This window comes from Pseudomonas sp. 7P_10.2_Bac1, from assembly GCF_025465935.1.
In the GTDB taxonomy this organism is placed as follows: Bacteria; Pseudomonadota; Gammaproteobacteria; order Pseudomonadales; family Pseudomonadaceae; genus Aquipseudomonas.
Genome location: NZ_JANLNV010000082.1, coordinates 172,590 through 285,213 on the forward strand (window position 1 = coordinate 172,590; position 112,624 = coordinate 285,213).

Genomic DNA, 112,624 nt, shown 5'->3' on the forward strand with positions numbered 1-112,624 from the left:
CGCTAAACCTGAACTGATTGACCTGGCCGATACCGTGACTGAAATGGGCGTGATCAAACATGCCTTCCAGGCCGGTATCAAAGCCCAGAAAGGCATTGAATTGTGAGTGTTCAAGCATGAGAGAGTCGCGTCATTGCCCGGCGGTATTGATCGCCGCGCCGGCTTCCGGCCAGGGCAAGACCACCGTTACCGCAGCCCTGGCCCGATTGCACCGCAATCAGGGCCGCAGAGTGCGGGTGTTTAAATGTGGCCCCGATTTTCTCGACCCCATGATCCTCGAGCGTGCCAGCGGCGCGCCGGTGTATCAGGTCGATTTATGGATGGTCGGCGCCGAGGAAAGCCGTCGCCTGTTGTGGGAAGCGGCCGGTGAATCGGACCTGATCCTGATCGAAGGCGTCATGGGCCTGTTCGACGGCACGCCGTCCAGCGCCGATCTGGCGCGTCATTTCGGTGTGCCGGTGTTGGGCGTGATTGATGGCACGGCCATGGCCCAGACCTTTGGCGCCCTGGCTCTGGGGCTGGCGCGCTATCAGCCGGATCTACCGTTCGCCGGGGTGCTGGCCAATCGGGTCGGTACCGTACGCCACGCGCAGTTGCTTGAAGGTAGCCTGACCGAAGGCCTGCGCTGGTATGGCGCGTTGTCCCGTGAAACCGGGATTGAGCTGCCAAGCCGCCATTTGGGGCTGGTGCAGGCCAGCGAGTTGAACGACCTTGATGTGCGTCTGGATGCGGCCGCCAATGCGTTGGCCAGCACCTGTGAGGTAGCGCTGCCACCGGCGGTGGAGTTTGCGGCACCTGAGCGTGTGACGGTCCAACCCTGGTTGGCCGGTGTGCGGATTGCCGTCGCCCGGGATGAAGCCTTCGCTTTCACCTATGGTGCGAGTCTGGCGCTGCTGCGTGAAATGGGCGCCGAACTGGTGTACTTCTCACCCATTCGCGACACGCACCTGCCTGAAGCGGACAGCTTGTATTTGCCGGGCGGTTATCCGGAGTTACATCACCAGGCGTTGGCCCGCAACACCGTGATGCTAGACGCGATTCGTGCGCACCATCACGCGGGTAAACCGTTGCTGGCCGAGTGTGGTGGCATGCTGTATCTGCTTGATGCCTTGACTGACGTTGACGGCCAGCGCGAAGAGCTGGTCGGCTTGCTCAAGGGCGAGGCGACCATGCAAAAGCGCCTGGCGGCCCTGGCATTGCAGGCCGTCGAGATGCCCGAAGGCCTGCTGCGTGGCCACACCTATCATCATTCGTTGACCAGTACTGAGCTTGAACCTATCGCGAGGGGGGGGAGCCCCAATGGTGGGCGCGGGGCTGAAGCGGTGTATCGCGAAGGGCGCATGACGGCGTCTTATGTGCACTTTTACTTTCCGTCCAATCCCCAGGCCATTGCCGCGTTGTTTGCGCCGTGTGCCGTGAAGGTGCCATGAGCGACAACGCATTTAGTCCTGAAGAAAAGGCTGCTGTTTACCGCGCCATTGCTGAGCGCCGCGATATGCGGCACTTCTGCGGCGGTGAGGTGGCGCCGCAGTTGTTGGCGCGCTTGCTGGAAGCTGCGCATCAGGCGCCGAGCGTGGGCCTGATGCAGCCGTGGCGGTTTATCCGCATCACCGACCGAGCGCTGCGCGGGCAGATTCAAACCGTGGTTGAGGCCGAACGAGTGCGCACCGCTCACGCATTGGGCGAGCGTTCGGACGAGTTCATGACGCTCAAGGTCGAAGGCATCAACGACTGCGCCGAAGTGCTGGTGGCAGCGTTGATGGACGACCGCGAAAAACACATTTTTGGTCGTCGGACATTGCCGGAAATGGACATGGCGTCGCTGTCCTGCGCGATTCAAAACCTGTGGTTGGCGGCGCGGGTCGAAGGCCTGGGCATGGGCTGGGTGTCATTGTTCGAGCCACAGGCGCTGGCCGATCTGCTAGGCCTGCCCGCGGGTGCCAAACCACTGGCGGTGTTGTGTCTGGGGCCGGTCGAGCAGTTTTATCCGGCTCCGATGCTGGTGCTGGAAGGGTGGGCGCAGGCGCGTCCGCTGAATGAATTGGTGTACGAGAATTATTGGGGAGTGAAGCCATGAGTGTGGCGTTGTTGTGCGTTGCCGGTGTGGCGCTGGATGCGCTGTTCGGCGAGCCTAAACGCTGGCATCCGCTGGTTGCCTTTGGCCGCATGGCGGACCGGATCGAGCAGCGATTCAATTCGGGTGGCCGAGGCTGGCGCAGCCATGGCGTCACCGCTTGGGTACTGGCGGTGGTGCCGTTGACAATTCTGGCCACGGCGCTTTCGTGGTTGCCTTATATCGGTTGGCTGGTGGACATCCTGGCGCTGTACTGCGCGCTGGGTATGCGCAGCCTGGGCGAACACGTGCAGCCGGTGGCTGGCGCTTTGCGCGCCAACGATCTGGATGAAGCGCGCACGCGGGTCGGGTATCTGGTCAGTCGCCAGACCAGCGAACTGGACGCCACCGAAGTAGCCCGGGCAGCCACTGAGTCAGTGCTGGAAAACGGCAGTGATGCGGTGTTCGCGGCTTTGTTCTGGTTTGCCGTGGCGGGTGCGCCGGGCGTGGTGCTCTACCGTTTGAGCAATACGCTGGATGCTATGTGGGGCTATCGCAACGAACGTTTCGAACGCTTTGGTTGGGCCGCGGCGCGTATCGACGACTTGCTCAACTATATTCCTGCACGGCTGGTGGCTTTGACCTACGCAGTGCTGGGCAAAACCCGGCTGGCCCTGACCTGCTGGCGCAAACAGGCGCCGCTCTGGGACAGCCCCAATGCCGGCCCGGTAATGGCGTCTGGCGCCGGTGCACTGGGTGTGGAACTGGGCGGTGCAGCGATTTATCACGGTGAATTGCATGAGCGCCCGCAATTGGGCGAAGGCGTGCCCGCCGATGCCGACTCGATCGGCCGCGGCTGGCAACTGGTGCAGCGCGGCGTATGGTTGTGGTTACTGATCTTGTGTGTGGGGAGTGAATTCTTTGCTTGAGCATGGCGGACGTTTGCGGCAGGCGGCCCTGGACTACGGTATTGCCGAGTCGCAATGGCTGGACTTGTCCAGTGGCCTTGCGCCCTGGCCTTTTACAATTCCGCCTGTGCCTGAGCGGGCCTGGGCGCGCCTGCCAGAAACCGATGACGGGCTTGAGCAGGCCGCGTGCGACTACTACGGCGCGCCGAACGTGCTGCCGGTGCCGGGTTCGCAATGTGCGATCCAGTTGCTGCCGCGTCTGCGCCGCAGTGGCAAGGTCGGCGTGCTTTCGCCGTGCTACGCCGAACATGCCGAGTCCTGGCGACGTAGCGGGCATATCGTGCGTGAAATCCTGGAGCAGGAGGTCGACCTCTACCTCGATACCCTGGATGTGCTGGTGGTGGTCAACCCCAACAACCCGACGGGGCTGAGCCTGTCACCTGAGCGTTTGCTGGGGTGGCATGCACGGCTGGCCTTGCGCGGCGGCTGGCTGGTGGTGGACGAAGCCTTCATGGACAACACCCCCGACTTGAGCTTGGCCGCCCAGAGCTGGCGGACGGGGTTGATCGTGCTGCGCTCATTCGGCAAGTTTTTCGGCCTGGCCGGAGTACGTTTGGGCTTTGTGTTGGCAGACCTCAAACTGCTCAAGTTGCTGGCAGAGCAAGTGGGGCCATGGGCCGTCAGCGGCCCGACCCGAATGGTCGGCCAGGCGTGCCTGCTCGACACCGACGCCCATGCTCGTCAGCGAGAGCGCAGTGAGCTGGCCAGTGCCCGCCTGCAGCATTTGCTGGGCCAGCATGATTTGCAGCCCCAAGGCGGTTGCGCCTTGTTCCAGTGGCTGATCACGCCGCGCGCCGAGCATCTGTATGAATTCATGGCGCAGCGCGGGATTTTGCTGCGCCTGTTTACCAGTAACAGCAGCGTACGTTTTGGCCTGCCTGCCGATGAGGCCGACTGGGTGAAGCTGCAAGCCGCATTGCAGGCTTATAGCCTGGCGCTGGGCAAGGAGCTTCCATGAGCACATTGATGGTGCAGGGCACCACCTCCGATGCGGGCAAAAGCACGCTGGTCACGGCTTTGTGCCGCTGGCTGACCCGTGAAGGCGTGCGCGTAGTGCCGTTCAAGCCGCAAAACATGGCGCTCAACAGTGCCGTAACCCCCGAAGGCGGTGAAATTGGCCGCGCCCAGGCCGTGCAGGCCCAGGCTGCCAGGTTGGCACCTCACACCGACATGAATCCGGTGCTGCTCAAGCCCAACAGCGACACGGGCGCGCAGGTGATTATCCATGGTCGCGCCGTCACCACCATGAACGCGGTGGCGTATCACGACTACAAAGCCATCGCCATGCAGGCGGTGCTGGCGTCCCATCAACGCTTGAGTGACGCGTACCCAGTGGTCATGGTTGAAGGGGCGGGTTCCCCGGCGGAGATCAACCTGCGTGCCGGTGATATTGCCAACATGGGCTTTGCCGAAGCGGTGGATTGCCCGGTGGTCCTGATTGCCGATATCAACCGGGGCGGGGTCTTTGCGCATCTGGTCGGGACTCTGGAGCTGTTGTCCGAGACCGAGCAGGCACGGGTCAAAGGGTTCATCATCAACCGTTTTCGCGGCGACATTGCTTTGCTGCAACCAGGGCTGGACTGGCTGGAGCAGCGTACCGGCAAGCCGGTTATCGGCGTGTTGCCCTATGTGCTGGATTTGCACCTCGAGGCCGAAGACGGCATCGACCAGCGTCAGGCCGATAAAGCCGAGCAAGTGCTCAAGGTGGTGGTGCCGGTGCTGCCGCGCATCAGCAACCACACCGACTTTGACCCGCTGCGCCTGCACCCGCAGGTGGATTTGCAGTTTGTCGGGCCGGGCCAGGCAATTGCGTCCGCGGACTTGATTATCCTGCCGGGCTCTAAAAGCGTGCGTAGCGACTTGGCCTATCTGCGCGCCAATGGCTGGGAGACAGCGATCAACCGGCACTTGCGCTACGGCGGCAAAGTGCTGGGGATTTGCGGTGGTTTGCAGATGCTCGGCGAGCAGGTGCATGACCCATTGGGGTTGGAGGGGGCGCCCGGCTCCAGCGAGGGGCTGGGGTTGTTGAATTTCAGCACGGAGCTGGCGGCCGAGAAGCAACTGCGCAACGTGCGCGGCCATTTGCTGCTGGAAAACGCTGAGGTCAACGGCTATGAGATTCACGCCGGTGTCACCACGGGGGCGGCGCTGGAGCAGCCCGCGGTGCGTCTGGATGATGGCCGCTGTGACGGTGCGCAGAGCGCCGACGGGCAGGTTCTGGGCACGTACCTGCACGGCTTGTTTGAATCGCCCGCGGCCTGTGGCGCGTTACTGCGCTGGGCCGGGTTGCAGAACGTACAGGCGGTGGACTACCACGCCTTGCGCGAGCGCGACATCGAACGTCTGGCCGATCTGGTAGAGAAACATCTGGATACGGCGTACTTGCGCGAGCTTTGCGGTATTTAACTGTAGGAGCGAGTTCGCCTCGCGACCTTTTGAGCTTCTAAAAGCTCGCGAGGCAAGCTCGCTCCTGCAGGGGATGCGGCATTTTTAGAGGCTTTTAAACATGCAGCAACTGATTTTGGGTGGCGCCCGCTCGGGTAAAAGTCGCTTGGCCGAGAAGCTGGCGGCCGACTCGGGCTGCCCGGTCATCTACATTGCGACCAGCCAGCCGCTGGACGGTGAAATGAGCGAGCGTGTTCGCCAGCATCGTGATCGTCGTCCCGCACACTGGGGGTTGATCGAGGAGCCAATCGAGCTGGCGAGGGTGCTGCGTGAGAACGCCCGCCCGGACACCTGCCTGCTGGTGGACTGCCTGACGCTGTGGCTGACCAACCTTTTGATGCTCGAAGACCCGCAGCGCCTGAGCGCAGAGCGTGATGCGCTGCTGGAAAGCCTGGCTGAACTGCCGGGGCAGCTTGTGTTTGTCAGCAACGAAACCGGAATGGGTGTCGTGCCGCTGGGCGAGTTGACTCGCCGTTACGTCGATGAAGCCGGTTGGTTGCATCAAGCCTTGGCCGAGCGTTGTCAGCGCGTGGTGCTGACCGTGGCGGGCCTGCCCCTGACATTGAAAGGAACTGCTCTATGAATACTCCATGGTGGCTGAACCCGTGCAAAGCGGCTGATGGTGACGTGCAAGCGGCCGCAGCCGAGCGTCAGCAGCAGTTGACCAAACCGGCAGGTTCGCTGGGGCAACTGGAAGCGTTGGCGGTGCAACTGGCCGGGTTGCAGGGGCGGTTGAAGCCGCGTGCCGATCAGTTGTGGATAGCGATTTTTGCCGGTGATCACGGCGTGGTCGCCGAGGGGGTTTCGGCTTACCCGCAAGAAGTGACCGGGCAGATGCTGGCCAACTTTGTCAGCGGGGGAGCGGCGATCAGCGTATTGGCCCGTCAGTTGGGCGCGCAATTGGACGTCGTCGACCTGGGTACGGTGACGCCGATGCTCAATCTGCCGGGTGTGCGGCATTTGCAACTGGGCGCTGGCACTGCCAATTTCGCTACAGGCCCGGCCATGTCCGATGCGCAGGGCTTGAAAGCTCTGGCTGCAGGGCGCGACAGCGTAGCCCGTGCGAAGGAGCAGGGCAGTGAACTGTTTGTCGGCGGCGAGATGGGCATTGGCAATACGGCGTCGGCCAGTGCCGTGGCCAGTGCGCTGCTGCAATGCCCGGCGTCTGAGCTGACCGGGCCGGGCACCGGGCTGGATGCGGCGGGCGTCAGCCACAAGGCGCGGGTGATTGAGCAGGCGCTGGCGTTTCATGACGGCTATCTGGACGACCCGCTGCAAACCTTGTTCCGCCTCGGCGGGTTCGAGATTGCGGCTCTGGCCGGTGCCTATGTGGCGTGTGCGCAAGCCGGCATCGTGGCGCTGGTCGACGGGTTTATCTGCACTGTGGCCGCCATGGTGGCCGTGCGTTTGAATCCTGAATGCCGCCAATGGCTGGTGTTTAGCCATCGCGGTGCCGAACACGGGCATCGGCGTGTGCTGGAAAGCCTGGAGGCCGAGCCGCTGTTGGAACTGGGCTTGCGCCTGGGGGAAGGCAGCGGTGCCGCGCTGTCGGTGCCGCTGGTGCGGCTGGCCTGTGATCTGCACGGGCAGATGGCAACGTTTGCCGAGGCAGCTGTTGCGGACCGTCCGGCATGAGTCTCACCCTGGACTTGCTGCGCCATGGCGAAACCGAACTGGGCGGCGGGTTGCGCGGCAGCCTCGATGACGCGCTGACGGCTGCGGGCTGGGCGCAAATGCGTGCGGCGGTGCAGGGGCAAGGGCCCTGGGCACGGATTGTCAGCTCGCCATTGCAGCGCTGCGCTTTATTCTCTCGAGAGTTGGGCGGGCAACTCGACCTGCCGGTGACCTTCGACAAAGACCTGCAAGAGCTGCATTTCGGCGCGTGGGAAGGGCAGAGTGCCGCCGCGCTGATGGAAACCGATGAACAGGCGCTGGGCCTGTTTTGGGCGGACCCCTACAGTTTTACCCCGCCTGAAGGCGAGCCGGTGCTTGAGTTCTCGCAGCGCGTGCGGGCGGCGGTCAATCGCTTGCAGCAAGCGTACGCGGGGGAGCGGGTGCTGGTGGTGTGTCACGGCGGGGTGATGAAATTGCTGCTGGCTCAGGCCCGTGGCTTGCCGCGTGAGCAGTTACTGCAGGTTCAAGTGGCCCATGGTGCGCTGTTCGAGCTACGGGTCGACGCAGGCGGCGTATTGAGCGAGGGGGGCTGAACATGTTGCCCTTCTGGATCGCCTTGCAGTTTCTGAGCAGCTTGCCGATTCGTTTGCCCGGTATGCCGCAGCCCCAGGAACTGGGGCGCTCACTGCTGTTTTATCCGTTGGTCGGACTGTTGTTTGGCGGGCTGTTATGGGCGCTGAACGGTTTGTTGGCAGGGGCGCCGTTGATGCTGCATGCGGCGTTGTTGCTGACGGCCTGGGTATTGCTCAGTGGCGGCTTGCATCTGGACGGTCTGGCAGACAGTGCGGATGCCTGGCTGGGTGGCTTTGGGGATCGCGAACGCACCCTGACCATCATGAAAGACCCGCGTAGCGGCCCGATTGCAGTGGTCACGCTGGTGCTGGTGCTGTTACTCAAGTTTTGCGCATTGCTGGCGTTGATCGAGCAGCACCACACGGCCGTCTTGTTGATTGCCCCGCTGATCGGTCGCAGCGCTTTGCTCGCAGTGTTCCTGACTACGCCTTACGTGCGTGCGGGTGGTTTGGGCCAGGCGCTGGCCGATCATCTGCCACGCAAGGCGGGGTGGTGGGTGCTGGGGCTGAGCGCATTGGCGTGTTTGGTCATGGCCGGCTCAGCCGGATTTTACGCCCTGGTACTGGCGGCTGTGGGTTTTACATGGCTGCGGCGGGTGATGGTGCGACGCTTGGGAGGCACCACGGGCGACACCGCCGGGGCGCTCCTGGAATTGCTGGAAGTACTGATTTTAGTGGGGTTAGCGCTGATATCAGTTTGATAACGGCGTGGTTTAAAATCTTGATTCTCCTGACTTGCGGGTATATACATACAAAATGTTACCAACCCTGTGTTTATGCACTAACCTGCGACGTGCTTCGCGGGGCATCAGCCGACATTACGACGGGGCCCTGGATGGCTTCGGAATAAACGTCGCCCAGTTTTCCTTGATGAGCAATCTCAAGCGACTTGATCAGCCGAGCATTTCCAGTCTGGCCGAAGCCATGGGGCTGGATCGCAGTACGCTGGGGCGTAACCTGCGGGTGCTTGAGTGTGCCGGGCTGGTTAAGTTGTCTGAAGGGCAGGACCACCGTAATCGGCTAGTGTGCCTGACCGAAGAAGGGGAGAAACGCTTCACTGCGGCCTGGCCGGCATGGGAGGCGGCACAGCAACGGTTGGTCGAGCGTTTGGGGGAAGACCGGCGTGCACAGCTGGTGCAGTTACTGGATGAACTGGCGGGTGTCGATTAGCACCCGTTTTAAGAATAAGAATGGGTATATACCCGCATCAGGAGAATAACAATGACATCGGTGTGGCGGACGAGCGGGTGGGTACTGCTGGGCAGTGCGTTGATCTTGGCGCTGTCTCTAGGGATCAGGCACGGATTTGGGCTTTTCCTGCCTCCCATGAGTGCGCAGTTTGGCTGGGGCCGCGAGGTCTTTGCCTTCGCCATTGCCTTGCAGAACCTGATCTGGGGCCTGGCTCAGCCGTTTACCGGCGCCTTGGCCGACCGCTTTGGAGCTGCCCGTGTGGTGATCATTGGTGGCGTATTGTATGCCGTCGGCTTGGTGTTGATGGGCATGTCGGATTCGTTGCTGACGTTGTCCCTCAGCGCCGGCCTGTTAATTGGTATTGGTCTGTCGGGCACTTCGTTTTCGGTCATTCTGGGGGTGGTCGGTCGCGCCTTGCCCCCGGAAAAACGCAGCATGGGCATGGGGATCGCCAGCGCAGCCGGCTCCTTTGGCCAGTTCGCCATGTTGCCCGGGACCTTGGGGTTGATCGGCTGGCTCGGCTGGTCGTCGGCCTTGTTGGTCTTGGGGCTACTGGTGGCGTTGATCGTGCCGTTGGTGAGTATGCTTAAAGACCGTCCTATGCCCAGCCTGGGCGGCGAGCAAACATTGAAGGAAGCGCTGCGCGAAGCGTGCACGCACTCGGGCTTCTGGTTGCTGGCGTTTGGTTTTTTTGTGTGCGGGTTTCAGGTGGTGTTTATCGGCATCCATCTGCCGGCGTATCTGGTCGATCAGCATTTGCCCGCCACAGTGGGCACCACGGTGCTGGCATTGATTGGCCTGTTTAATATCTTCGGCACCTACACGGCTGGTTGGCTGGGCGGTCGCATGTCCAAGCCGCGTTTGTTGACGGCCTTGTACCTGGCGCGCGCCGTAGTGATCGTTCTATTTCTGTGGGCGCCGGTGACACAGTTCAGCGCTTACGTGTTTGGCATGGTCATGGGCTTTTTGTGGCTTTCGACCGTGCCGCTGACCAACGGTACCGTGGCCACCCTGTTTGGCGTGCGCAATTTGTCGATGCTGGGTGGTATCGTCTTCCTGTTCCACCAGTTGGGCGCATTCCTGGGCGGCTGGCTGGGCGGTGTGGTCTATGATCAAACCGGCAGTTACGAGCTGATCTGGCAAGGTTCTATCCTGCTCAGCCTGTTGGCTGCAGCCCTGAACTGGCCGGTCCGAGAGCGTCCAGTGGCGCGTTTGCAAACACAAGGGAGCATGGTGTGAACTCGACTTGGCTTTGGCTGGGCGCTGTCAGTGCGGGCTTTTTGTTGCTGGCCCTGTGTTGGTGGGGCTGGCATCAGGGTGGATTGGCGTTGTTACAATTAGGCATGGGCGCTTGCTAGTCCCTTGCAGGGGCGAGTAAGTTCACTGCCTGCCCCTCATTAAAGGACATTGATAATGCTAAAGCGCTGGATTGCGATGCCTGTTCTGCTGTTAGCGTGCGCCGGTTCTGCCTGGGCGGCTGACTGCCCATCCTTGCTGGAAGGCTCGTTGCCCAAGTTGCGCGCCAAAGAATCGATCGACTTGTGTCAGCAGTTTGCTGGCAAGCCTTTATTGATTGTGAATACTGCGAGCTTTTGCGGCTTCGCACCGCAGTTCAAGGGGCTTGAGGCGTTGAATCAGCGTTTCAAGGGGCAAGGTCTGGAAGTGATCGGCGTGCCGTCGAATGACTTCAAGCAAGAGTCCAAAGATGGCGAAGAAACTGCCAAGGTGTGCTACGTCAATTACGGCGTAACGTTCACCATGACTGAGCCGCAGAAGGTGCGCGGTGACGATGCCACCCACTTGTTCAAGGTCCTGGCCCAGCAAACCAGCGCGCCAAAGTGGAATTTCTACAAGTATGTGGTGGACCGTAAAGGCAACGTGATTGCCAGTTTTTCCAGCCTGACCAAACCGGACAACCCGGAATTGATTGAAGCTATAGAAAAAGCCATAGCCTCAAAGTCCTGATTCCTACATAAATAAAAGCCCCGCCTCAATCAGAGAGCGGGGCTTTTTTAGTTCAGCCTGCGAGGTATTCAGACTCGCGAAGGTTTAGAACTTGTACGTTGCACCGACAGCAAAACCGTTAGCGCTGTTTTCGTACTTGGCGCTGTAGTTGTTCAGTGCGTTGGAGTCATGGACCTTGACCGACTCTTCTTTCAGGTAAGAGTAGGCAGCGTCGATAACCAGGTTTTCATTGACCGCATAGCCTGCACCGATGCTGAAAATCGTACGGTCGCCGGTAGGAATACGTGGCGAGCGATTTTCATTGTTGGTAGGCGATTGGTCCCAGGTCAGACCAGTACGCAGTGTCCACTGCTTGTTCAACTGATACGAAGTACCGATGGCGTAGGCCCAAGTGTCGTGCCAGTTTTGCTCTTCCTTGATGCTGGTGAACAGCGTCGGGGCGAGAGCGCCACCTGCAGCAGTGACACCTTTGTTGTTGACGGTGATGTCTTTCAGGCGGCTCCAGCGGGTCCAGGTGGTACCGGCATAGACTTTCCAGGCGTCATTGATGTCTTGCGTGAGAGACAGGTCATAGGACTCTGGCGTTGCGATCTTCAGAGAGGCGTCATAGCGGCCGTTCTGCAGGTAACCGAACGCGCTTGTACCTGGGCTTGCCGAGATCTCGGTGTGGCCGTCGAGCTTGTAATCGACCTTGGAGTGGTAGGTCAAGCCAATGCGGGTGGTATCGGTCGCTTGTACCAGTACGCCAATGTTGAAGCCCAGAGCGGTATCGTCGCCCTTGATCTTCACATTGTTGTCACCCAGGCGAGGGTCGATGGTGATGTCGGATTCCAGGGTGCCCGAAATACGGTTGATGGTCGGGCCGAAACCTACCGAAACGCGATCGTTGAAGGCGTAGCTGACGGTTGGCTGCAGCGTGACGACTTTAACTTCACTTTTGCTACCGAAGGCGCGGCCCTGGAAGCCGTGTTCGTAGTCGGTGACCAGACCAAATGGTGCGTACACACCGAAGCCGATAGCCCACTGATCATTGAGTTTGTTGGTGTAGAAACCCATTGGCACGCCGGTGAATGGAACCATGTCACCTTTGTTGCTGCCTGGGTACTTGCCAGAAGCATTCTTGATATCAGTCGAGGCATCGATTACGGCAATACCGCCCGTGACTTGCTGTCCTTCAAGGCGGGACATACCGGCAGGGTTACCGAAAACGGTACTGGCATCGTCAGCTGAGGATGAACGACCTGCGAAGCCGGTCCCCATACCGCTAACGCTTTGTTCGTTGAGGGCGAAGCCGCTTGCGAAAATCTGGCTGGAAGCCAAAGTGACGGCGAGGCTAAGTGTGGTCTTGAGCATTACTTTTTTCATTATTAGAACTCCTTTTGATCACCGGACGAAAGCTACCAACATTTTTAGGAGAGCGCTATAGGCTAAATCGCAGAAGATAACGATGTTTTGTAGGACAATCCGACCAGTTTTAGATCATTTGCTTTTTTTGTTTATGGATAAAAATCTCAAGCCGCCAGGCTGAGAGGTGTAATACAACTGCGCCAGGCAGCTGTGAAATCTCGCAAACGCCCTTGAGGCTCAAACACTTGGCGCCACAGTCTGGCCATGCCGGGCAGGTCATTGGCATGGGGAATGATGGTTTCTTGCTCCTCTATGAGTAGCCAGGCGATTGCTGTGGCGTAACGCAGGTTGACGGTAAGTTCCAGATGAGGGTTGCCAAGAAAGGCATGCTGACTGGCTAGCCCGCGTACCAGGCTTGCCAGCTCCGGGTTGTGGGCCAGGTAGTGGTCCCACAACGCGCAATGCCGCAGTTCGCGAATGCAGTAAAGACCATGGCCACGTCGATTGTGCAGTGCCGCGCCTAAATTTGATTGACTGGCAGCAACACCCAGTAACAAAGCTTCTGCATCCGGGTTGTTTTGACCCAGATAGAGAAGTGTTGGCCGGATGACATAAAGGCTCAACTCCCTGGCCGCGATCCCCATACTGTCCTCGATCGTTAAATGGCCGGCGACGCCCAAGCGCTTGGCAGCGGTGAGTCGTATGGGCACGCCGGAAGCGGAAAATACCGCTTGAGTTGAAGTGTAGTGTCATATCTTTGTTGTAATGCTCTGTTTTTAAATCATTTGTAGCTTCAAGGTGTTCGCGATATATCCGCAAGTACTTAAGCGATGCTGGATATTTCTTAAATGACAGGCAGCAAAAAGCCCTGCTTTTCAGGCAGGGCTTGTTGGTAAACGCTTGCGGGTCTCAGGCGATCAGGGCCTGACGCGTGCGCTCTATCACGGCTTGCAGCGGTTCAGCGCTGGAATATTGCTCGGGATAGAGGCGTTCGCTATGACGGGCGATGCCGTGTTCGTTGACCACGGTGAAGCTGAAGCAGCCTTTGCGAGCGGCCATGATCAGGCAGTTCATTGGAGCAAAAGCGTTGGTTAGGGTGCGAATGGCATCCTGAGTCTGGATTTGAGTATTCATAGTTATTAGATGTTCCTACAAAAGACACAGATATGATCTGTGCTGCGTTAAAACGTTCCAGTAACGTCGGGCCATCTATGGCGGGACGAAGAACCTGTCTGGAACAAAGCCGCCAGTTTGGAGCGCATAAAGTATGTGGCGCTTGGGCTGGCAGGTAGGTACTTAGGAGGGCAGGCAATCACAACAGGAGCTAAGGTTCCGTGCTCCGGGTGAAGATCCTGATCAATTTGCAGGTTGGTTCGGTCAGAGTAAGGGGCTTCGCGATACCCTTTGTGTATTCAAAGGCAGTATCGGCACAAGATTTACCTGGAAACCATCGAGGGGGTCGATCCCATGTTATTAGCGCAACCTCTATTTGAAGGGTTTGCTAGGGGATTTGTTCGGCCCGAATTGACTTTCAGCTTGGTACTAACGCTGCGGATACTATCGAGTTGAAAATTTAAATGCAAGTGTGCTAGCAAAAAACTTGAGTTGGCAGATGATTAGATCAGTGCCCGAAGGTCTGTTATTAGCCGGTTTTTGGCAGTATTCCAGTGCATTCGACACGGGCTATCGGCCGTTCAAGTCTCTCGTACAGGTGCATTTAGGGGTGCACAGTCCTACATATTTAGCCCCTGAATGGCCCGAATCACGCCCCTGAGCGTGATCTTTTGCACACGTGCAACACAACCAACATATTCGACTACAGGGTAGATAGCAGCCGGGGGCTAGCCTGTTCCACAAATTTAAGTCAATGAAAAACATCGTTTTTTTTAATTGGTGAAAAAATCGACAGTTTGACTCTAGGCCCCGTAGGGTGGGGGTTTGCGGGGGGCAAACGGGGGTTGTCCACTGACTTATCCACAGGATCTGTGGATTGTCCCAAGCGCTTGCTCTAGATCGCGGGTATAGACTTTTTTCGGCTTTACCCCAGCGAAAAAAGGAGTAGAGTGGCGCGCCTTCTGTTCTGCCCTACAGTGTTTTATGAAGTTTCGCACAGCTACTTCCTCTGCTACTCGCTCCAGCACCTCGCCAGTAGCGCCCAAGCGTTTTTCCTTGCGGATTGCGGTCTGGTTACTGGACAACCCGCATCTCGGGGCCAAGCCCAGCGTCAAGCAAGTGGCCGGACACTTGCTAAAGCAGCCCGCCCGCCAAGGTGTGGTACTCGCTCAGAGCCGTCTCGGGCAGTTGATGTGCCGTGATTGCGGAAGCTCGCGGGACAAACGAATTGGCCAGGAACTGTTGCGTCAGGCAGCGCGTGCCGGTGATCGTGTGGCCCAGCAGGAACTGAGCAAGATCGAAGACTGAGCTGTCTTCGTTTCCCAAGCTTGGTTAACCTTGCTCTTTTACCTTGTGCGGAGTGGTTATGGCCCTGGACCAGAGCAGCATTTTGCTGGGTTTGGCGTTGGCAGGCGTGCCCTTGTTGGTGCTTGTCTGGCAATTGCAGCGGCGCGCCAGTGGGCATCAGGCCGAGTTGAACCTGCTTGAAGAGCGCCTGAATATGGCCCAGTTGTCCCAGGAAGGCCTGAGTGCACAACTGGATGCCAGCCGCGATGAAATCAGTGACCTGGGGCAAGCCAACACGGCCAAGCAGGCCGAATTGGCGGCGCTGCGCCGTGAAGTCGAACTGTTGCAAGTGGAACGCGACAACGCGCGCGATGCTTCCCATGCCTGGAACCTGGAACGTGCGCAAAAAGAAGCCGAGCTGCGCCGTCTGGATGCCCAGGCTGCTGGGCTGAGTGCCGAGTTGCGTGAGCAGCAGGAAGGCCATCAGCAGCGCTTGAGCGACCTGCAAGGTTCGCGTGATGAATTGCGCGCGCAGTTTTCGGAATTGGCCGGCAAGATTTTCGATGAGCGCGAGCAACGTTTTGCGCAGACCAGCAATGAGCGCCTCGGCCAACTGCTCGACCCGCTCAAAGAGCGAATTCAGTCCTTTGAAAAGCGTGTTGAAGAAAGCTATCAGCAAGAAGCCCGTGAACGCTTCTCACTGGGCAAAGAGCTTGAGCGTCTTCAGCAACTCAACCTGCGCCTGAGTGATGAAGCCACCAATCTGACGCGTGCCCTTAAAGGGCAGAAGACCCAGGGCAACTGGGGCGAGCTGATTCTGGAGCGAGTGCTTGAGCATGCCGGGTTGGAAAAGGGGCGTGAATATCAAACCCAGGTCAGCCTCAAAGGGCCGGACGGTGAGCGTTTTCAGCCTGATGTGTTGATCCTGTTGCCGGGCGACAAGCAGGTGGTGGTCGATTCCAAGGTCAGTCTCACGGCGTATCAGCAGTACGTCGGGGCCGACGATGACGTGATTGCACAGGCGGCGCTCAAGCAGCATGTGCTGTCGTTGCGTAACCATGTTAAAGGCCTCGCAGGCAAAGACTACAAGCGCCTGGAAGGCCTGCACAGCCTGGATTTCGTGTTGCTGTTCGTGCCAATCGAAGCAGCGTTTTCTGCAGCGCTGCAAGCCGAACCCAACCTGTTTCAGGAAGCTTTTGATCGCAATATCGTGATCGTCAGCCCCACTACGCTGCTGGCGACGTTGCGGGTGATCGACAGCCTGTGGAAGCAAGAACGTCAAAGCCAGAACGCCCGAGAAATCGCTGAGCGAGCCGGCTGGCTGTACGACAAATTTGTGCTGTTTATTCAGGACCTGGATGAAGTCGGCAATCGTCTTCAGCAGTTGGACAAAGCCTACGCAGCAGCACGCAACAAACTGACAGACGGTCGGGGCAATCTGGTGAGCCGCAGCGAGCAGCTTAAATTGCTGGGCGCAAGGGCGAGTAAAAGTCTGCCAACCGACCTGCTGGAGCGGGCCATGACCGACATCAACGGCGTAGCCCACCCGGCTGAGTAAGGTCTTGTAGCCGCTGTCGAGGCACGAGGCAGCGGCTACAGGGGCAGGCGAAGTTCAGATCACAACGGCACATGCCGACTCAGCAGCGCCCTCAACACGGCAGGCTTGACTGGCTTGGTCAGGTATTCCAGCCCCGCCGCATGCACTTCAGCGATCATTTCCGGGCGTCCATCGGCGCTGATTACCACTCCCGGCACCGGCTCGCCCAGTTGCGCGCGCAGCCAGCCCATGAGGTCAGTGCCGGTCTCGCCGTTGTCCAGGTGGTAGTCAACCAGAACCAGTTGCGGGCGCACGCCATCGTTGAGCAAGGCTGCGCATTCTTCGCGGTTTCTGGCGGTCCACACCCGGCACCCCCAGCGCGTGAGCAAACTCTGCATGCCGATCAGGATGCTGTCTTCGTTATCGATACACAGTATTTGAGCGCCGGTGACGGGCTGGCTTTTTTGGACCGCTGACGTGGCGTTAGGTGTCGTTTGCGCCTGTGCCAGCGGCACGCTGACGCTGAAGACGCTGCCTTTGCCCGGCCATGAGCGGACTTGCAGCTTGTGACCGAGTACCCGACACAGCCCGTCAGCAATCGCCAGGCCCAGGCCCAGGCCTTTCTCGGCGCGGGTCTGATGGCTGTCCAGACGTTTGAACTCTTCAAAAATGACCTGAAGTTTGTCCTCTGGAATGCCAGGGCCGCGATCCCAGACTTCCAGGCACAAGTACTGACCACGACGGCGGACCCCCAGCAATATCGGGCCTTTGGCGTAGCGGAATGCGTTGGTCAGGAAGTTCTGCAAGATACGCCGCAGCAGCTTGATGTCGCTGCTGACCCGCAGACGGCTGCCGTGCACCCTGAACTTGAGGCCTTGCTCCTGGGCCTGGGCAGTAAATTCATTGCCCAGGGTGTTGAACAGGTCATTGATTGCGAATGGCTTGATGTCGGGTGTGAATTTGCCGTTTTCCAAGCGGGAAATATCCAGCAGGTCACTGATCAGGTCTTCAGCCGAACGCAATGAGCTGTCCAGGTGCTGCACCAGCTTTTGTGCTTCAGGGCTTAAGTCTTCCTGGTGCGATAGGGCCGCGGAGAACAGTCGTGCGGCGTTCATGGGTTGCATCAGGTCATGGCTGACCGCCGCCAGGAAACGGGTTTTCGATTGGTTGGCAGCCTCGGCCGTGCCCTTGGCTTCGATCAGTGCCTGGTTGAGCTCGGACAATTCACGGGTTCGCTCGGCAACGCGTTGTTCCAGGCCTTCGTTGGCTTCGGTGAGCGCCTGTTCGGCCTCGCGGAACGCGGTAATGTCAGTAAAACTCATCACGAACCCGCCGCCGGGCATCGGGTTGCCGATCAGCTCGATGACCCGGCCATTGGGAAACAGCCGCTCAGAGGTGTGCGCACGACCTTGGCGCATCCAGTGCAGACGACGTGCCACGTGCACTTCTGCTTCACCGGGGCCGCACAGGCCGCGTTCGGCGTTATGACGAATAATATCGGCGATAGGGCGCCCGACGCTGATCAGGCCTTCGGGGTAATTGAACAGTTCCAGGTAGCGGCGGTTCCAGGCCACGAGTCGCAGGGATTGGTCGACCACGCTGATGCCTTGGGTGATGTTTTCAATCGCGCCCTGAAGCAGCGCTCGGTTAAACTGCAGCACTTCTGACGCCTCGTCCGCAATGCGGACGACGTCTTCAAGTTGCATTTCCCGGCCTTCAATGGCGGCTTTCACCACAGCTCGGGTGGACGACGCACCCAGTACCCCGGCCAGCAAGCGTTCTGTGTGAGCGATCCATTCGCCATCCGCGTTCTGGTTGGGGTTGAAGCCCTTGCCCTGGCGATAGGCGAAGCGGATAAAACTCTGGCGGGCGCGTTCTTCGCCCACAAAGCGGGCCGCCAATGTCAGTAAGTCATTGATTTGCACCGAGAGCATCGAGCGCCCACTGGGGTGGTTGCTGATTTCCTGGCCGATAAAACGTCCTGCCTGCCAGTGCTCCGACACCCGCGTACGTGACAGCACCGAGACCCAGGCAAAAAGGGTGAAGTTACCGGCCAGGGACAGCACTACGCCCTGTGTCAGCGGAGTAATCGGCAGGCCCAGCGGGTTGCTATGCAGCCATGCCAAGCCCGGAAAATGACTCAAGTGCCAGCCCATGCTATGGGCGGCCAGCGGCAGCACCAGGGTGTAGAACCAGATAAAAGTGCCGGTCGCCAGCCCGGCGAAAACACCGCGGCGGTTGGCTTGCTTCCAGTACAGCGCACCGAGCATCGCCGGTGCGAGTTGGGTCACGGCAGCGAAGGAAATTTGCCCGATGGTGGCAAGGCTGGCAGTAGAGCCCAGCAGGCGATAGCTGACATACGCCAAAAGCAAAATGACCACAATCGACACGCGGCGCACCGACAGCATCCAGTGGCGGAACACTTCAAATGGACGCTCGGCGTTTTTATGGCGCAACAGCCACGGCAGCAGCATGTCGTTGGACACCATGGTCGACAGCGCAACGCTGGCGACAATCACCATGCCGGTCGCGGCCGAGGCGCCGCCAATAAAGGCCAGCAAGGCCAGTGCAGGGTGGGCCTGGGCCAGCGGCAGGCTGATCACGAACGAGTCTGGCAGCACCGAACTGGGTAGCATCATCTGGCCAGCCAGCGCGATGGGGACTACAAACAGGGCTGCCAGGATCAGATAAGCCGGGAACACCCATTTGGCCAGGCGCAGGTCTTGTGGCTCGATGTTCTCAACCACGGTCACGTGGAATTGCCGGGGCAGGCAGATGATTGCCATCATGGCGACGCCGGTTTGTACCACCATCGACGGCCAATTGATGGTTTCTTGCCAATATGCTTCAAGGCGTGGCGCCAGCATGGCCTGGCTGAACAGGTCATCGAAGCCGTCATACAGGCCAAAGGTCACAAATGCGCCGACCGCGAGAAACGCGAACAGCTTGACCAGCGACTCGAAGGCGATGGCCAGCACCATGCCCCGGTGGTGTTCGGTGGAGTCGAGGTTACGGGTGCCAAACACGATGGTGAACAGCGCCAGCACCAGCGACACCAAGAGGGCGGTGTCTTGGGCGCGGGTGCCCGTAGCGTCAGCCCCAGCCCCGATCAACAGGTTGACGCCGAGTACGATGCCTTTGAGTTGCAGGGCGATATAAGGCAGGACGCCGACCAGGCAGATCAAGGCCACCACAATCGCGAGCGACTGGGATTTGCCATAGCGCGCGGCGATAAAGTCGGCAATCGAGGTGATGTTTTCTTGCTTGCTGATCATCACCATTTTTTGCAGGACCCACGGTGCGCACACTAATAGCAGCACCGGTCCCAGATAAATCGGCAAGAACGCCCAGAGTTGTTCGGCGGCCTGGCCTACGGCGCCGAAGAAGGTCCAACTGGTGCAGTACACCGCCAGCGACAAACTGTAGACCCACGCGCGAACCCGCGGCGGCAGCGGTTTGCTGCGCCGGTCACCATAAAAGGCAATGGCGAACATAATGGCCATATAGGCCAGGGCGACGGCGGCGATCAGCCCGCTGGACAACGACATGAAGACTCCTGAGCGTAAAAGATCCGGGCGATCCAGCCCGGCAGCCTAGTCTCGCACGATGTTCAAACCGCGTCAGTGTCGACCATGGTCTGAGCGCGGCCCAGCGTCGCAGGGCGTTCAGGCCCTCAGTGCCAGATCGATCTGTTCATTCAATTGCTCAAGAGTCAGCGGCGCTTCTGCAAACAAAATGCGAAAGACGACGGGGGCGACGATGACGTTCAGCAGGCGGTCAATGTCCGGTAGCTTTTCAACGTTATTGCGATGGCGCTCCAGGATGATCTGCAACTGAGCGCCAAGGATTTTTACGCAGGTGCCTTTGACCGGGCTGCATTGCACGTCACGCATCATGTTGCGGCCGGGTTCTGAATTCATCTCATCCAGGTATTGCTCGGCCCACGCCTGGATGTCCCCACGCAGGCTCCCCGTGGCCAGCGGCTCGGTGTCTGGGCGCATGCGCTCCAGGGCAACATCGGCCAGGAGCACATTCAAATCTCCCCAGCGCCGGTAAATAGTCGATGGGGTCACGCCTGCAAGCGTTGCCACCATGGGTACGGTGACGCCGGAACGGTCATGTTCCTTGAGCAATTGGCGCACTGCCGTGTGAATGGATTCTTGTACGCGGGCACTTCGCCCACCTGTGCGTACTTCTTTAGGCTGGTTCATGCGTAAAACCTTAACACAAAGAATTTGCTTTAAGCCGTAGGTCGTCGCACACTCCACAAAAGCAAACTTTTAGCTTTAGTGAGGGTGTATGTCCAACAGCATTGATAGTGCGTCGCCGAACCGTTCCAGCATGGTATTTCTTGGGCTGACCGTCATGACCTTTCTCGCGGCTTCGGCTGCGCCAACCCCGCTGTACCGTATTTACCAGGAGAACATGCACTTTTCAGCGGCGACCTTGACCCTGATCTTCGGCGTGTATGCCTTGAGCCTGCTGACGGCGCTACTGACAGTGGGCTCATTGTCGGATTATTTGGGGCGTAAACCAGTCATTTTTTCTGCGTTGATTCTCGACATGCTGGCGATGGGGTTGTTTCTGGGGGCTGACAGCGTCACCTGGTTGATCGCTGCCCGTGTATTGCAGGGCTTCGCGACAGGCATTGCAACCAGTTCGCTGGGCGCTGCGATGCTGGATAACGACCGCCTCCAAGGCCCGTTGATCAACAGCATCTCACCTTTGGTAGGCATGGCGTGCGGCGCCTTTGGCACCAGTGTGCTGGTGGAATTTGCGCCACAACCCTTGCATCTGGCGTTTTGGATTTTGCTCGGTTTGCTGGCTGCGCAAGCCGTGTATGTCTGGCGCCTGCCGGAAAGCGTAAGCCCGCAACCCGGCGTGCTGACTTCGCTACGGCCCAGTTTGCATATCCCTGTACAAGCCCGTTCCGCGATGTGGCTGGTGTTACCGGTGAACGTCGCGGTCTGGGCAATGGGCGGTTTTTATCTGGCGCTGGTGCCTTCACTGATCCGTGCAGCCACGGGGTCAACTTCTTATCTGGTCGGCGGGGCGATGGTGGCCGTGCTCACACTGAGTGGTGCCATGGCGATTTTCACGATGCGCAATCAATCGGCCACGCGGGTGCTGACGCTGGGAGCCTGTTTGCTGGTGGTGGGCGTCAGCACCATCATGCTGGCGGTACACACCGGCAACCTCGAGTTGTTTTTCTTTGGCTCATGGTTGGCGGGCAGTGGTTTCGGCTGTGGTTTTCTAGGCAGCATTCGCAGTGTCGTGCCCTTGGCTCTGCCTCATGAACGGGCAGGTCTGATGTCGGCCTTTTATATCCTGAGCTATCTGGCGTTCAGTCTGCCGGTGTTGCTGGTGGGCAATCTGACGCGCACTTTTGGCCTGGTGGCGACGGCTGATGGTTTCAGTGTGGTGTTGATTGCGTTGGCGCTCGCAGCGTTGCTGGCGTTGTTCTTCAGACGTGCTGCCCATCCGTGCAAGGCTTGAGTCTGCGCCTTTCGGACTTATATAGGTAAAACAGATAACAGTTAGAGAAATTACCCGTTATATAGATATTCGATTCAGTTCTACTCTTGCACTACCTCACAAGAGGAACAGGAGGAGCCCATGAATTGCACCACAACCGCCAAAGCCGACTTTCGGCCTTTAAGCCAATTGCAGCACCCGCGTGAAATGATTCGCCAATTCACCCCCAACTGGTTTGCCGCGACCATGGGTACGGGGGTGCTGGCGCTCGCGCTGGCTCAATTGCCAGTGCAGATCCCTGGCTTGCATGCCATCGCCGAAGGCCTGTGGCTGTTCAATATTGGTCTGTTCATTGTGTTCAGCCTGCTCTACGGCGCGCGCTGGGTGTTGTACTTCGATGAGGCGCGACGGATCTTTGGCCATTCCACCGTGTCGATGTTTTTCGGCACCATCCCCATGGGCCTGGCGACCATCATCAATGGTTTTCTGTTGTTCGGCGTCGCGCGCTGGGGCAGTGACATGGTCCACGTGGCCCATGTGCTGTGGTGGCTGGATGTGGCGATGTCGTTGGCGTTCGGGGTGATGATTCCTTACATGATGTTCACTCGTCAGGACCACAGCATCGACCAGATGACGGCAGTCTGGCTGTTGCCGGTGGTGGCGTCAGAAGTTGCCGCAGCCAGTGGCGGCTTGCTCGCGCCGCATCTGGTGGACCCGATCATGCAGTTCCATGTCTTGATCACCAGCTATGTGCTGTGGGCGTTTTCGGTGCCGGTGGCGTTCAGCATCCTGACCATATTGATGTTGCGCATGGCGCTGCATAAGTTGCCCCACGCAAACATGGCAGCCTCAAGCTGGCTGGCCTTGGGGCCGATTGGTACCGGTGCGCTGGGGATGCTCTTGCTGGGCGGCGATTCCCCCGCGATCTTTGCCGCGAATGGTTTTGCCGGCATCGGTGAAATTGCCGAGGGCCTCGGCTTGATCTCGGGTATCGCGCTCTGGGGCTTCGGCCTGTGGTGGATTCTGATGGCAGTGCTGATCACTATCCGCTACCTGCGCGCCGGTATTCCGTTCAACCTGGGCTGGTGGGGCTTCACCTTCCCGCTGGGTGTGTACTCGCTGGCAACCTTGCGGCTGGGTCATGTCCTGCATCTGAGCTTCTTCGATGTGGCAGGCTGTGTACTGGTTACGATGCTGGCACTGATGTGGTTTATCGTCGGTTCGCGCACCGTCAAAGGTGCCTGGCGCGGGGAGCTGTTTGTGTCGCCGTGCATCGCTGGATTAAAGAAGTAAGCCATGTGCCTGGGTTCTGTGCGAAAAAACTAAATTTGACGTTTTTCGTTACAGAACCCGGGCAAGGTTGTGTCTTGAGTGTTAAAACCACACTCCAATGAGAAAGCCTCCGGCGCAACTTGAGTAAATGGATGATGAGTCACCCTTCGCAGTTCAGTTTGCTCGGCAAGCGTCGCTTCTTGCCGTTCTTCGTGACCCAGTCCTTGGGCGCGCTCAATGACAACCTGTTCAAGCAGTCGCTGATCCTCGCCATTCTTTATAAGTTGAACATCGAGGGAGACCGCGGTATCTGGGTCAACCTGTGTGCGTTGCTGTTTATCATCCCGTTCTTTCTGTTCTCGGCACTGGCCGGGCAATTGGGTGAAAAGTACCCCAAAGACCAACTGATTCGCCTGATCAAGCTGGGCGAAATCGCGATCATGGGCGTCGGCGCCATCGGTTTTGCGTTCGATCATTTGACCTTGATGCTGGTCGCTCTGTTTGCCATGGGGACCCATTCGGCGCTGTTCGGGCCGGTCAAATACTCGATTCTGCCGCAGACCCTGCATGACGATGAGCTGGTAGGCGGTAATGGTCTGGTTGAAATGGGGACCTTTCTGTCGATTCTGGCGGGCACCATTGGCGCCGGGATCATGCTCTCATCACACAACTACACGGTGATTGTGTCGGGGGCGATCATCTTGGTGGCTGTCCTCGGTTATCTGGCCAGCCGGGCGATACCGCGCGTTGCAGCTGATACGCCTGACCTGCGGCTGAACTGGAACATTTTCAGTGAAACCTGGGCCACGTTGCGCCTGGGTTTGAATCAGACGCCTGCTGTCTCGCGCTCTGTACTCGGCAATTCGTGGTTCTGGTTTGTCGGGGCCATTTATCTCACGCAAATTCCGGCCTACGCCAAAGAGTGGCTGTACGGCGATGAAACCGTGGTCACGTTGATTCTCACCGTGTTCTCGGTGGGCATTGCTGTGGGGTCGATGCTCTGTGAAAAACTCTCGGGGCGCAAAGTCGAAATCGGCCTGGTGCCGTTTGGCTCATTTGGCCTGACAGTGTTCGGTCTGCTGTTGTGGTGGCATTCGGGGCACATGCCGCAAAACATCCAGGCCAACGACTGGCTTGGCGTACTGGGTTTTAGCCAGGCCTGGTGGGTGCTGTTCGATATTCTTGGGCTGGGCATATTCGGCGGTTTCTACATCGTGCCGCTGTATGCGCTGATTCAGTCGCGTACCGCAGAGAACGAGCGGGCGCGGGTGATCGCGGCCAACAACATCCTTAACGCGCTGTTCATGGTGGTGTCGGCCATTGTCACCATCATGTTGCTGAGCCTGGCCAAGCTGACGATTCCCGAATTGTTCCTGGTGGTATCGCTGCTGAACATTGCGGTGAACACCTACATCTTCAAAATCGTCCCTGAATTCACCATGCGCTTCATGATTTGGCTGCTCAGTCATTCCATGTACCGGGTTGAACACAAGAACCTTGATGCCATCCCTGATGAAGGGGCCGCCTTGCTGGTGTGTAATCACGTGTCATACGTGGATGCACTGTTGATGGGCGGCGCAGTGCGTCGTCCGATTCGCTTTGTGATGTATTACAAAATCTATAATTTGCCAGTGCTCAACTTTATCTTCCGTACCGCAGGCGCTATTCCGATAGCAGGGCGGGCAGAAGATGAGGCGATTTATGAGCGGGCGTTCAGAAAGATTGCCCAGTACTTGAACGACGGAGAACTGGTGTGCATTTTCCCGGAAGGCAAGCTGACCAGCGATGGTCAGATCAGTGAGTTCAAGGCCGGGGTCAAGCGCATCCTCGATGAGACGCCGGTGCCGGTCGTTCCGATGGCGCTGCAAGGTTTGTGGGGCAGTTTTTTCAGCCGCGACCCGAACAAGGGCATTTTTCGCCGTCTGTGGTCGCGTGTCACGTTGGTGGCCGGTGAGCCGATACCGGCCGGCGAAGCCACGCAAAAATTGCTGCGTGAGCGAGTGACTGAGTTGCGCGGTGATATCGCGTGAGGTGACTGCTGTGTAGGAGCTCGTCTCGCGATCTTTTAGAAGATCAGAAGATCGCGAGGCAAGCTCCTGCTTGGGTTTTTAAGTGCTGAGCTTCAGCCCGGCCAGCCCGGCAATGATCAGCGCAACGCTGGCCAACCGGAACAGCGCCATGGACTCGCCAAACAGGATGATCCCGGCGATAACCGTGCCGACAGCGCCAACACCGGTCCAGATGGCGTATGCAGTGCCCAGTGGCAGTTCTTTCATGGCCATACCGAGCAGGCCCAGGCTGACCAACATGGCCGCAACCGTCAGTGCGGTCGGGATCGGCCGGGTAAAGCCTTCGGTGTATTTGAGGCCAACGGCCCAGCCCACTTCAAACAGACCGGCGAAAAACAGAATGATCCAGGACATGGTTATCTCCATCTATTGATGGGGTCGTCCCCAGATTTATCACTCGATGAGTCGCAGGGTCGTCCCTGCGCTGCGCACTATATTGCACACGATTTTTCTGACGATCAACCCCGAGTTTTCAGTCCGCAGTCCGCTGGTTTTCGTTTAATCCTTCGTCTTTTTCACTCATCCGGCGGAAATATGTTGAAAGCAACGCCCCCGAAATGTTGTGCCACACGCTGAACAGTGCACTGGGTACCGCCGCCAGGGGCGAAAAGTGCGCACTGGCCAATGCGGCGCCCAAGCCTGAGTTCTGCATGCCGACTTCCAGGGCCAGGGATTTGCGCTGGGCCAGCGGCAGTTTGAACAGGCGTCCGGTGAAGTAGCCGAGCACATAGCCAAAGCTGTTATGCAGCATGACAACGGCCATGATCAATAAGCCCGACTCGGCAATTTTCGCCTGGCTGGCGGCAACCACCGCCGCGACGATAATCACAATGCTGATCACTGACACCAGCGGCAGTACATCGACTGCGAAATGCACCTTGGCTCCAAGCAAGCGTTGTACCAATACCCCAAGCACAATGGGCAACAGCACCACCTGCAGGATCGACCAGAACAATTCCATAAATGAAACCGGCAACCAGGCCGACGCCAGCAGCCAGATCAGCGCTGGGGTCAGCAACGGCGCGAGGAGGGTGGTCACGGCAGCAATCGCAACCGACAGTGCCAGATCGCCCCGCGCCAGCCAGGTCATGACATTGGAAGACGTACCGCTTGGGCAGCAGCCCACCAGAATCACCCCGACGGCGATCTCGGGCGGCAGGTGGAAAATCTGGCAGAGCAACCACGCCACACCGGGCATGATCACGAAATGAGCGACTACGCCCAGCGCAACACGCCACGGGTGGCGGGCGACTTCAGCGAAGTCATCGAGTTTGAGGGTCAGGCCCATGCCGAACATCACCAGACCCAGAAGCGGCACGATGGCGCCTTTGAGGCCGATAAACCAACCAGGCTCCAGAAACGCCAGCACGGCAAAAATCAGCACCCAATAAGCAAAGGTATTACCGACAAAGCGGCTTAAAGCAGCAAGTGCACGCATGGTGTTCCTTATTATGGTTGTGGTGTGGCAGAGCACTGTAGTCGCTGCCGCAGGCTGCGAAGGGTTACTTGGTAACCCGTTTCTATCAAAGGCCCGGCAGACCTTTTCAAAACAGCCGAAGCGGCAGCTACAGAGGCAGAGCGCTTAAATCCCCTGCGGAATTTCCTCACCGCCCAGGGCTTCAAACAGCTGCGGCAAGAACTCGCCAAAGGTCAGCATCATCAGCGTGAAGCTGGCGTCTTGTTGGCCGAGGTCGTCGTCACCGCCGTTCTGTTCGGCTTCATCTTGCAGCAAGTCTTCAAATTTCAGGCGCTTGACCACCAGTTTGTCGTCCAGCACAAACGACAGCTTGTCTTGCCAGGCCAGCGACAGTTGGGTCACGACCTTGCCTGTGCTCAAGTGCAGCTGGATTTCATCGCTGGTCAGATCCTGACGCTTGCAACGGATAATCCCGCCGTCTTCGTGGGTGTCGCGCAGCTCGCACTCGTCCAGCACAAAGAAGTTGTCGGCCGCTTTTTGGGTTTTGACCCATTCGGTCATGGTGGCGCTTGGCGCGACTTTTACGCCCAGCGGGCGAACCGGCAGCGAGCCGATCACTTCACGCAGGGTAGACAGCAAGTCTTCGGCGCGTTTAGGGCTGGAGGCGTTGACCAGGATCAGGCCCTGTTTTGGCGCGATGGCGGCAAAGGTGGCCGAACGGCGAATAAAGGCACGCGGCAGGAAGGCCTGGATGATTTCATCCTTGAGCTGGTCACGCTCCTTCTTATAGACCTTGCGCATTTGCTCGGCTTCGATCTCTTCGACCTTCTCCTTTAATGCATCACGCACAACGCTGCCTGGCAGGATGCGTTCTTCTTTACGGGCGGCAATCAGCAGGAAGTCCTGGCTGGCGTGAACCAGCGGTGCGTCTTCGCCTTTACCGAAAGGGGCGACGAAACCGTAGGTGGCTAATTCCTGACTTGCACACGGGCGGGCCGGTTTGGTGGCCAGTGCCGTTTCCAGCACCTGCGCATCAAAAGGCAGATCTTGGGTCAGGCGATAGATAAGCAGGTTTTTGAACCACATGAGGTGAATCACTCCTTTATACAAAGAGGGCATTATTCGCTTGATAGCCTTCATAGGCCAACCCTGCGCTAAGCCTTTGTCGCGCATAAGAAAATTATTTTAAAAAGTGCTTGCCAGACTATAGGTCGCTCCGTAGAATGCGCGCCACACCGAGAGTGAAAGGGTGATTAGCTCAGCTGGGAGAGCATCTGCCTTACAAGCAGAGGGTCGGCGGTTCGATCCCGTCATCACCCACCATTCGCTCACAGTGTTACGCGCAGCGGTAGTTCAGTCGGTTAGAATACCGGCCTGTCACGCCGGGGGTCGCGGGTTCGAGTCCCGTCCGCTGCGCCATTTTTTGTACCACAAGCCCCTTGAACGCTTGTGGTTGAGAAGATCCGCTGAATGCAGGTTTTCTTGAAAGGCTTCGATTTGGCAGCGTGCTGTTGAATCAAAGATGCAGGGCGTTGGAAACGGTGTTTTTAAACGGTTTTAAAAAACCTGAATAAAAACAACCACTTACACAAAAAAGTGTGAGAGAATGCTCCCCGCAACGAAAGTGAAGTGAAAGGGTGATTAGCTCAGCTGGGAGAGCATCTGCCTTACAAGCAGAGGGTCGGCGGTTCGATCCCGTCATCACCCACCATTCGCTTTCAGTGTTACGCGCAGCGGTAGTTCAGTCGGTTAGAATACCGGCCTGTCACGCCGGGGGTCGCGGGTTCGAGTCCCGTCCGCTGCGCCATATTCGGAACACAAGCCCCTTGAACGCTTGTGATCCACAGAAAGCCCGCCTAGTGCGGGCTTTTTTGTGCGCGTGTCTTTTATACGCCCTGTAGGAGCGAGCTTGCCTCGCGATCTTTTGACTTTTAAAGATCGCGAGACAAGCTCGCTCCTACAACGACATCCCTTTGTAGGAGCTGCCGCAGGCTGCGATCTTTTAAATGGTCAAAAGATCGCAAGCAAGTTGTGGGGTTTAGTCAGGCTCGACAAGCGCAAGGCTTGTCAGGGGGATGGGCTTTATCGGTGCTTGAGCGGTATACGTGCCGGTGTCAGTAATGGCGATACCGCGTTCGCTGGCCACCAGTTGCGCGACAGTGTGTTGGCAGTAGCGTCCCTGGCATGGTCCCATGCCGCTCCGGCAGGCGAGTTTTACGCTGTTGACCGAACTGACATGCGGGTGGGTCTTGAGAAAATCGCACACTTGCCCGGCCGTGACGTCTTCGCATCGACAAATCAACGTGCCGTTGTCTGCCAGTCGCGCAAGTGCATCCAGGCGTGGCGCAAAAAAACGCGCCACGGTGTCGGCGAATGGTTTGGCGCGTTTCAGTTCGCGGTGGGCCAAGGATGTTTGCGATGCCTGATCGGGTATCAATTGGGCGACGATCGATGCGCCTGCAAGTCTGCCTTCGCAGTGGGCAATTTCGGCTCCAGCAACACCAGCGGGTTCCCCTGCCACATAAATGTGTGGCAGGGAGGTGCGCATGGTGTCGTCATGATCGACCACCCAGCCGCCGCGCTCAGGGTTCCAACTAACACTGCAGCCTGCCTGGCGAGCGAGTTCGGTGCTGGCCAATAACCCATAACCAATGGCCAGGCCGTCGACTTCTACGCTGCGCTCAGTGTTGGGCTTGACGGCCCAATGGGCATCGACGTCACTGAGTGTCACGCGCTCGACGGCATCTCTGCCTTGGGCACGGGTGACGATGGTCGAAAAACGTAATGGCACTTTTTTGCGCCACAACTTCAGCAATATCCCCGCCAGTTGGACGAACATTCGCCCATGGCCGGGCAGTGCGCGCCAGCCTGCCAGCAGTTCGCGAATCTGCGGTCTTGGTCGTGCAATGGCAACTTCCTGGATCTGTGCGCCTGCATCCAGCAGTTGCCCGGCAAGCAGTAACAGCAAGGGGTGGGAGCCGGCGAGCACATAGCGTTGCGCGGCGCATAAAAACTGGCTTTTAAGCAGTGTCTGTACCCCGCCAGCGGTCATCACGCCGGGCAATGTCCAGCCAGGGAATGCCACAGGCAAGTCGTAGGCGCCGGTGGCGATCAGCAGTTTTTTGCAGTCGAGCAGACGCGCATGTTCGCCCTCGACAATCGCCAGTTGCACGCCACCCTTGGCGGGGTGGAATACGCCCCAGGCGCTGCATGAGTAATACCAGTGAATGCGGGTGTTGCTGCGCGCCTGTTCCAGCAGTTTTTTGCCAAAGGGATAGGTCGCAAATGCGCTGCTGGGCGGGGCGTTGAAGGTGGTGGGCGGCTGGCGAAAAATCTGCCCGCCAGGCGCGGCCTGTTCATCGACGACCGCCACTTGCAGCCCGGCATCGCTGGCCAGCAAAGCGGCGGTGAGGCCCGCAGGCCCGGCACCGACGACCACCAGATCAAAGTTCAGGGTTTCAAGCTTCATCCGCCACCTCCACGCGCATGCCCGGTTTAACCAGCGTCATGCAACTGCGTTGGGCCTCAAGCCCGTTGATTGTGACGGTGCATTCGTAGCACACGCCCATGTTGCACACGGGGATGCGTGGTGTGCCGGACACGCTGCGGCGCAAGCCGCGAACCCCGGCGGCCAGCAGTGCAGTTGCCACGGTTTCGCCGGGGTAGCACAGCGTTACGCGGTCATTGACGATGATGTGAATGGGCGCAGGGCGCAGGTCTGCGCTGGGCTCAATACGTCTGGAGTCAGGCAAGGGTCAGGCTCCCGAAGCGGCGTGGGTCAAATGGCGTGATGTCCAGTGAGGCAGGGCGGCCGAGAATGCGCTCGACCAGCAGACGTGCGTAGGTCGGGCCCAGGGTAAACGCCGAGCCGCCAGTGGCGATGTAAATGCCGTGGCTTTTGGGCAGCTCGCCCAGCAGCGGCAACTGGTCTGAGACCAATGCCGTGGTGCCGGTCCAGACCCGCAGAATAGAGACCTTCTTCAGTTCCGGGACCACCGCCAGAGCGGCACTCATGTTGCCGGTCAACGAGTTCAGCAACAGCTCGGGGCGGCGGTCGAGGTCGATAACCCCTTCGGTATGGCGCAAGCGTGCAGGCCAGCCGCCGCCGATAAGAATGTTGCCGTCACCGGTTTGCTTGAGGGACAGGCGTCGCCCGGCGTGTTGAATCAGGTGGCTGATCATCGGTTGCGTGCGCACGGTGGTGGTCATGGTCAGTGCCACGGGGCTCACCGGCAGGCTGATACCCGCCATGGCGGCGACTCGGCCAGACCATGCGCCTGCGGTAATTGCCAATGTGCGTGCGCGGCATTCACTGCCGTCGCTAAAGTGCACGCGCCACACACCTTGTTCGTAATTCAATGCGCTGACCCCAAGGCCGCTATCAATACGCGCGCCAAGGCGGGCGGCTGCGGCGGCATAAGCGAGGACGCAACGGCGCGGGTCGGCCTTGCCTTCTTTGGCGCAAAATGCGGCGCCCAGAATTCGTTCGCTGAGGTAGGGCGCGCGGCGGCGTACTTGCTCGCCGTCCAGCAGCTCTACCTCAAGGCCGCTGGCGCGTTCGAGGAGCACCTTCTGCTCAAGGGTTTTGAGTTGTTCAGAGCTCTCGGCAACCATAAACCCGCCGTGCTGGGAAACGCCGACCGGCATTCCCAGCTCCGCTTCCAGCCCTCTCCACGCGTGTTGCGCATCAAGGTGCAGAGGCATGGCCTCAGCCGCTTTGCGTGCGGCTTCGGGGCCGTTTTCAATCATCCGGTATTCGAGCTGAAAGTGCAGGCTGCCCGCATTCTGGCTGGACGCGGCACTGTTCAGTTGTGCGCGCTCGGCCAGGCGCACGCGGGCGCCGGCCTTTGCCAGGTAGTAGCTCACTGCGCTTCCCAGCAGACCGCCGCCGATCACCAGGCAGTCAAGCGTACCGGGTAGTTCAACCTGTGCAGGCATGACAGTCATGGGGATGTTCACTGTGGAGTCGGGTTGACGATTTCGATGCCCAGGCTGGTGAGTGTCGCCGCGACCGAAGCAATTTCAGTCGGGTTCAGCTCCAGCAATGGCCGGCGCACAAAGCCTGCCGGGACGCCGCGTAAACGCAGGGCTGTTTTGAGGATGGCCTGGGCGCTGCCGAAATTGCCGGCGAAGTCTTTGTTGAACCAGGCTTTCATGATGACGCGGTCGCGTTCGCCCAGCTCGATGGCGCGGGCTTTGTCGCCGATGCGAATCAGGTTCCAGAAATCCGGATGATCACTGCCCAATACGCCGCCAGCCCCCATCAATCCATCGCCGTGTCCCATTGATACCAGGTCGGCGCCGAGCTGCGAGGTGGGCACATTGAAGTAGCGAACCTTGTCTGACAGCCGATACAGGCCGTCGAGGAACGACGCAAAATTGGGCGTGGAGTTTTTGATCGCGACGACGTTGTCGATATCGGCCAGACGGTCCAGCAGATCGATGTCCATGTCCACCACGCAGCCCCTTGGCCAGTTGTAGATGCACATCGGCATGTCCGTCGCGTCGCTGACATCTTGATAGAACTGCACCAGTTCGTTGGCGCTGGGCACTATATAAGGTGGCGGCGTCAGCAGGATGCCATCCAGGCCTGCGCGTTCGGCGGCACGGGCGTGGCGGATGGCTTCAGCGGCGGTGAAGGCATTGCAGCTGCCGATAACGGTCATGCGGCCGTCGATGGTGCGTGCAGATTCAGTGAACAACTGGGCCCGTTCGGCCTCGCTCAGGCTGAACCACTCGCCTGAAGTGCCCGCCAGCACCACGCCATGCATCCGCTCTTGAACATACCACTCAAGCTGGCCGGACAGACCGTTGAGGTCCAGGTCGCCTTCGCGTGTGAAGGGGGTGGTGATTGCCGGGATATAGCCGTACCAGTCGATATCGTTTCTGTTCATCTGCAAAACCTTCAGGTGGTCTCAAGTATCAAGGGACCGGAGGCGTGATCGACATGATGATCTCCACTTCCTCCTGGCCTTCGTTCATGTATCGGTGTGCTGCACTTGCGTCGAATGTGATGCTTTCACCTGCGTTGATCCGGTGCGTGGTATCGCCTATCACCGCGCTGAGCGTGCCGCGGATGACGTAGACACTTTCGAGTGACGGGTGCGTCAGCGGGATCTCGGACGAGAACTGCCCCGGCTGAAAAATCGCCCGTAACACCTCCATTTGCCCGTTTCCACGGGTCAGGCGTTCATAGCTCACGCCACCTTTTGGGCCCATCAACGAGGTTCGCTCACCCGGGCGGCTGATCCACACGCTCGGGGCGCTCGGGTCGGAGAACAACGCCGACATCGATTCGCCGAACACATTGCTGAGCCTGCGCAGGGTCGTGAGGCTGGGCTCGGTCACTTCCCGTTCAATCTGGCTCAGCATCGTTGCAGACAACCCTGTCTCGCTGGCCAGGGCCCGCAATGACAATCCGCGTGACACGCGCAATTCATTCAATCGTTTTCCAAGCACGCTCTGTTACTCCAGGCGATAGATGTTTTTGTACGCTAAGACTGCACAAAAATCCACTTTTTTGTGCAGTCATAATGCACTTATAAAGTGCGAGGCCATGTTTTTTGCACCGTTTTAGCGGTTTAAGCCAATAATTTCGGGGTTTTTAACCTTTCGGCCAGAAATATTTTGACAGTTGAAAGCGTTGGCCTTAGGTTTCGTTTTGTGCGCTCTTACTGCACAGTGAAAAACAAAAAAGGTGATTGATCATGATCGAACGAGCCTTACCCTCAAGACCCGCCAGCGCCGTGAAGCGACCCTATTTATGGCTGCTCTGTTTACCGTTCATTTGGCAACTGGCGGCAGTGCCCTGGGCCAACGGTATTCACTACACGCCTTTGGGGCTTCCGTTTCCAATGGTTTGGCAAATGCTGGGGGTGGTGTTTTCCAGCGGTGTATTCGCCTTCATTTTTCATCTGGATCGCCGGGCGGGCGTCGAAGAGGAAGAACAGGCTTTTTTGCAGGCTCAGACCCATTCAACCGTTGAGTCACATCCATGAAGTTACTGATTGTAAGCCTTATTTTATTGATAGCGGTCATAGGCTCGATTGTATTTGGACGTGCCCGGCAGGCCCGCAAGCGCAGTCTGGCGGACTGGGCGGTGGGCGGGCGTAGCCTCGGCGGTTTGCTGTTCTGGTTTGTCAATGCGGGGGAAATCTACACGACGTTTGCGGTGTTCGGTATTGCCGGTTATGCCTGGGCATTGGGGGCTCCGGCGTATCTGGCCTTTTGCTCGGTGTCGTTGTCATACGCCATCGGCTATTGGCTGATGCCGAAAATATGGAAGGCCGGGCGCTTGCGAGGCCTGATCACTCAGGCTGATTTTTTTGCCAGCCGCTACGACTCACGCTGGCTGGGCATTGCCACAGGGGCTATCGGCATTGGTGCACTGATTGTCTACGTACAGATCCAACTGGTAAGCCTGGGGCTGATTGTTTCACTGACCTTCAACGGGGCGTTGTCCACCGCTGCATCGACAATTGTCGCGGGCTTCTTGATGGTGGCTTTCGTGCTGTTTGCCGGGTTGCGCTCCGCAGCGTTCGCAGCAGCGGTCAAAGATATCCTGATGATCGTTCTGGTCGTGGTGCTGGCCTGGACGGTGGCTGACGCCGTGGGGGCAAGCTCATTGTCCGATATCTTTGTAAAAGCCGAAGCGGCTCACCCAGGCATCGGAAAATTTCCGGGGATGGATCTGACGTCTCCGACAACGTCGGTCTGGCTAATCACCTCGGCCCTCAATATCGCCTTGGGTAACTGGGTCTTCCCGCACCTGTTTCAGGTGTCCTACTCAGCGAACAGCGCCACCTCAATCCGCCGCAACGCGATCTGGCAGCCGATTTACTCGCTGGCATTTGGCTTCATCATCCTGCTCGGCTTCGCCGCCCTGGTGGCAGGCACTCAGCCGCCTGACGGCAACATGAATGCGGTATTGCTGCAGTTTGTGACGGATAAATACCCGCAATGGGTGATTGGCCTGCTGGCGGGCACCGGCTTCCTGTTGGCGCTGGCGCCTGGCTCGGTGCTGCTGCTGACGGCCGGCTCGATCTTCAGCCGCAACATCGTTGCGCCTTTCAAACCTGATCTGGGTGAAAAACAGTCGCTACGCCTGTCGCGCATCAGTGTCCTGGTCTTTGCGGCCATTGCGGTGGCCATCACCCTCACGCAAAAAGGCTCGCTGGTTTCAATTCTGCTGAGCGCCTATTCGGCGATCGGCATGTTGGCGCCCGGTGTGTTCCTCGGTTTTGTCTGGAAGCGCACCTCTGCAGTCGGTGTTGTCTGCGGGATCATTGCCGGTTTTATGGTGTTGATGTTGCCAGCGTCGAGCGCTTACCTGGGCGCAGCGTTGCCCAATTGGGAGCCTGGCCTGATCGCCATGCTGGTCAATGTGCTGGTAGTTGTCGGCGTTAGCCTGCTGACCCGTGCTCCCTCTGCGAGGCACCTGGAACTGGGGCTGCTGACATCTCCTGCAAGCCACTTAACTGCCCCATAAGAGGAGTCACGTTCATGAGTTTGTCTCTGATCGGTTTTCGTCGGGTTGATCACGCTTCCTGGACAGTTTCTGAGCTTGAGCCGGTCATTGCGTTTTACACGCAGGTCTTCGGGGCCCGGCTGCTGTACCAAATGGGGCCACTGGATGCGCAGCAAATGCCGCGCGATGCGGCAGGGCGCGATTGGACGGATACGCACCTGGGGATCGCGATGGCCCGTTTTAGCCTGGCGATGCTTGAGTTTGCCGATGGCTTCAAGGTAGAGCTGTTTCACTATGAGCGACCAGCCAGCGAAACCGAGACGCCGCTGAGCAGCAATCAGGTGGGCAGCCATCACTTGGGCATCGAAGTGGAGAATCTGGAAGAAGCTGCCCACGTATTAATAGCGCATGGCTGCACGGTGCTTGAGCGTATTGAAATGGATTCCGGTCCGACTGCGGGCAGCAGTTTTCGATACTTTCAGGACCCCTGGAAGAACATCTTTGAACTGGTCGAAACACAGGCATCAATCGCCGACACCCTTAATTAAGATCGAGAATTAACATGAGCAGACGTGCAATCAACCCGGCTTCGATGTACCCCAGTGTGCACTTTGGTTTCTCCCACGCCGTTGAACAGCAACCGGGGCGAACCTTGCACCTGGCCGGTCAAGTGGCCTGGAATGCAAACGGTGAATTGATCGGAGCGGGCGATGTGCTGGCGCAAACCCGTCAAGTATTGAGCAACCTCAAAACTGTGTTGAATGCAGCCGGGGCAACCCCTGCTGATGTCGTGCGCTTGCGCACCTATGTGGCCAACCACACGCCGGATAACCTGGCGGCTATTTGTGCACTGATCAGCGAGTTTTATGACGGTGCAGAACCGGCAGCCAACACCTTTATTGGTGTTCAAGCCTTGGCGCTGCCAGACTTTTTAATTGAGATCGAAGCCACCGCCAGTCTCAATTAATAACCAGATTGTTATTTAATCCCCGGCTGTTATAGCCACCCCTGATGCCGCTCCCCTTTAGTGGGAGGACGTTTCCCTGTGGGCGGAGCGGCAGTGTTTTACCCACAATAATTAAACGAGCTACTACCATGAAGATGATCACGTGGGGCGCCCTCGCGCTCGCTGTCAGTGCGAGTCCAATACACTATGCATCGGCGGCGCCGTTTGTTTCCGATCAAGCGGATTCCAAAGGCTTTGTCGATGACAGTAAGTTTGATGTGTTAGTGCGTAGTTATTATTTCAATCGTAATAAAAAAGACGGTGCTGTCGATAACAAGGATTGGACGGGGGCTTTGCAGGGCGTTTTTAGTTCCGGTTTTACCCAAGGCACGGTCGGTTTCGGTATTGATGCGTTTGGCTATATGGGCTTAAAGCTTGATGGTCAGGACAAATACGCCGGGTCGGGTAACTTGACGACTACCACCAACAGCCTTGGCAAAGTCGATGGCAACCACGACAGCTATGGCAAAAGTGGGGCGGCGCTCAAGGTGCGGGTCTCGAAAACCCAGCTGGAGGTCGGCGACATGCAGCCTTCCACCAGCCCTGTGTTCGCTGTGGGCGGCACGCGCATAACGCCGCAGACAGCCAGCGGTATCAGCCTGATGAGCAGTGAGGTCAGCGGGCTCGATCTGCAAGCCGGGCATTTCTACTCCAGCACCAGCCAGGACCGCACCAACCGTGACGGCAAGTTATGGGCAACTTATGCCGGGGTGAGCGCTAACAATGTTGATTTTGCCGGTGGTCAATATGCGATTACTGATCAATTAAGTACTTCGTTATATACGTCCAGGCTGGAAGATATCTGGGACCAGTACTACGGCAACATCAACTACACCTTGCCGCTGGCGGACCGGCAAGCGTTGAATGTTGATATTAATTATTATCGGACCGTGGATGAGGGGCGTGCCAATGCGGGGGTGATTGATAACAATACTTACTCGTTAGCGCTGGCGTATTCATTTTTGTCCGCTCATAAACTGACATTGGCCTTCCAGAAAGTGAATGGCGATACACCGTTCGACTATATAGGGGTGGGTGACAATAACCGTGGGAGCAACTCCATGTTTCTCTCAAACTCCATTCAATATTCGGACTTTAATGGTCCCGGCGAGAAGTCCTGGCAACTGCGCTATGACTTGAACATGGCGTCTTATGGTGTGCCGGGGCTGAGCTTTATGAGCCGCTATGCCACAGGCTCCGACATTGATGGCAGCCACACACCTGCCAACAGTCCCTATGCCGGGCTTTATGGCCCTGATGACAGGCATCACGAAACGAACCTTGAGGCCAAGTACGTGGTGCAAAGCGGCCCGGCCAAAGACCTGTCGATCCGCTTGCGTCAGGCATGGCACCGGGCAACTTCCACGCAGATCGACGGCAATGCAGACGAGTTTCGCCTGATCATCGATTACCCGTTGTCCATCCTCTAAGCCACAGGTCGCAGCCCCTTTGACGGGGGCTGCTATTCATGTCGGCGCTTAGAAATCCCAGCGCGTGCTCACCATCACGTTGCGCGGATCACCGTAATACGACGAGTTGTAGAAGCCGATGTTGGTGTAATACGACTTGTCGAACACGTTGTTCAGGTTGACCGTGGCCGAGAGGTTTTTGCTGATCTGATAGCGCGCCATCAGATCCACCAGCCAGTACGGGTCCTGGGAGAACTTCTCTACGGCGCCGTCCTTGCTCCAGTTGGTCAGCATCTGCCACCCCGTGCCCTGCCAGCGCACGCCGCCGCCCACCGTGAGTTTGTCCCAGTCACCGGTCAGCTTATAGCTCGTATACAGATTGATCTGGTCTTCGGGCTCCCACGTCGACACCTTCTTGCCGCCCTGTTCGCGGCTGATCTTATGCGTATAGCCCGCCTGCAATTGCCAGCCGGGCAGCAGTTCGCCCGAAATTTCTGCTTCGTACCCTTTAGTCGTGGCTTTGATGCCTTTATAGGCGTACTCGATGTCCGGGTTGGTTGGGTGAGCGTTGTAAACGGTGTCTGCTTCAGGGCGGTTGTCCTGATGCACTTCAAAATACGCCAGGCTTGAGTTCAGGCGTCCGTCAAAGAACTCACCTTTCAAGCCGATCTCGTAGTTGGTGCCTTCATCGGGCTCAAGCATTTTGTTGTCGCGGTTGCGGTAGTACGACTGCGGCAAGAAAATCTCTGTGTAACTGGCGTAGGCCGAGATGTTCTGGTTGATGTCGTAGATCAGCCCTGCATACGGCAGCACTTTGCCTGTGTCTTTGGCCTGGCTGGTACCGGTCAGGGTGTAGTCGGTCACTCGGGTGCCGAGCATCAGGGTCAGGTCATCGGTCAGGCTGAAGCGCCCGGTGATGTAAGTGCCGGTCTGGCGCGTGGTCTCGTCGTTGCGCGAGGTGACGTTGCCCCAGTCCGGCTCGTAGGCATCGCCTTTCCAGTTGTAGTAGTCGTACTCGCTTTGAATCAGGGTCGCGTTGGTGTAGTCGTTGCCGGTCCAATGCGAGCGGGACACCGAGCCGCCAATCACCAGTTCATGCTCGCGGCCGAGGAATTCAAATGGGCCGGTGGCGTAAACATCGCCGCTGTCACTGACGTATTCGCCGGTGTACTTGCGGGCCAGTATCCGGGCTTTGCCAGTGGTGACATCTGGATCGAGCAGCGCGCCGAGCGGGGCGTTGTAGCCATTGATCTGGTGGTTGTACTGGGCTTTGGCGACCCAGCCGTTATCGAAATTGTGTTCCAGGGTGGCGAAAGCGGTGCGGGTGTATTGCTTCCAGCTGCTCCATTTGGCGCCGTTGTTGAATGAGCGTGGATTGCTGATGCGGTCACCCGCCGAGTTGAACAGTGAGGCGCTGCCTGACCAACTGGAACCTTTGGGGTTGTTGTCCTGATAGTCGGCGCCCAGAGTCAGCAGGGTGTCCGGGTTCAGATCGATTTCCAGAATCCCGTAGTAGACCTCGCTGTCGCGTTTGTAGTGGTCCATGAACGAGTGTTTGTCCTGATAGGCCGCAACGGCCCGGCCTCGAACATTGCCGCTGTCGGTCAATGGCCCGCTGACATCGATTTCAGAGCGGTAGTTGTCCCACGATCCGGCGCCCAGATCCACGTGAGCCTTGAAATCGCGGGTGGGCTTTTTGCGCACCATGTTGATGGTCCCGCCAGGGCCGCCTGCACCTGTGAGCAAGCCGGTTGCACCTTTGAGGATCTCCACCCGGTCATAAATCGCCGTGTCGGTGAGGGTATGCCCGGCAGAGTATTGCGGGTCTTGCAGGATCGGAATGCCGTCGTACTGGAAGTTTTTGATCGCAAAGCCGCGCGAATAGTAGCTGGTGCGGTCGCTGTCGTAGGTCGCCACGGTGATGCCAGGCGTGTGGCGCATCACGTCATCGATCGATGTCAAGCCGAAATCGTCCATCGCCTGACGTGTTACCACCGAAATCGACTGCGGGGTTTCGCGCGGGGTCAGCACCATGCGCGTTGCCGTGGCAATGCTGCCGGGCGTATAGGAGCCCGAGCCTTCGGTGATGGTCCCCAACTGGTTGGCGCTGACCTGGGTGGCGCCCAGTTCCAGCGAACTGCCCGGCCCCTGCAATTCATCCAACATGTAGCCGTTGGCACTCTTGACCACGGTGTAGCCGCTGCCGCGCAGCAGGGTTTCGAATCCGCTTTGCTCGTTGTAGACCCCATGCAGTCCGGGTGTGGTCAGGCCGTCGAGGTTATGTGACTGGAAAATAATCGCCACGCCCGCCTGTTGTGCGAAACGATTCAGGGCGCTGCTCAGCGGGCCGGCAGGAATGTCGTAGGTCTGCACGGCGGTTTGTGCATGGGCAATCGAGGTGTTCAGCACACCTGCCGCCGAGGCCACGCTCAAGTGAATGGCCAGAGCCAGTGGTTTGCAGGTCCGCGGGCTAAAGCGCCCACGGGGGAAGGAGGAAGTCAGCATGGAGAACGCAATCCTTTATCGGTCTGTATATGTTCCTTGACGGCTGACTTCGAAAAAGCGGAACGAATGCGAATTATTATTTTTCAGGTGTCTGAGCGCGACTGATCACAATCAGCCATGGGGTGTAGGTGTGGAGGGTCAACGGCAGAGTTTCTGCAATCAATTGCAGTGCCCGGTCGGTGTCGTCCAGCGGCAACACCGCAGTGACGCGCAGGTTGGCCAGGGCCTCGCGGTCAAACTGCAGGTGGCCACGGCGATGGCGGGAAATTTCATCGAGGACTTGGGTAAGCGGCTGGTTTTCCACCACCAACTGATGACGGCGCCAGGCCTCATTGACGCTGGCCGGATCGACGGTGCCAGAGAGCTTCACGGTGTCGCGGCTGATCAATGCGCGTGAGCCGGCGTCGACTTCCAGGGTGTGCTGTTCGTTGGCACTTTGCGCCGCCACGCGCGACTGCAACATGCTCAACTCGGTGGTGTCCGCCAGGCGATTGACCACAAAGCGCGTGCCGAGTGCGCGCATGCTGCCTTGTGTGGTCTGGACGATAAACGGGCGCGATTTGTCATGGGCGACGTCGACCAGCACTTCGCCCTGGAGCAATTCGATCCGGCGCTCAGTGCTGTTGAAATGCACGTTCACGGCGCTGCTGCCGCTGAGAGTCAGCGTCGAGTCGTCAGCCAGATGCAGCGTTTTCCAGTCATTCGGGCCGGTGCTGATATCAGCCAGCCAGCGCTCGGAATATTGGCTTTTCAGCATCAGGGTGACCGGCACTGTCAGGCACGCGGCGATCAGCACAACACGCAGGGCGAATTTGCCCGGTGCTGCACGTTTGCGACCGCTGAAGGCGGCATTCAGCGCCGCCTTGGCTGGGGCCGATTGTTCACGCAACGCTTGCAGGCGGCTGATGGCGTCCTGCATGCGCTGTGCGGCCGCTGCATGTTGCGGGCTCTGTTGCTTCCAGCGCTCGAACTCAAGACATGCCGCATCGCTGAAGCCTTCTTCGTGCAGGCGCAGCATCCATTCGGCGGCTTGCTCATCAATGCGTTGGCTGGGTGCTGGCATCAGGTGTCCAGGCTGTGGCTGCAGTGCAGCAGGGCCTGGATCAAGTACTTGCGCACCGTGCGATCCGACAAGCCCAGTTGGCGGGCGATTTCGCTTTGAGTCAGGTCGTCCAGATAATACAGCACAAATGACTGGCGGACGTTGTCGTGCAGGCCTTCGAGCATAAAGGCGATGTGTTCGAGGGCTTCCAGTGTGCTGAGGATTTGTTCGGGGGACTGAAAGCCCTCCAGTGCCTCGGCGGTCAGGGCCAGTTCTTGCAGGTAGGCGTTTTCGATGTGCTTGCGACGGGCTTGATCGATGATCAGGCGACGAGCGGTAGTGCTTAGAAACGCACGCGGTTCGCGCAAGGTGGCGACCGAGTCGCGGGCATTGAGGATTCGGGCGAAGGTGTCCTGTGTCAGATCAGCGGCATTCTGTGCGCAACCAAGTTTTCTGCGCAGCCAACCTAGCAGCCAGCCATGATGGTCGCAGTAGAGGTCTGAAATGGCTGCCTGGAACGGAGGTTCACCCGAAGACATAAGTTGTAGCTCAAACGTTATTGAGAATTATTGCTAATTCTGAACGCAAGTCTGGGGTAAACGCAAGCGGGCGAAACAACTGTAGGAGTGAGCTTGTCTCGCGATCTTTTAAAGATCAAAAGATCGCGAGACAAGCTCGCTCCTGCAGGGTGTGGTGTTTAGTGCTTGGCGATCAAATTGCCAGCGTGCAGCCCGCATTCCTTTTGCGTGGCTTCTTCCCACCACCAGCGACCTTCGCGCTCGTGCTGGTTAGGCAGGACGGGACGGGTGCAGGGCTCGCAGCCGATGCTGATATAACCGCGCTCATGCAGGCTGTTGTACGGCAGCTCCAGCATGCGGATGTAGCCCCAGACCTCTTCGCTGGTCATTTGCGCCAGTGGATTGAACTTGTACAGGGTGCGCTCGGGAGTCGAAAACGCGCCATCGATTTCCAGTGCGGCAACCTGGCTGCGGGTGCCAGGGCTCTGGTCGCGGCGCTGGCCGGTTGCCCAGGCTTTGACGGTCGACAATTTGCGGCGCAAAGGCTCGATTTTGCGCACACCGCAGCATTCGCCGTGGCCGTCTTTATAGAAGCTGAACAAGCCTTTTTCTTTAACGAATGGCTCCAGCTTGCTCTGGTCTGGCGAGATCAGCTCGATCTGGATCTTGTAATGATCACGTACCTGCTCGATAAAACGATAGGTTTCCGGGTGCAGGCGACCGGTGTCCAGGCTGAACACTTTGACGTTCTTGTTCAGTTTCCAGGCCATGTCCACCAGCACCACATCTTCGGCACCGCTGAACGAGATCCAGAGTTCGTCGCCAAAATGTTCAAAGGCGAGTTTGAGTATGTCCTGCGGGGACTTGCTGGCGTATGCCGCGGCTGTTTGCGCGACGTCGAACGGATGACTCATCAGGCGGTTTCCTACGGTGAATGGCGCTTGGCGCTCTCTAGTGGGCGGATGGTAGCAAAAACCGCGGGCTACAGGGTTTGCAGCGTATCGAGCAGCACCTTCACTTTGGTGATCGATTCTTGATACTCATCTTGCCAGTCGGAGTCGGCCACGATGCCGCCGCCACCCCAGCAATTGACGCGGCCGTCCTTGACCAGCAGGCTGCGAATCGCAATAGAACTGTCCATTTCCCCGCGCACATCCAGGTACAGTAAAGAGCCGCAGTACACGCTGCGACGTGTCGGCTCCAGTTCATCGATGATCTGCATCGAGCGGATTTTCGGGGCGCCGGTGATTGAACCGCCCGGAAAGCTGTCACCGATCAGGTCCAGCGCGTCCTTGCCGGGTGCCAACTCACCGATGACGCTGCTCACCAGATGGTGAACGTTGGGGTAGCTCTCGAGGGCGATCAATTGCGGCACACTGACCGAGCCGGTACGGCAGGTGCGTCCAAGGTCATTGCGCAGCAGGTCGACGATCATCAGGTTTTCCGCTCGATCCTTGGTGCTGGCCAGCAGTTCGGCGGCGTTTGCAGCATCTTCGTTCGGGGTTTTGCCGCGAGGTCGAGTGCCCTTGATCGGGCGACTTTCAACCTGCTGCTGGCTGACGTGCACGAAACGCTCGGGCGACAGGCTCAGGATCGCGTTGTCGTCGGGCAGGCTGATAAACCCGGAAAACGGCGTCGGACAGGCTGCTCGCAATGCGCAGTAGGCGGTCCAGGCGTCCCCTTCGCAAGGGGCGCTGAAGCGCTGGGTGTAATTGACTTGGTAGCAGTCGCCCGCCTGAATATAGTGCTGAATTTTTTGCAGCGCCTGCTGATAAAACTCGGCGCTGACGTCGGGCTGCATCGGATGTTTGAGCGTGAATGAACCGGCTTGCGCGGGTTCTGGCTGAGTGAACAACTGGATCAGGCGTTGACGCTCGCTGGCTGCCAGACGTGGATGGAACACCAATTGGCTGGTAGCTGCCTGATGGTCGCTCACCAGTGCCCAGGCATACAGGCCGATTTGTGCGTCCGGTAATTGCAAGTCATTGAGGGACTGCGACGGCAAGTGTTCAAGCTGGCGACCGAAGTCGTAACTCAGGTAACCGATCAATCCGCCGGCAAAAGGCAGTTCATAAGGAACTGGCAGTTGCGCGTTACCCAACTGCTGTAGCGCCTCGCGCAGGCGCTGCAGAAAACCGCGTCCTGATTCATCGGGGCGTATGCTCAGCGCTTCAATTGGCCAGGCGCTCAGCAGATCGTACCGTCCGCGATCGGCCGCAGGGCGGCCACTGTCCAGCAGCACGGCGCCAGGGGCATGGCGGATCGCTGCGAAATAGTCAGCAGGGTTGGGGTGATAAGGCAGGGGGTGTACAGAGCAGGTCAACATGCGACGCCAATCAGCCATCGGAGCGGGGGGGTGATTGTAGTCTTCTGTAGGACCGCAAGGCTATGTGGCCGTTGTAGGAGCGAGCTTGTCTCGCGATCTTTTAAAGGCCAACAGATCGCGAGACAAGCTCCTAGAGGTTATTCGCTCTGGTGAAGATGCCCGAACAGTTCCTGGGTAAAGCGTACGCGTTCTTCCGGTGTTTCTTTGATGCCTTTGGAGGCCAGTTCGGCGAGGTGAGCCTCAACAGCGTGTGTGCGCAGGGTCAGGCCGCAATTGTTGGCAATCTGAATGTTCAGGCCCGGCCGGGCATTGAGTTCCAGAATCAATGGGCCTTTGTCCTGGTCGAGCACCATGTCGACCCCGATGTAGCCCAGGCCACACAGCTCATAACAACCGGCGGCCAGCTTCATGAAGCCGTCCCAGTTAGGCAGTTGCACGCCGTCCACCGCATTGGTGGTGTCGGGGTGCTTGCTGATGATGTTGTTCAGCCAGGTACCACGCAGAGTCAAGCCGGTGGCCAGATCGACGCCCACACCGATCGCACCCTGGTGCAAGTTGGCTTTGCCACCCGATTGGCGGGTCGGCAGGCGCAGCATGGCCATCACGGGGTAGCCCATCAGCACGATAATGCGAATATCCGGCACACCTTCGTAGCTGATGCTTTTGAAGATCTGGTCCGGGGTGACGCGGTATTCGATCAGTGCCCGGTCGCGGTGACCGCCCAGTGAGTAAAGACCGGTCAGGATGCTGGAAATCTGATGCTGGATTTCTTCGTGGCTGATGATCTTGCCTGACACGGTGCGAAAGCGGTCTTCGAAGCGGTCGGCGACCACCAGGATGCCATCACCGCCCGCGCCTTGCGCGGGCTTGATCACGAAGTCGGTGCGACCACCGATGATGTCATCGAGCTTTTCGATTTCTTTCTCGGTAGAGATTACGCCATACATTTCCGGCACTTGAATGCCGGCTTTGATGGCGCGTTCTTTGGTGATGATCTTGTCATCCACAATCGGGTACAGGCTGCGTTTGTTGTACTTGAGTACGTAGTCCGCATTACGCCGATTGATGCCCATGATGCCTTTGGCTTCCAGGGCCTTCCAGGTCTTCCAGAAGCCAAACATCAGGAGTCAGCCTTCAAAAAGGCTTTGAAACGCACCAGCTCGGTCAGGCGGTAGCCCCGATAGCGACCCATGGCCAGCATGAAGGCCACCAGAATCAGCAACACGGCCGGGAAGGTGAATACGAAGTACACCAACTCGGGAACGCTCATCACCAGGTAAGCCAGCGTGGCGGCGAACAGCGTGCCAACCGCGACTTTCATGGCATGACCGCCGCCGCGCTCTTCCCAGGTGATCGACAGGCGTTCGATGGTCATGGTCAGAATCACCATCGGGAACAGCGCCACGGAGAGCCCGCGTTCAAGGCCCAGCTTATGGCTGAACAGGCTAATGGCCGCGATCAGGATCACCACGAAGGTGAGCACCACGGACAGCCGCGGCAGCATTTGCAGTTTTAGGTGTTCCAGGTATGAGCGCAACATCAACCCAAGTGCCGTGATCACCGTAAACAGGATGATGCCGAACTCCAGTTGGGTTTCGCGGAATGCCAGGGCAATCAGCACCGGGGTAAACGTGCCCAGGGTTTGCAGGCCGATCAGGTTGCGCAGAATCAGGATCACCAGCACGCCAATCGGGATCATCACCATGATCATGAACGTTTGCTGGGTTTGCAGCGGCAAGCCGTACAGCGAGTATTCAAGGAAGTTGGCGTCGGTGTTCTCATCGGTCAGCTTGGCCAGGCGAATGGCGTTCATTTCGCTGTTGTTCAGGCTGAAAGTGATGTTGGCTTTTTTGCCGCCATCCATGGTGACCAGCGGCTCGTCGCCGATCCACCACAACAGGCGGTCAGACGGCAGGCCTTGTTCGCCGGTCTCCGGGTTGAAATACAGCCAGTCGTTGCCATTGAAGCTGCGCAGCCACAGCTCCGGGTTTTGCGGTTGATCAGCGACCAGGCGGATGGTGTGAACACGCTCCATCGGTACATGGGCAATCGACAGCAGCAACTCAATGACTTGCGCTTTGTGCGGGGTCGACGGATCGCCCGCCAGCAGCAGTTTCACGTTGTCATCGTTGGGGTTGTTCACCCGCTTGATGGTTTCGCTGATAAAAGTTTCGACGTCAGCCGAGTGTTGGCGGATCGGCGCGAGCAGGGCTTCGGCGGCGATTTTTTCCGGACCGTCGACGGCGATGCTGTCGCGGAACACCGGCCCTTTGACCTTGGTCTTGTCGCCCGAGTAGCGCTTGGTCAAGACCAGGCGGTAGTAAAGGGTTTGCTTGCCGCTGACCCGGCGCGCCGACCAGGTGACCTTGCGGTTGCCGTCGACCCGGTTGACGCTCACCCCATAGTTGTTGGAGATAAAGCTTTCATTAAGGCTGACGTAATCGCGGTTCAGTGGCGGCACGAACATCTGGATCTTGACCGGGTCCTTGGCGTTAGCCACGAACTCGACCTTGGCGTCGATGTTCCACAGGTCGTCGGTCGCGTCTTCGGTCACGGGAATGCCGATGACGAAAATCTGGTAGGCAGTGATTGAAACGCCCAGCACCAACAGAATGGTGATCAAGATTTTCAGGTGAAGGGTAAGAGCGCGCATTTCAATTACTCTGCGATTTGAGCGTTAGCGGCGCAGGCAGGTTTGCCAGCAGCGTATTTAAGACTGGGGTCGACCAGCGCATCAAAGCGTTTGAGGGCTTCGGAGCCAATCAACAGCGGGTATTGGAACGCACTTCGGTCGGTCAAGTTCACTTCGATGGTGCGTAAAGCCTTGCCCATACAAATGTCCAGGCTGATGACCGGGCGCGAGGTGTAGTTCTTGTCCGCCTGGGGATCGTAGTCACCCGAGCGGCGTTTGATTTTGCTGACTCGGGCCAGCGGGCGCTCGATAGGGTGCGAGTGCGCATCATCGATGGCCAGGTAGAAGCGCACCCAGCTCTCGCCATCGCGTTTGAAACGCTTGATGTCGCGGGCACTTAATGAGGCAGTCTTGGCGCCGGTGTCGAGTTTCGCCGCGACCAGCAGGTCGATACCTGCCAGTTCTGCGTATTCATTGAGGCCATATACGGTTTTTTCGCCGCCAAGACTAAGGCCCGGCAGCGACAGCAGACAGAAAAAGGTGAAGAGGGTGATGAGTTTCATAAATCGAGGCGTGATCTCTTGCAATCTTGAGGTCAAGGCGACTGGCAGGGATGCAAGTTTCCTCGTGCGGCTGCCCGATGGATGGGCAGGGCGGATGCGGCGGGCATTCTAACATGATGGTTATAAGGTGCCAGCGTTGACGCTGTTCAGCGCAGGTTTAAGGCCTGTCGATTAAACCAAGGTCTTATTCGACGATTGTCGACAATCCAAATTAATACTTTGACTGATGGCGCTTAAATCGCTAGTTTTGGCGCTATTGATTTCAAAGGTGTCGACAATATGCAGCAGGCGCAGGACTCGGTCGTGATTGCCCAGGATGACTCGGAAACCCTGTCCGAGAACGTTTTCAGGCGCATTCAGGCCGCTATTGTCCAAGGTGAAATTGCCCCCGGCAGCAAGATTTCCGAGCCGGAACTGGCCCGCACCTACGGCATCAGTCGCGGCCCTTTGCGTGAGGCGATTCACCGCCTTGAAGGTCAGCGTTTGCTGGTCCGGGTCCCGCATGTCGGGGCCCGCGTGGTGTCGTTGAGCCAAGCGGAGCTGATCGAACTCTACGAAATCCGCGAGTCCCTGGAAGGCATGGCCTGTCGCTTGGCAGCCGAACGCATGAGCGACGAAGCCATCGCCGAATTGCGCCAGGTCCTCGAAACCCATGAGCGCGATGAGGCGTTTCAGGCGGGTGTCGGCTACTACCAGCAGGAAGGCGACTTTGATTTTCATTACAAGATTATTCAAGGCAGCGGCAATCGCACGCTGACCCAGATGCTCTGCGGGGAGCTGTATCAATTGGTGCGCATGTATCGCATCCAGTTTTCCGCTACGCCCAACCGCCCGCACCAGGCGTTTGCCGAGCACCACCGCATTCTCGATGCCATTGCCGATCGCGACGGCGAACTGGCCGAGTTGTTGATGCGCCGCCACATCGGCGCGTCCAAACGCAACATTGCGCGTCACTTCCAAGACAGCGCCCAGCAGACAGCCACTCCACGAGGTGAGTCATGAGCAATAAAAACAGTCCAGGCCAACGTTTCCGTGATGCAGTCGCCAGCGAACACCCGTTGCAAGTCGTCGGTGCGATCAATGCCAACCACGCACTGCTGGCCAAACGTGCCGGTTTCAAGGCGATCTATCTGTCCGGTGGCGGTGTCGCAGCGGGCTCGCTGGGCGTGCCGGACCTGGGCATTACCGGTTTGGACGACGTGCTGACTGACGTGCGTCGCATCACTGACGTGTGCGATCTGCCATTGCTGGTTGACGTGGACACGGGCTTTGGCTCGTCGTTCTTCAACGTCTCGCGCACCGTTAAATCGATGATCAAGTTTGGCGCTGCGGCCATTCATATCGAAGACCAGGTAGGCGCCAAGCGCTGCGGCCATCGCCCGAACAAAGAGATTGTCTCGCAGCAGGAAATGATCGACCGCATCAAGGCGGCTGTCGATGCACGTACTGACGACAGTTTCGTGATCATGGCACGCACCGATGCGCTGGCCGTAGAAGGCCTGGAGTCTGCACTCGAGCGTGCGGCGGCCTGTGTCGAAGCGGGTGCCGACATGGTGTTCCCGGAAGCGATCACCGAGCTTGAAATGTACAAGTTGTTTGCCGACCGCGTGAAAGCGCCGATCCTGGCCAACATCACTGAGTTCGGCGCGACGCCGCTGTACACCACCGAACAACTGGCCAGCGTTGATGTATCGCTGGTGCTGTACCCGCTGTCGGCATTCCGTGCCATGAACAAGGCGGCCGAAAACGTCTACACCGCGATCCGCCGCGACGGCACTCAGCAAAGCGTGATCGACACCATGCAAACCCGCATGGAACTGTATGACGCCATCAACTACCACGAGTTCGAGCAAAAGCTCGACGCGCTGTTTGCCAGCAAGAAGTAAACGTTATGGGAGCGGGCTTGCGCGCGATGGGATCACTGCAGTGATTCAGGCACACCGTGATGCCTGAATCGCGAGCAAGCCCGCTCCCACAGAGGTAAGTACAAGTAGTTGCCGAATCCCTAACAAATTCAAGATTGGAGAGCGCAATGGCCGAAGCAAAAGTATTGAGTGGTGCCGGATTACGCGGCCAGGTGGCCGGGCAAACGGCCCTGTCGACGGTGGGGCAGGAAGGCGCAGGTCTCACGTATCGGGGTTATGACGTACGTGATCTGGCGGCAGATGCCCAGTTTGAAGAAGTGGCTTACCTGCTGCTGTACGGCGAACTGCCGACTAAAGCCGAGCTGGCGGCCTACACGGCCAAGCTCAAAACCCTGCGTGATTTGCCGCAAGCATTGAAAGAAGTGCTGGAGCGTATCCCTGCCGACGCCCACCCGATGGACGTTATGCGCACTGGCTGCTCGTTCCTGGGCAATCTGGAACCAGAGAAAGACTTCTCCGAGCAGTTGGACAAGACCAACCGCCTGCTGGCCGCCTTCCCGGCGATCATGTGCTATTGGTACCGCTACAGCCATGACGGCAAGCGCATCGAATGCGTGACAGATGAAGCCTCGATTGGCGGTCACTTCCTGCATTTGCTGCACGGCAAGAAGCCAAGCGAGCTGCACGTCAAAGTGATGAACGTGTCGCTGATCCTGTATGCCGAGCACGAGTTCAACGCCTCGACCTTCACGGCCCGGGTGTGTGCCTCGACGCTGTCTGACTTGTATTCATGCATCACCGCGGCCATCGGCTCGCTGCGTGGCCCGCTGCACGGCGGCGCCAACGAAGCGGCCATGGAAATGATCGAGCGCTTTGCCTCGGCAGAAGACGCTGTCGAGGGCACCCTCGGCATGCTGGCGCGCAAAGACAAGATCATGGGTTTTGGCCACGCGATCTACAAAGACAGTGACCCGCGTAACGAAGTGATCAAGGGTTGGTCGAAAAAACTGGCTGAGGAAGTGGGCGATACGGTGTTGTTCCCGGTGTCCGAAGCCATCGACAAAACCATGTGGGAGCAAAAGAAACTGTTCCCCAACGCCGACTTCTACCATGCCTCGGCGTACCACTTCATGGGCATCCCGACCAAGCTGTTCACCCCGATCTTTGTCTGCTCACGCCTGACCGGCTGGGCTGCACACGTGTTCGAACAGCGCGCCAATAACCGCATCATCCGTCCAAGCGCCGAGTACATCGGTGTTGAACAGCGCAAGTTCGTGCCAATCGAGCGTCGCTGACAAGCAGGGTGCCTCCTCAGCAGGAGCTTGCTCCTGCTGAGGAGGTGAAACCCTCAGACCTAACCGTGATCGAGTTCCGCACCCATGAATACTGCATTTCGTAAAACCCTACCGGGCACCCGGCTGGATTACTTCGACACCCGTGCGGCGGTCGATGCGATCAAGCCCGGTGCTTACGACACACTGCCTTATACCGCGCGCGTACTGGCCGAAAACCTGGTGCGGCGCTGCGATCCTGCGACCCTCAATGCGTCCCTGAGCCAGTTGATTGAACGCAAGCGCGACCTCGATTTTCCGTGGTTCCCGGCGCGTGTGGTGTGCCATGACATCCTCGGCCAGACCGCCCTGGTGGACTTGGCCGGGCTGCGTGATGCGATCGCCCAGCAAGGTGGCGACCCAGCGCAAGTCAACCCAGTGGTGCCCACGCAACTGATCGTCGACCACTCCCTGGCCGTGGAATGTGGCGGTTACGATCCCGAGGCGTTTGAAAAGAACCGCGCCATCGAAGACCGTCGCAACGAAGACCGTTTCCACTTTATTGAGTGGACCAAAAAAGCTTTCAAAAACGTCGACGTGATCCCGCCGGGCAACGGCATCATGCACCAGATCAACCTGGAGAAAATGTCTCCGGTGATTCAGGTGCGTGACGGCGTGGCCTTCCCCGACACTTGCGTCGGCACCGACAGCCACACCCCGCACGTCGACTCGCTGGGTGTGATCGCCATCGGTGTCGGTGGCCTTGAAGCCGAAAGCGTGATGCTGGGCCGCGCCTCGTGGATGCGCCTGCCAGAAATCGTCGGCGTTGAGCTGACCGGCAAGCTGCAACCGGGCATCACCGCCACCGACATGGTGCTGGCGCTGACCGAGTTCCTGCGCAAGCAAAAAGTCGTCGGTGCCTGGCTGGAGTTCTACGGCGAAGGTGCCTCGGCGCTGACCCTGGGCGACCGTGCGACCATTTCCAACATGGCTCCGGAATACGGTGCTACGGCGGCGATGTTCTACATCGACCCGCAAACCATTGATTACCTCAAGCTCACCGGCCGCGAAGACCAGCAAGTGCAACTGGTCGAGAACTACGCCAAGGTCACCGGCCTCTGGGCCGATAGCCTCAAAGGCGCGCAGTACGAGCGCAACCTGAGCTTTGACCTGTCGTCGGTGGTGCGCAACATGGCCGGCCCGAGTAACCCGCATGCACGAGTGGCGACCAGCGATCTGGCCAGCAAAGGCATTGCCGGGCAATGGGAAAACGTACCAGGGCAAATGCCCGATGGCGCGGTGATCATCGCCGCCATCACCAGTTGCACCAACACCAGCAACCCGCGCAACGTGATCGCCGCCGGCTTGCTGGCGCGTAATGCCAATAAACTGGGGCTGACCCGCAAGCCTTGGGTCAAGTCCTCGCTGGCGCCCGGCTCGAAAACCGTGGCCTTGTACCTTGATGACGCAGGCTTGACTGACGAACTGGAGCAGCTGGGCTTTGGCGTCGTGGCGTTTGCCTGCACCACGTGCAACGGGATGTCCGGCGCGTTGGAACCGGCCATCCAGCAGGAAATCATCGACCGTGACCTGTACGCTACGGCCGTACTGTCGGGCAACCGCAACTTCGACGGGCGTATTCACCCGTACGCCAAACAGGCGTTTCTGGCTTCTCCTCCTTTGGTGGTGGCCTACGCGATTGCCGGGACCATTCGTTTCGACATCGAAAAAGATGTGCTGGGCCTGGACGCCAATGGCAACGAAATTCGCCTCAAGGACATCTGGCCGAGCGACGAAGAAATCGACGCGGTGGTCAAGGCTTCGGTGAAGCCGGAGCAATTCCGTCAGGTGTACATCCCGATGTTCGCCATCCATGAAGACAACGGTCCGAAAGTCGAGCCGCTGTACGACTGGCGCCCGCAAAGTACCTACATCCGTCGTCCGCCATACTGGGAAGGCGCGTTGGCCGGAGCCCGCCCGCTCAAGGGCATGCGTCCGCTGGCGGTGCTGCCAGACAACATCACCACTGACCACTTGTCGCCGTCCAACGCGATCATGCTCGACAGTGCTGCAGGTGAGTACCTGGCCAAAATGGGCCTGCCGGAAGTCGACTTCAACTCTTATGCAACGCACCGCGGCGACCACCTGACCGCTCAGCGCGCAACCTTCGCCAACCCGAAACTGTTCAATGAAATGGTGATCGAGAATGGCAAGGTCAAGCAGGGTTCGCTGACCCGCCTTGAGCCTGAAGGCCAAGTGATGCGCATGTGGGAAGCGATTGAAACCTACATGGATCGCAAGCAACCGCTGATCATCATCGCCGGGGCTGATTATGGTCAGGGTTCTTCCCGCGACTGGGCCGCCAAGGGCGTACGCCTGGCCGGGGTCGAAGCGATTGTGGCTGAAGGCTTCGAGCGTATTCACCGCACCAACCTGGTGGGCATGGGCGTGTTGCCGCTGGAGTTTTTGCCGGGCACTGACCGCAAGACCTTGCAGATTGATGGCAGCGAGACCTACGACGTGCTGGGCGAGCGCACCCCGCGTGCCACCTTGACGTTGGTGATAACCCGTAAAAATGGCGAGCGCGTCGAGGTGCCGGTGACTTGCCGTCTGGATACCGCTGAAGAAGTGTCGATCTACGAAGCGGGCGGCGTGTTGCAGCGCTTTGCCCAGGACTTCCTGGAGTCGGCGACCGCTTAACCACAAAACCGGTAGGCGCGAGCTTGCCTCGCGATCTTCTAAAAGATCAAAAGATCGCGAGGCACGCTCGCGCCTACCGGTAAATGACAGGATTCTTTTCATGGCTTTTGCAGCGCAAATTAAAATTCCGGCGACGTATATGCGGGGCGGTACCAGCAAGGGGGTGTTCTTTAGCTTGCTCGACTTGCCTGAAGTGGCGCAGGTGCCCGGTGCGGCCCGCGATGCGTTGTTGCTGCGGGTGATCGGCAGCCCTGACCCGTATGAAAAGCAAATCGACGGCATGGGCGCAGCCACGTCCAGCACCAGCAAGACCGTGATCGTCAGCAAAAGCCTGCACGCCGACCATGATGTCGACTACCTGTTCGGTCAGGTGTCGATCGACAAGCCTTTTGTGGACTGGAGCGGCAACTGCGGCAACCTGTCGGCGGCGGTCGGTTCATTCGCAATCAGCAGCGGCCTGGTGGACGCGAGCCGCATCCCGCACAACGGCACGGCGGTGGTGCGCATCTGGCAGGCCAACATCAGCAAAACCATCATCGCCCATGTGCCGATCACTGACGGCGCGGTGCAGGAAACCGGCGATTTCGAACTCGACGGCGTGACCTTCCCAGCCGCGGAAGTACAACTCGAGTTTCTCAACCCGGCCGCCGATGAAGAAGGCGCGGGCGGTTCGATGTTCCCTACCGGCAACCTGGTTGATGACCTGGACGTTCCGGGCGTGGGCAACTTGAAAGTGACGATGATCAATGCCGGTATTCCGACGATTTTCGTCAATGCCCAAGACATTGGTTACACCGGAGCCGAACTGCAGAGCGACATCAACTCCAATGCGAAAGCCCTGGCGATGTTCGAGACCATTCGTGCCCATGGCGCTCTGCGCATGGGGCTGATCGACACACTTGAAGACGCCGCCAAGCGTCAGCACACGCCCAAAGTGGCGTTTGTGGCCAGGCCGGTGGATTACCTGTCGTCCAGTGGCAAGCCAGTGAGTGCAAACAGTGTGGATCTGCTGGTGCGAGCCTTGTCCATGGGCAAATTGCACCACGCGATGATGGGCACGGCTGCCGTGGCGATTGGTACGGCGGCGGCGATTCCGGGCACGCTGGTCAACCTGGCGGCGGGAGGTGAGTTGCGCAGCGCTGTGCGCTTTGGTCACCCGTCGGGCACCTTGCGGGTGGGTGCGCAAGCGCAGCAGGTGGGCGGCGAATGGGTCGTGACCAAAGCCATCATGAGCCGCAGTGCACGGGTTCTGATGGAAGGCTGGGTACGGGTGCCGCGCGATAGTTTTTGATTTTGTGTGATGGCTTATCCTCACCCCAACCCTCTCCCAAGGGAGAGGGAGCTGATAGCGGATATTTCGAAGTCGCGCGCGGCCAGTTCCTTCTCCCTTTGGGAGAAGGGCCAGGGTGAGGGTTTTGCTGTAGCGCTACCTATTAAGCAGGCATTCAGACCTGCCTGAACACGATGACCCTGAGGATGGAACACGACACTCAATCACTTTAATTGGAGTCAATCCACATGAGCGCCAACGTCGACCTCAACAACCGTCCCGACTACGACAAGGTTTTGCAGGACATTGCCGACTATGTTCTGAACTACCGCATCACCTCCCAGGAAGCCCTGAACACTGCGCGTAACTGCCTGATGGACACATTAGGTTGCGGCCTGCTGGCGCTGCGTTTTCCCGAGTGCACCAAACACCTGGGCCCGTTAGTGGAGGGCACGGTGGTGCCGTTTGGCGCCCGTGTGCCAGGCACTTCGTTTCGTCTCGATCCGGTCAAGGCCGCGTGGGACATCGGTTGCATCGTGCGCTGGCTGGATTACAACGACACGTGGCTGGCCGCCGAATGGGGGCATCCGTCAGATAACCTGGGCGGGATTCTGGCGGTGGCCGATCACCTGTCGCAAAAGCGCGTGGCCAATGGTGAAACGCCATTGACCGTGCGCGCCGTCCTTGAAGCCATGATCATGGCGCATGAGATCCAAGGCGTGATTGCTCTGGAAAACTCCTTCAACCGCGTCGGTCTTGACCATGTGCTGCTGGTGAAAGTCGCGTCGACGGCGGTCTGCGCCAAGCTGATGGGCGCTGACCGCGAGCAGTTGCTGGCCGCCTTGTCCCATGCCTTTGTGGATGGACAGGCGCTGCGCACATATCGCCATGCACCAAATGCCGGGTCGCGTAAATCCTGGGCCGCGGGGGATGCGTCGAGCCGGGGCGTGCGTCTGGCTGACATTGCGCTGCGTGGCGAGATGGGGATTCCCGGTGTACTGACGGCGCCGCAGTGGGGCTTTTACGATGTGCTGTTCAGCCATACCAATAAAGATCTGGCGCTCAAGCCAGACGATCAGCGCCAGTTTCGATTGCCGCAGCCTTATGGCACTTATGTGATGGAAAACGTGCTGTTCAAAATCAGCTTCCCGGCCGAGTTCCATGCGCAAACGGCTTGTGAGGCGGCCGTGACCTTGCACCCGCAGGTGAAGTATCGTCTGCACGAAATCGACAAGATCGTGATAACCACCCACGAGTCCGCAATCCGGATCATTTCCAAGCAAGGCCCTCTGGCCAACGCGGCGGACCGTGATCACTGCATCCAGTACATGACAGCCGTGCCGCTGGCGTTTGGCAATCTGGTGGCTGAGCAGTACGAAGACGCTTTCCACGCCGCCCATCCGATCATCGATGAGCTGCGTGAAAAAATGGTAATCGTCGAAGAACCGCGCTACACCCGGGAATACCTGGAGGCCGACAAGCGCTCGATTGCCAATGCCATTCAGGTGTTTTTCAAGGATGGCACCCACACCGAGCAGGTGGTGGTGGAGTACCCGATTGGCCACCGTCGCCGCCGTGCCGAGGGTATTCCCCTGCTGGAAGACAAGTTCAAGGCCAACCTGGCCACGCGTTTTGTGGGCCAGCGCTGCCAGCAGATTTTTGAACTGTGTAAAGACCAGGCGAAGCTTGAAGCGACGCCGGTCCATGCGTTTGTTGATTTGCTGGTGATTTAAGCCCAACCCCCTGTAGGAGCGAGCTTGTCTCGCGATCTTTATGGTTTAAAAGATCGCGAGACAAGCTCGCTCCTGCAAGGGTGGCCGGGTTATTTGAAACGTCGCTCCACGCCTTTCTCGACCAGGATCTTGGCCGAGATTTCTTCCACCGAGAAATGGGTGGAGTTGATGTGCGGGATGTTTTCGCGCTGGAACAGGCTTTCAACTTCGCGCACTTCAAATTCGCATTGGGCGTAGCTGGAGTAGCGGCTGTTGGGCTTGCGCTCGTTGCGAATGGCCGTCAAACGATCAGGGTCGATGGTCAGGCCGAACAGTTTGTGCTTGTGAGCGCGCAGGGCCGCTGGCAGCTTCAAGCTTTCCATGTCGTCTTCGGTCAGCGGGTAGTTGGCCGCCCGGATGCCAAACTGCATGGCCATGTACAGGCAGGTCGGGGTTTTGCCGCAACGTGACACGCCCACCAGAATCAAATCGGCCTTGTCGTATTTATGGGTGCGGGCGCCGTCGTCGTTATCGAGGGCAAAGTTCACTGCCTCGATGCGCTCCATGTAATTGGAGTTATGGCCGATGGAGTGCGATTTGCCGACCGAATAGGACGAATGCTCGGCCAGTTCCTGCTCAAGTGGCGCCAGGAAGCTGGAGAAAATGTCGATCATGAAGCCGTTGGCGGTGGCCAGGACCTCGCGAATATCCTGATTGACGATAGTGTCGAAGATAATCGGGCGAACACCGTCTTTTTCGGCGGCGTTGTCGATTTGTTGTACCATTAGCCGCGCTTTTTCCACGCTGTCGATATAAGGGCGTGTGAATTTGCTGAAGGTCACGTTTTCAAATTGAGCCAACAAACTCTGGCCGAGGGTTTCGGCAGTGATGCCGGTGCCGTCGGATATAAAGAAAGCAGATCGTTTCATTTGCGCCATGGGCCTTAAGCTGGTGACGTTTCTTGGATATGATAGGCGCGATTTTGTCGCCCGGAATGGCAGGCAGTGTCACTTATTTTCCAGGTCCAGGCCACAATCGCTGAGAGACTCCAGACAGGGAGTGTCCAGCGCCCTGAGCTTTTCCCAACACAGTTAGTGGAGAGATCACCTTGGTAGAGTACGTAGTTTCCCTCGATAAGCTCGGCGTCCATGATGTAGAGCATGTGGGGGGCAAGAACGCATCCCTCGGCGAGATGATCAGCAACCTTGCAGGCGCTGGTGTATCGGTTCCCGGTGGTTTTGCGACGACTTCCCAGGCATACCGTGATTTTCTTGAGCTGAGCGGTTTGAACGATCAGATCCATGCAGCGCTGGACGCGCTGGATGTCGATGACGTCAATGCCCTGGCCAAGACCGGCGCCCAGATCCGTCAATGGATCATGGAAGCCGAGTTCCCTGAGAAACTCAACGAGCAAATCCGTGCAGCCTTCGCGACTTTGTCCCAAGGCAACCCGGACATGGCCGTTGCAGTTCGTTCTTCGGCCACTGCCGAAGACTTGCCAGACGCCTCTTTTGCAGGTCAGCAAGAAACCTTCCTGAACATTCGTGGTGTTGAAAACGTGATCCGTGCGGCCAAGGAGGTGTTTGCCTCCCTGTTCAACGATCGTGCGATTTCTTACCGCGTGCATCAGGGCTTTGACCACAAGTTGGTCGCCCTGTCGGCAGGCGTGCAGCGCATGGTGCGTTCCGAAACCGGTACGGCAGGTGTGATGTTCACCCTGGATACCGAGTCCGGCTTCCGTGACGTGGTGTTTATCACCGGCGCCTATGGCCTGGGCGAAACCGTCGTACAAGGCGCGGTCAACCCGGATGAGTTCTATGTGCACAAGCCAACCCTGGAAGCCGGTCGCCCAGCGATTCTGCGCCGCAACCTGGGCAGCAAAGCGATCAAAATGATCTACGGCGATGAAGCCAAGGCCGGTAAATCGGTCAAGGTGATCGACGTAGAGAAGGCAGACCGTGAGCGTTTCTGCCTGACCGACGCTGAAGTCAGCGAACTGGCCAAGCAAGCGATGATCATCGAGAAGCACTACAAGTGCCCGATGGACATCGAATGGGCCAAAGATGGCGACGACGGCAAGCTGTACATTGTTCAGGCACGTCCTGAAACCGTGAAAAGCCGCACCCAGGCCAACGTCATGGAGCGCTACCTGCTCAAAGAAACCGGCACCGTGCTGGTTGAAGGTCGCGCCATTGGCCAGCGCATCGGCGCGGGCAAGGTTCGCATCATTAATGACGTATCCGAGATGGACAAAGTCCAGCCGGGCGACGTGTTGGTATCGGACATGACTGACCCGGACTGGGAACCGGTCATGAAACGTGCCAGCGCCATCGTCACCAACCGCGGCGGTCGTACCTGCCACGCCGCGATCATCGCGCGTGAGCTGGGTATTCCTGCGGTCGTGGGCTGCGGGAATGCCACTCAGTTGCTCAAAGACGGTCAGGGCGTGACGGTTTCTTGTGCCGAAGGCGATACCGGTTTCATCTTCGAAGGTGAACTGGGCTTCGATATCAAGAAAAACTCGGTGGACGCCATGCCGGAACTGCCGTTCAAAATCATGATGAACGTGGGTAACCCGGACCGTGCGTTTGACTTCGCACAACTGCCGAACGCTGGTGTGGGCCTGGCCCGCCTTGAGTTCATCATTAACCGCATGATCGGCGTGCACCCCAAGGCACTGCTGAACTACGACGGTCTGCCACAAGAAATCAAAGACAGCGTCGACAAGCGCATCGCCGGTTATAGCGACCCGGTTGATTTCTACGTCGACAAACTGGTTGAAGGCATCAGCACCCTGGCGGGCGCGTTTACGCCGAAGAAAGTGATCGTGCGTCTGTCGGACTTCAAGTCCAACGAGTACGCCAACCTGATCGGCGGCAAGCTGTACGAGCCGGAAGAAGAAAACCCGATGCTGGGCTTCCGTGGTGCTTCGCGTTACATCAGCGAAAACTTCCGCGATTGCTTCGAGCTGGAGTGCCGCGCCCTCAAGCGTGTGCGCAACGACATGGGCTTCACCAACGTCGAAATCATGGTGCCGTTCGTCCGCACCTTGGGCGAAGCGAGCCAGGTGATCGACCTGCTGGCAGAAAACGGCCTCAAGCGTGGCGAAAACGGTCTGCGCATCATCATGATGTGTGAACTGCCGTCCAACGCCATTCTTGCTGAAGAATTCCTTGAGTTCTTCGATGGTTTCTCGATCGGTTCCAACGACCTGACTCAGTTGACCCTGGGTCTGGACCGTGACTCCGGCGTGATCGCTCACTTGTTTGACGAGCGTAACCCGGCCGTTAAAAAGCTGCTGTCCAACGCCATCCAAGCCTGTAACAAGGCTGGCAAGTACATCGGTATTTGCGGTCAGGGCCCATCCGATCACCCGGATCTGGCGCTGTGGCTGATGGAGCAAGGCATTGAAAGCGTGTCATTGAACCCGGACACCGTGCTGGAAACCTGGTTCTTCCTGGCCGAAGGTCAAGCGCAAGCTTGATGGGTTGAGAGAAGGGCAGGGCAGCCAATTGGCGGCTCTGCCCTTTAAAAATGTTAGGGCGAGTTCCTGTGCGGATTCGCCCTTTTTTGTGCAAGAGCATTATGCAAAGCAGCAGTCATCTTTTTCCCGTTGCCCTGATCAGCGCTGAGCGTCGGGGTGATCTGAGCGAAGACGTTTATCGCTTGAAACCCGCCAACAGCCCGGATATTTCCGTGGAGTTGGTGGTAACCCGGTTGGGGCTGGCCGATGCCAGCCAGGTGCCCGGTGTGCCGGTCATTCTGTTGCATGGCAGTTTTTCCAATCGACGGTTCTGGTATTCGCCCAAGGGGATTGGCCTGGGGGCTTTTCTGGCGCGGGCCGGTTTTGATGTGTGGCTGCCGGAAATGCGTGGGCATGGCTTGTCGTCGCGCAATATTCACTGGGCCAAAAACCGGGTGGCAGATTACGCACGCTACGATTTGCCGGCCATTGGCGCGTTTGTGCGTGAGCAAAGCGGGCAGACACCGCACTGGATCGGCCACTCCCAGGGCGCAATCAGCCTGGCGGCAGCCTTGGGTGGCCAGTATCTGCAGGCTGCAGAGGTGGCATCCGCTGCGTTTTTTGGTTGTCAGATCAATCGCCGGTATTGGTCGTTGAAAATCCCGCCGGTGCAGTGGGGGGCTTATCTGTTATTGAAGCGATTTGCACAGCTGTCAGGCACACGGCTCAAGCGTGGTCCGGAAGATGAGCCCGTGAGCATTGCCCTGGAAACCCTGCGCTGGAATGGCTTGATGGGGCGCTTCAAAGACGCCGAGCGCGACTGGTGGGCAGGGTTGGCTGAGGCCCAACTGCCGGTTCTGGTGGTGGCAGCGGCGGGCGATCGACAAACACCGGCGTGGGCTTGTCGCAAGCTGTATGACCAGATGAGCGCTGCACAGCGTCAGTTTGTGTGTCTGGGCCGCGAGCATGGCTTTGGTTCCGATTTCAATCATGTCGAAATGCTGGTGAGCCAAGCAGCCCAGCAAGAGGTCTGGCCTTTGGTGCGCAACTGGTTGGTACAAGGAGAGTTCCGCTAACCCGGTCGGTCGGCTTGCGGGGTGGGGTTTCAGGTGTGGTGGCATGCGGTTAATATGTGACGCTGATTGTGTTTCTGGTCATAAATAGTGGTTAGAATGCGGATCGGTTCTCACTGGCGAAGATGCGGCCTGATGGTTTAATGCCGCTATTGGTCAGAGCGTCTATAACAGTAGTGCTGTCGTTTTTTCATCTTGCTGCGCCCACCCTGTACAGGAGCTAGTTCATGAATCACTACATTACGCCCGACTTGTGCGATGCCTACCCCGAGTTGGTGCAAGTGCTGGAGCCCATGTTCAGCAACTTTGGCGGGCGCGATTCCTTTGGTGGCGAGATCGTGACCATCAAGTGTTTTGAGGACAACTCGCTGGTCAAGGAGCAGGTTGAGCTCAAGGGCAACGGCAAGGTGCTGGTGGTGGATGGCGGCGGCTCCCTGCGTCGGGCGTTGCTGGGGGACATGCTGGCCGAAAAGGCCGCGAAGAATGGCTGGGAAGGCTTGGTGATTTACGGCTGCATCCGTGACGTAGACGTGATTGCGCAAACAGACCTGGGCGTTCAGGCACTGGCCAGTCACCCGATGAAAACTGACAAGCGCGGTATCGGTGATTTGAATGTGGTCGTCACGTTTGCGGGCGTCACTTTCCGGCCTGGAGAATTCATTTATGCCGATAACAATGGCGTTATTATTTCGCCTTCAGCTCTGAAAATGCCGACATGATTCAGGGCATAAGCTCAACGCTCTAATCATAAGGACCACGGATGCTAGAGGAAGACAACGCACAGTGGGGGCTGGTTTATGCCCTGCTGCTGGACGGTAAGGGCGGTGCTCGCCATCTCTCACGAGCAGAACTGGACACCCTGGAACTGCAAAGTCACGAAAGCCTCTGGTTGCATTGGGATCGAAGTCACCCGCAAGCACAAAGCTGGTTGCGCGGCGCCAGTGGCTTGAGCGATTTCAGTTGTGACTTGCTGCTCGAAGAAAACACCCGTCCGCGTCTGCTCACGTTGCCTGACAACGAGTTGTTGCTGTTTTTGCGCGGGGTCAACCTCAACCCGGGCGCCGAACCGGAAGACATGGTCTCGCTGCGCATCTTCGGCAGTTCGCAGCGGGTCATTTCGCTGCGTTTGCGACGGTTGCGTGCCATTGATGAAATGCTCAGTGATTTTGAGCAAGGCGATGGCCCGAAAAATTCCGCCGAATTGATCCTGTACCTGGCTCAAAACCTGACCTTGAAGGTCCAGGATTTGATCGGTGACCTGTCAGAAGTCGTCGATGACGAAGAAGATAAGATCGATGCCGACGAACGGTATACCCCGGAGCACGGCGCTATTTTGCCGATTCGACGAAGGGCCGCGGGATTGCGACGTTTTCTGGCGCCTCAGCGGGATATTTTTGGTCAGCTCGCGCGGACCAAACTGCCGTGGTTCAGCAGCGATGTGCTGGATTATTGGAACGAGCTCAACAACAGCCTGACACGCTATCTGGAAGAGCTGGAGCTGACTCGCGAGCGCGTGGGGCTGGTGCTTGAGGCTGTAGACCGGCGCATGAACGAGCGTATGACTCGCATCATGTATCGCTTCGGGGTGATCACCGGGATCTTCCTGCCGATCACATTTCTCACCGGCTTGCTCGGGATCAATGTGGGCGGAGTGCCTTTCTCCAATAATCCTTGGGGGTTTGCCGTGATTTGCGGCTTGATGGTGGTGATTGCAGTGGTGCAGTGGTGGTTTTATCGACGCTTGCAGTGGCTTTGATTCTGGGGGAGATGTGACCCGACCTACATTGCTTGCGTCTTTCACTCAGATACCGAGAGGTGCTTATGCACGATCCGTTTGAACAGTCGCTACGTGAAATGCTCAAAACGCCGTCATCCACCCGTGACGATGACGCGTGTTTGGGTCGAGTATTGAAAACCGCTAATCGTCAGGTTGGCGCGGGTGATCTTTTCAGCCTGCCAGGTCGCTGGATGCAAGCACTGACGATTGCATTGAACAGCGGTTCGGCCCATATTGCGCCCGTTTCGCGACGCAAACCTGCTGCTCGCCCTGCTGATAAGGCTGATTGAACATGGAACTTGATCTCTGGACTCAGAGCCTGGTCACGGCAATGACTGCCCTGTGGACTAAAATTGCCAACTTCATCCCGAACCTTTTCGGGGCACTGGTTGTCGTATTGCTGGGTTTCGTGGTTGCCAAACTGCTCGATACCCTGCTGTCCAAGTTGCTCGCAAAGTTGGGCCTTGACCGCCTGATGGGCGGCACTGGCCTGACCAAGATTCTGGCCCGTATTGGCATCAAGGTGCCGATCTCGATCCTGATCGGAAAAATTGTCTACTGGTTCATCCTGCTGGTGTTCCTGGTGTCGGCGGCGCAGTCGCTGGGGCTGGATCGCGTTTCTGCAGCGCTGGATATTTTCACGGTTTATTTGCCGAAGGTTTTCGGTGCTTTGCTAGTGTTGTTGGCAGGTGTGCTACTGGCGCAGTTGCTCAATGGGCTGGTGCGAGGTGCGGCCGAGAGCGTCGGATTTGATTATGCAAGCGGGCTGGGGCGTGTAGCCCAGGGCCTGGTCATCATCATCAGTATTTCCGTGGCTATCAGTCAGTTGGAAGTTAAAACCGACCTGCTGAACCACGTGATTGTGATTGTTTTGATTACCGTTGGTCTGGCTGTTGCTTTGGCCATGGGCTTGGGAAGTCGAGAAATTGCCGGTCAGATTCTGGCTGGGATCTATGTGCGTGAGTTGTATCAAGTTGGGCAAGAAGTGCGAGTTGGCGAGGTCGAAGGGCAGATCGAAGAGATCGGCACGGTTAAAACCACGTTGCTGACCGAGGAAGGTGAGCTAGTCTCCATTTCCAATCGGATCTTGCTGGAGCAGCACGTGACAAGCCGCTAACGCGGTAAACCCTGCTAATGTATGCCGCCGTAAAAATGCCTGGTTTAAAGGCTGATGCGGTGGCCATTGACCTGACTGTCGGCACGACTCGTTTTGAATAAAGCCCAATCGCTATCCATGCGCTACGATCCCCGCGAGCTCTCTGATGAGGAGTTGGTTGCGCGCGCGCATGATGAGTTGTTTCACGTTACACGTGCTTATGAAGAGTTGATGCGTCGCTATCAACGCACTTTGTTCAACGTTTGTTCAAGGTATTTAGGGAACGATAGGGACGCTGACGATGTCTGTCAGGAAGTGATGCTTAAGGTGTTGTATGGCTTGAAAAATTTCGAGGGAAAATCGAAATTCAAGACATGGCTATATAGCATCACTTACAACGAATGCATTACACAGTATCGAAAGGAACGGCGAAAGCGTCGCTTGATGGACGCATTAAGTATTGACCCCCTTGAGGAAGCGTCTGAGGAAAAGGCGCCGAAACCTGAGGAAAAGGGCGGACTTGATCGCTGGTTGGTGCATGTGAACCCGATTGATCGCGAAATTTTAGTGCTGCGTTTTGTCGCAGAACTGGAATTTCAGGAAATCGCAGACATAATGCATATGGGTTTGAGCGCGACGAAGATGAGATACAAGCGTGCTCTTGACAAATTGCGTGAGAAATTTGCAGGTCTTGCTGAAACTTAGTTCAGTGCAAATGGCTCTACGTGTAGGCAAGGTCTGATAGACTTGCCGCCGAGTTGTCCCCCGGTATGTGGGACTGCTTTACAATCACCAGATGGGGATTTAACGGATGAAACTGAAAAACACCTTGGGCATTGCCATTGGTTCCTTTGTAGCCGCAACTTCGTTCGGTGCCCTGGCACAAGGCCAAGGCGCGGTCGAGGGTGAACTGTTCTACAAAAAACAGTACAACGACAGCGTCAACCACGTACAAGACGGTTACAACCCGGGCGCATCGATCGGCTACTTCATCACTGATGACGTGTCGATCAACTTCGCGTACGACAAGACCAACTACACCCGTTCGTCGACCAATACTGGCAACCAGAAGTTGCAAGGCGACAACTTTGGTCTGAACGCTCAGTACCACTTCGGCACCGTAGGCGACGCTCTGCGTCCATACGTTTCCGGCGGTGTTGCTCACAAGAGCCTGTCGAACGTTGTAGCTGATGGCCACTCGGGCCGTGACAAGTCGACTTTCCTGACTGCTGGCGCTGGTGTTAAGTGGTACATCACTGACAACCTGTTCGCTCGTGCAGGCGTTGAAGCTGACTACAAACTGGACAACGGCCGTTGGGACTACGCTCCTACCGTTGGTCTGGGTGTGAACTTCGGTGGCAGCGGTGGCAAAGTAGCTCCTGCTCCAGTTCCAGCTCCAGCTCCAATCGCTGAGCCAGAACCAGAAGCTCCGATCGCTGAAGTTGTTAAGGTTGAGCTGGACGTGAAATTCGACTTCGACAAAGCTGTTGTCAAGTCCCAGTACCTGCCTGACATCAAGAACGTTGCTCAGTTCATGCAGCAGTACCCAGCGACCAGCACTACTGTGAATGGTTACACTGACAGCGTTGGTACCGATGCGTACAACCTGAAACTGTCCCAGCGTCGTGCTGACTCTGTGCGTCAGGCTCTGGTACAGCAAGGCGTTTCGCCTAGCCGTGTAGACGCAGTTGGCCACGGTAAGTCTGATCCAGTTGCTACCAACGCAACTGAAGAAGGCCGCGCTCTGAACCGTCGCGTAGAAGCAGTTGTTCAAGCTCAATCTAATTAATTTTAGATAGGCTGCTCAGAAAAACCCGGCTCAGGCCGGGTTTTTCTTTGCCTGTGATTTGCCAGGCGGCGCGGCTATAATTGCGCCCACTTTCCGTTACCCTTCGAGTCCATTGCGCCCATGTATAACCTGGCCCGCCAGCTGCTTTTCAAACTCTCCCCCGAAGCTTCTCACGACTTGTCGCTGGACCTGATCGGGGCGGGCGGCCGTCTGGGGCTCAATGGGTTGTTGTGCAAAGCACCGGCGAAACTGCCTGTGACGGTCATGGGGTTGAATTTCCCTAACCCGGTCGGCTTGGCCGCGGGGCTGGATAAAAATGGCGCCGCCATCGACGGTTTCGCCCAGTTGGGTTTTGGCTTTGTCGAGATCGGCACCGTGACGCCGCGCCCTCAGCCGGGCAACCCCAAACCACGTATTTTCCGATTGCCTGAAGCGCAGGCGATCATCAACCGCATGGGCTTTAACAACCTGGGCGTTGATCATTTGCTGAGCCGCGTACAGGCGGCCCGTTATAACGGCATTCTGGGTATCAATATCGGTAAAAACTTTGACACGCCGGTTGAGCGCGCTGTCGACGATTACCTGATCTGCCTGGATAAAGTGTATGCCCACGCCAGCTACGTCACCGTCAACGTCAGCTCGCCCAATACACCGGGTTTGCGCAGCTTGCAGTTCGGTGATTCGCTCAAGCAGTTGCTCGAAGCCCTACAACTGCGTCAGAGCGAACTGACACAACGCCACGGCAAACGCGTGCCACTGGCGATCAAGATCGCCCCTGACATGAGTGACGAAGAAACCGTGCTTGTGGCTCAGGCGCTGCTGGAGACAGGTATGGATGCTGTTATCGCCACCAACACCACCCTCAGCCGCGTTGGCGTTGAAGGTTTGGCCCATGGTGACGAGGCCGGGGGCTTGTCGGGTGCTCCGGTGCTTGAAAAAAGCACTCACACCGTCAAGGTGCTGGCTGCTGAGTTGGCAGGGCGCTTACCGATTATCGCTGCCGGTGGCATTACCGAAGGCAAGCACGCGGCTGAGAAAATCGCTGCAGGTGCCAGCCTGGTTCAGATCTATTCGGGTTTCATCTACAAAGGTCCGGCGCTGATTCGCGAGTCGGTCGATGCTATTTCTGCATTGCCGCGCAAGTAATGGATGGCTGCAGCCAGACGGGCATAAAAAAGGGCTCCTGAGGAGCCCTTGGGCCGAGGCCCGCCGCCTGGATGGGACGGCAAGGTTAAATCGTTGTCGCCTAGAGGTGATGTCGGAGTGTGTCCAGTGTTAGCCGACGGCGTTGATTTCGTTGAGTCTGTGGATGCCCGCAGTGCCTGTCATACCGTCCCAGTTGTCGCCGCGTCCTTCGCGCCAGCCGTTAATCCAGGCTTGGCGTACCGACGGTAGAGTAAATGGGCAAAGCTCACGGGATTTACCATGAACGCCATTTTGATATCCGCGCAAAAATGCTCTTTCCAACGGATCACGCTTAAGTCTTCTCATAGGGTGTTTCCCTCACTTGTTGACTGTTTTATTTAGCGTCGACCTTCCAAAGGTCGGGGCAGATGGATCTGCCGTCGGGTGGGGCTCGCTGTCGGCGTGGCGAGCCCTTGTGTTATCGCCTATGCGGCGACAACCTGCGTCCAGTTCTAACCAATGCATTCAGGTGAGGGAATGATCGTTTTGTCATAAGCACGTAACGATAATGGTGTTACAGCCATAAGACCGGCTGTTTTTGCACACCCGGTTTCGTCCAAAGCCTGATAGGGCAAGTGCTTGCAAAGATGATGAGTTTCATTCTCCGTTGCATATAGCGGCTTGATCGACTCAGGTACTATTCGACGAAGGGTCTGAGTATGACCAATTGTTTCTTAATAAATGACCTGCCTCAGTGTCTAACCTCCGTCTGCTTCAGGGCGGGTTTTGTCATTGATGTGGACCGGCACAGTTTCGTGCCACGCGAGCGCTCTTCAAGAAAAGCGCTTGATTGAAAACGGAACAGGCAATGCGTTGCCTGTTCACAGAAAGCTATAAGCTCAGGAATCCCATGTCGGATCGTAACGAACTCTTCCTTACCTGCCCCAAAGGCCTTGAAGGTCTGCTCCTTGAGGAGGCTATAGGCCTTGGTCTTGAGGAAGCGCGCGAGCATACCTCGGCCATTCGTGGCATGGCAGATATGGAAACTGCCTACCGCCTGTGTCTATGGTCGCGTCTTGCCAACCGCGTGTTGCTGGTACTCAAGCGCTTCCCTATGAAGAACGCTGAAGACCTGTACAACGGCGTGCTGGAGGTGGACTGGCATGACCACATGCTCCCGGACGGCACGCTGGCCGTTGAATTCAGTGGTCATGGCTCGGGTATCGACAACACCCACTTCGGTGCCTTGAAGGTCAAGGACGCGATCGTTGACAAGCTGCGCACGCCGTCTGGTGAGCGGCCGTCGATTGACAAGTTCAGCCCTGATTTGCGGATCCATCTGCGTCTGGACCGCGGCGAAGCGATTCTTTCCCTGGACTTGTCGGGCAGCAGTTTGCACCAGCGCGGCTACCGCCTGCAGCAAGGTGCCGCGCCACTGAAGGAAAACCTGGCAGCCGCAGTGCTGATTCGCGCCGGCTGGCCGAAGATGGCCGCCGAGGGTGCAGCGCTGGCTGACCCGATGTGCGGCGTGGGGACCTTCCTGGTCGAGGGGGCGATGATTGCCGCCGACATCGCGCCGAACCTCAATCGTATTCACTGGGGCTTCGATGCCTGGTTGGGTCACGTGCCGGCCATCTGGAAAAAACTTCACCAGGAAGCCACCGAGCGTGCGGAAATCGGCATGGCCAAGCCGCCATTGTGGATCCGTGGCTATGAAGCCGATCCGCGTCTGATCCAGCCCGCTCGCAATAACATTGAGCGTGCAGGCCTAAGCCACTGGATCAAGATTTATCAAGGTGAAGTGGCGACCTTTGAGCCGCGTCCTGACCAGAACCAGAAGGGCCTGGTCATCTCCAACCCGCCGTACGGCGAGCGATTGGGCGATGAGGCAAGCCTGCTCTACCTCTATCAGAACCTTGGTGAGCGCCTGCGCCAGGCGTGCCTTAACTGGGAGGCTGCGGTGTTTACCGGTGCCCCGGATCTGGGCAAGCGCATGGGCATTCGCAGCCACAAACAGTATTCGTTCTGGAACGGCGCATTGCCGTGCAAGTTGCTGCTGATCAAGGTCACGCCCGATCAGTTCGTGACGGGGGAGCGTCGCACCCCTGAGCAGCGTCAGGCTGAGCGTGAACAAGCCGAGTCGGATCAGTTGGCGGCCAGCGAAGCACCTGTCCAGCCACAGAAGTTCAACAAGAACGGCAACCCGATCAAACCGGCTCCCGTAGTGGTCGAGCAGCCACGTCTGAGCGAAGGCGGGCAGATGTTTGCCAACCGTCTGCAAAAGAACCTCAAGGCACTGGGTAAATGGGTCAAGCGTGAGGGCATTGATTGCTATCGCGTATACGACGCCGACATGCCTGAGTACTCGATGGCGATCGACCTGTATCACGACTGGGTGCATGTTCAGGAGTACGCAGCGCCTAAATCGGTAGACCCGGAAAAGGCCTCGGCGCGGATGTTCGATGCGCTGGCGGCAATTCCCCAGGCGCTGAATATCGACAAGAGCCGAGTGATCGTCAAACGTCGCGAGCGTCAGAGCGGCACCAAGCAATATGAGCGTCAAAGCGCACAGGGCAAGTTCACTGAGGTGACTGAGGGCGGCGTCAAATTGCTGGTGAACCTCACTGATTACCTCGACACGGGGTTGTTCCTGGACCACCGTCCGATCCGCATGCGTATTCAGAAAGAAGCCGCAGGCAAGCGCTTCCTCAACCTGTTCTGCTACACCGCAACCGCGAGTGTGCACGCAGCCAAGGGCGGTGCGCGCAGTACCACCAGCGTAGACTTGTCCAAGACCTATCTGGACTGGGCGCGTCGTAACCTGTCGTTGAATGGTTTTTCGGACAAGAACCGCCTGGAGCAGGGCGACGTGATGGCCTGGCTGGATGCCTGCCGTGAAGAATACGACCTGATCTTCATTGATCCGCCGACGTTCTCTAACTCCAAGCGTATGGAAGGCATCTTCGACGTTCAGCGCGACCACGTGCAGTTGTTGGACCTGGCCATGGCGCGCCTGGCGCCAGGTGGCGTGCTGTATTTCTCGAACAACTTCCGCAAGTTCGTTCTGGATGAGCATCTGGCAGCGCGCTATGCCGTCGAGGAAATTACCGCGAGCACCATCGACCCGGATTTTGCCCGAAACAGCAAAATCCACCGGGCTTGGAAAATCATGGCTCGCTGATACCGGGCCTTGTGCCTGCGGTGATTAGCCCATAAAAAACGCCCCCTTTCTTGCGATCGGGGGCGTTTTTTATGCGTTATCGAAGGTCAGGTTCTGCCCCCCTTTTCATCGCAGTTGCAATGAAAAGGGAGCAGACCGGGTACTAGGGTGCGATAGAGACCGAACGGTTAGCCACTGCTGGTTGGCGATACAGATCAAGCAGGACTTGATCCAGAATCGAAGAGGCACCCCATGGGCGGGGGTCGTTCAAAATGGCCACCACGGCCCACGTGTCGCCGTTGCTGTCACGGCTAAAGCCCGAAATGGCCCGCACGGTGTTCAGGGTGCCGGTCTTGATGTGAGCCTGACCGTTCACGGCTGTGGTTTTCAGGCGCTTGCGCATGGTGCCGTCCTTACCGGCAATCGGCAGCGAGCTGATGAACTCAGCGGCGTAGGGGCTTTTCCAGGCGGCTTGAAGCATTTGCGCCATTTCACGTGCGCTTACACGCTCGGCACGTGACAGACCGGAGCCGTTCTCCATGACCAGATGCGGCGCGGTGATGCCTTTTTTGGCCAGCCATTGGCGTATTACCCGCTGTGCTGCCTTGGCGTCATCGCCGTCGGCATCGGTACGGAATTGCGCGCCAAGGCTCAGGAACAGCTGTTGAGCCATGGTGTTGTTACTGTATTTGTTGATGTCGCGGATAATTTCTGCCAGATCAGGCGAATAGGCCCGAGCCAGCAGTTTTGCACCCTTGGGGACGCTGGCCTGACGGTCCTGACCCTGGATGCTGCCGCCCAGTTCTTTCCAGATAGCCCGTACAGCGCCGGCCGTGTAGGTCGCATGATCAAGCAAGGACAAGTAAGTCTGAGAGTTGCAGCCGTCTGCCAGTTGGCCACTGACGGTCACGACCACCGAGCCATCGGCCTGGGTCACTGGGTTGTAGCGCACATCGCCAGTGCATTGCTTGGCGTTGATGGCCTTGACCTGATTGTCGATGCGGATGCTCGCAATAGGCGGCTCCACCGAGACCAGCACCTTGCCCCCATCGTTGCGAGCGACGAAACGCAAGGCTTTGAGGTTGACCATCAAGGCGTCAGGCTTGACCAGGAACGGTTTGTTTTCATCGTTGCCGTCATCGTTGAACGCCGGCAATTGCGGTTGTTCGAAGAAGTTGCGATCAAGCACCAGGTCCCCGGTGATTTGCTGCACGCCATTGGCGCGCAAATCACGCATCAACAGCCACAGTTTTTCCATGTTGAGCTTGGGGTCGCCGCCGCCCTTGAGATACAGGTTGCCCTGCAAAATACCGTTGTTCAGCGTGCCATCGGTGTAGAACTCGGTTTTCCACTGGTGGGTCGGGCCGAGCATTTCGAGGGCTGCGTAGGTGGTCACCAATTTCATGGTGGACGCCGGGTTCATGGAAACATCGGCGTTGAAAACAGTTGGAACACCTGGACCGGTAAGCGGCAGCAAAACCAGCGATAGGGCATCGTCTTGCAGTTTGTTGGTTTTGAGTGCTTGTTGAACTTTAGGGGTGAGGGTGGCGTTGACAGGAGCGGCATTGGCGCCGAAGGCGAGCGGTAGAAAAAAGCTGGCCAGAAGTAATGGTCGTAAAGATTTAATCATCAAAGTAAAACCCTGCAGGCGAGGGGGAAAAAATAAGAGGGCATGAACAAAAAATCCCTCAATGGTCATAAAAGTGTTGGCATTATGCCCCAAGGTTATCGGGCTTGTGCATCAGCGTATGTCCGGCAGTGACTTATTTAATGCATAAAACGATGAGTCGCTCACACGTAACCGGGCAGCGCCAGTCTTTAGCTGGTAAAGTGCCGCCCGTAATTACTCAAGAGGATTGTTCAATGGCTACTAATCGTTCCCAGCGTCTGCGCAAAAAATTGTGCGTTGATGAATTTCAGGAGCTGGGTTTTGAGCTGAACCTGGATTTCAAAGAAGACCTGTCGGAAGAGGCTATCGATGCATTCCTTGACGCTTTCTTGAAAGAAGCCATGGAAGCTAACGGCCTGGGCTATGTTGGCGGCGACGACTACGGTCTGGTTTGCCTGCAAAAGCGCGGTTCGGTCAGCGCAGAGCAGCGCGCTGCTGTTGAAGCCTGGTTGAAAGCTCGTTCCGAGCTGACCAGCGTTGAAGTCAGCCCGCTGCTGGACGTGTGGTACCCGGAAAAGCCAATCAATCCGGTAGCCTGACGTTAAAGCACAAAGGCAGCCCAAGTGGCTGCCTTTGTGTCTGTATTGCCTTTGCCCGTTCCGGGCGCTATTTCGACCTCTTCCTGATCATTGCCCGCCGCGCTTGTGCGATGTCGCGTGGGTGTCTGTTGTTGTCAGTCGTAAATAGCTTTCTTTTTCCAGTCGCCTTCAGCTTCGTCGGTTTTAAGGCCTTCGGTCAGTTCGTTGACTTCATCGCTGCCAGGCTCAAGCTTGCTCTGCAGCAGGGTGTTGGCGCGCGCCAGTTGCGCTTCAAATATTCTGAGCGATTCGCTGTACGGTGCCGGTTCTGCCTGCTTGCGCAGATACTGCACGCCGCGTTCATAAGCCAGCCGTGCTTGGCCTGGCTGATTCTGCTGGAACGCCAATTGGCCCAGGTTGTTGAAGAACTCAATATGCACGACCACCAGCAGGTGGCGGATCTCCTTGAGCCATTGTTTGGCCTCATTGGCGGGCAGCACTCTATCCTTGGCCGCGCGCGTGATCTGGCCATGCAGCGTTTCAAGCAGAAAGCGCACGTCCTTGGCCTTGGCTTCCGTGAGGATCGGGCGGGGCGGGTTGTTCACCGAAATCGACTCGCCTTGTGCAACGAGGGCTTCAAGTTCTGCAACTCGGGCCTTTAGCGCAGCGCTGTTTTTTTGCAGTTGCAACAGGCGCTGGGTGGCATTGAGCTCAAGGCGGGTCAGCAGCAACTTGAGTGCAGAGGTCATCATTTGCCCGGGGAAGGTCTCGTTGACTTCGCTGCATCGGCGGACACGGTCATTAAGCTCGACGCTAAGGCGGGCTTTTTCCACTTTGTTGTGTTCCACCATGTGGTTTATGTAGCCGATGGCGATCAAAAGAACGATCCCGGCAACGACGAGCAGGGTGATCATGGAAGGCGTCAACGTTAAAACCTCTTCAGGGTGGTCTGCCTGCAATAAAAAGTGGCCGGCAGTGTTGCTAATAGGCTTGCTCTGAAAGTGCGCGCGTTACTTCAGTGAACTCAGGTGTCTGGCTATCTATAGAGAGGTCGGCATTGGATAGGTGCATTTGGCCATCACTCAAGCCTGTTAATCATAGCGCCTTGTAGGATGCTGGAATATAGGCCTCAGGAGACAGGTGTCACACGGCGTAGGAAAAGGCCTTGATGGGAGGGAAGTCATTGATTTCAATAAATTTTCATATTGGGGTTGACGACTTCTAAAACCATCCCTAGAATGCGCGCCAATTGCAGCGTAAAGCGAACAGCGAAACGTCAGCAACCAGTGAAGTTGTAGTGTGTCCCCTTCGTCTAGTGGCCTAGGACACCGCCCTTTCACGGCGGTAACAGGGGTTCGAGTCCCCTAGGGGACGCCAAAGCGGGAATAGCTCAGTTGGTAGAGCACGACCTTGCCAAGGTCGGGGTCGCGAGTTCGAGTCTCGTTTCCCGCTCCATTTTTAAGCAGCTTCGCTCTCGGGCGGGGTTGAGTGAAAGCCAAAGCGAACACTTCGGTGAACGTAGTTGGCACTGAAATGTACAGCGTACGTTTCGGGCAACGTCCCCTTCGTCTAGTGGCCTAGGACACCGCCCTTTCACGGCGGTAACAGGGGTTCGAGTCCCCTAGGGGACGCCATATTGCGGGAATAGCTCAGTTGGTAGAGCACGACCTTGCCAAGGTCGGGGTCGCGAGTTCGAGTCTCGTTTCCCGCTCCATTTTTAAGCAGCTTCGCTCTCGGGCGGGGTTGAGTGAAAGCCAAAACGAACACTTTGGTGAACGTAGTTGGCACTGAAATGTACAGCGTACGTTTCGGGCAACGTCCCCTTCGTCTAGTGGCCTAGGACACCGCCCTTTCACGGCGGTAACAGGGGTTCGAGTCCCCTAGGGGACGCCATTATTGCGGGAATAGCTCAGTTGGTAGAGCACGACCTTGCCAAGGTCGGGGTCGCGAGTTCGAGTCTCGTTTCCCGCTCCAGATTCTTGTTTCACAGAGTGCTAAGTCAGTCTGTAAAACATCTAAAAAAAGAGGCTTAGGCCTCTTTTTTTTATTCCTTTTTTCCACCCCACCTGCCGTCCGTATCAGTGCATAGACAATGTGCCTTGGCACTGTCTCGCGACCCCGAGCTCATTCTGGCTGGCTTTGAATCATAAAGTCGATAAACGCCCGTACGCGTTGCGGTACATGGCGTGCGTGCGGGTACAGCAGGATAAAAGGGCGCCGGGCACCGCCGAATTCGCTCAGTACTTCGCACAAGTCACCACGTTCCAATTGCTCCCGGACCGTGAAACGGTAGGTTTGCATCAAGCCTGCACCGTGTTTGACCAACGTCACAGCGCCCAGATAATCATCGAGGCAGGCGCAGTTGCCTGTGGTTTCCAGTTCGATCAACTGACCTTCCCGGTAAAACGCCCAGGGCAGATTGCGCCCAGTGCTGGGCACTTGGTACTGAATGCAGTCATGTTCGGCCAGATCCGCCAACGAGGTCGGGGTGCCCGCTTCGCGCAAGTATTCGGGCGTTGCAACTACCACCAGTTCGGCTTCTTCCAACGTGCGTGCAATCAGGCCGGAATCGTTGGGCGCGCGGCCGCGAATGGCCAGATCAAAACCGTCGTCTGCAAAGTCGATGTTGCGATTGCTGATATGCACATCCACGTGAACCTCGGGGAATTGCCGGCGAAACGCAGGCAATCGTGGCAGCAATCGATAGTGAGCATAGGGTGTGGGCACGCTGATTCTTAGCAAGCCAGAAGGCTGGCTTTGTCGACCCGTGACCTCACGCTCTGCATCCACCAGTTGCGTCAGGGCCTGACGGCATTGCTGGTGGTAAAGGCGCCCGCCTTCAGTGAGGCGCATCTGGCGAGTCGTTCGCACAAACAATCGCACCCCCAGGCGTTCCTCGAGGCGGGCTACCGAACGACTGACGGCTGCCGGTGTAACCCCGGCCAGATTGGCCGCGGCCGTGAAGCTGCCGGTATCGGCCGCCAGGCAAAACAACTCAATACTGCCCAGTTGAACATCATCGAAGTGACGGGTCATGGCGCTGCCATTAGTTACATGAGGTATCTATTCAAATGCTATGAGCCTCATTTTTCAAGTTTTAAAGCTGGCCTAGAGTGCCTCCACCACCAAGGCATACGCCTTGAATCTGCGGAGAAATATCATGAGTTCAGCTAAAACAGTCATCGTTACCGGCGCCTCCAGTGGCCTTGGCCTGGCCATCGCCAAGGCTTATCTGGACTTGGGTTTCAACGTGGTGGGCAATGCCCGCACCCTGGCCCGCTTACAGGAAGCGGCGAAATCGCTCGGCAACCCGGCCAACTTTTTGCTTGTAGAAGGGGATATTGCCCAGCCGCAAACCACCACCCGTTTGTTTGAGCGCGCCGTGCAAGCGTTCGGCAAGGTCGACATTTTGATCAGCAATGCCGGGATCTTTGTGCCGAGCCCTGTGGCTGACTACACCGAGGCGCAGCTGGAGTCGATCGTCGACACCAACCTCAAAGGCTTCTTCTACCCGGCCCAGGCGGCAGCACGGCATATGACGGCCAATGGCGGCGGGCAAATCGTCGCCATTACCGCGTCTATTGCCCTGCAACCCAACGTGAAAGTCCCGGCGCTGCTGCCGGTGCTGATCAAAGGCGGCCTGAACAGTGCCGTGCGCGGGCTGGCGCTGGAGCTGGCGGCGTCTCAGGTGCAGGTCAACGCTGTGGCACCTGGCATCATCGCGACGCCGATGCACGGCACCGATGAGCCAACCCGTGACTTCCTCAAAACGCTTTCTCCAAGCGGGCGCATTGGTACGCCACAAGACATCGTCGATGCCGTGCTCTACCTCACCTCGTCGACCTTTGTCAGTGGCGCCATCATCCCGGTTGATGGCGGCAGCACTGGCGGCACCTGGTAATCAGCGAGGAAACCGACATGCCTTACGTCAATATCAAGGTGACTGATGAAGGGGTTACCGCCGAACAAAAACGCCTGCTGATTGAAGGTGTGACTGAGTTGCTGCAACAGGTCTTGGGCAAGCCGCCGTCGACGACCTACGTGTTGATCGATGAAGTCTCGACCGATAACTGGGGCGTGGGTGGCGAGACCACGACTCAGCGACGCGCCCGACAAAAACTCAACGCGTAGCAAACGGGCTTGCCCGCGATTGGTTCGGCAAGGTGCCATAGTCGCACCGCGTGGTAAGGATCGCGCGCAAGCCCGCTCACATGCAGCGGCGAATTACAGACCAGCTGTTTCAAGCGTTCTAAGCTAATAACCAAACGATCTGCAAGAAAAATGCGGCTCGCGCCACACAGGGATTCAAACCTATTTTTTGAGTCCTTCAGATGTCGCATTATTTTGACAGCGCTCAGCAACAAGACATTCAGGCCTTATCCAACACCTTCACCGGCCGTACTCAGTGGCCGACCTGGCTGCTGCTGATTGCCGTGCCCAGTGCCTGGTTTGCCTTGATGCTGGCCAGCCCGGCGATCGGCGCAGGCTGGACCATTGTGTTGTTGATCCCGGTGGTGGTGCTGTGGATGTCGGTTCAGCACGAACTGCTGCACGGCCATCCCACGCGCTTTAATTGGCTGAATAAAGTGCTGGGCTACGCGCCGTTTGCCTTGTGGTATCCGTACACCCTGTACCGTGACAGCCACTTGCAGCATCACCATGATCACGACTTGACCATCCCCGGTGTCGATCCCGAAAGCCGTTACCTGAGCCAATTGGGCTGGCAAAACAGTTCAGCCTGGTTTCGCGGGCTGCTCTGGCTCAACAAAACCGTGCCGGGCCGCTTGCTGGTCGGGCCGCCGCTGGCCTTGTTCGGCATGGCCAAAAGAGAACTTCAACGCTTGCGCCAAGGCGAGCGCAAGGCCTGGTTAATGTGGTTGACCCATGGCTTTTTCACCGTGCTGATGTTTGTCTTCATTGCCCGCTACAGTGCGCTGGCGATCTGGCAATACGTGTTTCTGGTCACCGTCCCGGTGCTGTCGATCGGCATGGTGCGCTCTTTTTATGAGCACCGGCCCGCCGCACTGCCTGAACAGCGCACGGTTCTCAACGAAGCCGGCTGGCCGTGGACCTGGCTGTTCCTGAATCTCAACCTGCATTTGGTCCATCACGACTTGCCACGCTTGCCGTGGTTCTACATGCCCAGGGTGTATCAGGCGCGCCGTGAGCAATGGCAGCAGCGCAGTGGAGGTTATGTGGTGCACGGCTATGGTCAATTGATCCGTCGCCATTCGGTGCGCGCCATTGATAGCCCGAAACACCCGTTCGTTTAACGTCAACAGGAGCGTTGTATGTCAGGCGGTTACGCAGAATTATTGATGTACGTGGCCCCGCAGCCAGTACGTGACGCCAACGAGCAATGGCTGACGCGCATCCTTGATCGGTTGCAGGTCACGCGCTACGACGCCGGCGGCCTTGAGTTGCTGGCGTTGTTTCGCTCGCCAGAGTTGGTGCTGACGCAAACCTGCGGCTACCCCTTGCTGACGCAGTTGCAGGGGCAGGTTCAAGTGGTGGGGCGTCCGCGTTATGAATGGCCGGACAGCAGCGGAGGAACCCATTGCAGTGTGATCGTCAGCCGTGAGTCCGACTCGCGTCTCGAACTGGCAGACTTCAAGGGCAGCCGCGGGGTGATCAATGACCGGCACTCCAACAGCGGCATGAACCTGTTGCGCCATCGACTGACGCCCTTACAGCAGGACGGGCGCTTCTTTGCTTCGGTGGCCACCAGCGGCGCCCATCAGCAAAGCCTGCGCTGGGTGCGCGAAGGCTGGGCGGACCTGGCCTCTATCGACAGCGTCACGTTTGCCTACTTGGCGCGCTATGCGCCGGCCGAAGTCGCCGGGTTGCGGATTGTCGCGCGCACCGCGCAGAGCCCGAACCTGCCTTACATCACAGCGTTGAGTGCTGGCACTGCAGGAGCCGAGCGTATTCGTGAGGCAATGAACCTTGCCCTCCAGGAGTTGCCACACGTAAGTGCCACCTTGGGTTTGCAGGAAGTATTACCGGCCAGCGAAGCGGATTACCAACTCGTTATCGGCTATCAGCGCGAAGCCAGCGCTGCGGGTTATGACGTCCTGCGTTAACCGTACGAGCCACTGCACGCGCGGGCGTGCGGCCGGTATTTTGCCCCTATCCATGACAAGAGAATCCGCATGACTAACATTAAAAAATGGCTCGGTGGCTCGCTGCTGGCACTTGGTCTGTTGAGCCAGCCGGTCTTGGCAGACACTAAAAATACGCCGATCCACTTTGGCGATATCACCTGGGAAAGCGGCAGCTTCATCACCGAAGTACTGCGCATCCTCACCGAAAAAGGCTACGGCCTGAGCACCGATACCTTGCCTGGCAGCACGGTGAGCCTTGAGGCCGCCCTGGCGAAAAACGACATTCAGGTCATTGGTGAAGAGTGGGCCGGGCGCAGCCCTGCGTGGATCAAGGCCGAAGCCGAAGGCAAAGTTTCCGGCCTGGGCGACATCGTGAAAAACGCCAGTGAAGGCTGGTGGGTGCCTGAATACGTCATCAAGGGCGACTCGGAAAAAGGCATCAAGCCGCTGGCGCCGGATTTGAAGTCGGTCGACGATTTGAAGCGTTACAAAGACGTGTTCCGTGATCAGGAAGACCCCAGCCGTGGGCGTTTCCTGAACAGCCCTACCGGTTGGACCTCCGAGATCGTCAACAGCCAAAAACTCAAGGCTTATGGCCTGGACAAAGACTTTGTGAACTTCCGCACCGGTTCCGGTGCAGCACTGGATGCCGAAGTGGCTTCACTGATCCGCCGTGGCAAGCCGGTACTGTTCTACTACTGGTCGCCGACCCCGCTGATCGGTCGCTACAAACTGATCAAACTGGACGAACCAGCCTTCGATGCCGAGGCCTGGAAAACCCTGTCTGACGCCAATAATCCGAACCCGAAGGGCACACGTTCGTTGCCGGCTAAACTGGCGATTGGTGTTTCCACGCCGTTCAAGACCCAATACCCGCAATTGGTCGAGTTCTATGAAAAGGTCGATTTCCCGATCGATTTGCTCAACAAGACCCTGGCCGACATGAGCGAAAAACGGACCGAGCCACGCCAGGCCGCCGAAGCCTTTTTGCGTGAACAGCCGCAAATCTGGCACAACTGGGTAACCGCCGATGCGGCGCAGAAAGTCGATGCGGCGCTTAAAGCCAATTAATTTCCTGAGTACGAGCCATGCATGTTTCCTGAAAATCTGACGTTTTCCATTGCCGGTTGGGTCAATGGCTGGGTGGATGCGCTGGTCAGCAACTACGGGGATGTGTTCCGACACATCTCCGATACGCTGTTGTGGGCCATCGTTAATCTAGAAAACCTGCTGCGCATGACCCCGTGGTGGCTGATGCTGCTGATTGTTGGGGTAATTGCCTGGCACGCCACGCGCAAGGTGTTCAGCACATTGCTGATCGTGGGGTTGCTGTTTCTGGTCGGCGCGGTAGGGCTGTGGGACAAGCTGATGCAAACCCTCGCGCTGATGATGGTGGCTACGGTGATTTCAGTCTTGCTCGGCATCCCGCTGGGGATTCTGGCCGCGCGCAGCAACCGCTTGCGCTCGACGCTGATGCCGCTGCTGGACATCATGCAAACCATGCCCAGCTTTGTGTACCTGATCCCGGTGCTGATGCTGTTTGGACTGGGTAAGGTGCCAGCCATTTTTGCCACGGTGATTTATGCGGTACCGCCGCTGATCCGCTTGACCGATCTGGGGCTGCGCCAGGTCGACCAGGAAGTGCAAGAAGCGATCACGGCTTTCGGGGCTAATCCTTGGCAGCAACTGTTCGGCGTGCAATTGCCGTTGGCCATGCCGAGCATCATGGCAGGCATCAATCAGACCACCATGATGGCGCTGTCGATGGTGGTGATCGCCTCGATGATCGGCGCTCGTGGTCTAGGCGAGAACGTGTTGGTGGGCATTCAAACCCTCAACGTTGGCAAAGGGCTGGAAGCCGGTCTGGCCATCGTGATTTTGGCCGTGGTTATCGACCGCATTACCCAAGCCTATGGCCGACCACGGCATGGGGCAAAAGATGAGTGATGGTGTGAGCAACAAGATCGAAGTGCGCAATGTGTTCAAAGTGTTCGGCAAGCGTGAACACGAAGTCCTGGCGCTGATCCAGCAAGGCCTTAGCAAAGCCCAGGTACTGGCCAAGACTGGCAGCGTAGTAGGGATCAACAACCTGTCGCTGTCGATTCACGCCGGTGAGGTGTTCGTCATCATGGGCTTGTCCGGGTCGGGCAAGTCGACGCTGGTGCGGCACTTCAACCGACTGATAGACCCGACCAGCGGGCAGATCCTGGTGGACGGTGAAAACATTCTCGAGTACGACATGCCGGCTTTGCGCCAGTTTCGTCGGCAAAAGATCAGCATGGTGTTCCAGAACTTTGGCCTGCTGCCACATCGCAACGTATTGGACAACGTGGCGTACGGTCTCAAGGTGCGCGGTGAAAGCAAGGCGCAGTGCGCAGAGCGTGCGCGGCACTGGATCTCGGTGGTGGGCTTGCAAGGCTATGAGCAAGCCTACATCCACCAGCTTTCGGGTGGCATGCGCCAGCGGGTGGGGTTAGCCCGTGCGTTGGCGACAGACACTGACATCATCCTGATGGACGAAGCATTCAGTGCCCTCGACCCACTGATCCGCGCCGAGATGCAGGACCAGTTGCTTGAGCTGCAACGCACACTGCAAAAAACCATTGTGTTTATCACCCACGACTTGGAAGAAGCGCTGCGCATCGGCAATCGCATCGCCATTCTCAAGGACGGGCAGTTGGTGCAAGTGGGTACGCCGCAAGAGATCCTGCAGAATCCGGCGGACGATTACGTGAATCGCTTTGTTCAGCGCCACCGTACCCAGATCGAGTGATGGCCGGCGGCTTATTGATAGCGTACGGACACCACGCCTTTCTTTTCACTGATGGACAGCTTCGGGGCTGCTTGCAATTGCTTGAGTGAGCTGACATGGGTGCCTCCGCACGGGTACAACGGCAGTTCGCCGAAGCCGATGAAGCGCTGGTCTGCGTTGATCTGCACCACACGCGGCAGATCAGCGCTGATCCACTGAGCAAGTTGCTCCTCGATCTGCTCGCAATTCATGGGCTGGGCGTTTTCACCGGGTACAAAACTGACCCGGCATTCTCCAGGCCAGTGGTGGGCCTTGACCGGCATCCAGCCTGCACGCTCGCCGCACACACCAATCAAATGGCCAACGGAATGCAGCCGCGTGTTCAGTTCACGTCGAGCCTCGTCCACGCGGGCCATTGCCTGACCGGGTGTCACCGGCTGTTTGACGATATGCACCAGTCGATCCTGATCATGGAACACTTTCAACACTTCACTGGCACCAATCCAGCCGGTGTCACTGGGCTGCCCGCCACCCTGGGGATGGAAAGGCGTTGCCCGCAGAATCACGGCGAAGCCGTCGTCGTGGGGTGAGCAACTGAGCACGTCGACGTCGGCAGTGAGGGCATCGTCGGTAAAAAACAGACGTGAAGTCATGGTGTAGGGTCCTGAAACAATAATGTTTGAAGTATAAGGACGACTCCAGGGTGTGATAATCCCTCAAAATTTCAATGGACCTGTGCGCTGTGAGCATAAATCTTCCGCTGTCTTTGCTGGCTGAAATGGTGATCTTCGTGAGGGTGGTCGAGGTCGGAAGCTTTTCCGAGGCGGCTCGACAGCTAGATACGTCGCCCTCTGCCGTCAGTCGCAGTGTGGCCCGCCTGGAAAAAGCCCTGGCGATCCGCTTGCTGCAGCGCACCACCCGCAAGCTGCGTTTAAGCGATGCAGGCGAAGAAGTGTTCAAGCGATGCCGCGAGGTCGTGGGGGCCGCGCAGTCAGTCATGGACCTCAGTGGTCGCTATACCCAGGAGGCCGAGGGGCTGATACGGGTGAGCGTACCCAAGGCCATCGGCCGCTACGTGGTGCACCCGCACATGCCCGAATTTTTGCGGCGTTATCCCGGTGTCGATGTACAGCTGATTCTGGAAGACCGGCATGTTGATTTGATCGACGACAACGTTGATTTGAGCCTTCGTATTACTGATCAGCCACCGCCAGGGCTGGTGGGGCGGCAGTTGTTTCTCATCGAGCATGTGCTGTGCGCCACGCCTGCGTACCTGGCAGAGCACGGTACGCCGCGTTTACCCGAGGATCTGCGTCATCACAGTTGCATTTACCTGGGCGAAACCCCGGCTGACGCGCGCTGGAAATTCAAACAGGGCAGCAAGTCGGTCACGGTGGCGGTGCAGGGGCGTTACGCGGCCAATCACACGGGCGTGCGACTGGACGCGGTATTGCAGAATATAGGCATTGGCAGCCTGCCTTATTTCACGGCGCGGCAGGCGCTGGAGCAGGGGGCGGTTGTACAAGTGCTGCCGGACTGGAGCTTTATTGCGTCTTACCACGGCGGCGTGTGGTTGCTGCACACCCCCACACGCTACCTGCCGCCCAAGTTGCGGGTGTTTATCGACTATCTGGTAGAGCGGCTGGCGCAAGAGCCGACGTTAAGCGCCTGGCAAGAAAAAGACCCGCGCGGTTAACCGGGCGGGCCTTGAGTCTTTCGCAGATCAATCAATGCTGCGGGCTGTCTTCACCCGTGGGCAGGGCCATGAACTGCTTTTCCTGGTTCCAGTCGAACGGCTCGCCGTTTTCTTCGGCTTCAAAACGACGCTCTTCCAGGGCTTCATACATGTCCAGTTCTTCGTCGGAGAGGAAGTTGAAGCACGAGCCGCCGAAGAACCACAACAGGTCGCGCGGGACCACGTGGGCGATTTGCGGGTAACGTTCAATCACCTGGCACAGGATGTCCTGGCCCAGGTACTGGCTTTCATCAAAATCGGTCAGCAGACCGGCTTTCATTTCATCGAAGCGTTCGATAAACAACTGATGGCTTTCTTCCGGGATTTGCTCGGCGTCACCGACGGCAACCAGGATACTGCGCAGAATATCGAGCAGGGCGAGATTGTGGTTGAGGTCATTAGTGGCCATGGTGGAGTCCTCTAGAGCAAAACGGGCGCGAGAGTATAAAGCTCTGCGCGCCCGCTGTCCTGTTAGCGAATCTTGCCTTCGCTGTGGGTGAGTTCCTCCTTGTCGAAATCATCCACGTCAATCACCTTGCGCCGTGCGGCTTCTGCGGCGCGCAGGGTTTCGGCTTCTGCGGGTTGCAAGATGCCCGCGTTCTGCGCCGAGTCGATGGATGGTTCGCCAGGCACCGCTTTGAGCTGACCACTTTTCAGTGCTTCATGAAGTTTCTTGTGCAGCGGGTGAGCGGCTTTCAGCAAGTGCGCGGCATGTTGCAAGGCGCCCACCGCGTCGTCGGCTGATTGCGGGCGGTAGCAGCCTGCAAGTACTGCTTCCAGCGTCGGATCGCCTTTGGCCCGGCCCAGCACGGCGGCGACTTCAGCGTCCAGCGCATCGCAAGGCCCGGTATGACGACGGCCAAACGGGAACACCACGCCGCGCAACAGAAAGCCCAGCGGTCGGCTCGGGAAGTTTTTCAGGATCTCGTCCAGCGCCCGTTCCGACTGCCCGAGGCTTTCTTCCATGGCCCAGCGGAACAGCGGATTGAGGTGCTCGGGGGAGTCCAGGTCGTGGTAACGCTTGAGCGCCGCCGAGGCCAGGTACATGTGGCTTAATACGTCACCCAGGCGCGCGGACAGACGTTCGCGGCGCTTGAGCTCGCCACCCAGCAACATCATGCTCAGGTCCGCGAGCATGGCAAAGGCAGCGGCCTGTCGGTTCAAGGCGCGGAAGTAACCCTGGCTCAGTGTGTTGCCGGGCGCGTGTTCAAAGCGCCCGAGCCCCAGGTTCAGCACCAGAGTGCTGGCCACGTTGCTGACGGCAAAGCCGATGTGCTTGAGCAGCAAGTTATCGAATTCAAGCAAGGCCTGTTCGCGATCTTCACGCCCGGCCAGGGCCATTTCCTTGAGCACAAACGGGTGGCAGCGAATGGCACCCTGACCAAAGATCATCAGGTTGCGCGAGAGGATGTTGGCTCCCTCGACAGTGATGAAGATCGGCGCCCCTTGCCAGTTGCGGCCCAGATAGTTGTTGGGGCCCATGATGATGCCCTTGCCGCCGTGCACGTCCATGGCGTGGCTGATGCATTCGCGGCCGCGCTCTGTCAGGTGGTACTTGAGAATGGCTGACAGCACTGAAGGCTTCTCGCCCAAGTCCACCGCATTGGCGGTCAACATACGGGCGCTGTCCATCAGCCAGGCGTTGCCGCCGATGCGCGCCAAGGCTTCTTGAATACCTTCAAAGGCGCCCAAGGGCACGTTGAACTGCTCGCGTACCTGGGCGTATTGCCCTGTTACCAGGCTGGTGAACTTGGCCGCGCCGGTGCCGACTGCCGGCAAAGAAATCGAACGCCCGACCGACAGGCAGTTCATCAGCATCATCCAGCCCTTGCCGAGCATCTCTTGACCACCGATCAAGTAGCTCAGCGGGATAAACACATCTTTGCCCCAGTTCGGGCCGTTCATGAAGGCCGCGCCCAGCGGCAAGTGCCGCCGACCGATTTCAACGCCGGGGGTGTCGGTAGGGATCAGCGCCAGGCTGATGCCCAGGTCTTCTTTGTCACCCAGCAAGTGTTCGGGGTCATAGGCCTTGAACGCCAGGCCGAGCAAGGTGGCTACCGGACCCAGGGTGATGTAGCGCTTTTCCCAGTTCAAGCGCAGGCCAATGACTTCTTCGCCTTGCCATTGGCCTTTGCAGATGATCCCGGTGTCGGGCATCGCCCCGGCGTCGGAACCTGCCAGTGGGCCGGTCAGGGCAAAGCACGGGATGTCATCGCCACGAGCAAGGCGCGGCAGGTAATGGTTGCGCTGCTCTTCGGTCCCGTAATGCAGCAGCAATTCTGCTGGGCCGAGGGAGTTGGGGACCATTACGGTAGACGCCAGGTCACCGCTGCGGGTGGCCAGTTTCATGGCGACTTGCGAGTGGGCGTACGCCGAGAAGCCCTTGCCGCCGAACGACTTGGGAATGATCAGGGCGAAAAAGCCGTGCTCCTTGATGTGCGCCCAGGCTTCAGGCGGCAAGTCCATGGCCTGGCCGATCTTCCAGTCCGAAACCATGGCGCACAGTTCTTCGGTGGGGCCGTCGATAAATGCCTGTTCTTCTTCTGTCAGTTGAACCTTGGGATAGGCCAGCAACTGGTTCCAGTCGGGGCGGCCGCTGAACAGTTCGCCATCCCACCACACGGTGCCGGCGTCGATGGCATCGCGCTCGGTTTGCGACATGGGCGGCAGAACTTTCTGAAACCAACTGAACAGCGGCGCCGTAAAGCGTTTGCGGCGCAGTTCAGGTAGCAATAGCAAGGCTGCCGGGGCCGCCAGCAAGACCCACAAGAGCACCAATACCCAGATCGGTGCATCGCTGAAGAAGTCCATGATGAGCAGATAAATCGCTACCACGGCAATCGCGGTCAGGGGGGCGACGCGGCGATGGGCCAGCCAGGCCACGCCGACAATCAAAACCAGAATCCACAACAACAGCATATCCAAATCCTCCATGAAGCCAGGGGGCGCACCCTTGTGAGCTTAGTCGCAACTCTTGAGCAAGGTCGTTCAATAGTGACCTTGTGCGGGAGGCACAGTTCAGCTTCACGGCGTAGACTGCCCCGGCGTCTATCAATCAGGAGTTCAATCATGCTGAAAGTGTGGGGTCGCAAGAATTCGTCGAATGTCAGAAAAGTGCTGTGGTGTATCGAAGAGTTGGCGCTGGCGTATGAGCGAGAAGAGGCGGGTGGTGCGTTTGGGGTGGTAGACAGCCCGGAATATCGCGCGTTGAACCCCAATGGCCGAGTGCCACTGCTCGAAGATGATGGGTTTGTGCTGTGGGAATCCAACGTCATCGTTCGCTATATCGCCGCCCAATATGGCTCGGATACCTCCTGGTATCAGAACGATAACCGCGTTCGGGCCCAGGCGGACAAGTGGATGGACTGGACCACTTCTTCTTTTGCCGTGGCCTTTCGCGATGTCTTTTGGGGGATTTTGCGCACTCCGGCCGAACAGCAGGATTGGGTGAAAATCAACGCCTCCATCAAGGCGTGTGCCGAGTTGCTGGTGATTGCCGACGAAGCACTGTCTGAAAAACCTTACCTGTCGGGTGATGAGATCGGCATGGGTGATATTCCGCTGGGCTCGTTTATCTACGCCTGGTTCGAAATGCCCATCGAACGCCCGCCACTGCCGCATCTGGAGGCCTGGTATGAGCGCCTTAAACTGCGTCCGGCCTACCGCAATGCGGTCATGACTGCGTTGACTTAATAGCCACTATTAATACGGGCGACTGTACTTGTGCGGCAAGGCCAAGCACCATTGCGCATGTTCACTGGCTTTGTCGGACTTGTCTTACGGACAGTCCGCCCTTATTGAGTCTCCCTCTTATCCCCATCTTGGTGCGTAATCCGATATGAGTTCCGCTCTGTCCATACGGCAGCTAACCAAAACCTACGGCAACGGTTTCCAGGCCCTGAGTGGTATCGATCTGGACGTTGCTGAAGGTGACTTCTTCGCTTTGCTGGGCCCTAACGGTGCCGGCAAATCCACTACAATCGGCATTCTTTCCACCCTGGTGAATAAAACCAGTGGCACGGTCAATGTCTTTGGCCACGACCTGGACCGCAACCCCGCCGCGCTCAAGCGCAGCATCGGTGTGGTGCCGCAAGAGTTCAACTTCAACCAGTTTGAAAAGACCTTCGATATTGTCGTGACCCAGGCGGGGTACTACGGTATTCCGGCCAAAATCGCCAAAGAGCGTGCCGAAAAATACCTGACACAGTTGGGGCTTTGGGATAAACGCGACACGCCTTCGCGCTCCTTGTCGGGCGGCATGAAGCGCCGTCTGATGATCGCCCGAGCATTGGTGCATGAGCCGCGTTTGCTGATCCTCGACGAGCCAACTGCCGGCGTGGACATCGAACTGCGCCGTTCGATGTGGACCTTCCTCACCGGGCTGAACGAGCAGGGAACCACCATCATCCTCACTACCCATTATCTGGAGGAGGCTGAGCAGTTGTGCCGCAACATCGGCATCATCGACCACGGCACCATTGTGGAAAACACCAGCATGCGCCAATTGCTGGGCCAACTGCATGTCGAGACGTTTGTACTTGACCTGAAACACCCGCTGTCAGCCACCCCGAACTTGATCGGCTACCCGAGCTTGCTGCTCGACGGCACCACCCTGGAAGTACAAGTCGACAAAGACGTGGGCATTACCGGGTTGTTCACCCAACTGGCCGCGCAAAGCATCGAAGTGGTGAGCCTGCGCAATAAAACCAATCGCCTTGAGGAGTTGTTTGTGTCGCTGGTCGAGAAAAACCTGGCAAAGGTGGCCGTATGAGTTCGGAGCTGCGTCCCAACCTGGTTGCCCTGAACACCATCATTTACCGTGAAGTGCGTCGGTTCATGCGGATCTGGCCGCAAACATTGCTGCCACCGGCGATCACCATGGTCCTGTACTTCGTTATCTTCGGAAACCTGATCGGTCGGCAAATCGGTGACATGGGTGGCTTCACTTACATGGAGTACATCGTACCGGGCTTGATCATGATGTCGGTGATCACCAACTCCTACGGCAACGTGGTCTCGAGCTTCTTCGGGGCCAAGTTCCAGCGTTCGATTGAAGAGTTGATGGTGTCACCGGTGTCACCGCACACCATTCTGATCGGCTTTACCGTGGGCGGTATCTTGCGCGGCTTGATGGTGGGCTTGATCGTGACCTTGCTGTCGTTGTTCTTCACCCACTTGCAGGTGCATCACTTGCTCCTGACCATTGTGGTCGTGGTGCTGACAGCGACGATCTTCTCGCTGCTGGGCTTCATCAACGCCGTGTTTGCGCGTAACTTCGATGATATTTCGATCATCCCGACCTTCGTGCTGACGCCGCTGACCTACCTGGGCGGGGTGTTCTACTCGATCACCTTGTTGCCGCCGTTCTGGCAGAGCGTTTCGCTGGCCAACCCGGTATTGCACATGGTCAACGCCTTCCGCTACGGGATTCTGGGCGTGTCGGACATCAAAATCAGCGTCGCACTGACCTTCATGGTCGTGGCCACCGTGGTGTTGTACTTCGCCTGCGCCAAATTGCTGGTGAGTGGCCGGGGTATGCGTCAGTAGCTTTCACACCTGTAGGAGCGAGCTTGTCTCGCGATCTTTTCAAGATCAAAAGATCGCGAGGCAAGCTCGCTCCTACAAAATGGTGCAGGGCAGGTTTTACAACGCCTTGCGCTGTTTTTGGCGTCGCTTCCACTGCCGGCTGACCCACCATCGCCAATACACCATGGTCAGGCAGTAACCCAGCCCACCCAGCACTAATCCGCTCACCACTGAGCCCAGTAAAAACGGCTGCCACACGGTCGAGAGCTGGCTGCTGATCCATTCCCATGTGAGTTCATCGGGCAGGCTGCGGGGGGGAACGTCCATCAGCCAGGCGCCAAGCAAGTACGTGCAATAAAAAATGGGCGGCATGGTGATCGGGTTGGTCAGCCATACCAGGCCGACTGAAATCGGCATGTTGCTACGCACGAGGATTGCCAGGCTGGCGGCCAGTAACATTTGGAACGGCATGGGGATGAAGGCGGCAAATAGGCCCACAGCCATTGCCCGCGCGACAGAGTGACGATTGAGGTGCCAAAGATTGGGATCGTGAAGCAGTGAGCCCAAAAATCGTAAGGACTTGTGTTCCTTGATGCGGGCCGGATCTGGCATGAACCGCTTGATTGAACGCCGTGGCATAGGCTTCTCGATGGGAACAAGGGCGTAGTATGCCCAAGTTTCGCAGGCCGACTATTCAGACTTTGTGACAATTTTTTAGCCCCCGACCATTAATCCCAACTAATCAGAGAGCAGGGATTACTTCGGATCAGCTTATGTACTTAGGGATGTTGGCGCTGGCGTCAGGGTTGATTGCGCTGCGCTATTTACCCGCCATACCCGCCATTGAGTGGGTATGTCTGATGCTGGTCGCGGGGCTTGTGCTGCTGGTGCTGCGCGTTTACCTGGTTGGGCTTTTTTTACTCGGGCTCAGTTGGGCGTGTGTGCAAGGCCAATGGGCGCTCGATGACCGCCTGTCGCCAGCCTTGGATGGGCGCACGTTATGGGTAGAGGGGCGGGTGGTCGGCTTGCCGCAACCGTCTGAGGGTGTTGTGCGTTTTGAGCTGGGCGACGCAGTCTCGCGGCACGCCACCTTGCCGGCCATTCTACGGGTGAGCTGGTACGGCGGGCCGCAGGTCAACAGCGGTGAGCGTTGGCGGCTGGCGATTAACCTCAAGCGTCCCAAAGGGCTGCTTAATCCGCAAGGTTTCGACTACCAGGCCTGGCTGCTGACGCAACGGATTGGCGCTACAGGCAGCGTCAAGGATGGCCAGTTGCTGGAGCCTGCCCGTCACGCCTGGCGTGACGGCTTGCGTCAGCAATTGTTGCGCAGTGACGCCAATGGCCGGGCGCCATGGTTGGCCGCGCTGGTGATGGGCGACGGTTCGGGGTTGAGCAGAGATGACTGGAAGCTGCTGCAAACCACCGGTACGGTCCATCTGCTGGTGATTTCAGGCCAGCATATTGGTCTGTTTGCCGGGCTGATTTATGGCCTGGTGGCCTTGCTGGCTCGTTATGGGCTGTGGCCTCGGCGGCTGCCCTGGCTGCCATGGGCATGCGGGTTGGCATTTGCCGGGGCCCTGGGTTACGGCGTGCTGGCAGGTTTTGAGGTGCCTGTTCAGCGGGCCTGCGCAATGCTCGGGCTGGTGCTGGTCTGGCGATTGCGGTTTCGTCACTTGGGTGTGTGGTTACCTTTTTTGCTGGCGCTCAACGCGGTGTTGATTATTGAACCGCTGGCCAGCTTGATGGCTGGGTTTTGGCTGTCATTCGCAGCCGTTGCCGTGCTGATTTTCACCTTCAGCTCACGCTTGGGCCCGTGGAGCTGGCGCGCAGCATGGCTGCGCCCGCAAGGGTTGATCGCGATTGGCTTGTTCCCGTTGCTGTGGATTCTCGGGCTGCCCATCAGCCTGTCCGGCCCGCTGGCCAATGTGGTTGCGGTGCCGTGGATCAGTCTGTTGGTGTTGCCTCCGGCGTTGCTGGGGACTTTGTTGTTGCCTGTGCCCGGGTTGGGTGAAGGTTTGCTGTGGGTGGCTGGCGGCTTGCTCAACGGCCTGATTGTGGGGCTTGAATGGCTGGCCGGGACGTTGTCGCCGTGGTTGCCTGCCAGTGTCCCGATCAGTGTCTGGCTGCTGACTGTGCTGGGTGCCTTGCTGCTGTTACTGCCTGCCGGGACGGTGCTGAGGCCGCTGGGTTGGCCGCTGGTGCTGCTGGCAGTGTTTGCCCCGCGAACGCTTGTTCCGCCGGGGCAAGCTCAGGTGCTGCAACTGGATGTCGGCCAAGGTCTGGCAATCATCGTGCGTACCCGGCATCACACGCTGCTGTATGACGCGGGGCCAAAAGTGCGAAATCTTGACCAGGGCGAACGCGTTGTCGCCCCTGCGCTGCAAGCGATGGGCGTCGATACGCTGGATATGATGCTGCTCAGCCACGCAGATTCGGACCACGCGGGCGGTGCGTTGGCCGTTCAGCGTGCCGTTAAAGTGAAGCGGGTGGTCAGTGGTGATGTGCCACTGTTGCCCGATCAGTTGCTGGCCCAGCCTTGTGAGAGTGGTGAGAGCTGGGAGTGGGACGGGGTTAGGTTTTTGTTGTGGCAATGGGAGGGGGCGACCGACGGTAATCAGCGTTCGTGCGTGTTGCAGGTCCAAGCCGGCGACGAACGGTTGCTGTTGACCGGCGATATCGACGTCGAGGCCGAGCGGGCCTTGCTTGAAAGCTCCCTGGCGGTGCCAACGCGCTGGCTGCAGGCGCCGCATCATGGCAGCCGAACCTCATCATCGATGAACTTTCTAAAGAACCTGTCACCTTCTACGGTGTTGATCTCTCGGGGGCACGGCAATACCTTTGGTCATCCGCATCCACAGGTCATTGCACGCTATAAGGCGCTGGGCTTGAGTATTCTGGACAGCGCTGAACACGGGGCCATTGGCTTTCGACTGGGAGCTGACGAGGTGGCCGAAAGCCTGCGCGACCGGCGGCGGTTCTGGCGGGATTAACGCGGGCCTTGTGGTAAAGTGGCGCACTTTTTCGAGGGGATTGTCACTGTGTGGGAACTGGTCAAATCCGGCGGCTGGATGATGCTGCCGATCATTCTGAGTTCTATTGCCGCGCTGGGCATTATTGTCGAACGCCTGTGGACCTTGCGCGCCAGCCGCGTGACCCCACCGCACTTGCTTGGCCAGGTGTGGGTCTGGATCAAGGATAAACAGCTGGACAAGGAAAAACTCAAGCAACTGCGCGCTGACTCCCCGCTCGGTGAAATCCTGGCGGCTGGCCTGGCTAACTCCAAGCATGGTCGCGAGATCATGAAAGAGTGCATCGAAGAAGCCGCTGCCCGGGTTATCCACGAGCTTGAACGCTACCTCAATGCCTTGGGCACGATTGCCGCGATGGCGCCCTTGCTGGGGCTGCTCGGCACGGTGTTGGGCATGATCGATATTTTCAGCGCTTTCATGGGCACCGGCATGACCACCAATGCAGCAGTGCTGGCGGGCGGTATCTCCAAGGCCTTGATCACCACGGCAGCGGGCTTGATGGTGGGGATCCCGTCAGTATTCTTCCACCGTTTCCTGCAGCGCCGGGTCGACGAATTAGTGGTCGGCATGGAGCAGGAAGCGATCAAGCTGGTTGAAGTGGTGCAGGGCGACCGCGAAGTCGACATGGTCGGGAGCAAAGCGTGAAATTTCGCCGCAAGCCCCGGGAAACGGTCGACATCAACCTCGCGTCGCTGATTGACGTGGTGTTTATCCTGCTGCTGTTTTTTGTGGTCACCACCACCTTTACCCGCGAGACACAACTGCGCGTCGACTTGCCCGAGTCGGTCAGCGGCGCGCCCACCGAAGACCAGAACACCAAGTTACTGGACATCGCCATCAGTGCCGATGGGGTCTTTTCGGTCAACAACCAATTACTTCCGAAAAATGATCTGGCAAGCCTGATGGATGCGTTGCGCACCGCCTCGGGCGGCGACACCAGCTTGCCCGTGTCGATCAGCGCTGACGGCAAGGCCCAGCACCAGTTCGTGATCACGGCGATGGATGCGGCGGGCAAGCTCGGCTTCAGCCATTTACGCATGACCACTGTTGAAGCGCAGACGGCTCCCTGATGGCTATATCTGATCGCTTGTTGCGGGCCTGGTACCGCGGGCACCCGCTGCTCGCTCTGTTAACCCCTCTGGAATGTCTGTATCGCCGCGTGGTTGAGCGTAAGCGTGCACGGTTCGTGGCGGGCGAGGGCGAGATCTATCGCGCCCCGGTACCGTTGGTGGTGGTGGGTAATATCACTGTGGGCGGCACGGGCAAAACCCCGCTGATTCTCTGGTTGATCGAGCATTGCCAGAGTAAAGGGCTGCGGGTGGGTGTGGTCAGTCGCGGCTATGGCGCCAGACCACCACACTTGCCATGGCGCGTGACGGCGCAGCAAAGTGCCGATCAGGCCGGCGATGAACCGTTGCTGATCGTGCAGCGCACGGGTGTGCCGCTGATGATCGACCCAGATCGTAGCCGAGCGGTCAAAGCCTTGCTCGACAGCGAGCCGCTGGACTTGATCCTGTCCGATGATGGCTTGCAGCATTACCGGCTGGGTCGCGATCTGGAGCTGGTGTTGATCGATAACGCCAGAGGCCTAGGCAACGGCCGTTGCTTGCCGGCCGGGCCGCTGCGTGAGCCTGTCGAGCGCCTGCAGAGCGTCGATGCTGTGCTGTACAACGGTGCCGATAGCGACCCGCAGGCAGGTTTTGCCTTCAAGTTGCAACCCACCGCGCTGATCAATCTGTGCAGTGGTGAACGCCAGCCGCTGGACTATTTCCCGTCAGGCCAGGCGCTGCATGCGGTCGCCGGGATCGGCAATCCCCAGCGTTTCTTCACTACCCTTGAAGCGCTACACTGGCGGCCAATCGCCCATGCTTTCGCCGATCACGCACCTTACAGTGCCGAGGTCTTGAATTTCACGCCGTTGCTGCCGGTGGTCATGACCGAAAAGGACGCCGTTAAATGCCGCGACTTTGCGTCACCCCACTGGTGGTACCTGGCGGTCGATGCTGTTCCGTCAGCGGCATTTGTGCTGTGGTTTGATCAACAGCTACAGCGCCTTATTCATCTTTAATTCCAGGGAGCCCTTATGGACACCAAACTGCTCGACATCCTTGCTTGCCCAGTGTGCAAAGGCCCGCTCAAACTCAGTGCCGACAAAACCGAGCTGATCAGCAAGGGCGCTGGCCTGGCTTACCCGATCCGCGATGGCATTCCGGTCATGCTGGAAACCGAAGCCCGTACCCTGAGCACCGACGAGCGTCTGGATAAATGATTCCGGTTTTTACAGTGGTCATTCCGTCGCGCTTTGCCTCGACCCGCTTGCCAGGCAAGCCGCTGCAAATGATCGCCGGCAAGCCGATGGTCCAGCATGTCTGGGAGCAGGCCAGCAAAAGCAGTGCGCAACGGGTCGTGGTAGCGACTGACGATGCGCGCATTGTCGAGGCCTGCAAGGCTTTCGGCGCTGAAGTGGTGATGACCCGCGCCGACCATGAGTCGGGCACCGATCGCCTGGCTGAAGTCGCCGCCCAATTGGGGCTGGCCAGCGATGCCATCGTGGTCAATGTGCAGGGTGATGAGCCATTGATCCCGCCTGCGTTGATCGACCAGGTGGCGGTAAACCTGGCCGCCCACAACGAGGCAGGCATTTCTACGCTGGCCGAGCCGATCGAGGACGTTGAGCAGTTGTTCAACCCCAACGTGGTCAAGGTGGTCAGTGATATCAATGGTCTGGCACTGACATTCAGTCGCGCCACCTTGCCATGGGCGCGTGATGAATTCGCTCAACAGCCGGGCGCATTGCCTGCCGGTGTGCCGTACCGTCGCCATATCGGCATCTACGCTTACCGCGCCGGCTTCCTGCAGGACTTCGTCAATTGGGGGCCGTGCTGGCTTGAGAACACCGAGCGTCTTGAGCAACTGCGCGCACTGTGGCACGGCGTACGAATTCATGTCGGCGATGTGCTTGAAGCGCCGCCAGCCGGTGTCGATACCGTCGAAGACCTTGAGCGCGTTAGGCGTTTGCTGGAGGGTTAATGCGCATCTTGTTTGTTTGCCTGGGCAACATTTGCCGTTCACCCACCGCAGAAGGTGTGTTGCGCCAAAAAATGCGCGAGGCCGGTCTGGCTGAGCGCGTTGAGGTAGCCTCTGCCGGTACGGGCGGCTGGCACAAGGGCGAAGCACCCGACGTGCGCAGCCAGCAGGCGGCCAAGCGCCGTGGTTATGACCTGTCGGCGCAACGTGCGCAGCAAGTCAGCACAGCCGATTTCAATCGCTACGATCTGATTCTGGCGATGGACAAGAGCAACTTGCGTGATCTCAAGGCATTGCAGCCCGCAGGGGCCAAGGCTGAACTGGATTTGTTCCTGCGTCGCTATGAATCGGTGAAGGACGAGTGCCCGGACCCTTATTACGAAGGCGAGGCAGGCTTTGAAGAAGTGCTGAACCTGGTTGAGCGCGCCTGCGATTTGCTGATCATTGAAGTGAAGGGCCGTTTATGAGTTTGCAGGTGCAAGTTGATGCGTCACTGAAGGCGTACAACAGTTTTGGCGTGGAGGTGCGTGCCAGTCGGCTTGCCGAAGCGCGCACCGACAGTGATGTGCGTGAAGCCTTGCAATACTCGGTCGAGCAGAAGTTGCCCTTACTGGTGATTGGCGGTGGCAGCAACGTGTTGCTGACCGGCGATGTTCGTGCGCTGGTCTTGCGCATGGCCAGCCGTGGCATTCGCATTTTGGTCGACGACGGCGAGCGTACTGTCGTCGAAGCCGAGGCTGGGGAGGTGTGGCACGCTTTTGTGCTGTGGACTTTGGAGCAAGGCATGTCCGGCCTTGAAAACCTGAGTTTGATTCCTGGCACGGTGGGCGCTGCGCCGATGCAGAACATCGGCGCTTATGGCGTCGAAGTCAAAGACGTGTTCGAAGGCCTGACAGCGCTGGATCGGCAAACCGGTGAGTTACGCGAGTTCACCCTGGCCGAATGCGCGTTTGGCTACCGCGATAGCCTCTTCAAGCAGCAGCCGGGTCGTTGGTTGATCTTGCGGGTGCGCTTTGCCTTGAGCCGTATCGAGCGTCTGCATCTGGAGTACGGTCCGGTGCGCCAGCGTTTGAGCGAGCAGGGCATCGAGCAGCCGACGGCCAAGGATGTGAGCCGGGCGATCAGCAGTATTCGAGGCGAAAAACTCCCTGATCCCGCGATGCTGGGCAATGCTGGCAGCTTTTTCAAAAACCCACTGGTTTCTGCTGTTCACGCGGCGCAATTGAAGCGTGCGCATCCTGAGCTGATCGGTTATCCACAGGCCGATGGTCAGGTCAAACTGGCTGCAGGCTGGTTGATCGAGGCAGCAGGCTGGAAGGGCTTTCGTGAGGCGGATGCCGGTGTGCATCGTCTGCAGTCGCTGGTCCTGGTCAATTATGGCTCGGCCACAGGCCTGCAGTTGCTGGCCTTGGCCAAGCGAATTCAGGCTGATATCCAGCAGCGCTTTGCGGTGCAACTGGAGATGGAACCTAACGTGTATTGAGTTTATCCAGTGCCACTGGCTGAACTCACACCCACGCAGGCTTGGTGTGTATACCCACTGTTTTCAGGTCTGAACTTGAATGAAGCAACTACCCGCATGTGCGTTAGCGATAACTCTGGTGACGTTGACGGGGTGCATGACGGCCCCGCCACGGGACCAAAATAATTTGTGCAACATCTATCGCCAATACCCGGCCTGGTACAAGGATTCGGTGGCGATGCAGACTCAGTGGGGCACGCCACCCAACGTTGCCATGGCAATCATGAAGCAGGAAAGCAGCTTTGTGGCCGATGCACTTCCCCCGCGCGCCTACCTGCTGTGGGTGATTCCGTGGGGGCGGGTCAGCCCCTCCTATGGTTATGCACAGGCACAGCCACCGGCCTGGAAAGATTTTGAGAGAACGATGGGGCGTTCGGGCTCGCGTGACAACTTTGCTGACACCATCATGTTTATCGGCTGGTATACCGCGGGTACGCAGCGTCAGTTGGGAATCTCCAAGTGGGACGCCTACAACCAGTACCTGGCGTATCACGAAGGGCGTGGGGGCTACAGCGCCAACACCTACCGTGCCAAGCCCTGGTTGATGCAGGTCGCGCGCAAGGTTCAGCAACAGTCACAAACCTACGGTGCGCAGCTTAATCAGTGTCGCGACGAGTTGGAGAAAGAGCGCCGCTCGTCCTGGTTTTTCTAGAATCGCGGCATAAAAAAAAGCCCCGCCAGTTCAGAACTGGCGGGGCTTTTTAGTGGCCTTGGGAGTTAGGCGAGGGGTTTAGGCTCGTGCTCTTCTTCCTTGGCTACGGTTTCGCCCTCTGCAGCTTGAGCGGCGGCAGCGGCAGCTGCAGCGGCTTCTTCGCGCTTGCGACGACGTACTTCACGTGGATCGTTAGGCGCACGACCGTTGCTTGGCAGTTTCACTACCGGCGCAACCACTACGGCTTCAACCGCTTGGGCAGCTACCACGGTTTCAGCAGCGGCCGGTTGTTCAACGACTGCCGTTTCCACCACAGTTTGTTCGACAACAACTTCAGCAACCGCTGGCTCGGTGCGTTCAACCTCAGCGGTTTCAGCAGCAGGCTTGTGAGCTGCGCGGGCTTCTTTAGCGGGCTCTGGCGCTTTTTCGATGACCGGAGTCTCTGCAGCCGGTGCGCGTGGTGCTTCTTGCGCTGGGGTTGCTACAGCGGCTTCGACAGCAGGTTGCTCGGCAGCGACGGCAGGGGTTTCGATCGAGGGGGCTGGCTCGGCAGCGACCGGCGTTTCGGGTTGAGCGACAGGGGTCGCTGCAACTTCAACTTCTGGCACCTTGACCGCAACCACCGGGGTTACGCTTTCAGCAACAGGTTTTTCAACCACTGGCGTTTCAACAGCCGGGGTTTCTACGACAGGGACTTCAACAACCGGTGCTTCGACAACTGGCGCTTGCGCAACAGGAGCGTCTGCTACCGCTGCAGCTTCAACTACCGGGGTTTCGCTTGCAGGCGCTGCAACGATCGCCACTTCAGTGGTTTGCGCTTTTTCAGTTGGGGCTTCGGCTGGCGTCGATGCCTCTACAGCCTTGGTTGCGCGCTCGGCTTGCTGGTTGGCCTGGGCTTCAGCAGGTGCGCTGATGGCCTGGGTTTGAGCCGCTTGCTCTTCAGTGGCCTGTGCAGCCACCGGTTGAGGGGCGGCAGCAGTGTCTGCGTTGGCTTCTTCGCTGTTCTCTTCCGCGCCTTCAATCACATTGCCGTTGGCATCGCGTTGACGCTCACGACGGTTGCTACGACGACGTTGGCCACGGGAGCGGCGACGTGGGCGATCGCCCTCGGCGTTCTCTTGGGTATCGTCCTGTGCCTGCTCTTCGCTGGACAGTACTTCTTCGTCCTCGCTAGCTGCGGCAACTTGGGCTTCGCGCGGTGCGCGCTCTTCACGTGGTGCGCGAGGCTGGCGTTCTTCACGAGGTGCGCGGGCTGGACGCTCGTCTTCGGTCGCGACTGCGGCAGCAGCAGTGGCTACGGCCGGGGCAGCATCCAGAGGCTCGCGCAGTTCGCGTACGCGCTCTTCACGGCCTTCGCCACGAGGCTTGCGATCTTCGCGTGGTGGGCGCGGTGCGCGTTCTTCACGTGGAGGACGTGGTGCGCGCTCTTCGCGGGCAGTGGTGACGGTCGGTGCGTCTTCACGTGGCTCGCGCAGTTCGCGAGGGGCGCGTTCTTCACGCGGTGCACGTTCTTCACGCGGTGCGCGTTCTTCGCGTGGCGCACGCTCTTCACGAGGCTTGCGCTCTTCGTCGCGGCGACCGTTGCGGTTGCGATTCTGCTGGCGACCATTGCGACGCTCTTCGTTGCGGGCAGGGCGCTCGGTGGTCGCAGCCGGCTTTTCAACCACGGCAGGCGCAGCAGGTTCTTCCTTGCTGGCGAACAGGTTGACCAGCGATTTCACCAGGCCTTTGAACAGGCTTGGCTCGGCCGCTTTCGGCGCTGGTGCAGCGGCAGGTGCAACCACTTCGGTCGGGACCGGTGCCGAGGTGCGTGCCGGAGCCGTTTTAACGGCAGCTTCCTGGCGTACCAAGGTACGAGTCGCAGCGGCTGGCTGAACTTCTTCCACTTCGGCGGCAGCGGCAGCAATTTCGTAGCTGGACTGGTTGTTGTTGGCTTCCGGGCTGTCATCACGCAGACGCTGTACTTCGAAGTGCGGCGTTTCGAGGTGGTCGTTCGGCAAAATGATGATGCGCGCGCGGGTGCGCAGTTCGATCTTGGTGATCGAGTTGCGTTTTTCGTTGAGCAGGAACGCCGCGACCGGGATCGGCACCTGGGCACGAACTTCGGCAGTGCGGTCTTTCAGGGCTTCTTCTTCGATCAGGCGCAGGATGGCCAGCGACAATGACTCAACGTCACGGATGATGCCGGTACCGTTGCAGCGTGGGCAGACGATGCCGCTGCTTTCGCCCAGCGATGGACGCAGGCGCTGACGGGACATTTCCAGCAGGCCAAAGCGCGAGATGCGACCTACTTGTACGCGGGCGCGGTCGGCCTCAAGGCATTCGCGGACTTTTTCTTCCACGGCGCGCTGGTTCTTGGCAGGGGTCATGTCGATGAAGTCGATGACGATCAGGCCGCCGATGTCGCGCAGGCGCAACTGACGGGCGATCTCTTCAGCCGCTTCAAGGTTGGTTTGCAGTGCGGTTTCTTCGATATCGCTGCCTTTGGTGGCGCGCGCCGAGTTGATGTCGATAGACACCAGGGCTTCGGTCGGATCGATAACGATGGAGCCGCCGGACGGCAGTTCAACGACGCGCTGGAAAGCGGTCTCGATCTGGCTTTCGATCTGGAAGCGGTTGAACAGCGGAACGCTGTCTTCGTAGAGTTTGATTTTGCTGGCGTACTGCGGCATCACCTGACGGATGAAGGTCAGGGCTTCGTCCTGGGCTTCAACGCTGTCGATCAGTACTTCGCCGATGTCCTGGCGCAGGTAGTCGCGGATGGCGCGGATGATGACGTTGCTTTCCTGGTAGATCAGGAATGGAGCGGCGCGGTCCTGTGAGGCTTCCTTGATGGCAGTCCACAGTTGCAGCAGGTAGTCGAGGTCCCACTGCATTTCTTCGCTGCTGCGGCCAAGGCCAGCAGTGCGCACGATCAAGCCCATGTCGGCAGGAGCGATCAGGCCGTTCAGTGCTTCGCGCAGTTCGTTGCGTTCTTCGCCTTCGATGCGACGGGAAATACCGCCAGCGCGAGGGTTGTTAGGCATCAGAACCAGGTAGCGGCCAGCGAGGCTGATGAAGGTGGTCAGGGCGGCGCCCTTGTTGCCACGTTCTTCTTTCTCGACTTGCACGATGACTTCCTGGCCTTCGCTCAGGACGTCCTTGATGTTGACGCGACCTTCCGGGGCTTTCTTGAAGTATTCGCGGGAGATTTCTTTAAGGGGCAGGAAGCCGTGGCGCTCAGAGCCGAAATCGACAAAGGCAGCCTCAAGGCTGGGTTCGATGCGAGTAATACGGCCTTTGTAGATGTTGGCTTTCTTTTGCTCGCGGGCACCTGACTCAATGTCCAGGTCGTAGAGGCGTTGGCCATCTACCAGTGCAACGCGCAACTCTTCAGGTTGAGTTGCGTTAATCAGCATTCTTTTCATGTTGTACCGTCGGTTTCCGGGCTACCGGAAACGGCGTTCGGCACACACGACTTCTCATGGTCGGTGTCAGGTGCGTCAGGAGTAGTTGGCCACTCCAGTGTCCAGCGAGGTTCGACCAATGGGGGCGAAGTCGCGACTTACGCTTCCTGCTTGCTGTGGTGACTTAATAAGCACTCAGTCAGGAGGAGGAATCAACCAGCGGCTGTGGACGAGATGAAGCGTCTTGATAAAGCCTATTGCTACACAGTCCGGCGGTTGTGCATCTCCACCCTACACGTATCCTTGATAATTCGGGTGCTGCCGCGCGCAGAATCCGCAGCGGGTTGGCATTTACCGTGTTCTCCAAATGGGGAGTTCACGCATCATGGCTAATAAAGGCGATGTTTTCCGAAGCATTCGCTATCGAAATAACTCGAAGTTGACTGCACTTTGTGAACTGGCCGTGAATATCGGCGTAAAAGGCGAGTTTGCACTCTGCTTTCCAGGCTCGCTTCAGGCCTCATGTCACCTGCGCTCGTTACAACTCCAAGTGTTCCGTGTATAGCAAAAGCCCCGTAGGACGGCCTTCCGTCCTCGTGAAGAGCGTTGGTCAGGGTCGGTTATTCACCGTTATTCCGCTGTCCAGGCCGCTTTTGGCGGCGTTCGCGACTATAGCAGTAATGATTAAGTGCTTCAATTCCATAAAAAATTGTTATCATCCGCGGCATGACGACGACTACCCCCCCGACCCCCAGCGTCCAGCTGCTTGAGGTCACGCCGGAATATGCCGGCCAACGCATCGATAATTTCCTGCTTGCACGGCTCAAGGGTGTTCCCAAGACCTTGATTTACCGCATTTTGCGTAAAGGCGAAGTGCGCGTGAACAAGGGGCGGATCAAGCCTGAGTACAAGCTGCAGGCGGGCGATATTGTGCGCGTGCCGCCGGTTCGTGTGCCTGAGCGCGATGAGCCGGTGCCTGTTGCGCAAGGCCTGTTGCAGCGGCTCGAGGCGGCGATTGTCTACGAAGACAAGGCGCTGATCGTGTTGAACAAGCCTGCCGGTATCGCTGTACATGGCGGCAGCGGCCTGAACTTTGGTGTGATTGAAGCCTTTCGTCAGTTGCGTCCGGATGCCAAGGAGCTTGAGCTCGTGCATCGCCTGGACCGTGACACTTCCGGTCTGCTGATGATCGCGAAAAAGCGCAGCATGCTGCGTCACTTGCACGAAGCCCTGCGCGGTGACGGCGTCGACAAGCGTTACATGGCGCTGGTGCGTGGTCGCTGGGAAACGTCGGTCAAGCAGGTGCGTGCGCCGCTGATGAAGAGCAACCTGCGCTCCGGCGAGCGTATGGTTGAAGTGAACGACGAAGGTAAAGAGTCGGTCACGGTGTTCAAGGTACTGCGGCGTTTCGGTGATTTTGCCACCATGGTCGAGGCCAAGCCGATTACCGGGCGTACCCACCAGATTCGCGTGCACACGCTGCATGCGGGGCATTGCATCGCCGGTGACACCAAATATGGCGATGAAGATTTCTCAAAGGAAATTCGTGATCTGGGCGGCAAGCGCCTGTTCTTGCATGCCTACATGCTGACGGTGCCTCTGCCGGACGGTGGCGAACTGAAGTTGCAGGCTCCGGTAGATGATATATGGGCCAAAACAGTGGAGCGTCTGAGTGCCGAGTGAATACAAGCTGCTGATCTTTGATTGGGATGGCACGCTGGCCGATTCCGTTGGTCGGATTGTTACGGCGATGCGTGTGGCGGCCCAGCGCACGGGTCGTCCGGAGCGGGATGAGGAATCCATTCGCGGGATCATCGGCCTGGGTTTGCCGGAGGCTATTCTGACGCTGTATCCAGATATGGCTGAGTCTGAAATGGCGGTTTTCCGTCAGCATTACGCGGATGTCTATATCGCCATGGATGAGCAGCCTTCGCCGCTGTTTCCGGGTGTGGCTCAGACGCTTGCAGCGTTTCGGGCAGATGGGTATCTCATGGCTGTTGCCACGGGCAAGGCCCGGCGCGGGCTTGATCGGGTGCTGAAAGTGCATGGCTGGGAGCGTTTCTTCGATGTCACGCGAGCGGCAGATGAAACGGCTAGCAAGCCCAATCCGTTGATGTTGAATCAAATCCTCGAGCATTGCGGAGTGTCGCCGCGCGAAGCCTTGATGGTGGGGGATGCATCCTTTGATCTGCTGATGGCGCGCAATGCGGGCATTGACTCTGTTGCGGTGAGCTATGGTGCTCAGTCGGTGGAGCGTCTGCTTGAGTTCGAACCTCGGTTGGCAATCAATGAGTTTCCCGAATTGCGAACCTGGTTGGGTCGGCAGGTCAAATAAAGTCTTTGGTGGGGTAGAGCATGGTTGATCAATGGAAGGCGCCTGCTGAAGGTGAGCCGACAGTCGGTGATGACAAAAGCTGGAAGCTGCTGGAAAAGACGTTGCTGGCGGGTGTGCAGGAGCAGCGTCGTGCGCGTCGCTGGGGTATCTTTTTCAAGTCGCTGACCTTCTTGTATCTGATTGCGATGCTTTTTCTGTTTACGCCGCTGCTGGATATGGAGCGCAGTGCAACCAAGGGTGCTGGTTATACCGCGCTAATTGATGTGCAGGGCGTGATCGCCGATAAAGAAGCGGCCAGTGCTGATAACCTGATTACCAGCTTGCAGGCTGCGTTTGATGACCCTAAGGTCAAGGGCGTGATACTGCGCATCAATAGCCCTGGCGGCAGCCCAGTGCAGTCGGGCTATGTCTACGACGAAATACGCCGTCTGCGTGCTCTGCACCCTGATACCAAGGTGTATGCGGTGATTTCTGATCTGGGTGCATCGGGGGCTTACTACATTGCCAGTGCGGCCGACGAAATCTATGCCGATAAAGCCAGTCTGGTGGGTTCTATCGGTGTGACGGCGGCAGGTTTCGGATTTGTCGGGGCCATGGAAAAGCTGGGTGTTCAGCGTCGCGCCTACACCTCTGGCGATCACAAGGCGTTCCTCGATCCGTTTGAGCCGGAAAAACCGGATGAAACCAAGTTCTGGCAGGGTGTGCTGAACATTACTCACGATCAGTTCATTGCCAGCGTCAAGCAGGGGCGTGGCGATCGTTTGAAAGACAAGGATCATCCGGAGTTGTTCTCCGGTCTGGTCTGGACCGGTCAGCAAGCCCTGCCTTTGGGGCTGATCGATGGTCTGGGCAGTGCCAGCATGGTTGCGCGTGATGTGATCGGCGAGAAAGAACTGGTCGATTTCACTGTGCAAGAATCGGCATTCGACCGCTTCTCGAAAAAGCTGGGCGCCAGCGTCGCTTCGCAGTTGGCTATGTGGATGGGTTTTCAAGGTCCGACACTGCGCTGATTGTTAAGCTCAAAAAAAACCGGCCTGAATGGCCGGTTTTTTATGGCTGAAAACCAGCCCGTAGGAGCGAGCTCGCCTCGCGATCTTTTGATCTTCTAAATAGAGATCGCGAGGCAAGCTCGCTGCGGTGCAGTTGATCAGGGTATGGCGACGCCCTGCGCCAGCAGCATGTCAACAAGACGTATGAGTGGCAGGCCAACCAGGCTGGTGGCGTCATCGCCTTCGGTGCGTTGGAAGAGGCTCACACCCAGCCCTTCGGCTTTGAAGCTGCCAGCGCAGTCGTAAGGCTGTTCGGCGTGCAGGTAGCGCTCGATCTGCTCGGCGCTCAGGGTGCGCATGTGTACGGTAAACGGCACGCAATCGGTCTGATAGTGCCCGGTCTGGCTATTGAGCAGGGTCAAGCCGGTCAGAAAGCTCACGCTGGCCCCGCTGGCGTTCAGCAATTGCTGGCGTGCCTTGTCGAAAGTGTGGGGCTTGCCGATGATCTGATCATTGAGTACCGCCACTTGGTCGGAGCCGATAATCAGGTGTGCCGGGTGGCTGGCGGCCAGGGCCTGGGCCTTTTGCAGGGACAGGCGCTTGACCAGCTCAATGGCTGACTCGCCGGGGCGATGGCTTTCGTCGATGTCGGGGGAGCTGCAGATGAACGGCAGGCGCAGGCGCGACAGCAAATCGCGACGATAAACCGAGCTTGAAGCTAGTAATAGAGGTAACATGCGCGACTCCTGTAGGCGGCCCGGAATTCTAGCGAGAGTAACGGTTGTCGCACAGGCACAATTTCCTTTGACACGTGAGGGGGTCGTCCCTAGAATGCTGCGCCTATGTTGAATGACCCGATTCCATCTCACGTTGACCCGCGCAAATTAGCTGATCGCGGCACTACCCTTGAAGGTGAAGTGCAGCTGGCTGATTTGGAGAGACTCTGCGACCCGCTCGCCGACAATGTCGGTGTGGTCCAGGCTAAATTTGTTTTTGAGCGCGACGAGCGAAGATCTGTGGTAATCCACAGCTCCATCGACGTTGAGGTCAAAATGGTTTGCCAGCGTTGTCTTGAGCTGGTCACCCTGCCGATCCACAGCGAATGCAGTTACGCGGTGGTGAAGGAGGGTGCGAATACCCAGTCGTTACCGAAAGGTTATGACGTGCTGGAACTGGGCGAAGATCCTTTGGATCTGCAGTCATTGATGGAAGATGAGCTTCTGCTCGCCTTGCCTATCGTGCCTGCTCATCATCCGGAAGAATGCCAGCAGCCGGCGGGTCTCGATGAGCCCGAACCAGCCGAGGACGAGGTAACGCGGTCCAACCCGTTCAGTGTATTGGCGCAGTTAAAGCGTGACCCAAACGTTTAGGAGTTAATCAATTATGGCTGTTCAGCAGAACAAAAAATCCCGCTCTGCCCGTGACATGCGTCGTTCGCACGATGCTCTTTCGGCTAGCACTTTGTCTGTAGAAAAAACCACTGGTGAAGTTCACCTGCGTCACCACGTATCGCCAGAAGGCGTATACCGTGGTCGTAAAGTGATCGACAAGGGCGCTGACGAGTAATCACTTGTCCGTTCAGGTCATCGCGATCGACGCAATGGGCGGGGACTTCGGTCCCCGCAGCATTGTTCAGGCTTGCATTGCTTGCCTTTGTGCTACGCCCTCGCTGCATCTGACCCTGGTGGGTCAACCCTCCCTGCTTGAAGAATTGATCAATAGCCATTCGGCTGTGGATCGCTCGCGCCTGACCATTACCCCAGCTTCTGAAGTGATCTCCATGAGTGAGCGGCCTTCGCACGCGTTGCGCAGCAAGCCGGACTCCTCCATGCGGGTGGCGCTTGAATTGTTGCGTGATGGAAAGGTTCAGGCGTGTGTAAGTTCAGGCAATACCGGTGCGCTGATGGCGTTGTCCCGGCATGTGCTCAAGACCTTGCCTGGCATCGATCGGCCGGCGATGGTGGCGGCGGTGCCGACTCAGACCGGTTATTGCCAGATACTCGATCTGGGGGCGAACGTCGATTGCACGGCTGAGCAGTTGTTTCAGTTTGCGGTCATGGGCTCGGTGGCGGCGCAGGCATTGGGTATTGCTCGGCCTCGACTTGCCCTGCTCAATATCGGCACGGAAGACGTCAAGGGTAACCAGCAGGTCAAGGAAGCGGCTGCCTTGTTGCAGGCGGCATCCGGGTTGCACTACATCGGCTACGTTGAAGGTGATGGGGTGTATCGCGGTGAGGCGGATGTGGTGGTATGTGATGGATTTGTCGGCAATATATTGCTCAAATCCAGCGAGGGTCTGGCGACCATGATTTCCAATCGGCTTGAGGCTGTGTTCAAGCGCACGTTGTTCAGTCGCTTGATCGGTGTGCTGGCGTTGCCCTTGATGCGTCGTCTGCAGGCTGATCTGGCACCGGCCCGGCACAACGGAGCCAGCTTTTTGGGCTTGCAGGGCATTGTTATCAAGAGTCACGGTTCGGCAGGTGCTCAGGGCTTTCAAAGTGCGATAGAGCGCGCATTGATTGAAATCCATGAAGACCTGCCAAAACGTTTGCATGGACGTCTTGAAGGGTTGTTACCGTAGGCGTTTTAGTGGGCGAGTACTTAAATGTGACCGCTCAGTCAAATCAGCCATCCAACTGTCAGTTTCTTGCGTCTGCCAATGCGCGACGTCAATTCACCGACGACAAGATCATTAGGGGCTTGTTACATGTCTACATCCCTCGCATTCGTCTTTCCAGGGCAGGGTTCGCAGTCCCTCGGCATGTTGGCCGAGCTGGGCGCGGCACATCCGCTGGTCCTGGAAACATTTAAAGAAGCGTCTGACGCTCTTGGGTATGACCTGTGGGCGTTGACCCAGGAAGGTCCTGCTGAACAACTCAATCAAACCGACATTACACAGCCTGCGATCCTGACTGCCTCTATCGCCTTGTGGCGTCTGTGGCTGGCTGAAGGTGGCAAGCGTCCAGACTTTGTTGCGGGTCACAGCCTGGGTGAGTACAGCGCGCTGGTCGCGGCGGGCTGCCTGAGCCTGGCTGATGCGGTAAAGCTGGTTGAGCGCCGTGGTCGCTTGATGCAGGAAGCCGTACCGGCCGGTCAGGGCGCCATGGCGGCGATTCTGGGCCTTGATGACGCGGTGGTTATCAAGGCATGTGCAGAGGCCGCGCAAGGCGAAGTGGTCAGCGCGGTGAATTTCAACTCGCCGGGCCAAGTGGTTATCGCCGGTGCCAAGGCGGCGGTTGAGCGTGCCATGGAGCTGTGCAAGGCGGCGGGTGCCAAGCGTGCCTTGCCGTTGCCCGTGAGCGTGCCTTCGCACTGCGAGCTGATGCGTCCGGCAGCCGAGCGTTTTGCGGAGTCGATCGAAGCGATCGACTGGCAAGCACCGCAAATCGAGCTGGTACAGAACGTCAGCGCAGCGGTTGCGCCGGACCTGGCCACCCTCAAGCGTGATTTGCTTGAGCAACTGTACAAGCCTGTACGTTGGGTTGAATCGGTTCAAACACTGGCGGCCAAAGGCCCGGTTGATTTGGTTGAGTGCGGCCCGGGCAAGGTCCTGGTCGGCATCAGCAAGCGTTGCGCCGACGGCGTGACAACTCACAATTTGAACACCCCGGATGCCTTCGCTGCCGCTCGCGCTGCGCTGGCCTGAATCTGAATTAGGAGAAGCCTGCATGAGCTTGCAAGGTAAAGTTGCACTGGTAACGGGCGCTAGCCGTGGCATTGGTCAGGCTATCGCGTTGGAGTTGGGTCGTCAGGGCGCCGTGGTTATCGGCACCGCGACTTCGGCTTCCGGAGCCGAGCGCATTGCTGCCACTCTGAAAGAGCACGGTGTTCAAGGCACGGGTCTGGAGCTCAACGTCACCAGCGATGAATCGGTTGCGGCGGTGTTGGCGAGCATCCAGGAGCAATTCGGTGCGCCGTCCATTTTGGTCAATAATGCCGGCATCACCCGCGATAACCTGATGATGCGCATGAAAGATGACGAGTGGCATGACGTTGTCGATACCAACCTGAACAGTCTGTTCCGCCTGTCCAAGGGCGTTTTGCGTGGTATGACCAAGGCCCGTTGGGGACGAATTATCAGTATTGGCTCGGTTGTGGGTGCCATGGGCAACGCAGGCCAAGTAAACTATGCCGCCGCCAAGGCAGGCCTTGAAGGTTTTAGCCGCGCATTGGCACGTGAAGTGGGCTCGCGCTCGATCACTGTCAACTCGGTAGCACCAGGGTTCATCGACACCGATATGACCCGTGAACTGCCAGAAGCACAGCGCGAAGCCTTGCTGACGCAGATTCCGCTGGGCCGTTTGGGGCAGGCACAAGAGATCGCGAACGTGGTCGCTTTCCTGGCTTCTGACGGTGCAGCCTACGTGACTGGGGCTACAATTCCGGTCAACGGCGGGATGTACATGAGTTAAATGTGACGGATTGCTTCAAAAAAATGTCATACGAGCTGTCTAAAATCCGTTATAAAGCTGCAACCTATTTATAGGTAGCCGGTTCTTGATGGGTGAGTACAAAGCTTTCAGTTGAAAAACCGAAAAGCCTTTCGATACACTTGCCCACTGGCCAGCTGCCTGAATTTGTCCATTAGGAGTGAAAACAAGGTATGAGCACCATCGAAGAACGCGTCAAGAAAATCGTTGCCGAGCAACTGGGCGTTAAAGAAGAAGAAGTGGTTAACACTGCTTCCTTCGTAGAAGACCTGGGTGCCGACTCCCTTGACACCGTTGAGCTTGTGATGGCTCTGGAAGAGGAATTCGAGACTGAGATTCCTGACGAAGAAGCTGAAAAGATCACTACTGTACAAGCCGCTATCGATTACGTTACTGCCCACCAGGCGTAATAGCTTGTAATCGCTGCGCGCTGTCATGGAAAAACCGCACTGCCGCTCTGGCGTGCGGTTTTTTCTTTAGGTGTGATGCAAAGTGTCGTCAATAGAATAAAGGAGAGTGCTGTGTCGCGTAGACGCGTCGTAGTCACCGGTATGGGGATGTTGTCGCCACTGGGGGCAGATGTACCAAGCACCTGGCAAGGCATTCTGGCAGGCCGAAGTGGCATTGGTCTGATCGAACACACGGATCTTTCTGCCTATTCCACCCGTTTTGGCGGCTCGGTACAGGGCTTTAACGTTGAGGATTACCTCTCTGTCAAAGAGGCCCGCAAACTAGACCTGTTTATTCAGTACGGTTTGGCAGCTGGCTTTCAGGCGGTGCGTAATGCCGGGCTTGAAGTCACTGATGCCAATCGAGAGCGTATTGGTGTGGCGATGGGGTCAGGTATTGGCGGTTTGACCAATATCGAAGAAACCAGCCGTACCTTGCATGATCAAGGCCCACGACGGATTTCCCCGTTTTTCGTGCCGGGCTCGATCATCAATATGATTTCCGGTTTTCTGTCTATCCATTTGGGTACACAGGGACCTAACTACGCGGTGTCGACGGCGTGTACCACGGGTACGCACTGCATCGGCATGGCGGCACGCAACATTGCGTACGGTGAAGCCGACGTGATGATTGCCGGTGGTGCCGAAATGGCAGCCTGCGGCCTGGGCATGGGCGGCTTTGGTGCCTCGCGTGCGCTATCGACTCGCAACGATGACCCGACGCGTGCCAGCCGTCCATGGGACAAAGGCCGTGATGGTTTTGTCCTGTCTGATGGTGCTGGTGCGTTGGTCCTCGAAGAGCTGGAGCACGCCAAGGCACGTGGCGCCACCATCTATGCCGAGTTGATCGGTTTTGGCATGAGCGGCGATGCGTTCCACATGACCTCGCCACCGGCTGACGGTGCGGGCGCTGCGCGTTGCATCACCAATGCCTTGCGCGATGCCAAGGTGAACGTGGACCAGGTGCAGTACATCAACGCCCACGGTACCTCGACGCCTGCTGGCGACCTGGCTGAAGTGCAGGCTATCAAGTCGGTGTTCGGCGATCATGCCTACAACCTGGCGGTGAGTTCCACCAAGTCCATGACCGGTCACTTGCTGGGTGCGGCGGGTGCGGTCGAAGCGATCTTCAGCGTCTTGGCTATCAACAGCCAGGTGGCGCCGCCGACCATCAACCTCGACGAGCCTGATGAAGGCTGCGATCTGGACTTTGTCGCGCACACGGCGCGCGAAATGCCGATCGATGTCGTGCTGTCCAACTCCTTTGGGTTTGGCGGCACCAACGGCTCGCTGGTGTTCCGCCGGTACGTCGACTGATGCAAAGCTGGGTTGACGGTCAGCCGGCGAACGCCCTGGCGTCGCTCAAGGACCGTGGGCTGGCCTACGGAGATGGTTTGTTTGAAACCATTGCCGTCCGGGCTGGCCAGCCGTTGCTGCTGGACCTGCACTTGCAGCGTCTGGCGCAAGGCTGCTCCCGGTTGGCGATTGCTGCGGATCACGCCCTGATCCGCAGCGAATTGCTGGCCTATGCGCACGCGATGGGCGAGGGCGTCCTCAAGTTCATCCTGACCCGCGGCGATAGCCTGCGTGGTTACAGCGCTTCTCCTGAGGCTCAGCCTCGACGAATTCTGCAAGCCAGTCCGGCTGCTGCCTACCCTCTGGCTTATGCATCAGAAGGGGTTCAGCTATTTGACTGCGCCACCCGTTTAGCCGAGCAGCCGCTGCTGGCGGGGCTCAAGCACCTCAATCGCCTTGAACAAGTGCTGGCGCGCGCTGAATGGCAAGACCCGGCCTACGCCGAGGGTTTGATGCGCGACACCTCTGGGCGGGTGATCGAAGGGGTATTCAGTAACCTGTTTTTAGTCTGCGACGGGGTCTTGGTCACCGCCGATCTGCAACGTTGCGGCGTGGCCGGGGTGATGCGTGCCGCCTTGCTGGCCCATGCCGAGCAGCACGCCATCCCGTGTCTGATCACAGACATTAGCCTGACGCAGTTGCAGCAGGCCGATGAGGTCTTCCTCTGCAACAGCGTGTATGGCATCTGGCCGGTGCGCGCGTTTGCAGAGCTTAGCTGGTCGGTAGGCCCGCTCACCCGTAAACTGCAAGGCATTGCTCGCACCCTATTGGATGTCTGATTCGTGAAACGTAAATTCTTGGTGCTGCTGGAGATGGGTCTGGTGCTGGCGGGCTTGCTGCTGGGCGCTAGCGCCTGGAAGCTCGATTCGGCGCTGGAACAGCCGCTTAACCTGACGCAAGAACGACTGCTCGACGTCCCGGCGGGCGCTACACCGACCGGCACGTTCAACCGGCTGGAAGCCGATAAGACGCTCACTGATGCGTTTTGGCTGCGATTGTACTGGCGCTTCAACTTGGCAGGTCAGCCCTTGCACAGTGGTGAATACCGCATGACACCGGGCATGACTGCTCAAGACCTGATTGGCCTGTGGCAGCGTGGGGAAGTGGTGCAATACAGCCTGACCCTCGTAGAGGGCTGGAAGTTTCGCCAGGTGCGTAGCGCTCTGGCCAAGCATGAAAAAATCGAGCAGACCCTGGCAGGGCTGAGCGACAGCGAAGTCATGGACAAGCTCGGTCACCCGGGTGAATTTCCCGAGGGTCGATTCTTTCCCGACACCTACCGCTTTGTTCGGGGCATGACCGATGTCCAATTACTTGAAAAGGCCTACGGCCGCTTGGAGAAAGTCCTGGCTCAGGAGTGGGAGCAGCGCGATCCGGACGTACCGTATGCCGATCCCTATAAAGCGCTGATCATGGCTTCGTTGATCGAAAAGGAGACCGGTGTGCCCCAAGAGCGCGGGCAAATTGCCGGGGTCTTTGTGCGTCGGATGAAAATCGGTATGCCGCTGCAAACCGACCCGACCGTGATCTACGGCCTGGGCGAACGCTATAACGGCAAGCTGACCCGCGCCCATTTACGCGAGCCGACGCCGTATAACACTTACACCATTCCTGGCTTGCCGCCGACACCGATTGCGATGGTCGGGCGCGAAGCGATTCATGCTGCCTTGCATCCGGTACCGGGTAGCAGCCTGTACTTTGTCGCCAAGGGCGATGGCAGCCACACGTTTTCTGACGATCTGGATGCGCACAACAACGCTGTGCGCGAATACCAAATCAAACGCCGGGCTGATTACCGCTCCAGCCCTGCACCGGCACCTGCCGCGCAACCGTCTGCAGAACCTGGCGCTGATCCGCAAGTGCCACCTGCACCGGTTCCAGCGCAAGAGCCAAGCCCGCAATGACACTGATTAAGGATAGCTGCCTGTGACTGGCCTGTTTATTACCCTGGAAGGCCCCGAAGGTGCGGGCAAGAGCACTAACCGCGAGTACCTGGCCGAGCGCCTGCGCGAGGCAGGCATCGATGTGGTGCTGACCCGCGAGCCGGGTGGCACGCCATTGGCCGAGCGCATTCGCGAGCTGCTGTTGACCCCAAGTGATGAAGCGATGTGTGCCGACACCGAGCTGCTGCTGGTGTTTGCCGCCCGTGCCCAGCATCTGGCTGAAGTCATTCGCCCTGCACTGACGCGGGGCGCGGTGGTGCTGTGTGACCGTTTTACCGATGCCACTTACGCCTATCAGGGCGGCGGTCGCGGCTTGTCGCAGGAGCGTATTGCCACGCTGGAAACCTTCGTTCAAGGCACCTTGCGTCCAGACCTGACGCTGGTCTTTGACCTGCCGATTGAAGTGGGCATGGCCCGCGCCAGCGCTCGTGGTCGGCTAGACCGTTTCGAGCAAGAGGGCCGTACCTTCTTTGATGCAGTGCGCAGAACTTATCTCAAGCGTGCCGAGGCAGCCCCCGAGCGCTATCGTCTGATCGATGCCGCGCAGTCGCTCGAGCATGTTCACGGGCAGCTCGATCGTTTGTTGCCGCACGTGCTGGATGTGTACCGTGGCTGAGGCTTATCCCTGGCAGGACAGCCTGTGGCAGCAACTGGCGGGACGTGCGCAGCATGCCCACGCGTATTTGCTGCACGGCCCGGCGGGCATCGGCAAGCGAGCGCTGGCTGAACGCTTGATGGCCCGCTTGTTGTGTCAGTCGCCGGCCGGGCTTGAAGCCTGCGGCCAGTGCAAAGCCTGTCTGTTGCTGGCGGCCGGCAGCCACCCGGACAACTACATTCTTGAGCCGGAAGAAGCTGACAAGCCGATCAAGGTCGACCAGGTGCGCGATCTGGTCAGCTTCGTGGTGCAGACCGCGCAGTTGGGCGGGCGCAAGGTGGTGTTGGTCGAGCCAGTCGAGGCGATGAACATCAACGCGGCCAACGCCCTGCTCAAAAGCCTTGAGGAACCGTCTGGTGACACCGTGCTGCTGTTGGTCAGTCATCAGTCGAGCCGTTTGTTGCCGACCATCCGCAGCCGCTGTGTACAACAAGCCTGCCCGTTGCCGAGCGAGGCGATGAGTCAAGAATGGCTGGCCAAGGCCTTGCCCGATTGCAGCGACGAAGAGCGGGCACAATTGCTGACGCTGGCAGCGGGCTCGCCACTGGCTGCCGTCAAGTTGCAGGCACAAGGTGTGCGTGAGCAGAGGGCGGCGGTTGTAGACGGCGTCAAGAAACTGCTCAAGCGCGAAGCCTCGGCCACTCAATTGGCAGAAGGCTGGAATGCCATCCCCTTGCTGTTGTTGTTTGACTGGTTCTGCGATTGGTCGAGCCTGATTTTGCGCTACCAGCTAACCGAAGACGAAACCGGGCTGGGGCTGGAAGACATGCGCAAAGTGGTGCAGTACCTGGCACAGAAAACCTCGCAGGACAAAGTCTTGGCTATCCAGGACTGGATCCTCGCCCAGCGCCAAAAGGTATTGGGCAAGGCCAACCTCAACCGTGTGTTGTTGCTTGAAGCATTACTGGTGCAATGGGCAAGCCTGCCCGGCCAGCGCTGATTTGATTGATTTGATGAGCAGGTAATTTTTGTATGTTGGTTGACTCCCATTGCCACCTTGATCGTCTCGACCTGAACGCTCACGACGGTTCACTCGACGCTGCGCTTGATGCTGCCCGTCAGCGGGGCGTCGGGCACTTTCTGTGCATTGGCGTGAGTGCCGACAACGCGGCGGATGTCAAAGCCTTGACCGAGCGTTATGCCGATGTGGATTGCTCGGTGGGTGTCCACCCGCTGGACGTTCAGCCCGGTGCGGCGCCTGCGCTGGACTGGTTGCTGAGCGAGCTGAATCACCCGCAGGTGGTCGCGATTGGCGAGACCGGCCTGGACTACCACTACGAGCCTGAAGCTGCCGAGTTGCAGCAGTTGTCGTTCCGGGTCCACCTGGAGGCCGCGCAACAGACCGGCAAACCCGTGGTTATCCACACCCGCGGTGCTCGCGCCGATACCCTGA

General features: G+C 58.2%; 107 protein-coding genes and 10 tRNA genes (2 of these 117 only partly in view). 85 read left to right on the plus strand and 32 right to left on the minus strand.

All coding sequences use genetic code 11. From position 1 onward, the window contains the following. The 13 genes from cobO to NTD86_RS18630 all read left to right on the plus strand — a co-directional run. A protein-coding gene (gene cobO / locus NTD86_RS18570; protein WP_262204327.1) for a cob(I)yrinic acid a,c-diamide adenosyltransferase crosses the window boundary here: on the plus strand, positions 1-106 show its 3' portion. The gene continues 506 nt to the left of window position 1, outside the view; 106 of the gene's 612 nt are visible here — the last part of the coding sequence; the start codon falls outside the window, past its left edge; it ends in the stop codon at positions 104-106. Positions 107-116: 10 nt separating this feature from the next. Continuing rightward, positions 117-1,430: a cobyrinate a,c-diamide synthase gene (locus NTD86_RS18575; RefSeq protein WP_262204329.1), complete on the plus strand. Its 1,314-nt coding sequence runs from the start codon at positions 117-119 to the stop codon at positions 1,428-1,430. Continuing rightward, positions 1,427-2,077 carry a 5,6-dimethylbenzimidazole synthase gene (bluB, locus tag NTD86_RS18580; RefSeq protein WP_262204330.1) on the plus strand — a complete coding sequence of 217 codons (651 nt, stop codon included), beginning with the start codon at positions 1,427-1,429 and terminating at the stop codon, positions 2,075-2,077. The genes NTD86_RS18575 and bluB overlap by 4 nt, the downstream gene beginning before the upstream one ends. Beyond that, positions 2,074-2,982, plus strand: a complete 909-nt coding sequence (gene cbiB / locus NTD86_RS18585) for an adenosylcobinamide-phosphate synthase CbiB (protein ID WP_262204332.1) — start codon at positions 2,074-2,076, stop codon at positions 2,980-2,982. The genes bluB and cbiB overlap by 4 nt, the downstream gene beginning before the upstream one ends. Next, positions 2,975-3,979 carry a threonine-phosphate decarboxylase CobD gene (cobD, locus tag NTD86_RS18590; protein ID WP_262204508.1) on the plus strand — a complete coding sequence of 335 codons (1,005 nt, stop codon included), beginning with the start codon at positions 2,975-2,977 and terminating at the stop codon, positions 3,977-3,979. The genes cbiB and cobD overlap by 8 nt, the downstream gene beginning before the upstream one ends. After that, on the plus strand, positions 3,976-5,427 hold the full coding sequence (locus tag NTD86_RS18595) for a cobyric acid synthase (RefSeq protein WP_262204334.1): 1,452 nt from the start codon (positions 3,976-3,978) through the stop codon (positions 5,425-5,427). The genes cobD and NTD86_RS18595 overlap by 4 nt, the downstream gene beginning before the upstream one ends. Before the next feature lie 100 nt (positions 5,428-5,527). Continuing rightward, positions 5,528-6,049: a bifunctional adenosylcobinamide kinase/adenosylcobinamide-phosphate guanylyltransferase gene (gene cobU / locus NTD86_RS18600; protein WP_262204335.1), complete on the plus strand. Its 522-nt coding sequence runs from the start codon at positions 5,528-5,530 to the stop codon at positions 6,047-6,049. Further along, the gene (gene cobT / locus NTD86_RS18605) at positions 6,046-7,101 is read left to right on the plus strand and encodes a nicotinate-nucleotide--dimethylbenzimidazole phosphoribosyltransferase (protein ID WP_262204336.1); all 1,056 of its coding nucleotides are present in this window, start codon (positions 6,046-6,048) and stop codon (positions 7,099-7,101) included. The genes cobU and cobT overlap by 4 nt, the downstream gene beginning before the upstream one ends. Continuing rightward, positions 7,098-7,673, plus strand: coding sequence for an alpha-ribazole phosphatase family protein (gene cobC / locus NTD86_RS18610; RefSeq protein ID WP_262204337.1), 576 nt, complete (start codon positions 7,098-7,100; stop codon positions 7,671-7,673). Before cobT ends, cobC begins: the two co-directional genes overlap by 4 nt. A 2-nt stretch (positions 7,674-7,675) precedes the next feature. Further along, positions 7,676-8,413, plus strand: a complete 738-nt coding sequence (locus NTD86_RS18615; protein ID WP_262204338.1) for an adenosylcobinamide-GDP ribazoletransferase — start codon at positions 7,676-7,678, stop codon at positions 8,411-8,413. A 55-nt stretch (positions 8,414-8,468) separates the two neighbouring features. Then, positions 8,469-8,882, plus strand: coding sequence for a MarR family winged helix-turn-helix transcriptional regulator (locus NTD86_RS18620; RefSeq protein ID WP_262204339.1), 414 nt, complete (start codon positions 8,469-8,471; stop codon positions 8,880-8,882). 51 nt (positions 8,883-8,933) lie between these two features. Beyond that, a complete protein-coding gene (locus tag NTD86_RS18625) occupies positions 8,934-10,142 on the plus strand; it encodes an MFS transporter (protein WP_410016994.1) in 1,209 nt (402 codons plus the stop codon). 174 nt (positions 10,143-10,316) lie between these two features. Then, positions 10,317-10,868, plus strand: a complete 552-nt coding sequence (locus NTD86_RS18630) for a glutathione peroxidase (RefSeq protein WP_262204341.1) — start codon at positions 10,317-10,319, stop codon at positions 10,866-10,868. An 84-nt stretch (positions 10,869-10,952) separates the two neighbouring features. Here NTD86_RS18630 and NTD86_RS18635 read toward each other — a convergent pair whose 3' ends face one another. The 3 genes from NTD86_RS18635 to NTD86_RS18645 all read right to left on the minus strand — a co-directional run bounded on the left by NTD86_RS18635 (position 10,953) and on the right by NTD86_RS18645 (position 13,349). Next, on the minus strand, positions 10,953-12,233 hold the full coding sequence (locus NTD86_RS18635) for an OmpP1/FadL family transporter (protein ID WP_262204342.1): 1,281 nt from the start codon (positions 12,231-12,233) through the stop codon (positions 10,953-10,955). A 146-nt stretch (positions 12,234-12,379) separates the two neighbouring features. Further along, positions 12,380-12,859 (minus strand): hypothetical protein, encoded by a 480-nt coding sequence (locus tag NTD86_RS18640; RefSeq protein WP_262204344.1) that lies wholly within the window; start codon positions 12,857-12,859, stop codon positions 12,380-12,382. Between the two features lie 265 nt (positions 12,860-13,124). Next, positions 13,125-13,349, minus strand: a complete 225-nt coding sequence (locus tag NTD86_RS18645) for a hypothetical protein (protein WP_262204346.1) — start codon at positions 13,347-13,349, stop codon at positions 13,125-13,127. Between the two features lie 963 nt (positions 13,350-14,312). On the opposite strand from NTD86_RS18645, the gene NTD86_RS18650 reads away from it, so the two are divergent. Beyond that, the gene (locus tag NTD86_RS18650; RefSeq protein ID WP_262204347.1) at positions 14,313-14,636 is read left to right on the plus strand and encodes a sel1 repeat family protein; all 324 of its coding nucleotides are present in this window, start codon (positions 14,313-14,315) and stop codon (positions 14,634-14,636) included. 172 nt (positions 14,637-14,808) lie between these two features. Continuing rightward, positions 14,809-16,173: a DNA recombination protein RmuC gene (gene rmuC / locus NTD86_RS18655; protein WP_262204511.1), complete on the plus strand. Its 1,365-nt coding sequence runs from the start codon at positions 14,809-14,811 to the stop codon at positions 16,171-16,173. Between the two features lie 59 nt (positions 16,174-16,232). Here rmuC and NTD86_RS18660 read toward each other — a convergent pair whose 3' ends face one another. Together NTD86_RS18660 and NTD86_RS18665 are read right to left on the minus strand one after the other, a co-directional pair. Beyond that, complete coding sequence (locus NTD86_RS18660; protein ID WP_262204349.1) at positions 16,233-19,700, minus strand: PAS domain-containing hybrid sensor histidine kinase/response regulator; 3,468 nt, start codon at positions 19,698-19,700, stop codon at positions 16,233-16,235. A gap of 117 nt (positions 19,701-19,817) precedes the next feature. Next, positions 19,818-20,363, minus strand: a complete 546-nt coding sequence (locus NTD86_RS18665; RefSeq protein ID WP_262204351.1) for a TetR/AcrR family transcriptional regulator — start codon at positions 20,361-20,363, stop codon at positions 19,818-19,820. A gap of 88 nt (positions 20,364-20,451) precedes the next feature. Between NTD86_RS18665 and NTD86_RS18670 the strand changes: the two genes are divergently transcribed. From NTD86_RS18670 to NTD86_RS18680, 3 genes are all read left to right on the plus strand, one after another. Next, complete coding sequence (locus tag NTD86_RS18670; protein ID WP_262204353.1) at positions 20,452-21,648, plus strand: MFS transporter; 1,197 nt, start codon at positions 20,452-20,454, stop codon at positions 21,646-21,648. A gap of 120 nt (positions 21,649-21,768) precedes the next feature. Beyond that, positions 21,769-22,920, plus strand: coding sequence for a TDT family transporter (locus NTD86_RS18675; protein ID WP_262204355.1), 1,152 nt, complete (start codon positions 21,769-21,771; stop codon positions 22,918-22,920). Between the two features lie 134 nt (positions 22,921-23,054). Next, the gene (locus NTD86_RS18680; protein WP_262204512.1) at positions 23,055-24,929 is read left to right on the plus strand and encodes an MFS transporter; all 1,875 of its coding nucleotides are present in this window, start codon (positions 23,055-23,057) and stop codon (positions 24,927-24,929) included. A gap of 78 nt (positions 24,930-25,007) precedes the next feature. On the opposite strand, the gene sugE is transcribed toward NTD86_RS18680, so the two are convergent. The 3 genes from sugE to rdgC all read right to left on the minus strand — a co-directional run bounded on the left by sugE (position 25,008) and on the right by rdgC (position 27,471). Continuing rightward, on the minus strand, positions 25,008-25,322 hold the full coding sequence (gene sugE / locus NTD86_RS18685; protein WP_262204357.1) for a quaternary ammonium compound efflux SMR transporter SugE: 315 nt from the start codon (positions 25,320-25,322) through the stop codon (positions 25,008-25,010). A gap of 118 nt (positions 25,323-25,440) precedes the next feature. Next, positions 25,441-26,406, minus strand: a complete 966-nt coding sequence (locus tag NTD86_RS18690; protein WP_262204359.1) for a bile acid:sodium symporter family protein — start codon at positions 26,404-26,406, stop codon at positions 25,441-25,443. A gap of 144 nt (positions 26,407-26,550) precedes the next feature. Further along, entirely contained in the window at positions 26,551-27,471 is a 921-nt protein-coding gene (rdgC, locus tag NTD86_RS18695) for a recombination-associated protein RdgC (protein WP_048369798.1), read from the minus strand. 161 nt (positions 27,472-27,632) lie between these two features. Here rdgC and NTD86_RS18700 point away from each other — a divergent pair. The 4 genes from NTD86_RS18700 to NTD86_RS18715 all read left to right on the plus strand — a co-directional run bounded on the left by NTD86_RS18700 (position 27,633) and on the right by NTD86_RS18715 (position 28,192). Next, positions 27,633-27,708: transfer RNA gene (locus NTD86_RS18700), tRNA-Val, on the plus strand. Between the two features lie 19 nt (positions 27,709-27,727). Continuing rightward, positions 27,728-27,804 (plus strand) — tRNA-Asp (locus NTD86_RS18705). A 216-nt stretch (positions 27,805-28,020) separates the two neighbouring features. Then, positions 28,021-28,096: transfer RNA gene (locus NTD86_RS18710), tRNA-Val, on the plus strand. A 19-nt stretch (positions 28,097-28,115) separates the two neighbouring features. Continuing rightward, positions 28,116-28,192, plus strand: a tRNA-Asp gene (locus NTD86_RS18715). Between the two features lie 231 nt (positions 28,193-28,423). On the opposite strand, the gene NTD86_RS18720 is transcribed toward NTD86_RS18715, so the two are convergent. From NTD86_RS18720 to NTD86_RS18740, 5 genes are read right to left on the minus strand one after another with little or no spacing between them, the layout of a single operon-like run. After that, positions 28,424-29,854, minus strand: a complete 1,431-nt coding sequence (locus NTD86_RS18720; RefSeq protein WP_262204361.1) for an NAD(P)/FAD-dependent oxidoreductase — start codon at positions 29,852-29,854, stop codon at positions 28,424-28,426. After that, a complete protein-coding gene (locus tag NTD86_RS18725; RefSeq protein ID WP_262204363.1) occupies positions 29,844-30,137 on the minus strand; it encodes a (2Fe-2S)-binding protein in 294 nt (97 codons plus the stop codon). Before NTD86_RS18725 ends, NTD86_RS18720 begins: the two co-directional genes overlap by 11 nt. Continuing rightward, complete coding sequence (locus tag NTD86_RS18730) at positions 30,130-31,332, minus strand: NAD(P)/FAD-dependent oxidoreductase (protein WP_262204365.1); 1,203 nt, start codon at positions 31,330-31,332, stop codon at positions 30,130-30,132. The genes NTD86_RS18725 and NTD86_RS18730 overlap by 8 nt, the downstream gene beginning before the upstream one ends. An 8-nt stretch (positions 31,333-31,340) precedes the next feature. Further along, on the minus strand, positions 31,341-32,279 hold the full coding sequence (locus NTD86_RS18735; protein ID WP_262204367.1) for a dihydrodipicolinate synthase family protein: 939 nt from the start codon (positions 32,277-32,279) through the stop codon (positions 31,341-31,343). 28 nt (positions 32,280-32,307) lie between these two features. After that, a complete protein-coding gene (locus NTD86_RS18740) occupies positions 32,308-32,844 on the minus strand; it encodes a helix-turn-helix domain-containing protein (RefSeq protein WP_262204368.1) in 537 nt (178 codons plus the stop codon). Between the two features lie 248 nt (positions 32,845-33,092). Between NTD86_RS18740 and NTD86_RS18745 the strand changes: the two genes are divergently transcribed. The 5 genes from NTD86_RS18745 (at position 33,093) to NTD86_RS18765 (ending at position 37,288) form a co-directional block, all read left to right on the plus strand. Continuing rightward, the gene (locus tag NTD86_RS18745; RefSeq protein WP_262204369.1) at positions 33,093-33,383 is read left to right on the plus strand and encodes a DUF3311 domain-containing protein; all 291 of its coding nucleotides are present in this window, start codon (positions 33,093-33,095) and stop codon (positions 33,381-33,383) included. After that, positions 33,380-34,873, plus strand: a complete 1,494-nt coding sequence (locus tag NTD86_RS18750) for a sodium:solute symporter (RefSeq protein ID WP_262204371.1) — start codon at positions 33,380-33,382, stop codon at positions 34,871-34,873. Before NTD86_RS18745 ends, NTD86_RS18750 begins: the two co-directional genes overlap by 4 nt. 14 nt (positions 34,874-34,887) lie before the next feature. Beyond that, positions 34,888-35,400, plus strand: coding sequence for a VOC family protein (locus NTD86_RS18755; RefSeq protein ID WP_262204373.1), 513 nt, complete (start codon positions 34,888-34,890; stop codon positions 35,398-35,400). A gap of 14 nt (positions 35,401-35,414) precedes the next feature. Beyond that, entirely contained in the window at positions 35,415-35,819 is a 405-nt protein-coding gene (locus NTD86_RS18760; protein ID WP_262204375.1) for a RidA family protein, read from the plus strand. A gap of 128 nt (positions 35,820-35,947) precedes the next feature. Then, positions 35,948-37,288, plus strand: coding sequence for an OprD family porin (locus NTD86_RS18765; RefSeq protein ID WP_262204377.1), 1,341 nt, complete (start codon positions 35,948-35,950; stop codon positions 37,286-37,288). Positions 37,289-37,336: 48 nt separating this feature from the next. Here NTD86_RS18765 and NTD86_RS18770 read toward each other — a convergent pair whose 3' ends face one another. The 8 genes from NTD86_RS18770 to NTD86_RS18805 all read right to left on the minus strand — a co-directional run bounded on the left by NTD86_RS18770 (position 37,337) and on the right by NTD86_RS18805 (position 46,853). Beyond that, positions 37,337-39,772 carry a TonB-dependent siderophore receptor gene (locus NTD86_RS18770; RefSeq protein ID WP_262204379.1) on the minus strand — a complete coding sequence of 812 codons (2,436 nt, stop codon included), beginning with the start codon at positions 39,770-39,772 and terminating at the stop codon, positions 37,337-37,339. A gap of 76 nt (positions 39,773-39,848) precedes the next feature. Next, positions 39,849-40,835 (minus strand): FecR family protein, encoded by a 987-nt coding sequence (locus NTD86_RS18775; protein WP_262204381.1) that lies wholly within the window; start codon positions 40,833-40,835, stop codon positions 39,849-39,851. Next, positions 40,835-41,353, minus strand: a complete 519-nt coding sequence (locus NTD86_RS18780) for a sigma-70 family RNA polymerase sigma factor (RefSeq protein ID WP_262204383.1) — start codon at positions 41,351-41,353, stop codon at positions 40,835-40,837. The genes NTD86_RS18775 and NTD86_RS18780 overlap by 1 nt, the downstream gene beginning before the upstream one ends. A gap of 158 nt (positions 41,354-41,511) precedes the next feature. Further along, positions 41,512-42,246 carry a phosphoadenylyl-sulfate reductase gene (locus tag NTD86_RS18785; protein ID WP_262204385.1) on the minus strand — a complete coding sequence of 245 codons (735 nt, stop codon included), beginning with the start codon at positions 42,244-42,246 and terminating at the stop codon, positions 41,512-41,514. A gap of 68 nt (positions 42,247-42,314) precedes the next feature. Next, positions 42,315-43,658: an aminodeoxychorismate synthase component I gene (pabB, locus tag NTD86_RS18790; protein WP_262204387.1), complete on the minus strand. Its 1,344-nt coding sequence runs from the start codon at positions 43,656-43,658 to the stop codon at positions 42,315-42,317. Between the two features lie 137 nt (positions 43,659-43,795). Then, positions 43,796-44,779 (minus strand): alpha-L-glutamate ligase-like protein, encoded by a 984-nt coding sequence (locus NTD86_RS18795; RefSeq protein WP_262204389.1) that lies wholly within the window; start codon positions 44,777-44,779, stop codon positions 43,796-43,798. After that, positions 44,779-46,311: an inactive transglutaminase family protein gene (locus NTD86_RS18800; protein WP_262204390.1), complete on the minus strand. Its 1,533-nt coding sequence runs from the start codon at positions 46,309-46,311 to the stop codon at positions 44,779-44,781. Before NTD86_RS18800 ends, NTD86_RS18795 begins: the two co-directional genes overlap by 1 nt. Before the next feature lie 5 nt (positions 46,312-46,316). Beyond that, positions 46,317-46,853, minus strand: a complete 537-nt coding sequence (locus tag NTD86_RS18805; protein ID WP_262204391.1) for an ATP-dependent zinc protease — start codon at positions 46,851-46,853, stop codon at positions 46,317-46,319. A gap of 279 nt (positions 46,854-47,132) precedes the next feature. Between NTD86_RS18805 and NTD86_RS18810 the strand changes: the two genes are divergently transcribed. The 6 genes from NTD86_RS18810 to prpD all read left to right on the plus strand — a co-directional run bounded on the left by NTD86_RS18810 (position 47,133) and on the right by prpD (position 55,692). Next, complete coding sequence (locus NTD86_RS18810) at positions 47,133-47,855, plus strand: GntR family transcriptional regulator (RefSeq protein ID WP_262204392.1); 723 nt, start codon at positions 47,133-47,135, stop codon at positions 47,853-47,855. Further along, positions 47,852-48,739 carry a methylisocitrate lyase gene (prpB, locus tag NTD86_RS18815; protein WP_262204394.1) on the plus strand — a complete coding sequence of 296 codons (888 nt, stop codon included), beginning with the start codon at positions 47,852-47,854 and terminating at the stop codon, positions 48,737-48,739. Before NTD86_RS18810 ends, prpB begins: the two co-directional genes overlap by 4 nt. Before the next feature lie 146 nt (positions 48,740-48,885). Beyond that, positions 48,886-50,013, plus strand: coding sequence for a 2-methylcitrate synthase (prpC, locus tag NTD86_RS18820; protein WP_262204396.1), 1,128 nt, complete (start codon positions 48,886-48,888; stop codon positions 50,011-50,013). Positions 50,014-50,097: 84 nt separating this feature from the next. Continuing rightward, positions 50,098-52,689: a Fe/S-dependent 2-methylisocitrate dehydratase AcnD gene (gene acnD, locus NTD86_RS18825; RefSeq protein WP_262204398.1), complete on the plus strand. Its 2,592-nt coding sequence runs from the start codon at positions 50,098-50,100 to the stop codon at positions 52,687-52,689. Positions 52,690-52,789: 100 nt separating this feature from the next. After that, on the plus strand, positions 52,790-53,980 hold the full coding sequence (prpF, locus tag NTD86_RS18830) for a 2-methylaconitate cis-trans isomerase PrpF (RefSeq protein ID WP_262204400.1): 1,191 nt from the start codon (positions 52,790-52,792) through the stop codon (positions 53,978-53,980). Between the two features lie 227 nt (positions 53,981-54,207). Beyond that, on the plus strand, positions 54,208-55,692 hold the full coding sequence (prpD, locus tag NTD86_RS18835) for a 2-methylcitrate dehydratase (protein WP_262204402.1): 1,485 nt from the start codon (positions 54,208-54,210) through the stop codon (positions 55,690-55,692). Positions 55,693-55,781: 89 nt separating this feature from the next. On the opposite strand, the gene NTD86_RS18840 is transcribed toward prpD, so the two are convergent. Then, positions 55,782-56,600, minus strand: a complete 819-nt coding sequence (locus NTD86_RS18840) for a pyruvate, water dikinase regulatory protein (RefSeq protein WP_262204404.1) — start codon at positions 56,598-56,600, stop codon at positions 55,782-55,784. A gap of 179 nt (positions 56,601-56,779) precedes the next feature. Between NTD86_RS18840 and ppsA the strand changes: the two genes are divergently transcribed. The 9 genes from ppsA to NTD86_RS18885 all read left to right on the plus strand — a co-directional run bounded on the left by ppsA (position 56,780) and on the right by NTD86_RS18885 (position 66,015). After that, positions 56,780-59,155 carry a phosphoenolpyruvate synthase gene (gene ppsA, locus NTD86_RS18845; RefSeq protein ID WP_262204406.1) on the plus strand — a complete coding sequence of 792 codons (2,376 nt, stop codon included), beginning with the start codon at positions 56,780-56,782 and terminating at the stop codon, positions 59,153-59,155. Positions 59,156-59,256: 101 nt separating this feature from the next. Next, positions 59,257-60,210: a lysophospholipase gene (locus NTD86_RS18850; protein ID WP_262204408.1), complete on the plus strand. Its 954-nt coding sequence runs from the start codon at positions 59,257-59,259 to the stop codon at positions 60,208-60,210. Positions 60,211-60,434: 224 nt separating this feature from the next. After that, positions 60,435-60,926, plus strand: coding sequence for a ribonuclease E activity regulator RraA (rraA, locus tag NTD86_RS18855; RefSeq protein ID WP_262204410.1), 492 nt, complete (start codon positions 60,435-60,437; stop codon positions 60,924-60,926). 41 nt (positions 60,927-60,967) lie between these two features. Continuing rightward, a complete protein-coding gene (locus NTD86_RS18860) occupies positions 60,968-61,963 on the plus strand; it encodes a zinc transporter ZntB (protein ID WP_262204412.1) in 996 nt (331 codons plus the stop codon). A gap of 65 nt (positions 61,964-62,028) precedes the next feature. Further along, the gene (locus NTD86_RS18865) at positions 62,029-62,274 is read left to right on the plus strand and encodes a CrfX protein (protein WP_262204414.1); all 246 of its coding nucleotides are present in this window, start codon (positions 62,029-62,031) and stop codon (positions 62,272-62,274) included. A gap of 2 nt (positions 62,275-62,276) precedes the next feature. Beyond that, on the plus strand, positions 62,277-63,101 hold the full coding sequence (locus tag NTD86_RS18870) for a mechanosensitive ion channel family protein (RefSeq protein ID WP_048369832.1): 825 nt from the start codon (positions 62,277-62,279) through the stop codon (positions 63,099-63,101). Between the two features lie 93 nt (positions 63,102-63,194). Beyond that, positions 63,195-63,785, plus strand: coding sequence for an RNA polymerase sigma factor SigX (gene sigX / locus NTD86_RS18875; RefSeq protein ID WP_088500243.1), 591 nt, complete (start codon positions 63,195-63,197; stop codon positions 63,783-63,785). A 106-nt stretch (positions 63,786-63,891) separates the two neighbouring features. After that, a complete protein-coding gene (locus NTD86_RS18880; protein WP_262204417.1) occupies positions 63,892-64,869 on the plus strand; it encodes an OmpA family protein in 978 nt (325 codons plus the stop codon). 120 nt (positions 64,870-64,989) lie between these two features. Continuing rightward, positions 64,990-66,015: a quinone-dependent dihydroorotate dehydrogenase gene (locus tag NTD86_RS18885; RefSeq protein WP_262204419.1), complete on the plus strand. Its 1,026-nt coding sequence runs from the start codon at positions 64,990-64,992 to the stop codon at positions 66,013-66,015. Between the two features lie 129 nt (positions 66,016-66,144). Here the strand turns inward: NTD86_RS18885 and rmf are convergent, their stop codons facing one another. Next, positions 66,145-66,360 (minus strand): ribosome modulation factor, encoded by a 216-nt coding sequence (gene rmf, locus NTD86_RS18890; protein ID WP_082148720.1) that lies wholly within the window; start codon positions 66,358-66,360, stop codon positions 66,145-66,147. A 544-nt stretch (positions 66,361-66,904) separates the two neighbouring features. On the opposite strand from rmf, the gene rlmKL reads away from it, so the two are divergent. After that, positions 66,905-69,175: a bifunctional 23S rRNA (guanine(2069)-N(7))-methyltransferase RlmK/23S rRNA (guanine(2445)-N(2))-methyltransferase RlmL gene (gene rlmKL, locus NTD86_RS18895; RefSeq protein WP_262204421.1), complete on the plus strand. Its 2,271-nt coding sequence runs from the start codon at positions 66,905-66,907 to the stop codon at positions 69,173-69,175. A 142-nt stretch (positions 69,176-69,317) separates the two neighbouring features. Here the strand turns inward: rlmKL and dacB are convergent, their stop codons facing one another. Continuing rightward, on the minus strand, positions 69,318-70,784 hold the full coding sequence (dacB, locus tag NTD86_RS18900) for a D-alanyl-D-alanine carboxypeptidase/D-alanyl-D-alanine-endopeptidase (RefSeq protein WP_262204423.1): 1,467 nt from the start codon (positions 70,782-70,784) through the stop codon (positions 69,318-69,320). Positions 70,785-71,017: 233 nt separating this feature from the next. Here dacB and NTD86_RS18905 point away from each other — a divergent pair, with 233 nt between their 5' ends. Next, positions 71,018-71,362 carry a YggL family protein gene (locus NTD86_RS18905; protein WP_262204425.1) on the plus strand — a complete coding sequence of 115 codons (345 nt, stop codon included), beginning with the start codon at positions 71,018-71,020 and terminating at the stop codon, positions 71,360-71,362. A 134-nt stretch (positions 71,363-71,496) separates the two neighbouring features. Here the strand turns inward: NTD86_RS18905 and NTD86_RS18910 are convergent, their stop codons facing one another. Then, positions 71,497-72,255: a hypothetical protein gene (locus NTD86_RS18910; protein ID WP_262204427.1), complete on the minus strand. Its 759-nt coding sequence runs from the start codon at positions 72,253-72,255 to the stop codon at positions 71,497-71,499. A gap of 387 nt (positions 72,256-72,642) precedes the next feature. Here NTD86_RS18910 and NTD86_RS18915 point away from each other — a divergent pair. The 6 genes from NTD86_RS18915 (at position 72,643) to NTD86_RS18940 (ending at position 73,315) form a co-directional block, all read left to right on the plus strand. Further along, a tRNA-Glu gene (locus tag NTD86_RS18915) sits at positions 72,643-72,718 on the plus strand. A 2-nt stretch (positions 72,719-72,720) separates the two neighbouring features. Further along, positions 72,721-72,796: transfer RNA gene (locus NTD86_RS18920), tRNA-Gly, on the plus strand. 103 nt (positions 72,797-72,899) lie between these two features. Next, positions 72,900-72,975 (plus strand) — tRNA-Glu (locus tag NTD86_RS18925). Between the two features lie 4 nt (positions 72,976-72,979). Further along, positions 72,980-73,055: transfer RNA gene (locus NTD86_RS18930), tRNA-Gly, on the plus strand. 103 nt (positions 73,056-73,158) lie between these two features. Beyond that, positions 73,159-73,234, plus strand: a tRNA-Glu gene (locus NTD86_RS18935). Between the two features lie 5 nt (positions 73,235-73,239). Further along, positions 73,240-73,315, plus strand: a tRNA-Gly gene (locus NTD86_RS18940). Positions 73,316-73,465: 150 nt separating this feature from the next. Here NTD86_RS18940 and NTD86_RS18945 read toward each other — a convergent pair. After that, complete coding sequence (locus NTD86_RS18945; RefSeq protein ID WP_262204429.1) at positions 73,466-74,377, minus strand: LysR family transcriptional regulator; 912 nt, start codon at positions 74,375-74,377, stop codon at positions 73,466-73,468. Positions 74,378-74,501: 124 nt separating this feature from the next. Here NTD86_RS18945 and NTD86_RS18950 point away from each other — a divergent pair, with 124 nt between their 5' ends. The 7 genes from NTD86_RS18950 to NTD86_RS18980 all read left to right on the plus strand — a co-directional run bounded on the left by NTD86_RS18950 (position 74,502) and on the right by NTD86_RS18980 (position 80,218). Beyond that, entirely contained in the window at positions 74,502-75,242 is a 741-nt protein-coding gene (locus NTD86_RS18950; RefSeq protein WP_262204431.1) for an SDR family NAD(P)-dependent oxidoreductase, read from the plus strand. Positions 75,243-75,259: 17 nt separating this feature from the next. Then, positions 75,260-75,472 (plus strand): tautomerase family protein, encoded by a 213-nt coding sequence (locus NTD86_RS18955; RefSeq protein WP_262204433.1) that lies wholly within the window; start codon positions 75,260-75,262, stop codon positions 75,470-75,472. 200 nt (positions 75,473-75,672) lie between these two features. Next, positions 75,673-76,614 (plus strand): fatty acid desaturase, encoded by a 942-nt coding sequence (locus tag NTD86_RS18960; protein ID WP_262204435.1) that lies wholly within the window; start codon positions 75,673-75,675, stop codon positions 76,612-76,614. Positions 76,615-76,632: 18 nt separating this feature from the next. Further along, positions 76,633-77,424: a phosphate/phosphite/phosphonate ABC transporter substrate-binding protein gene (locus NTD86_RS18965; RefSeq protein WP_262204437.1), complete on the plus strand. Its 792-nt coding sequence runs from the start codon at positions 76,633-76,635 to the stop codon at positions 77,422-77,424. Positions 77,425-77,493: 69 nt separating this feature from the next. Then, positions 77,494-78,516 carry an ABC transporter substrate-binding protein gene (locus NTD86_RS18970; RefSeq protein ID WP_262204438.1) on the plus strand — a complete coding sequence of 341 codons (1,023 nt, stop codon included), beginning with the start codon at positions 77,494-77,496 and terminating at the stop codon, positions 78,514-78,516. Positions 78,517-78,537: 21 nt separating this feature from the next. Next, positions 78,538-79,392: an ABC transporter permease gene (locus NTD86_RS18975; protein WP_262204439.1), complete on the plus strand. Its 855-nt coding sequence runs from the start codon at positions 78,538-78,540 to the stop codon at positions 79,390-79,392. Next, complete coding sequence (locus tag NTD86_RS18980; protein WP_262204441.1) at positions 79,385-80,218, plus strand: glycine betaine/L-proline ABC transporter ATP-binding protein; 834 nt, start codon at positions 79,385-79,387, stop codon at positions 80,216-80,218. The genes NTD86_RS18975 and NTD86_RS18980 overlap by 8 nt, the downstream gene beginning before the upstream one ends. Before the next feature lie 11 nt (positions 80,219-80,229). Here the strand turns inward: NTD86_RS18980 and NTD86_RS18985 are convergent, their stop codons facing one another. Beyond that, on the minus strand, positions 80,230-80,850 hold the full coding sequence (locus NTD86_RS18985; RefSeq protein ID WP_262204443.1) for an alanyl-tRNA editing protein: 621 nt from the start codon (positions 80,848-80,850) through the stop codon (positions 80,230-80,232). An 89-nt stretch (positions 80,851-80,939) separates the two neighbouring features. On the opposite strand from NTD86_RS18985, the gene NTD86_RS18990 reads away from it, so the two are divergent. Further along, positions 80,940-81,893, plus strand: a complete 954-nt coding sequence (locus tag NTD86_RS18990; RefSeq protein WP_262204444.1) for a LysR family transcriptional regulator — start codon at positions 80,940-80,942, stop codon at positions 81,891-81,893. A 31-nt stretch (positions 81,894-81,924) separates the two neighbouring features. Here the strand turns inward: NTD86_RS18990 and NTD86_RS18995 are convergent, their stop codons facing one another. Both NTD86_RS18995 and NTD86_RS19000 read right to left on the minus strand, forming a co-directional pair. After that, on the minus strand, positions 81,925-82,341 hold the full coding sequence (locus tag NTD86_RS18995; protein WP_262204445.1) for a PA2817 family protein: 417 nt from the start codon (positions 82,339-82,341) through the stop codon (positions 81,925-81,927). Positions 82,342-82,403: 62 nt separating this feature from the next. After that, on the minus strand, positions 82,404-84,851 hold the full coding sequence (locus NTD86_RS19000; protein WP_262204447.1) for an acyl-CoA dehydrogenase: 2,448 nt from the start codon (positions 84,849-84,851) through the stop codon (positions 82,404-82,406). A gap of 150 nt (positions 84,852-85,001) precedes the next feature. On the opposite strand from NTD86_RS19000, the gene NTD86_RS19005 reads away from it, so the two are divergent. The 3 genes from NTD86_RS19005 (at position 85,002) to NTD86_RS19015 (ending at position 87,479) form a co-directional block, all read left to right on the plus strand. Continuing rightward, positions 85,002-85,625 (plus strand): glutathione S-transferase, encoded by a 624-nt coding sequence (locus NTD86_RS19005; protein WP_262204449.1) that lies wholly within the window; start codon positions 85,002-85,004, stop codon positions 85,623-85,625. A 145-nt stretch (positions 85,626-85,770) separates the two neighbouring features. After that, a complete protein-coding gene (locus NTD86_RS19010) occupies positions 85,771-86,703 on the plus strand; it encodes an ABC transporter ATP-binding protein (protein WP_262204451.1) in 933 nt (310 codons plus the stop codon). Continuing rightward, positions 86,700-87,479: an ABC transporter permease gene (locus tag NTD86_RS19015; RefSeq protein ID WP_048389040.1), complete on the plus strand. Its 780-nt coding sequence runs from the start codon at positions 86,700-86,702 to the stop codon at positions 87,477-87,479. Before NTD86_RS19010 ends, NTD86_RS19015 begins: the two co-directional genes overlap by 4 nt. Before the next feature lie 96 nt (positions 87,480-87,575). On the opposite strand, the gene NTD86_RS19020 is transcribed toward NTD86_RS19015, so the two are convergent. Next, positions 87,576-88,097, minus strand: coding sequence for a DUF2062 domain-containing protein (locus NTD86_RS19020; protein WP_262204453.1), 522 nt, complete (start codon positions 88,095-88,097; stop codon positions 87,576-87,578). 134 nt (positions 88,098-88,231) lie between these two features. Between NTD86_RS19020 and NTD86_RS19025 the strand changes: the two genes are divergently transcribed. The 9 genes from NTD86_RS19025 (at position 88,232) to NTD86_RS19065 (ending at position 95,688) form a co-directional block, all read left to right on the plus strand. Continuing rightward, the gene (locus NTD86_RS19025; RefSeq protein WP_262204455.1) at positions 88,232-90,448 is read left to right on the plus strand and encodes a DNA internalization-related competence protein ComEC/Rec2; all 2,217 of its coding nucleotides are present in this window, start codon (positions 88,232-88,234) and stop codon (positions 90,446-90,448) included. 48 nt (positions 90,449-90,496) lie between these two features. After that, positions 90,497-91,132 carry a MotA/TolQ/ExbB proton channel family protein gene (locus tag NTD86_RS19030; RefSeq protein ID WP_262204514.1) on the plus strand — a complete coding sequence of 212 codons (636 nt, stop codon included), beginning with the start codon at positions 90,497-90,499 and terminating at the stop codon, positions 91,130-91,132. Next, positions 91,129-91,557 (plus strand): ExbD/TolR family protein, encoded by a 429-nt coding sequence (locus NTD86_RS19035; protein WP_262204457.1) that lies wholly within the window; start codon positions 91,129-91,131, stop codon positions 91,555-91,557. Before NTD86_RS19030 ends, NTD86_RS19035 begins: the two co-directional genes overlap by 4 nt. Then, positions 91,557-92,555: a tetraacyldisaccharide 4'-kinase gene (lpxK, locus tag NTD86_RS19040; protein ID WP_262204459.1), complete on the plus strand. Its 999-nt coding sequence runs from the start codon at positions 91,557-91,559 to the stop codon at positions 92,553-92,555. Before NTD86_RS19035 ends, lpxK begins: the two co-directional genes overlap by 1 nt. 15 nt (positions 92,556-92,570) lie before the next feature. Then, positions 92,571-92,756, plus strand: a complete 186-nt coding sequence (locus tag NTD86_RS19045; protein ID WP_003442540.1) for a Trm112 family protein — start codon at positions 92,571-92,573, stop codon at positions 92,754-92,756. Continuing rightward, positions 92,753-93,517, plus strand: coding sequence for a 3-deoxy-manno-octulosonate cytidylyltransferase (gene kdsB / locus NTD86_RS19050; protein WP_262204461.1), 765 nt, complete (start codon positions 92,753-92,755; stop codon positions 93,515-93,517). The genes NTD86_RS19045 and kdsB overlap by 4 nt, the downstream gene beginning before the upstream one ends. Continuing rightward, positions 93,517-93,981: a low molecular weight protein-tyrosine-phosphatase gene (locus NTD86_RS19055; protein WP_262204463.1), complete on the plus strand. Its 465-nt coding sequence runs from the start codon at positions 93,517-93,519 to the stop codon at positions 93,979-93,981. The genes kdsB and NTD86_RS19055 overlap by 1 nt, the downstream gene beginning before the upstream one ends. Then, positions 93,978-94,997 (plus strand): UDP-N-acetylmuramate dehydrogenase, encoded by a 1,020-nt coding sequence (gene murB / locus NTD86_RS19060; protein ID WP_262204464.1) that lies wholly within the window; start codon positions 93,978-93,980, stop codon positions 94,995-94,997. Before NTD86_RS19055 ends, murB begins: the two co-directional genes overlap by 4 nt. 79 nt (positions 94,998-95,076) lie before the next feature. Further along, positions 95,077-95,688 (plus strand): hypothetical protein, encoded by a 612-nt coding sequence (locus tag NTD86_RS19065; RefSeq protein ID WP_262204466.1) that lies wholly within the window; start codon positions 95,077-95,079, stop codon positions 95,686-95,688. 65 nt (positions 95,689-95,753) lie between these two features. Here NTD86_RS19065 and rne read toward each other — a convergent pair whose 3' ends face one another. Beyond that, positions 95,754-99,086 carry a ribonuclease E gene (gene rne, locus NTD86_RS19070; RefSeq protein ID WP_262204468.1) on the minus strand — a complete coding sequence of 1,111 codons (3,333 nt, stop codon included), beginning with the start codon at positions 99,084-99,086 and terminating at the stop codon, positions 95,754-95,756. Between the two features lie 714 nt (positions 99,087-99,800). Between rne and rluC the strand changes: the two genes are divergently transcribed. From rluC to sppA, 3 genes are read left to right on the plus strand one after another with little or no spacing between them, the layout of a single operon-like run. After that, positions 99,801-100,757, plus strand: a complete 957-nt coding sequence (gene rluC, locus NTD86_RS19075; RefSeq protein ID WP_262204469.1) for a 23S rRNA pseudouridine(955/2504/2580) synthase RluC — start codon at positions 99,801-99,803, stop codon at positions 100,755-100,757. Next, positions 100,747-101,409 carry an HAD-IA family hydrolase gene (locus NTD86_RS19080; protein WP_262204470.1) on the plus strand — a complete coding sequence of 221 codons (663 nt, stop codon included), beginning with the start codon at positions 100,747-100,749 and terminating at the stop codon, positions 101,407-101,409. Before rluC ends, NTD86_RS19080 begins: the two co-directional genes overlap by 11 nt. 20 nt (positions 101,410-101,429) lie before the next feature. Then, a complete protein-coding gene (gene sppA / locus NTD86_RS19085) occupies positions 101,430-102,419 on the plus strand; it encodes a signal peptide peptidase SppA (RefSeq protein WP_262204472.1) in 990 nt (329 codons plus the stop codon). A gap of 137 nt (positions 102,420-102,556) precedes the next feature. Here the strand turns inward: sppA and NTD86_RS19090 are convergent, their stop codons facing one another. After that, the gene (locus NTD86_RS19090; protein ID WP_262204474.1) at positions 102,557-103,135 is read right to left on the minus strand and encodes a Maf family protein; all 579 of its coding nucleotides are present in this window, start codon (positions 103,133-103,135) and stop codon (positions 102,557-102,559) included. A gap of 105 nt (positions 103,136-103,240) precedes the next feature. Here NTD86_RS19090 and NTD86_RS19095 point away from each other — a divergent pair, with 105 nt between their 5' ends. The 12 genes from NTD86_RS19095 to NTD86_RS19150 form a co-directional block, all read left to right on the plus strand. Then, positions 103,241-103,768: a YceD family protein gene (locus NTD86_RS19095; RefSeq protein WP_262204475.1), complete on the plus strand. Its 528-nt coding sequence runs from the start codon at positions 103,241-103,243 to the stop codon at positions 103,766-103,768. Positions 103,769-103,781: 13 nt separating this feature from the next. Then, a complete protein-coding gene (rpmF, locus tag NTD86_RS19100; protein WP_008375086.1) occupies positions 103,782-103,964 on the plus strand; it encodes a 50S ribosomal protein L32 in 183 nt (60 codons plus the stop codon). Between the two features lie 4 nt (positions 103,965-103,968). Beyond that, positions 103,969-104,979: a phosphate acyltransferase PlsX gene (gene plsX / locus NTD86_RS19105; RefSeq protein WP_262204476.1), complete on the plus strand. Its 1,011-nt coding sequence runs from the start codon at positions 103,969-103,971 to the stop codon at positions 104,977-104,979. Between the two features lie 126 nt (positions 104,980-105,105). After that, entirely contained in the window at positions 105,106-106,044 is a 939-nt protein-coding gene (gene fabD / locus NTD86_RS19110; protein WP_262204478.1) for an ACP S-malonyltransferase, read from the plus strand. Between the two features lie 22 nt (positions 106,045-106,066). Continuing rightward, the gene (gene fabG / locus NTD86_RS19115) at positions 106,067-106,810 is read left to right on the plus strand and encodes a 3-oxoacyl-ACP reductase FabG (RefSeq protein WP_262204479.1); all 744 of its coding nucleotides are present in this window, start codon (positions 106,067-106,069) and stop codon (positions 106,808-106,810) included. A 191-nt stretch (positions 106,811-107,001) separates the two neighbouring features. After that, positions 107,002-107,238, plus strand: a complete 237-nt coding sequence (acpP, locus tag NTD86_RS19120) for an acyl carrier protein (RefSeq protein ID WP_007987170.1) — start codon at positions 107,002-107,004, stop codon at positions 107,236-107,238. Positions 107,239-107,349: 111 nt separating this feature from the next. Next, entirely contained in the window at positions 107,350-108,594 is a 1,245-nt protein-coding gene (gene fabF, locus NTD86_RS19125; protein ID WP_262204481.1) for a beta-ketoacyl-ACP synthase II, read from the plus strand. Beyond that, the gene (gene pabC, locus NTD86_RS19130; RefSeq protein ID WP_262204483.1) at positions 108,594-109,412 is read left to right on the plus strand and encodes an aminodeoxychorismate lyase; all 819 of its coding nucleotides are present in this window, start codon (positions 108,594-108,596) and stop codon (positions 109,410-109,412) included. The genes fabF and pabC overlap by 1 nt, the downstream gene beginning before the upstream one ends. Positions 109,413-109,415: 3 nt before the next feature. Next, positions 109,416-110,537, plus strand: coding sequence for an endolytic transglycosylase MltG (gene mltG, locus NTD86_RS19135; protein WP_262204485.1), 1,122 nt, complete (start codon positions 109,416-109,418; stop codon positions 110,535-110,537). A 22-nt stretch (positions 110,538-110,559) separates the two neighbouring features. After that, positions 110,560-111,192, plus strand: coding sequence for a dTMP kinase (tmk, locus tag NTD86_RS19140; RefSeq protein ID WP_262204486.1), 633 nt, complete (start codon positions 110,560-110,562; stop codon positions 111,190-111,192). Next, positions 111,185-112,171: a DNA polymerase III subunit delta' gene (locus NTD86_RS19145; protein WP_262204487.1), complete on the plus strand. Its 987-nt coding sequence runs from the start codon at positions 111,185-111,187 to the stop codon at positions 112,169-112,171. Before tmk ends, NTD86_RS19145 begins: the two co-directional genes overlap by 8 nt. Before the next feature lie 32 nt (positions 112,172-112,203). Next, positions 112,204-112,624, plus strand: partial view of a TatD family hydrolase gene (locus tag NTD86_RS19150; protein ID WP_262204488.1) — the 5' portion only. Its footprint extends 365 nt past the window's final position; only the first 421 of its 786 coding nucleotides appear in the window; the start codon lies at positions 112,204-112,206; its stop codon lies beyond the right edge, outside the window.

Coding starts and splice junctions, on each gene's coding strand:
- NTD86_RS18575 (WP_262204329.1), top strand. CDS start 117: ATGAGAGAGTCGCGTCATTGCCCGGCGGTATTGATCGCCGCGCCGGCT.
- bluB (WP_262204330.1), top strand. CDS start 1,427: ATGAGCGACAACGCATTTAGTCCTGAAGAAAAGGCTGCTGTTTACCGC.
- cbiB (WP_262204332.1), top strand. CDS start 2,074: ATGAGTGTGGCGTTGTTGTGCGTTGCCGGTGTGGCGCTGGATGCGCTG.
- NTD86_RS18595 (WP_262204334.1), top strand. CDS start 3,976: ATGAGCACATTGATGGTGCAGGGCACCACCTCCGATGCGGGCAAAAGC.
- cobU (WP_262204335.1), top strand. CDS start 5,528: ATGCAGCAACTGATTTTGGGTGGCGCCCGCTCGGGTAAAAGTCGCTTG.
- cobT (WP_262204336.1), top strand. CDS start 6,046: ATGAATACTCCATGGTGGCTGAACCCGTGCAAAGCGGCTGATGGTGAC.
- cobC (WP_262204337.1), top strand. CDS start 7,098: ATGAGTCTCACCCTGGACTTGCTGCGCCATGGCGAAACCGAACTGGGC.
- NTD86_RS18615 (WP_262204338.1), top strand. CDS start 7,676: ATGTTGCCCTTCTGGATCGCCTTGCAGTTTCTGAGCAGCTTGCCGATT.
- NTD86_RS18620 (WP_262204339.1), top strand. CDS start 8,469: ATGTTACCAACCCTGTGTTTATGCACTAACCTGCGACGTGCTTCGCGG.
- NTD86_RS18625 (WP_410016994.1), top strand. CDS start 8,934: ATGACATCGGTGTGGCGGACGAGCGGGTGGGTACTGCTGGGCAGTGCG.
- NTD86_RS18630 (WP_262204341.1), top strand. CDS start 10,317: ATGCTAAAGCGCTGGATTGCGATGCCTGTTCTGCTGTTAGCGTGCGCC.
- NTD86_RS18635 (WP_262204342.1), bottom strand. CDS start 12,233: ATGAAAAAAGTAATGCTCAAGACCACACTTAGCCTCGCCGTCACTTTG.
- NTD86_RS18640 (WP_262204344.1), bottom strand. CDS start 12,859: ATGGGGATCGCGGCCAGGGAGTTGAGCCTTTATGTCATCCGGCCAACA.
- NTD86_RS18645 (WP_262204346.1), bottom strand. CDS start 13,349: ATGAATACTCAAATCCAGACTCAGGATGCCATTCGCACCCTAACCAAC.
- NTD86_RS18650 (WP_262204347.1), top strand. CDS start 14,313: ATGAAGTTTCGCACAGCTACTTCCTCTGCTACTCGCTCCAGCACCTCG.
- NTD86_RS18660 (WP_262204349.1), bottom strand. CDS start 19,700: ATGTCGTTGTCCAGCGGGCTGATCGCCGCCGTCGCCCTGGCCTATATG.
- NTD86_RS18665 (WP_262204351.1), bottom strand. CDS start 20,363: ATGAACCAGCCTAAAGAAGTACGCACAGGTGGGCGAAGTGCCCGCGTA.
- NTD86_RS18670 (WP_262204353.1), top strand. CDS start 20,452: ATGTCCAACAGCATTGATAGTGCGTCGCCGAACCGTTCCAGCATGGTA.
- NTD86_RS18675 (WP_262204355.1), top strand. CDS start 21,769: ATGAATTGCACCACAACCGCCAAAGCCGACTTTCGGCCTTTAAGCCAA.
- NTD86_RS18680 (WP_262204512.1), top strand. CDS start 23,055: ATGAGTCACCCTTCGCAGTTCAGTTTGCTCGGCAAGCGTCGCTTCTTG.
- sugE (WP_262204357.1), bottom strand. CDS start 25,322: ATGTCCTGGATCATTCTGTTTTTCGCCGGTCTGTTTGAAGTGGGCTGG.
- NTD86_RS18690 (WP_262204359.1), bottom strand. CDS start 26,406: ATGCGTGCACTTGCTGCTTTAAGCCGCTTTGTCGGTAATACCTTTGCT.
- rdgC (WP_048369798.1), bottom strand. CDS start 27,471: ATGTGGTTCAAAAACCTGCTTATCTATCGCCTGACCCAAGATCTGCCT.
- NTD86_RS18720 (WP_262204361.1), bottom strand. CDS start 29,854: ATGAAGCTTGAAACCCTGAACTTTGATCTGGTGGTCGTCGGTGCCGGG.
- NTD86_RS18730 (WP_262204365.1), bottom strand. CDS start 31,332: ATGACTGTCATGCCTGCACAGGTTGAACTACCCGGTACGCTTGACTGC.
- NTD86_RS18735 (WP_262204367.1), bottom strand. CDS start 32,279: ATGAACAGAAACGATATCGACTGGTACGGCTATATCCCGGCAATCACC.
- NTD86_RS18745 (WP_262204369.1), top strand. CDS start 33,093: ATGATCGAACGAGCCTTACCCTCAAGACCCGCCAGCGCCGTGAAGCGA.
- NTD86_RS18750 (WP_262204371.1), top strand. CDS start 33,380: ATGAAGTTACTGATTGTAAGCCTTATTTTATTGATAGCGGTCATAGGC.
- NTD86_RS18755 (WP_262204373.1), top strand. CDS start 34,888: ATGAGTTTGTCTCTGATCGGTTTTCGTCGGGTTGATCACGCTTCCTGG.
- NTD86_RS18760 (WP_262204375.1), top strand. CDS start 35,415: ATGAGCAGACGTGCAATCAACCCGGCTTCGATGTACCCCAGTGTGCAC.
- NTD86_RS18765 (WP_262204377.1), top strand. CDS start 35,948: ATGAAGATGATCACGTGGGGCGCCCTCGCGCTCGCTGTCAGTGCGAGT.
- NTD86_RS18770 (WP_262204379.1), bottom strand. CDS start 39,772: ATGCTGACTTCCTCCTTCCCCCGTGGGCGCTTTAGCCCGCGGACCTGC.
- NTD86_RS18775 (WP_262204381.1), bottom strand. CDS start 40,835: ATGCCAGCACCCAGCCAACGCATTGATGAGCAAGCCGCCGAATGGATG.
- NTD86_RS18780 (WP_262204383.1), bottom strand. CDS start 41,353: ATGTCTTCGGGTGAACCTCCGTTCCAGGCAGCCATTTCAGACCTCTAC.
- NTD86_RS18785 (WP_262204385.1), bottom strand. CDS start 42,246: ATGAGTCATCCGTTCGACGTCGCGCAAACAGCCGCGGCATACGCCAGC.
- pabB (WP_262204387.1), bottom strand. CDS start 43,658: ATGTTGACCTGCTCTGTACACCCCCTGCCTTATCACCCCAACCCTGCT.
- NTD86_RS18795 (WP_262204389.1), bottom strand. CDS start 44,779: ATGTTTGGCTTCTGGAAGACCTGGAAGGCCCTGGAAGCCAAAGGCATC.
- NTD86_RS18800 (WP_262204390.1), bottom strand. CDS start 46,311: ATGCGCGCTCTTACCCTTCACCTGAAAATCTTGATCACCATTCTGTTG.
- NTD86_RS18805 (WP_262204391.1), bottom strand. CDS start 46,853: ATGAAACTCATCACCCTCTTCACCTTTTTCTGTCTGCTGTCGCTGCCG.
- NTD86_RS18810 (WP_262204392.1), top strand. CDS start 47,133: ATGCAGCAGGCGCAGGACTCGGTCGTGATTGCCCAGGATGACTCGGAA.
- prpB (WP_262204394.1), top strand. CDS start 47,852: ATGAGCAATAAAAACAGTCCAGGCCAACGTTTCCGTGATGCAGTCGCC.
- prpC (WP_262204396.1), top strand. CDS start 48,886: ATGGCCGAAGCAAAAGTATTGAGTGGTGCCGGATTACGCGGCCAGGTG.
- acnD (WP_262204398.1), top strand. CDS start 50,098: ATGAATACTGCATTTCGTAAAACCCTACCGGGCACCCGGCTGGATTAC.
- prpF (WP_262204400.1), top strand. CDS start 52,790: ATGGCTTTTGCAGCGCAAATTAAAATTCCGGCGACGTATATGCGGGGC.
- prpD (WP_262204402.1), top strand. CDS start 54,208: ATGAGCGCCAACGTCGACCTCAACAACCGTCCCGACTACGACAAGGTT.
- NTD86_RS18840 (WP_262204404.1), bottom strand. CDS start 56,600: ATGAAACGATCTGCTTTCTTTATATCCGACGGCACCGGCATCACTGCC.
- NTD86_RS18850 (WP_262204408.1), top strand. CDS start 59,257: ATGCAAAGCAGCAGTCATCTTTTTCCCGTTGCCCTGATCAGCGCTGAG.
- rraA (WP_262204410.1), top strand. CDS start 60,435: ATGAATCACTACATTACGCCCGACTTGTGCGATGCCTACCCCGAGTTG.
- NTD86_RS18860 (WP_262204412.1), top strand. CDS start 60,968: ATGCTAGAGGAAGACAACGCACAGTGGGGGCTGGTTTATGCCCTGCTG.
- NTD86_RS18865 (WP_262204414.1), top strand. CDS start 62,029: ATGCACGATCCGTTTGAACAGTCGCTACGTGAAATGCTCAAAACGCCG.
- NTD86_RS18870 (WP_048369832.1), top strand. CDS start 62,277: ATGGAACTTGATCTCTGGACTCAGAGCCTGGTCACGGCAATGACTGCC.
- NTD86_RS18880 (WP_262204417.1), top strand. CDS start 63,892: ATGAAACTGAAAAACACCTTGGGCATTGCCATTGGTTCCTTTGTAGCC.
- NTD86_RS18885 (WP_262204419.1), top strand. CDS start 64,990: ATGTATAACCTGGCCCGCCAGCTGCTTTTCAAACTCTCCCCCGAAGCT.
- rmf (WP_082148720.1), bottom strand. CDS start 66,360: ATGAGAAGACTTAAGCGTGATCCGTTGGAAAGAGCATTTTTGCGCGGA.
- rlmKL (WP_262204421.1), top strand. CDS start 66,905: ATGTCGGATCGTAACGAACTCTTCCTTACCTGCCCCAAAGGCCTTGAA.
- dacB (WP_262204423.1), bottom strand. CDS start 70,784: ATGATTAAATCTTTACGACCATTACTTCTGGCCAGCTTTTTTCTACCG.
- NTD86_RS18905 (WP_262204425.1), top strand. CDS start 71,018: ATGGCTACTAATCGTTCCCAGCGTCTGCGCAAAAAATTGTGCGTTGAT.
- NTD86_RS18910 (WP_262204427.1), bottom strand. CDS start 72,255: ATGATCACCCTGCTCGTCGTTGCCGGGATCGTTCTTTTGATCGCCATC.
- NTD86_RS18945 (WP_262204429.1), bottom strand. CDS start 74,377: ATGACCCGTCACTTCGATGATGTTCAACTGGGCAGTATTGAGTTGTTT.
- NTD86_RS18950 (WP_262204431.1), top strand. CDS start 74,502: ATGAGTTCAGCTAAAACAGTCATCGTTACCGGCGCCTCCAGTGGCCTT.
- NTD86_RS18955 (WP_262204433.1), top strand. CDS start 75,260: ATGCCTTACGTCAATATCAAGGTGACTGATGAAGGGGTTACCGCCGAA.
- NTD86_RS18960 (WP_262204435.1), top strand. CDS start 75,673: ATGTCGCATTATTTTGACAGCGCTCAGCAACAAGACATTCAGGCCTTA.
- NTD86_RS18965 (WP_262204437.1), top strand. CDS start 76,633: ATGTCAGGCGGTTACGCAGAATTATTGATGTACGTGGCCCCGCAGCCA.
- NTD86_RS18970 (WP_262204438.1), top strand. CDS start 77,494: ATGACTAACATTAAAAAATGGCTCGGTGGCTCGCTGCTGGCACTTGGT.
- NTD86_RS18975 (WP_262204439.1), top strand. CDS start 78,538: ATGTTTCCTGAAAATCTGACGTTTTCCATTGCCGGTTGGGTCAATGGC.
- NTD86_RS18980 (WP_262204441.1), top strand. CDS start 79,385: ATGAGTGATGGTGTGAGCAACAAGATCGAAGTGCGCAATGTGTTCAAA.
- NTD86_RS18985 (WP_262204443.1), bottom strand. CDS start 80,850: ATGACTTCACGTCTGTTTTTTACCGACGATGCCCTCACTGCCGACGTC.
- NTD86_RS18995 (WP_262204445.1), bottom strand. CDS start 82,341: ATGGCCACTAATGACCTCAACCACAATCTCGCCCTGCTCGATATTCTG.
- NTD86_RS19000 (WP_262204447.1), bottom strand. CDS start 84,851: ATGCTGTTGTTGTGGATTCTGGTTTTGATTGTCGGCGTGGCCTGGCTG.
- NTD86_RS19005 (WP_262204449.1), top strand. CDS start 85,002: ATGCTGAAAGTGTGGGGTCGCAAGAATTCGTCGAATGTCAGAAAAGTG.
- NTD86_RS19010 (WP_262204451.1), top strand. CDS start 85,771: ATGAGTTCCGCTCTGTCCATACGGCAGCTAACCAAAACCTACGGCAAC.
- NTD86_RS19015 (WP_048389040.1), top strand. CDS start 86,700: ATGAGTTCGGAGCTGCGTCCCAACCTGGTTGCCCTGAACACCATCATT.
- NTD86_RS19020 (WP_262204453.1), bottom strand. CDS start 88,097: ATGCCACGGCGTTCAATCAAGCGGTTCATGCCAGATCCGGCCCGCATC.
- NTD86_RS19025 (WP_262204455.1), top strand. CDS start 88,232: ATGTACTTAGGGATGTTGGCGCTGGCGTCAGGGTTGATTGCGCTGCGC.
- lpxK (WP_262204459.1), top strand. CDS start 91,557: ATGGCTATATCTGATCGCTTGTTGCGGGCCTGGTACCGCGGGCACCCG.
- NTD86_RS19045 (WP_003442540.1), top strand. CDS start 92,571: ATGGACACCAAACTGCTCGACATCCTTGCTTGCCCAGTGTGCAAAGGC.
- kdsB (WP_262204461.1), top strand. CDS start 92,753: ATGATTCCGGTTTTTACAGTGGTCATTCCGTCGCGCTTTGCCTCGACC.
- NTD86_RS19055 (WP_262204463.1), top strand. CDS start 93,517: ATGCGCATCTTGTTTGTTTGCCTGGGCAACATTTGCCGTTCACCCACC.
- murB (WP_262204464.1), top strand. CDS start 93,978: ATGAGTTTGCAGGTGCAAGTTGATGCGTCACTGAAGGCGTACAACAGT.
- NTD86_RS19065 (WP_262204466.1), top strand. CDS start 95,077: ATGAAGCAACTACCCGCATGTGCGTTAGCGATAACTCTGGTGACGTTG.
- rne (WP_262204468.1), bottom strand. CDS start 99,086: ATGCTGATTAACGCAACTCAACCTGAAGAGTTGCGCGTTGCACTGGTA.
- rluC (WP_262204469.1), top strand. CDS start 99,801: ATGACGACGACTACCCCCCCGACCCCCAGCGTCCAGCTGCTTGAGGTC.
- sppA (WP_262204472.1), top strand. CDS start 101,430: ATGGTTGATCAATGGAAGGCGCCTGCTGAAGGTGAGCCGACAGTCGGT.
- NTD86_RS19090 (WP_262204474.1), bottom strand. CDS start 103,135: ATGTTACCTCTATTACTAGCTTCAAGCTCGGTTTATCGTCGCGATTTG.
- NTD86_RS19095 (WP_262204475.1), top strand. CDS start 103,241: ATGTTGAATGACCCGATTCCATCTCACGTTGACCCGCGCAAATTAGCT.
- rpmF (WP_008375086.1), top strand. CDS start 103,782: ATGGCTGTTCAGCAGAACAAAAAATCCCGCTCTGCCCGTGACATGCGT.
- fabD (WP_262204478.1), top strand. CDS start 105,106: ATGTCTACATCCCTCGCATTCGTCTTTCCAGGGCAGGGTTCGCAGTCC.
- fabG (WP_262204479.1), top strand. CDS start 106,067: ATGAGCTTGCAAGGTAAAGTTGCACTGGTAACGGGCGCTAGCCGTGGC.
- acpP (WP_007987170.1), top strand. CDS start 107,002: ATGAGCACCATCGAAGAACGCGTCAAGAAAATCGTTGCCGAGCAACTG.
- pabC (WP_262204483.1), top strand. CDS start 108,594: ATGCAAAGCTGGGTTGACGGTCAGCCGGCGAACGCCCTGGCGTCGCTC.